This window comes from uncultured Streptococcus sp. (genome assembly GCF_963456385.1).
GTDB lineage: Bacteria > Bacillota > Bacilli > Lactobacillales > Streptococcaceae > Streptococcus.
Genome location: NZ_CAUOLF010000010.1, coordinates 1 through 89682, shown reverse-complemented (window position 1 = coordinate 89682; position 89682 = coordinate 1). Strand labels below are relative to the sequence as shown.

At 42.1% G+C, this 89682-nt stretch carries 88 protein-coding genes and 3 pseudogenes; 71 read left to right on the top strand and 20 right to left on the bottom strand.

Annotated elements, in window-relative coordinates; genetic code table 11:
- A pseudogene (locus tag RP262_RS05770) lies at nt 1-206 on the top strand (bacitracin ABC transporter permease); the annotation flags it as partial.
- A 557-nt stretch (nt 207-763) separates the two neighbouring features.
- Here RP262_RS05770 and RP262_RS05765 read toward each other — a convergent pair.
- From RP262_RS05765 to RP262_RS05750, 4 genes are all read right to left on the bottom strand, one after another.
- The gene (locus RP262_RS05765) at nt 764-1528 is read right to left on the bottom strand and encodes a class I SAM-dependent methyltransferase (RefSeq protein ID WP_311154552.1); all 765 of its coding nucleotides are present in this window, start codon (nt 1526-1528) and stop codon (nt 764-766) included.
- A 119-nt stretch (nt 1529-1647) separates the two neighbouring features.
- The gene (locus RP262_RS05760; protein WP_311154551.1) at nt 1648-2022 is read right to left on the bottom strand and encodes a hypothetical protein; all 375 of its coding nucleotides are present in this window, start codon (nt 2020-2022) and stop codon (nt 1648-1650) included.
- Nucleotides 2023-2133: 111 nt separating this feature from the next.
- Nucleotides 2134-3696: a beta-carotene 15,15'-monooxygenase gene (locus RP262_RS05755; RefSeq protein ID WP_311154550.1), complete on the bottom strand. Its 1563-nt coding sequence runs from the start codon at nt 3694-3696 to the stop codon at nt 2134-2136.
- Nucleotides 3693-4487, bottom strand: coding sequence for an ABC transporter ATP-binding protein (locus tag RP262_RS05750; RefSeq protein ID WP_311154549.1), 795 nt, complete (start codon nt 4485-4487; stop codon nt 3693-3695). The genes RP262_RS05755 and RP262_RS05750 overlap by 4 nt, the downstream gene beginning before the upstream one ends.
- A gap of 74 nt (nt 4488-4561) precedes the next feature.
- On the opposite strand from RP262_RS05750, the gene RP262_RS05745 reads away from it, so the two are divergent.
- Together RP262_RS05745 and RP262_RS05740 are read left to right on the top strand one after the other, a co-directional pair.
- Nucleotides 4562-5686: an AI-2E family transporter gene (locus tag RP262_RS05745; RefSeq protein ID WP_002897049.1), complete on the top strand. Its 1125-nt coding sequence runs from the start codon at nt 4562-4564 to the stop codon at nt 5684-5686.
- A 151-nt stretch (nt 5687-5837) separates the two neighbouring features.
- The gene (locus tag RP262_RS05740) at nt 5838-7178 is read left to right on the top strand and encodes a hemolysin family protein (RefSeq protein ID WP_002897050.1); all 1341 of its coding nucleotides are present in this window, start codon (nt 5838-5840) and stop codon (nt 7176-7178) included.
- Between the two features lie 366 nt (nt 7179-7544).
- On the opposite strand, the gene treR is transcribed toward RP262_RS05740, so the two are convergent.
- Entirely contained in the window at nt 7545-8258 is a 714-nt protein-coding gene (gene treR / locus RP262_RS05735) for a trehalose operon repressor (protein WP_311154553.1), read from the bottom strand.
- Nucleotides 8259-8445: 187 nt separating this feature from the next.
- Here treR and treP point away from each other — a divergent pair.
- The 8 genes and pseudogenes from treP (at nt 8446) to RP262_RS05695 (ending at nt 18287) form a co-directional block, all read left to right on the top strand.
- Nucleotides 8446-10491, top strand: a pseudogene (gene treP / locus RP262_RS05730) (PTS system trehalose-specific EIIBC component).
- A 72-nt stretch (nt 10492-10563) separates the two neighbouring features.
- Nucleotides 10564-12195, top strand: a complete 1632-nt coding sequence (gene treC / locus RP262_RS05725) for an alpha,alpha-phosphotrehalase (protein WP_311154548.1) — start codon at nt 10564-10566, stop codon at nt 12193-12195.
- A 187-nt stretch (nt 12196-12382) separates the two neighbouring features.
- Nucleotides 12383-14632 carry an endonuclease/exonuclease/phosphatase family protein gene (locus tag RP262_RS05720; RefSeq protein WP_311154547.1) on the top strand — a complete coding sequence of 750 codons (2250 nt, stop codon included), beginning with the start codon at nt 12383-12385 and terminating at the stop codon, nt 14630-14632.
- A 225-nt stretch (nt 14633-14857) separates the two neighbouring features.
- The gene (pflA, locus tag RP262_RS05715) at nt 14858-15667 is read left to right on the top strand and encodes a pyruvate formate-lyase-activating protein (protein WP_002905907.1); all 810 of its coding nucleotides are present in this window, start codon (nt 14858-14860) and stop codon (nt 15665-15667) included.
- A gap of 139 nt (nt 15668-15806) precedes the next feature.
- On the top strand, nt 15807-16742 hold the full coding sequence (locus tag RP262_RS05710) for a manganese-dependent inorganic pyrophosphatase (RefSeq protein ID WP_125402469.1): 936 nt from the start codon (nt 15807-15809) through the stop codon (nt 16740-16742).
- Between the two features lie 91 nt (nt 16743-16833).
- Complete coding sequence (locus RP262_RS05705) at nt 16834-17346, top strand: YiiX/YebB-like N1pC/P60 family cysteine hydrolase (RefSeq protein ID WP_125402471.1); 513 nt, start codon at nt 16834-16836, stop codon at nt 17344-17346.
- Nucleotides 17339-17992: a DUF1803 domain-containing protein gene (locus RP262_RS05700; RefSeq protein WP_125402473.1), complete on the top strand. Its 654-nt coding sequence runs from the start codon at nt 17339-17341 to the stop codon at nt 17990-17992. Before RP262_RS05705 ends, RP262_RS05700 begins: the two co-directional genes overlap by 8 nt.
- Before the next feature lie 100 nt (nt 17993-18092).
- Nucleotides 18093-18287 carry a CsbD family protein gene (locus tag RP262_RS05695; protein WP_002894655.1) on the top strand — a complete coding sequence of 65 codons (195 nt, stop codon included), beginning with the start codon at nt 18093-18095 and terminating at the stop codon, nt 18285-18287.
- Between the two features lie 27 nt (nt 18288-18314).
- Here RP262_RS05695 and RP262_RS05690 read toward each other — a convergent pair whose 3' ends face one another.
- The 4 genes from RP262_RS05690 to RP262_RS05675 form a co-directional block, all read right to left on the bottom strand.
- On the bottom strand, nt 18315-19319 hold the full coding sequence (locus tag RP262_RS05690) for an iron ABC transporter permease (protein ID WP_311154546.1): 1005 nt from the start codon (nt 19317-19319) through the stop codon (nt 18315-18317).
- Nucleotides 19309-20328: an iron ABC transporter permease gene (locus RP262_RS05685; protein ID WP_311154545.1), complete on the bottom strand. Its 1020-nt coding sequence runs from the start codon at nt 20326-20328 to the stop codon at nt 19309-19311. The genes RP262_RS05690 and RP262_RS05685 overlap by 11 nt, the downstream gene beginning before the upstream one ends.
- Nucleotides 20329-20426: 98 nt before the next feature.
- A complete protein-coding gene (locus RP262_RS05680) occupies nt 20427-21362 on the bottom strand; it encodes an iron-hydroxamate ABC transporter substrate-binding protein (protein ID WP_032912395.1) in 936 nt (311 codons plus the stop codon).
- A gap of 78 nt (nt 21363-21440) precedes the next feature.
- Nucleotides 21441-22226, bottom strand: coding sequence for an ABC transporter ATP-binding protein (locus tag RP262_RS05675; RefSeq protein ID WP_311154544.1), 786 nt, complete (start codon nt 22224-22226; stop codon nt 21441-21443).
- Between the two features lie 220 nt (nt 22227-22446).
- Here RP262_RS05675 and RP262_RS05670 point away from each other — a divergent pair, with 220 nt between their 5' ends.
- On the top strand, nt 22447-23202 hold the full coding sequence (locus RP262_RS05670; RefSeq protein WP_032912396.1) for a CPBP family intramembrane glutamic endopeptidase: 756 nt from the start codon (nt 22447-22449) through the stop codon (nt 23200-23202).
- Between the two features lie 45 nt (nt 23203-23247).
- On the opposite strand, the gene RP262_RS05665 is transcribed toward RP262_RS05670, so the two are convergent.
- A complete protein-coding gene (locus RP262_RS05665; RefSeq protein WP_002909152.1) occupies nt 23248-24693 on the bottom strand; it encodes a UDP-N-acetylmuramoyl-L-alanyl-D-glutamate--L-lysine ligase in 1446 nt (481 codons plus the stop codon).
- A gap of 86 nt (nt 24694-24779) precedes the next feature.
- On the opposite strand from RP262_RS05665, the gene RP262_RS05660 reads away from it, so the two are divergent.
- From RP262_RS05660 to RP262_RS05605, 12 genes are all read left to right on the top strand, one after another.
- Nucleotides 24780-26408 carry a polysaccharide biosynthesis protein gene (locus RP262_RS05660; RefSeq protein WP_002913106.1) on the top strand — a complete coding sequence of 543 codons (1629 nt, stop codon included), beginning with the start codon at nt 24780-24782 and terminating at the stop codon, nt 26406-26408.
- A gap of 97 nt (nt 26409-26505) precedes the next feature.
- Complete coding sequence (locus RP262_RS05655) at nt 26506-27663, top strand: cystathionine gamma-synthase (RefSeq protein WP_080555636.1); 1158 nt, start codon at nt 26506-26508, stop codon at nt 27661-27663.
- Complete coding sequence (locus tag RP262_RS05650) at nt 27656-28831, top strand: MalY/PatB family protein (protein ID WP_311154543.1); 1176 nt, start codon at nt 27656-27658, stop codon at nt 28829-28831. Before RP262_RS05655 ends, RP262_RS05650 begins: the two co-directional genes overlap by 8 nt.
- A 163-nt stretch (nt 28832-28994) precedes the next feature.
- Entirely contained in the window at nt 28995-29624 is a 630-nt protein-coding gene (gene upp, locus RP262_RS05645; RefSeq protein ID WP_002894672.1) for a uracil phosphoribosyltransferase, read from the top strand.
- An 80-nt stretch (nt 29625-29704) separates the two neighbouring features.
- Nucleotides 29705-30322, top strand: a complete 618-nt coding sequence (locus RP262_RS05640) for an ATP-dependent Clp protease proteolytic subunit (protein ID WP_223313447.1) — start codon at nt 29705-29707, stop codon at nt 30320-30322.
- Nucleotides 30323-30482: 160 nt separating this feature from the next.
- The gene (locus RP262_RS05635; protein WP_002920616.1) at nt 30483-30752 is read left to right on the top strand and encodes a YlbG family protein; all 270 of its coding nucleotides are present in this window, start codon (nt 30483-30485) and stop codon (nt 30750-30752) included.
- A gap of 88 nt (nt 30753-30840) precedes the next feature.
- A complete protein-coding gene (locus tag RP262_RS05630; protein ID WP_002905096.1) occupies nt 30841-32001 on the top strand; it encodes an ABC transporter substrate-binding protein in 1161 nt (386 codons plus the stop codon).
- 241 nt (nt 32002-32242) lie between these two features.
- Nucleotides 32243-33112 carry a branched-chain amino acid ABC transporter permease gene (locus RP262_RS05625; protein ID WP_002897070.1) on the top strand — a complete coding sequence of 290 codons (870 nt, stop codon included), beginning with the start codon at nt 32243-32245 and terminating at the stop codon, nt 33110-33112.
- A 3-nt stretch (nt 33113-33115) separates the two neighbouring features.
- The gene (locus RP262_RS05620) at nt 33116-34069 is read left to right on the top strand and encodes a branched-chain amino acid ABC transporter permease (protein WP_002905928.1); all 954 of its coding nucleotides are present in this window, start codon (nt 33116-33118) and stop codon (nt 34067-34069) included.
- Nucleotides 34069-34833, top strand: a complete 765-nt coding sequence (locus RP262_RS05615) for an ABC transporter ATP-binding protein (RefSeq protein ID WP_002909160.1) — start codon at nt 34069-34071, stop codon at nt 34831-34833. Before RP262_RS05620 ends, RP262_RS05615 begins: the two co-directional genes overlap by 1 nt.
- On the top strand, nt 34833-35543 hold the full coding sequence (locus RP262_RS05610; protein WP_002894681.1) for an ABC transporter ATP-binding protein: 711 nt from the start codon (nt 34833-34835) through the stop codon (nt 35541-35543). Before RP262_RS05615 ends, RP262_RS05610 begins: the two co-directional genes overlap by 1 nt.
- Nucleotides 35544-36459: 916 nt before the next feature.
- A complete protein-coding gene (locus RP262_RS05605) occupies nt 36460-37116 on the top strand; it encodes a CBS domain-containing protein (protein ID WP_002905931.1) in 657 nt (218 codons plus the stop codon).
- A gap of 33 nt (nt 37117-37149) precedes the next feature.
- On the opposite strand, the gene RP262_RS05600 is transcribed toward RP262_RS05605, so the two are convergent.
- Complete coding sequence (locus tag RP262_RS05600; protein WP_002923623.1) at nt 37150-38037, bottom strand: YitT family protein; 888 nt, start codon at nt 38035-38037, stop codon at nt 37150-37152.
- A 312-nt stretch (nt 38038-38349) separates the two neighbouring features.
- Here RP262_RS05600 and tmk point away from each other — a divergent pair, with 312 nt between their 5' ends.
- The 12 genes from tmk (at nt 38350) to nth (ending at nt 48069) form a co-directional block, all read left to right on the top strand.
- Nucleotides 38350-38988 (top strand): dTMP kinase, encoded by a 639-nt coding sequence (gene tmk / locus RP262_RS05595; protein ID WP_311154542.1) that lies wholly within the window; start codon nt 38350-38352, stop codon nt 38986-38988.
- Nucleotides 38985-39875 (top strand): DNA polymerase III subunit delta', encoded by an 891-nt coding sequence (locus RP262_RS05590; RefSeq protein WP_311154541.1) that lies wholly within the window; start codon nt 38985-38987, stop codon nt 39873-39875. The genes tmk and RP262_RS05590 overlap by 4 nt, the downstream gene beginning before the upstream one ends.
- A gap of 24 nt (nt 39876-39899) precedes the next feature.
- The gene (gene yabA / locus RP262_RS05585) at nt 39900-40217 is read left to right on the top strand and encodes a DNA replication initiation control protein YabA (protein WP_002894690.1); all 318 of its coding nucleotides are present in this window, start codon (nt 39900-39902) and stop codon (nt 40215-40217) included.
- Between the two features lie 2 nt (nt 40218-40219).
- Nucleotides 40220-41089 carry a 16S rRNA (cytidine(1402)-2'-O)-methyltransferase gene (gene rsmI, locus RP262_RS05580; protein ID WP_311154540.1) on the top strand — a complete coding sequence of 290 codons (870 nt, stop codon included), beginning with the start codon at nt 40220-40222 and terminating at the stop codon, nt 41087-41089.
- Between the two features lie 112 nt (nt 41090-41201).
- On the top strand, nt 41202-42062 hold the full coding sequence (locus tag RP262_RS05575) for a DNA adenine methylase (RefSeq protein ID WP_002913089.1): 861 nt from the start codon (nt 41202-41204) through the stop codon (nt 42060-42062).
- Nucleotides 42055-42852, top strand: a complete 798-nt coding sequence (locus tag RP262_RS05570) for a site-specific DNA-methyltransferase (protein ID WP_002913088.1) — start codon at nt 42055-42057, stop codon at nt 42850-42852. The genes RP262_RS05575 and RP262_RS05570 overlap by 8 nt, the downstream gene beginning before the upstream one ends.
- Nucleotides 42849-43451 carry a PD-(D/E)XK nuclease superfamily protein gene (locus tag RP262_RS05565; RefSeq protein WP_002913086.1) on the top strand — a complete coding sequence of 201 codons (603 nt, stop codon included), beginning with the start codon at nt 42849-42851 and terminating at the stop codon, nt 43449-43451. The genes RP262_RS05570 and RP262_RS05565 overlap by 4 nt, the downstream gene beginning before the upstream one ends.
- Entirely contained in the window at nt 43448-44374 is a 927-nt protein-coding gene (locus RP262_RS05560) for a type II restriction endonuclease (protein WP_125356703.1), read from the top strand. The genes RP262_RS05565 and RP262_RS05560 overlap by 4 nt, the downstream gene beginning before the upstream one ends.
- A gap of 203 nt (nt 44375-44577) precedes the next feature.
- Nucleotides 44578-45669 carry a 3-phosphoserine/phosphohydroxythreonine transaminase gene (gene serC / locus RP262_RS05555; protein ID WP_311154539.1) on the top strand — a complete coding sequence of 364 codons (1092 nt, stop codon included), beginning with the start codon at nt 44578-44580 and terminating at the stop codon, nt 45667-45669.
- Nucleotides 45670-45681: 12 nt separating this feature from the next.
- Entirely contained in the window at nt 45682-46857 is a 1176-nt protein-coding gene (locus RP262_RS05550) for a 3-phosphoglycerate dehydrogenase family protein (protein ID WP_311154538.1), read from the top strand.
- Nucleotides 46858-46991: 134 nt separating this feature from the next.
- Entirely contained in the window at nt 46992-47345 is a 354-nt protein-coding gene (locus RP262_RS05545; RefSeq protein WP_125356706.1) for an arsenate reductase family protein, read from the top strand.
- 94 nt (nt 47346-47439) lie between these two features.
- Nucleotides 47440-48069 (top strand): endonuclease III, encoded by a 630-nt coding sequence (nth, locus tag RP262_RS05540; RefSeq protein ID WP_311154537.1) that lies wholly within the window; start codon nt 47440-47442, stop codon nt 48067-48069.
- A gap of 27 nt (nt 48070-48096) precedes the next feature.
- Here the strand turns inward: nth and RP262_RS05535 are convergent, their stop codons facing one another.
- Both RP262_RS05535 and RP262_RS05530 read right to left on the bottom strand, forming a co-directional pair.
- Complete coding sequence (locus RP262_RS05535; RefSeq protein ID WP_311154536.1) at nt 48097-48483, bottom strand: VOC family protein; 387 nt, start codon at nt 48481-48483, stop codon at nt 48097-48099.
- 11 nt (nt 48484-48494) lie between these two features.
- On the bottom strand, nt 48495-49322 hold the full coding sequence (locus tag RP262_RS05530; RefSeq protein WP_311154535.1) for an exodeoxyribonuclease III: 828 nt from the start codon (nt 49320-49322) through the stop codon (nt 48495-48497).
- A gap of 141 nt (nt 49323-49463) precedes the next feature.
- Here RP262_RS05530 and RP262_RS05525 point away from each other — a divergent pair, with 141 nt between their 5' ends.
- Together RP262_RS05525 and RP262_RS05520 are read left to right on the top strand one after the other, a co-directional pair.
- Complete coding sequence (locus tag RP262_RS05525; protein WP_002903222.1) at nt 49464-49919, top strand: DUF3290 family protein; 456 nt, start codon at nt 49464-49466, stop codon at nt 49917-49919.
- Nucleotides 49916-50548 (top strand): DUF421 domain-containing protein, encoded by a 633-nt coding sequence (locus tag RP262_RS05520; RefSeq protein ID WP_311154534.1) that lies wholly within the window; start codon nt 49916-49918, stop codon nt 50546-50548. Before RP262_RS05525 ends, RP262_RS05520 begins: the two co-directional genes overlap by 4 nt.
- A 49-nt stretch (nt 50549-50597) precedes the next feature.
- On the opposite strand, the gene RP262_RS05515 is transcribed toward RP262_RS05520, so the two are convergent.
- Together RP262_RS05515 and RP262_RS05510 are read right to left on the bottom strand one after the other, a co-directional pair.
- Nucleotides 50598-51128, bottom strand: a complete 531-nt coding sequence (locus RP262_RS05515) for a DUF805 domain-containing protein (RefSeq protein ID WP_311154533.1) — start codon at nt 51126-51128, stop codon at nt 50598-50600.
- 215 nt (nt 51129-51343) lie between these two features.
- Nucleotides 51344-51670 (bottom strand): DUF805 domain-containing protein, encoded by a 327-nt coding sequence (locus tag RP262_RS05510; protein WP_002909172.1) that lies wholly within the window; start codon nt 51668-51670, stop codon nt 51344-51346.
- A 245-nt stretch (nt 51671-51915) separates the two neighbouring features.
- On the opposite strand from RP262_RS05510, the gene metG reads away from it, so the two are divergent.
- The 12 genes from metG to lacG all read left to right on the top strand — a co-directional run bounded on the left by metG (nt 51916) and on the right by lacG (nt 63650).
- Entirely contained in the window at nt 51916-53913 is a 1998-nt protein-coding gene (metG, locus tag RP262_RS05505; protein WP_311154532.1) for a methionine--tRNA ligase, read from the top strand.
- A gap of 136 nt (nt 53914-54049) precedes the next feature.
- A complete protein-coding gene (locus RP262_RS05500; RefSeq protein WP_002899817.1) occupies nt 54050-54184 on the top strand; it encodes a hypothetical protein in 135 nt (44 codons plus the stop codon).
- Nucleotides 54185-54188: 4 nt separating this feature from the next.
- Nucleotides 54189-54845 (top strand): hypothetical protein, encoded by a 657-nt coding sequence (locus tag RP262_RS05495; protein WP_009659121.1) that lies wholly within the window; start codon nt 54189-54191, stop codon nt 54843-54845.
- Between the two features lie 218 nt (nt 54846-55063).
- Nucleotides 55064-55819: a DeoR/GlpR family DNA-binding transcription regulator gene (locus tag RP262_RS05490; protein ID WP_311154531.1), complete on the top strand. Its 756-nt coding sequence runs from the start codon at nt 55064-55066 to the stop codon at nt 55817-55819.
- 207 nt (nt 55820-56026) lie between these two features.
- Nucleotides 56027-56452 (top strand): galactose-6-phosphate isomerase subunit LacA, encoded by a 426-nt coding sequence (gene lacA / locus RP262_RS05485; RefSeq protein WP_009659075.1) that lies wholly within the window; start codon nt 56027-56029, stop codon nt 56450-56452.
- 16 nt (nt 56453-56468) lie between these two features.
- Nucleotides 56469-56984: a galactose-6-phosphate isomerase subunit LacB gene (lacB, locus tag RP262_RS05480; protein ID WP_311154530.1), complete on the top strand. Its 516-nt coding sequence runs from the start codon at nt 56469-56471 to the stop codon at nt 56982-56984.
- A 12-nt stretch (nt 56985-56996) separates the two neighbouring features.
- Nucleotides 56997-57926: a tagatose-6-phosphate kinase gene (locus tag RP262_RS05475; protein ID WP_311154529.1), complete on the top strand. Its 930-nt coding sequence runs from the start codon at nt 56997-56999 to the stop codon at nt 57924-57926.
- A gap of 3 nt (nt 57927-57929) precedes the next feature.
- The gene (gene lacD / locus RP262_RS05470; RefSeq protein ID WP_311154528.1) at nt 57930-58910 is read left to right on the top strand and encodes a tagatose-bisphosphate aldolase; all 981 of its coding nucleotides are present in this window, start codon (nt 57930-57932) and stop codon (nt 58908-58910) included.
- A gap of 196 nt (nt 58911-59106) precedes the next feature.
- A complete protein-coding gene (locus tag RP262_RS05465; protein WP_125405375.1) occupies nt 59107-59940 on the top strand; it encodes a PRD domain-containing protein in 834 nt (277 codons plus the stop codon).
- A gap of 48 nt (nt 59941-59988) precedes the next feature.
- Entirely contained in the window at nt 59989-60306 is a 318-nt protein-coding gene (locus tag RP262_RS05460; protein WP_009754858.1) for a PTS lactose/cellobiose transporter subunit IIA, read from the top strand.
- Nucleotides 60306-62012, top strand: coding sequence for a lactose-specific PTS transporter subunit EIIC (locus tag RP262_RS05455; protein ID WP_002894736.1), 1707 nt, complete (start codon nt 60306-60308; stop codon nt 62010-62012). Before RP262_RS05460 ends, RP262_RS05455 begins: the two co-directional genes overlap by 1 nt.
- Nucleotides 62013-62243: 231 nt before the next feature.
- On the top strand, nt 62244-63650 hold the full coding sequence (gene lacG, locus RP262_RS05450; protein WP_311154527.1) for a 6-phospho-beta-galactosidase: 1407 nt from the start codon (nt 62244-62246) through the stop codon (nt 63648-63650).
- A 54-nt stretch (nt 63651-63704) separates the two neighbouring features.
- On the opposite strand, the gene RP262_RS05445 is transcribed toward lacG, so the two are convergent.
- Nucleotides 63705-63914, bottom strand: a complete 210-nt coding sequence (locus tag RP262_RS05445; RefSeq protein WP_002894739.1) for a helix-turn-helix transcriptional regulator — start codon at nt 63912-63914, stop codon at nt 63705-63707.
- A 12-nt stretch (nt 63915-63926) separates the two neighbouring features.
- Entirely contained in the window at nt 63927-64454 is a 528-nt protein-coding gene (locus RP262_RS05440; RefSeq protein WP_149565218.1) for a DUF2975 domain-containing protein, read from the bottom strand.
- Between the two features lie 540 nt (nt 64455-64994).
- On the opposite strand from RP262_RS05440, the gene RP262_RS11200 reads away from it, so the two are divergent.
- Nucleotides 64995-65165, top strand: coding sequence for a DUF3592 domain-containing protein (locus RP262_RS11200; protein ID WP_399553055.1), 171 nt, complete (start codon nt 64995-64997; stop codon nt 65163-65165).
- A gap of 109 nt (nt 65166-65274) precedes the next feature.
- Here RP262_RS11200 and RP262_RS05430 read toward each other — a convergent pair whose 3' ends face one another.
- Entirely contained in the window at nt 65275-66471 is a 1197-nt protein-coding gene (locus tag RP262_RS05430) for a ferric reductase-like transmembrane domain-containing protein (RefSeq protein ID WP_311154525.1), read from the bottom strand.
- A 158-nt stretch (nt 66472-66629) separates the two neighbouring features.
- Nucleotides 66630-67844 (bottom strand): DUF2974 domain-containing protein, encoded by a 1215-nt coding sequence (locus RP262_RS05425; RefSeq protein WP_311154524.1) that lies wholly within the window; start codon nt 67842-67844, stop codon nt 66630-66632.
- A gap of 149 nt (nt 67845-67993) precedes the next feature.
- On the opposite strand from RP262_RS05425, the gene RP262_RS05420 reads away from it, so the two are divergent.
- The 13 genes and pseudogenes from RP262_RS05420 to RP262_RS05360 all read left to right on the top strand — a co-directional run bounded on the left by RP262_RS05420 (nt 67994) and on the right by RP262_RS05360 (nt 79893).
- Nucleotides 67994-68680: a response regulator transcription factor gene (locus RP262_RS05420; protein ID WP_125434824.1), complete on the top strand. Its 687-nt coding sequence runs from the start codon at nt 67994-67996 to the stop codon at nt 68678-68680.
- The gene (locus RP262_RS05415) at nt 68664-69644 is read left to right on the top strand and encodes a sensor histidine kinase (RefSeq protein WP_311154523.1); all 981 of its coding nucleotides are present in this window, start codon (nt 68664-68666) and stop codon (nt 69642-69644) included. The genes RP262_RS05420 and RP262_RS05415 overlap by 17 nt, the downstream gene beginning before the upstream one ends.
- A gap of 11 nt (nt 69645-69655) precedes the next feature.
- Nucleotides 69656-69742 (top strand): annotated as a pseudogene (locus RP262_RS05410) (NrdI protein); the annotation flags it as partial.
- Nucleotides 69743-69889: 147 nt separating this feature from the next.
- Complete coding sequence (locus RP262_RS05405) at nt 69890-71518, top strand: hypothetical protein (RefSeq protein WP_002905964.1); 1629 nt, start codon at nt 69890-69892, stop codon at nt 71516-71518.
- An 8-nt stretch (nt 71519-71526) separates the two neighbouring features.
- Complete coding sequence (locus RP262_RS05400; RefSeq protein ID WP_268690694.1) at nt 71527-72225, top strand: hypothetical protein; 699 nt, start codon at nt 71527-71529, stop codon at nt 72223-72225.
- A 5-nt stretch (nt 72226-72230) separates the two neighbouring features.
- Nucleotides 72231-73331, top strand: coding sequence for an AAA family ATPase (locus RP262_RS05395; protein WP_002905966.1), 1101 nt, complete (start codon nt 72231-72233; stop codon nt 73329-73331).
- Nucleotides 73332-73438: 107 nt separating this feature from the next.
- The gene (locus RP262_RS05390) at nt 73439-74194 is read left to right on the top strand and encodes a TraX family protein (protein WP_002905967.1); all 756 of its coding nucleotides are present in this window, start codon (nt 73439-73441) and stop codon (nt 74192-74194) included.
- A gap of 169 nt (nt 74195-74363) precedes the next feature.
- Nucleotides 74364-75143 (top strand): ABC transporter ATP-binding protein, encoded by a 780-nt coding sequence (locus RP262_RS05385; RefSeq protein WP_002899832.1) that lies wholly within the window; start codon nt 74364-74366, stop codon nt 75141-75143.
- Nucleotides 75124-77124 (top strand): ABC transporter permease, encoded by a 2001-nt coding sequence (locus RP262_RS05380; RefSeq protein ID WP_311154522.1) that lies wholly within the window; start codon nt 75124-75126, stop codon nt 77122-77124. Before RP262_RS05385 ends, RP262_RS05380 begins: the two co-directional genes overlap by 20 nt.
- Nucleotides 77125-77274: 150 nt before the next feature.
- Nucleotides 77275-78141, top strand: a complete 867-nt coding sequence (locus RP262_RS05375; protein WP_125338422.1) for an ABC transporter ATP-binding protein — start codon at nt 77275-77277, stop codon at nt 78139-78141.
- A gap of 1 nt (nt 78142) precedes the next feature.
- The gene (locus RP262_RS05370; RefSeq protein WP_125338423.1) at nt 78143-78988 is read left to right on the top strand and encodes an ABC transporter permease; all 846 of its coding nucleotides are present in this window, start codon (nt 78143-78145) and stop codon (nt 78986-78988) included.
- A 22-nt stretch (nt 78989-79010) separates the two neighbouring features.
- Nucleotides 79011-79466: a LytTR family DNA-binding domain-containing protein gene (locus RP262_RS05365; protein ID WP_002899836.1), complete on the top strand. Its 456-nt coding sequence runs from the start codon at nt 79011-79013 to the stop codon at nt 79464-79466.
- A 10-nt stretch (nt 79467-79476) separates the two neighbouring features.
- Nucleotides 79477-79893 (top strand): DUF3021 domain-containing protein, encoded by a 417-nt coding sequence (locus tag RP262_RS05360; protein WP_311154521.1) that lies wholly within the window; start codon nt 79477-79479, stop codon nt 79891-79893.
- Nucleotides 79894-80015: 122 nt separating this feature from the next.
- Here the strand turns inward: RP262_RS05360 and RP262_RS05355 are convergent, their stop codons facing one another.
- Nucleotides 80016-80969 carry a hypothetical protein gene (locus RP262_RS05355; RefSeq protein ID WP_311154520.1) on the bottom strand — a complete coding sequence of 318 codons (954 nt, stop codon included), beginning with the start codon at nt 80967-80969 and terminating at the stop codon, nt 80016-80018.
- Nucleotides 80970-81074: 105 nt separating this feature from the next.
- Between RP262_RS05355 and RP262_RS05350 the strand changes: the two genes are divergently transcribed.
- The 7 genes from RP262_RS05350 to RP262_RS05320 all read left to right on the top strand — a co-directional run.
- Complete coding sequence (locus RP262_RS05350) at nt 81075-81686, top strand: TetR/AcrR family transcriptional regulator (RefSeq protein WP_311154519.1); 612 nt, start codon at nt 81075-81077, stop codon at nt 81684-81686.
- A 194-nt stretch (nt 81687-81880) separates the two neighbouring features.
- Complete coding sequence (locus tag RP262_RS05345; RefSeq protein ID WP_311154518.1) at nt 81881-82228, top strand: hypothetical protein; 348 nt, start codon at nt 81881-81883, stop codon at nt 82226-82228.
- Nucleotides 82229-82585 (top strand): class Ib ribonucleoside-diphosphate reductase assembly flavoprotein NrdI, encoded by a 357-nt coding sequence (locus RP262_RS05340; RefSeq protein WP_223314104.1) that lies wholly within the window; start codon nt 82229-82231, stop codon nt 82583-82585.
- A gap of 33 nt (nt 82586-82618) precedes the next feature.
- Entirely contained in the window at nt 82619-82804 is a 186-nt protein-coding gene (locus tag RP262_RS05335; protein ID WP_223314105.1) for a hypothetical protein, read from the top strand.
- A 290-nt stretch (nt 82805-83094) separates the two neighbouring features.
- Nucleotides 83095-84948, top strand: coding sequence for a SpaA isopeptide-forming pilin-related protein (locus tag RP262_RS05330; protein ID WP_311154517.1), 1854 nt, complete (start codon nt 83095-83097; stop codon nt 84946-84948).
- A 185-nt stretch (nt 84949-85133) separates the two neighbouring features.
- Entirely contained in the window at nt 85134-85874 is a 741-nt protein-coding gene (locus RP262_RS05325; protein WP_223314107.1) for a class I SAM-dependent methyltransferase, read from the top strand.
- Between the two features lie 327 nt (nt 85875-86201).
- Nucleotides 86202-89682: SpaA isopeptide-forming pilin-related protein (locus RP262_RS05320; RefSeq protein ID WP_311154516.1), on the top strand; the 3481-nt coding region annotated here is incomplete at its 3' end.

The window sequence follows — 89682 nt, the reverse complement described above, 5'->3', positions numbered from 1 at the left end:
CATTTATTATTTTTACAATTATTTTTTCTCAACTTGGTTCTGCTCTTAACTTTGGAAGATACATTCCATGGGCGATTCCTGCACTCGCAAGTGGTATTGCAGGAAAAGCAATATTGAATTTTGGGAGCATTGTCAGTTTACTTGGGGTAAGTATTCTAGGTCTTATCGCAACAATAGCTTGGTGGAGATATGCTGATTACGATTAAAATGAAGTGATGAAAATGCTAATAACACAAAGATGAGCCTTATTCATTTCAATTCAAAACAACCCCTCCTGTTCAGATTGAAAAACAAGAGGGGTTATATTATGACAATCGGAAGTTTTGGGCGAGAGGAGACCGAGAGGAGACTATGTAAGTATCTTGGACCTAAATGAAAAGATAGTTTCTAAATATATACGCGATTGGGAAAAAATGACCTTGTCTTTGATAAGTTAAGTGTCAAACAGTTCTCAGATGGCAGTTTTAGAATTAAGATAAAAGCCTGTTTTTACGGGCATTAGTCAAGTAATCATAGCATTAACCTAAAAGAAGTTCAGCGAACGTCTTTAGACGTCGCTAGAGGGAAACGGCTTATAGCCGGTGTACAAGTCACCCGCTTTCAAGGGTGGTTATGACTTCTCAAAATAAGCAAAAAAACAGTAAACCTTTGTGATTTACTGTTTCTCAAATCGTTATATTCAATTATACAAACTGGGATTTTTAGATTTTTAACCCTTAAAGAAAATAAAATGGGCCATTCTCCTGAAGTATGTTCTATAATATTATAGTTTGATGCAAAGTGTAGCTATATAATCATTTCCATAGCGTGATAATCTATGTCTTTTGTCACACGATTCATAAAAATCTATCATAGCGAGACCATTTTTGAGTTGTCCTCTAATCTGAGTTTCTAAGGTATGGCTAAATTCATATCCATATTCTGGATTTATGGTTATCTTGCCTTCCTCTTCAAGCTCTTTTGAATTAAAAGGTATTGAAAACTTTAAAAGTAATTCCTCATCAGGTTTGTCCCATACAATGTCAGCATCATACATGTATATCCAAGGATTCATAAATCCGACCATTAACAATCCACCCTTTTTCAATACTCGAGAGGCTTCTTTATACATGTTTTCTAAATCTTCTATATATACATTTGAAACTGGATTAAAAATAATATCAAAAGTTTCATTTTCAAATGGAAATGGTTTTGTCATATCGCCTTGAACGGTATTGATTTTTAAGCCTTCTCTTTTAGCAACCAACTCATCTCTTTGTAATTGTGATTTAGAAAAATCCATTATGGTTACATCATAACCCTTTATAGCAAAAACTGGTCCCTGCTGTCCACCACCACAAGCTAATCCTAATATCTTTTTTCCGTTGGCTTTTTCAAACCATTCTTTTGGAACTTTTTTCCCAACAGTTAATGCAACAGAAATTGGATTATTTCTAACTTCTTCTAATTCTTCATGTGTCAATGGATCAGTATAGTCATTTTTTACATTATTCCATCTATCTTCATTTAATTTTATATAATTGTTCATCTTATAATCTCCTCGTAATTTTATATTATTTCGATTTAAGGTGAATAGGTTGCCATTACATTTTTCTCACCTCTACAAATTCCAATGTGACGCACTATAGATGATCCTCATTTCACATGCTACATCTGAAATGCTGTTATCCAAAAACATATTCCAGCTATAAGTGAAATCGGAGTCATTACATATTTTTCTTTCTTACTTTTTGAAATCATGTTCATAATTGTATTCAAGGATAGATAAGCGGCAAAGAAGAAACAAATATATTTAGTAACCTTGAAAGACAGCCACAAGGGAAGCAAACCTCCGGCTTGCAAAATAATGATCATGGCAAAAATTTGGATAGCCACCGAAATGACTGCCACAATTCTAAATTTCTTAGGTAAGATTTTATGTTGTCCACCCATTGTAAATTCGCCCAAAGGCAAACCGCAAGCAACAAGAACTGTCATAATTGCTATAACTCCAAATAATACTGCACCTAATATTGAAAACATAAATCTCTATTCTCCCTTCGTAAAATACAAAAAATTTTAATTACAAATTCAACTTTGATTTACTTAATATTCCTATAAAATTATAAGAAATTCTTATCAAGTGTTCAAGTTTTATAAGTCTTTCTCAAGCTGGTCTGTTGCTTTCCCTTTTCCTTTGTTCTTCCACCAATCGCTCAGGTCGACTAAGGATTGAGCGGCGGAAGGGATGAGAAGGAGGACATAGATATAGACGTACTGGCTCTTGGTTTCCCAGAAGAAGTGGAAGAGCCCGCCCCCCAAGAGAAAGATGAAGGGATAGAGGTCAAAAGGCGTCAGTTTTTCCTCGGCGACGAAAAATTTATGCAGGATAAAGAAACAGGAGAGCAGATAGATGCTGGCTAGCAGGGTCAAGAGCAGGAAATTAACAATCTGATAACCTTTTCTTTCCTCATAAATGCTGCGCAGGACAGCTGGCTTCATATATTGCTGGCGCTCAATCTGAGGCCCAGTCCAAATAGACTGAAAAGTCGGCTCAGTCCAAGTCGACTTGACCTTTTCGTAGAAGAATTTGAGCGCATAAGCAGGATGCTTACTGAAGTGAATCAAAATATCCTTCAAATCCCGAGTGGCCATTTCTGTAGCCAAATTTTCATCATATTTGTTGCGCTTGAGAATCTTGGTATTGTAGGCATCGTACCAGCCTCCTAAGGTCTGCCGATTGGGATCATCCCGCAGGCCCATAGTGATGTAGGCGATTTTTGGGGTACCGACACCAATCTTGCCCCCAATCAGCTGCTCATAGTAGGCCGTCAGACCCTTGTTTGAAAGGACGATACCGGCTAAAATCAGGATGATGGCTAAGGGTTTCTTCCAAGACCATTTATAAAAGATGGACAGGAAGCAGACGCCAATCAGCATGATGGCAAAGATGATGTAGTTATTACGCAGGAGGCAGGCTAGACTGATACTGGCCGCTCCCAGCAAGGCATAGAGTAAGTTTCCTTTCTGATCCAGCTTGATAAAAGCATAGAGACTGAGCAGACAGAAGAAGAGTCCAGGAATGGTACCGTAGACAAAGAGGATGAAAAAGAGCTGTGGTAAAAAGAGAAAGGTCAGCAGAATCGTGTATTTCTGAATCATTTCTCTGGCACTGAGCAGAGCAGTAATCTTGTAAATCAAGAAATGACTGAGTAAAGTCCAGACGACATTCATGCTAAAAGCAAACTGAGTCATCGGAGAAATAAAAGCATAAAGTCGCTCCAGAGTCATCAGTCCTAACTGATGGGGATTGCGATACATGTAGCTTCCGACGGTTGTCAGCGAGCTGTAATCTCCTCCATTAAAGGCCAGCGCTGCATTGAAAACGTGCTTGGCGTCAGCTCGGATGCGGCCATCGTAGGCAGTTATCAGAAAAACCGCTGCTGCTATAAAAATGAGGGAAAAAATCCAAAAAAGATGCTTGGTCTGAACCTTTTCCAATAGGGGCCGGATTAAAAAGAGGCTGAGGAGAAAGAGCAGGAGGATAGGGTAGAAATACCAAGGATTACTGACGAATTGGACCCCTTCTGCAATCCTTAAAGGGATGTAAGTGTGGGACAGCAGAATCTGTCCAGACAGGAAAAGTAAGGCAATCGCAGTCATGGTCAGAATCAGGAAGTAGCCCAGATTGAAGATGGTATTAGAAAATTGCTTCATGAGGACCTGACCTCCACCTTGACGAAATAGCGATCTTCTCCCAGCTCAATCAGCTCGACTGGCTGGGGATAAAATCGATCCATGACCTCTTTTTGAAGAATGTTTTCTTTAGGACCTTGGGCTATGATTTCACCTTCTTTTAGGAGTAGGACATGATCCATAGCAGCAGTGATTTCCTCTACATGGTGGGTGACATAGAGGATGGTTGGAGCCTGGTTCATCTGTGTAATCTTACCAATCTGATCCAGCAGACGCTCGCGGGCAAAGAGATCCAGACCGCTGGTCGCTTCGTCTAAGATAAGCAATTCTGGCTTTTCCATAAGACTGCGCGCAATCAGCAAGAGCTGCTTTTCCCCTTGAGATAGACTGATGTAGCTCCGGCCAATCAAATCTTGTCCGCCAATGGAAGCCAGCATTTCCCTAGCTTGATCCAGCTCTGCCTGTCCATAAGGAGCATAGAGAATACTGCTTTTATACTTGCCTGTCAGGACGATTTCTTCGGCACTGAGATGGCTGGGTAGTCGTTCAGCAATGAAGGAGCCGACTACTCCAATCTTAGTTCGCAGCTGAGGAATGTCGCCGGCACCAAATTCAGTACCGAGAACTGTTACCTTGCCCTGGGTCTTCCAATGTTCAGCCATGAGCAGGCGCAGGAGAGTAGACTTTCCAGAACCGTTGAGACCGAGAATAGCCCAATGCTCCCCCTTTTTCACCTGCCAGTTGAGATCTTTTAAGATGGTTCGGCCTTGTTTAGCCAAGCTTACATTTTCCAGTTTGATAATCTTTTCCATTTTTACTCTTTCTTTCGTTAAATCTCCTTTATTATAACAAAATTTATGGTAAAATAACTGATAGGAGGAGTCAAATGTTTCATAAAAGTAAGCTGATGTTTTGGACCAGCGAGGTCCTTTTGCTAACGATTATCTTCTTTATCTGGCGCCAGATGGGGGATATGATAACCCCGATTGTTAGCGTTGTGAATACAATCTTGATTCCCTTTCTTGTGGGAGGATTCCTTTACTATATCACCAATCCGCTGGTGAAATTTCTCCAGGAGAAGCTCAAAATCAACCGAATGATTGGGATTCTGATTACGCTCAGCCTTCTGTTTGGCTTGATTGCTTTGGGTGTTATTTACCTCTTGCCGATTTTGATTAATCAGCTAAGCAGCCTGATTAATTCAACGCAAGGCCTTTATTGGGAAATTCAAAGTTTTGTCAATCAATTATCTAAAAATCCGCTCTTTCGAAATCTGAATATCCAATCCACCATCCAGCAGCTCAACCTGTCTTATGTGGACATTCTGCAAAATATCCTCAACAGTGTGACCAATAGTCTGGGAAGTGTTCTGTCAGCAGTTGTCAATACGCTGATGATTTTGATTATGACGCCGATTTTCTTGGTTTACTTCCTCATGGACGGCCATAAGCTTTTGCCCATGCTGGAGCGGACAGTCCTCAAGCGGGATAAGCTCAATATCTCTAGTTTACTGACCAATCTCAATGCTACTGTTGCCCGCTATATCAGCGGAATTTCAATCGATGCCCTGATTATCGGTGCTCTGGCCTATATTGGCTATAGTGTCATTGGACTCAAGTACGCTTTGGTCTTTGCTATTTTCTCCAGTCTGGCTAATCTAATACCTTATGTGGGACCGAGTATCGGCTTGATTCCCATGGTCATTACTTATGCCTTTACCGATCCTCAGAAGATGGTGGCGGCCTTGATTTACATGCTGATTATCCAGCAGGTCGATGGTAATATCCTCTATCCTCGTATTGTTGGCGGTGTGATGAAAGTCCATCCCATTACTATCATGGTGCTCTTGCTTCTATCCAGCAATATCTATGGAGTTCTAGGGATGATTGTGGCAATCCCGACCTATTCCATCCTCAAAGAAATCGCTAAGTTTTTGGCTAACCTCTATGATAATCACAAGGAAGCCCAGCAGCAGAAGAAGAACGAAGAGTTTGGGATTATTAATAAATAAGGATGAGTTTGGAATTCGATTGAATCCAGAGTCTCGAGACTAGAAAATAAGACGGAAGAATGGCCTTCCGTCTTATTTTCATTTCCTGTGCACTAAATTTAAAAATATGATATAATCAGATTTACCTATACTTTTCGAGGAGAAAGAATCAATGGAAGACCCTGGCAGTCAGAATATGTTATGGCAAGCCTTACTACTGTTTATATTGACTTTGTTAAATGCCTTTTTCTCAGCTGCTGAGATGGCAATGGTATCGCTCAATCGGGCGCGTGTGGAGCAAAAGGCTGAAGAGGGCGACCTCAAGTATATCCGGCTCTTAGCTGTCTTGGAAAGCCCCAATAACTTCTTATCAACTATTCAGGTTGGGATTACGGTTATCAATATCCTGTCTGGGGCCAGCTTTGCGGATAATCTGGGAAAACTTTTCTCTTCTTGGATGGGAAATTCCGAAACTGCGCGTGCTATCGGGACTTTCTTGGCTCTGGTGCTGCTGACCTATATTTCAATTGTTTTGGGTGAGCTTTATCCTAAGCGCATTGCCATGAACCTGAAAGATAATCTAGCTGTGCGGGCTGCACCGGTTATTATTTTTCTTGGCAAGATTGTCAGCCCCTTCGTCTGGTTGCTGTCAGCATCAACCAACCTGCTGAGCCGGATAACGCCGATGAAGTTTGATGATGCAGACGAAAAGATGACCCGGGACGAGATTGAGTATATGCTGACTAAGAGTGAAGAGACCTTGGATGCGGACGAAATTGAGATGCTGCAGGGGATTTTCTCTCTGGATGAGCTGATGGCGCGTGAACTGATGGTGCCACGGACGGATGCCTTTATGGTAGACATTCAGGACGACACCAAGGAAATCATCGAAAGCATCCTCAAGCAGAGCTTCTCGCGGATTCCTGTCTATGATGGGGATAAGGACAATGTCATTGGATTGATTCATACCAAGCGACTGCTTAATGAAGGATTCATCAATGGTTTTGACAATATCGTTCTGCGCAAGATCCTGCAGGAGCCGCTCTTTGTACCGGAAACCATGTTTGTCGATGATTTGCTCAAGGAACTGCGCAATACGCAAAATCAAATGGCCATTCTCTTGGATGAGTATGGTGGTATGGCTGGTCTGGTCACACTGGAAGACCTCTTGGAGGAGATTGTTGGTGAGATCGACGATGAGACAGACAAGGCTGAAATCGAAGTCCATGAAATCGGTGAGAATACCTACATCGTCTTAGGAACCATGACCCTCAATGACTTTAATGAATACTTTGAAGTCGAAATCGAAAGCGACGATGTGGATACGATAGCTGGTTATTACTTGACTTGTGTAGGAACTATTCCAGACCCGAAAGAACGCATTAGCTACGAAGTCGAAAGTCAGAATAAGCAACTCATTTTGACCAATGACAAGGTTAAAAATGGTCGTGTTACGAAGGTGAAAGTTGAAATTTCTGACATTATTGAAGAAGCAGAAAAGGCTGAGAAATAAACTCAGCCTTTTAAGTTTCCTTCAAGTTTTTTATAAGTCTGTCTTAAGTTTCTGGGATTATACTAATACCATCAAAATAGAAATGAGGACAGTCCAATGACATCTAAAGTTACCCTATATGATAAGCAAATATTGACATTCTCACAGGCGCAAAAGTAGGAAAGGAAGTAATAAGAATCAGTAACGTTTAAAAAGCAGCAGAAGCCCTTAACTAATTTTTTCATATAAATCTCCTAAAACAAGTATAAAGAAATTTTGAGGCTCTTTGTCGCTCTAAAACAAAGCAGCCTTAGACTACTCATAAAAGAAACCACCTCTGCCAGCTGGAAGGCAGAGGTGGTTTTGTGGTCTAGATGGGACTCAAGGTTATTCTTTCTGACGCTTAGCAAAATCCACAAAGCGAAATTTGTCGAGCTTGTGGCGGCTCTCGGTATATTGAAACTGGCGGCCGTCTGCCAGATAGACCTGAGACTTGACAGAGACGACTTGCTGGTCCTTGCCTAGGTCCATGAGAATCTTGTCTCGGTCATTGGCGTGGTCAATGGTAAATTCCTTCTTGGCATAATCGATATTGAGCTTTAAATCATTTTCCAAATAGGCATAAATGGACTGCTCAGCGATTTCCCTTGTCAAGTCAGGGACGATGCCCTTGTCTAAATAGTCAATATCTAATACAGAGGCGACTTGGTCTACAACGCGCTGACGGACGATTCGCCAAACTAGTCGGTAGGGAGGGAAGCCAGTGATGTCGGACAATTTCTGGTCCACGGTAATCTTTTCTAAGCTGACAACATTGGTTTTGGACTGCATATTATTCTGTCTGACTACTTCTTGATAGCTGGTTAACTTAGACACAGGAAAGTCAAACTGTTCTTGCTTGATGACTTTGGAACCTTGTCCGCGGACTTTTTCAATCAATCCTTCTTCCTGCAGCAGGGCCAGAGCCTTGCGTACCGTGTCGCGGCTGACCTTGTAGTCTTCTGTCAGCTGATGTTCGCTGGGCAAGAAGTCCCCGACTGCATATCGTTCCTCTAAAATATCTTTCTCAATCTGTTTGAATAATTGTTTGTATTTCTTCATCATAAACTTCACTTGTTTTCTTTTTTGCATACAACATAGAAAATTTTATCAAAAATGAGGGATATTTTCAACAAACAACTTGCCTACATCTTTGAAATCGATTACAATTATTTGCAGAGATGTGTTGAAAAACTAACTCTTAAAAAATATAAGGAGAGTGCTGGATTCTCATTCAGCCAGTAGTCAAATGGGAAAATTTGAGAAGGAAGCCAAAGATTTGCTAGATGCAATCGGCGGCAAAGAGAATGTCACAGCAGTTAGTCATTGCGCAACGCGGATGCGATTTGTACTTGGCGATGATAAAAAGGCCAATGTCAAGGCCATTGAGGCAATCCCAGTGGTCAAGGGAACTTTCACAAATGCTGGGCAATTCCAAGTCATCATTGGAAATGATGTGCCAATCTTTTACAATGACTTCACTGCTGTATCAGGTATTGAGGGAGTATCAAAAGAAGCAGCCAAGTCTGCTGCTAAGAGCAAGCAAAATCCCCTTCAGCGGGTTATGGCCACTCTGGCAGAAATTTTTACACCCTTGATTCCAGCCTTGATTGTCGGAGGGTTGATACTGGGCTTCCGCAATGTCCTTGAGGGTGTGCATATTGAAGCTTTGGGGAGAAAGATTGTTGACGGAGTTGCACAAGTAAAAAATGGACAGCCAGTTTATAATACAATTGTTGATGTATCTAAATTCTGGAGCAATGTCAACGACTTTCTTTGGCTGCCGGCACAAGCAGTGTTCCACTTCTTACCAGTGGGGATTACTTGGTCTATCTCCCGTAAGATGGGAACCAGTCAGATTCTTGGGATTGTCTTAGGGATTTGTTTGGTTTCTCCACATTTGCTGAATGCTTATGATGTAGCCAATACCTCTAAAGCTGTGATTGCTAAAGACTTCACTTGGTATTTTGGAATACTTAAGTTTCACAAATATGGTTACCAAGGTCAGGTCATTCCAGCTCTCTTGTCTGGTCTGTCTCTCTCTTACTTAGAAATTTTCTGGCGTAAACGGATTCCAGAAGTGATTTCTATGATTTTTGTTCCTTTGCTTTCTCTGCTTCCAGCTCTGATTTTGGCTCACACGGTTTTAGGTCCTTTTGGCTGGTGGGTTGGACAAGGCATGTCTAAGTTCGTATTTCTTGGTTTGACAGGTTCATTCAAATGGTTGTTTGGTGCAGTATTTGGTGCCCTTTATGCTCCGTTTGTGATTACAGGTCTCCACCATATGACCAATGCCATTGATACACAGTTAGCCAATGATTATGGAGGCACAGCTCTTTGGCCAATGATTGCTCTGTCTAATATTGCTCAAGGTTCAGCTGTATTTGCCTACTATCTCATGCATCGTCGTGATTAAAGAGAGGCACAAATTTCGCTTCCAGCAACCATTTCTGCTTACCTTGGAGTTACTGAGCCAGCTCTCTTCGGGGTCAATGTCAAGTACGTTTATCCATTTGTTGCCGGGATGATTGGATCTTCAATTGCTGGAGTTTTATCCCTTAACTTTAATGTTACAGCAACTGGTATTGGTGTAGGGGGCTTACCAGCTATCCTTTCTATTCAGGCAAACTACTGGCTTCCTTTCCTTCTAGTTATGCTTGTAGCAATTCTTGTACCAATGTTCCTGACTTTCTTTTTCCACAAGACAGGCTTCTTGACGAAGGCAGAGGAAGATCCAGAATTGCAGGCAGAGTTTGCAACTCAGGAAGAGTCTGAATTTGCGGGGCCATCCAAAGCCGAGTCTTCTCCAAAGGTGAAAGCATCTGATTCATCAGCTCCTGTAACTATTACTAGTCCGCTGGCAGGAGAAGTCAAAGAATTGAGTCAGGCAACAGATCCTGTCTTTGCACAAGGTTTGATGGGGCGTGGAGTTGTCATTGTTCCTAGCCAAGGTGAGTTGGTTTCACCAGTCAATGGTACAGTAACAGTCTTCTTCCCAACCAAGCATGCAATTGGCATCTTGTCAGATGAAGGGGTTGAAATCCTGATGCATATCGGAATGGACACTGTCAATCTGGAAGGAAAAGGCTTTGAAGGTTATGTATCTCAAGGTGATAAGGTCAAGGTTGGCGACAAACTCATTTCCTTTGATATAGACATGATCAAGAAAGCGGGCTATGTAACGGAAACACCAGTCATCATTACAAACTCAGACAGTTATCAGGTGGAGGAGCTTGAACAACTTCCTCGGGCAGTTGAGCGAGGTGGTCAGTTGATGAACGCTAAGCCACTTTAAAGAAAAATGAAATGATTTATAGAAAGGGACGGTGCTTTAAAATCTGTCCCTTTTCTCAAAAAAGGAGAAAATATGACACTTGATAAAACAAAGGTTGTCTACCAAATTTATCCAAAATCTTTTAAAGACACAACTGGCAACGGTTTGGGAGATTTTCGTGGGATTATTGAGAAACTTCCCTACCTGAAAGATCTGGGAGTGGACATGATCTGGCTCAATCCTTTCTATCCGAGTCCACAGCGGGATAATGGTTATGATATTTCTGACTATACTGCTGTTGACCCTATCTTTGGAGATATGGCAGATTTTGAAGAGATGGTCAAGGTCGGCCAGCAGCATGGTATTGACTTTATGCTGGATATGGTTCTCAATCATTGCTCGATTGAGCATGAGTGGTTCCAAAAGGCGCTGGCTGGGGATTCCTACTATCAGGACTTTTTTATCCTGCGGGATGAGCCGACGGACTGGCTGTCCAAGTTTGGCGGCAGTGCCTGGGCGCCATTTGGCGATACGGGCAAATATTATCTGCATCTTTATGATGTGACTCAAGCAGATCTTAACTGGCGCAATCCCAATGTTCGTCAAGAGCTCTTCAAGGTGGTGAATTTTTGGCGAGACAAGGGCGTCAAAGGCTTCCGCTTTGATGTCATCAATGTCATCGGAAAAGATGAAGTACTGAAAGATTGCCCAGAGCAGGAGGGCAAGCCAGCCTATACTGATAAGCCAATCGTCCATGACTATCTGCGTATGATGAACGAAGCAACCTTTGGTCAGGACGATTCCGTTATGACGGTTGGCGAAATGAGTGCTACGACGATTGACAATTGCATTCTTTACACGGCACCAGACCGGCAGGAGCTGTCCATGGCTTTTAATTTCCATCATCTCAAGGTGGACTATGAAGCTGGACAGAAATGGACGCTTAAGGCCTTTGACTTTGAAGAGTTAAAACGCCTCTTCCACACTTGGGGTAAGGAAATGAGCGATCATGATGGCTGGTCAGCCCTCTTTTGGAACAACCATGATCAGCCGCGAGCTCTCAATCGCTTTGTCAATGTAGAGGATTTTCGTAATGAAGGGGCGACCATGCTGGCAGCCAGTATTCATCTGTCTCGCGGGACGCCTTATATCTACATGGGTGAGGAGATTGGCATGGTGGACCCTGATTATGACTCCATGGAAGATTATATGGATGTCGAGTCTCTCAATGCATACCAGAGTTTACTTGCTGAAGGTCAATCGCCAGAAGCAGCCTTCAGGATCATCAAGGCTAAATCTCGTGATAATTCTCGGACGCCTATGCAGTGGGATGATTCAGCCAATGCAGGTTTTACAACAGGAACTCCATGGCTGAAGGCGGGCAAATCCTATCCTCTCATCAATGTGGAAAATGAAATCAAGGGACCAATCTTTACTTTTTATCAGAAATTGATTGCCCTGCGTAAGGAACTACCTATCATCGCAGAGGGCAGCTATCAGCCAGCCTATGAGGACAGTCCTCAGGTCTATGCCTTTGAGCGGGAGTGGCAAGGACAAAAACTTTTAGTCCTTAACAACTTCTATGCTGATCCGATTACGCTGGACATCCTGCCGGATTATCAAAATGGTCAGGTTCTCCTATCCAATTACGGCAAGACTCAGATTGACCATGTGATGACCCTGCAGCCATACGAAACCATGGCAATTTTAGTAGGTGAAAACTAAAGTCTCGAAAGAATCTGGAAAAAATTTCAGATTCTTTTTTATGTGTTGGGCCAGCCTAGACAAGTATTTTTCTGAACAGAGAGAAACTAATACAGAATTTTAAGAAAGCCTTTGCAAAATTTGATTCTTTTCTTTATAATAAAAATTAAATAGGATAATATACATTTATACAGAAAAGGAGAAGTTCATGAAAAAACAAGTTTCGTACAAGCAGCTCTTTCCCACAGTGGTCTTGCTAGTTGCTTTTTTATTCCTGCTTTTTTCTGTCCAACCGGTCGGAGCAGAAGAAGCAGTAAGTTCGTCGACTTCAGATGCGGCAGCTCTTACAGAGAATCCAACTATAAGCGATGAGTCGGTTGCCAGTCAAGCGGAGGGTCCATCTGTAGAATCGGGAGAGTCAAGGCCAGCTTCTACAGAGACAGTGGAAAAGGCAGACCAAGCCCCTGCTGCAGCACAAGCTGCGGCTAGCGGACCAGAAGCTGTGCCCAATGTGGGAACCATTCAGGGAGAATCACAAGCCTCTCCCTATGAGGACAAAGAAGTTCAAGTTTCCAATGTAGTTGTGACGAAAACAGACCGCTATGGTTTTTATGTTCAAGACGTGACTCCTGATGGAAATAGCAGGACTTCTGATGCCCTTTATGTTGTTTCTAAAGAAAAAGTCGATGTTGGAGACAAACTTAGTCTTGAAGGTCGTGTCAAAGAAGGCTATATGGAAGAGTTCAGCGTTCGTCAGGGGCAAACTTTCAACAAGCCCAGTGATAGCTTGACAGTCACCATGCTTGTCGCTTCCAAGGTGATCAAGGAAGGGAAAGCTGACTTACCTGCTCCAGTAGACATCGTGGCTAATATGCCTCAGGATACGGTCGATAACGATATTAATAACTATCAGCCTCAAAGTGAAGCGTTGGACTACTGGGAAAGTTTGGAAGGAATGTTGACGACGGTGAAGATGCCCCGCGTTTTAGGCCCGCAGTACCGTGGAGACATTTATCTCTTACCTGAAGGCTACCAAGCCTTGCCATTAAACAATATCGGAGGTCTCAATCTTCGTCCAAACGCCCAAAATACCGCAACCATTCCAGTCTATGTTGGCAATAAATTTATTGCCAAGGCCAAGGATTATTTCAATGGTGATGTGGTCGGTGTTGTGACCTATCGTGGGAAGATTTACAAGTTGGAGCCGACTCAGCTGCCTGATTTGGTGGACGGTGGCTTGCAGAGACAGGTCTCTCCTATCTATCCAAGCGAGGACAAGCTGACTATTGCTTCCTACAATATCGAGAATTTTTCTGCTAATGCTAAAAAAGGTGAAACGCCTGAGGAAAAAGTGACTAGAATCGCTAATTCCTTTATCAATGAAATCCATAGTCCAGATATCATTACGCTCATTGAGGTTCAAGATGAGAATGGCAGTGTCAATGACGGAACGACCAGCGGTGTCAAAAGTGGTGAAAAACTAGCGGCCCGCATCAAAGAACTGGGCGGAAAAACTTATAAGTACACCGAAGTTGCCCCACTTGACGGTCAAGATGGCGGCAAGCCTGGCTCCAATATCCGTGTGGCCTTTCTCTACGATCCAAACCGGGTGAAGTTAGTCGAAAAAGAAGCCGGTACGAGTGACGAAGCAGCTAGCTTCTCCGGTGGCCATTTGGTTAAGAATCCTGCCCGAATTGCTCCAACAAATCCAGCCTTTACCAAGGTTCGTAAATCCTTGGCAGCGGAGTTTGAATTTAAGGGCCAGAATATCGTCGTTATTGCCAATCATTTGAAGTCCAAGATTGGGGATGATGCCGTTTATGGCTCTGCTCAGCCAGCAGTTCAGCATACGCAGGCAGCCCGAATTGAGCAGGCTAAAATTTTAAATAGCTTTGTTCAGGAAGGACTGAGACAAAATCCTAACCTTAAGTTTGTGCTGACTGGTGATTTTAACGATTTTGAATTTTCCGAAACGGCTAAAGCACTGGCGGGTAATGAACTGATTAATCTTATGCAGGAGCATGATGCGGCTGACCGCTATTCCTACTTCTACCGCGGCAGCAACCAAAGCTTGGACAATATTTTTATTTCGAAGAACCTGGCAGGCAAGGCAGTCTTTGCGCCTGTCCATATCAATGCCTCTTTCATGGAGGAACATGGTAGAGCTTCAGACCATGATCCAGTAGTGGTGCAGCTGGACTTTTCTAAGGATGTTGCAGTTTCGTCTTCTGACAGCTCTCAACCGTCTAAAACAACTGAAAAATCCTCTGCCATAGCGGATCAAGGAGCTCCGTCTCAGACCCATTCTCCATCGTCCAATCAAACTGGACAAGGTCAGACAGCTAGCAGCAAGAAGAAGGGACTCCCCCAGACCGGCCAAAATAACAGTGGCTGGACAGTCTTGGGATTGACCTTGCTGATGTTTGCTTTTACTCTCAAAAAGAGAAGTAGAAATTAACTAAAATCAATTTAAAAAGTGAAATCAGGGTGGAATAAAGATTCTGCCCTGATTTTTTGCTTGCCTACTGCTTTCGCTCAAAATTTTCATCTGTTGTAAAACACTGAAAATGAAACTGAAAAACAGTTTGTTTTCTAAAAAATAGGCAAATTAAGTCTATTTTTGCTTTAATCATGTTATAATGTAGTTAGTTATAAAACGTTTTCAGAGTTAAGAGGTTGCGCGATGGTTGAAGAGAAAATTGAAGAAGCAGTTGATTATGGAAAGGTAACGGGCATGGTCCACTCCACTGAGAGTTTCGGTGCAGTTGATGGACCGGGTATCCGTTTTATTGTTTTTTTGCAAGGCTGTCACATGCGCTGCCAGTACTGCCATAATCCGGACACATGGGAGATGGAGACCAACAAATCTCAGCTGCGGACGGTGGACGATGTCTTGCAAGAAGCTCTCCGTTATAAGGGCTTCTGGGGCAACAAAGGCGGCATCACCGTCAGCGGAGGAGAAGCTTTGCTGCAGATTGATTTTCTGATTGCCCTCTTCACCAAGGCTAAGGAGCTGGGCATCCACTGTACATTGGATACCTGTGCCCTGCCTTTTAGAAATACGCCTCGCTATCTGAAAAAATTTGACAAGCTCATGGCAGTGACGGATTTAGTCTTGCTGGATATCAAGGAGATTAACGAAGAACAGCACAAAATCGTGACCAGCCAGACTAACAAGAATATCTTGGCTTGTGCCAAGTACCTATCTGACATTGGAAAGCCAGTCTGGATCCGCCATGTCTTGGTGCCGGGATTGACCGACCGAGACGATGACTTGATTGAGCTAGGTAAATTTGTAAAGACGCTGAAGAATGTTGATAAGTTTGAAATTCTACCTTACCATACCATGGGAGAATTCAAATGGCGGGAGCTGGGCATCCCTTACAAGCTGGAAGGAGTTAAGCCTCCAACAGCTGATCGTGTCAAGAATGCTAAGGAACTCATGCAGACTGAGTCCTATACAGAGTATATGAATCGGGTGCATAATAGCTAATCTACTTTGAGTATGAATAAATGGGCTGGTGGGCTGACCAGTCCATTTTTCTTAAGAAAATGTCCTTATGCTTTTGTGAAATGCCTGTAATTGTGGTAAAATAAATGCAATAAACATTATATAAAAGAAGAGGTTTATCATGTCTAAAATTTTAGTTTTCGGTCACCAAAATCCTGACTCAGATGCCATTGGTTCATCTTACGCATTTGCTTACTTGGCTCGTGAAGCTTATGGCTTAGATACAGAAGTTGTTGCTCTGGGGGAGCCTAATGAAGAAACAGCCTTTGTATTGGATTACTTTGGCGTGGCTGCACCGCGCGTGATTACATCTGCAAAGGCGGAGGGAGCTGAGCAAGTCATCCTGACAGACCACAATGAATTCCAGCAGTCTGTGGCAGATATTGCAGAAGTTGAAGTTTATGGCGTGGTGGACCACCACCGTGTAGGAAACTTTGAAACAGCTAGTCCCCTTTACATGCGCTTGGAGCCAGTGGGATCTGCTTCCTCTATTGTTTACCGCATGTTCAAGGAGCACGGCGTAGAAGTTCCAAAAGAAATTGCAGGATTGATGCTGTCTGGTTTGATTTCTGATACTCTCTTGCTCAAGTCACCAACAACTCATCCGACTGACAAGGCCATTGCACCAGAATTGGCTGAACTGGCTGGTGTCAATTTGGAAGAGTATGGTTTGGCAATGCTCAAGGCAGGTACAAACTTGGCTAGCAAGTCTGCAGAAGAATTGATTGACATCGATGCGAAAACATTTGAGCTGAATGGAAACAATGTCCGTGTGGCACAGGTCAACACAGTTGATATTGCTGAAGTTTTGGAGCGTCAGGCAGAAATCGAAGCGGCTATTGAAAAAGCAATTGCTGACAATGGCTATTCTGACTTCGTCTTGATGATTACAGACATTATCAACTCAGACTCAGAGATTCTGGCTATCGGAAACAATATGGACAAGGTCGAAGCAGCCTTTAACTTTGCTCTTGAGAATAACCATGCTTTCCTAGCAGGCGCTGTTTCTCGTAAGAAGCAAGTGGTGCCTCAACTGACAGCAAGTTTTAATGCTTAAAGAGCTCATTTGACGAAATAGGTTACTAGATGGGGGCTATTCCCCTCATACTAAAAAGGAGTTTCGGCTCCTTTTTTGATAGGCGAGAGAAATGAAGATTCAAGATTTACAAGACGGAGATTTGATTTTTACAGTCGGGTCTTCAGAAATTGCTGCAGCAATCCGAGCAGCAACGGGTTTATATAGCCATGTGGCCATCTTTTTTAATGGTGAGATTTATCATGCAACCCATGAGAATGGCGTTATCAGTCAAGACTTGTCTGATTTTTGGCAGGATGAGGATGTTTATGACGTGTACCGCTATCCAGCTATTGAAGCAGATGCTGTCTTTAAAAGAGCCAAATTGCATCTAGGAAAGCCATACAATTTCAGCTTTTATCCGCAGTCCGATGGATTTTACTGTTCGGAGTATATTGCGGAAATTTTGCCGATTTTTGATACGATTCCCATGCAGTTTGGTGATGAGGAAAATCAGATTTCTGGTTTTTGGCAGGAGTATTATCGAGAATTGGGCTTAGATGTGCCCTTAAATCAGCCTGGGACGAATCCTAGCCAGTTGGCTCAGTCAAGAAAACTCATCTACAAAGGAGAACTTCATGATTAAAATCATCAACCCCAGCCGTTTGACGCGTAAATCTTTTTTTCAGGAGCTGATTGATTATTTAGACCAGCATGAGACGGTGATTCTACGTGAGATTAAGCGAGAGTTTGAGGGCGTGTCTAATATTGACCGCTCGATAGAGGAGTATATCAAGGCTGGCTACATCCAGCGGGAGAACAAGCGATATTACCTTACGCTGCCTTTTGTGGAAAGTTTGGAGGACTTGCGTTTGGATCAAGAAGTCTTTATCCGTGATGACAGTCCTCTCTATCAGGAACTGTTAGAGCAGCGCTTTGAGACCCAGCTTTCCAATCAGACTAATGCAGCGCTCTTGCTGGAAGAGACAGATTTTCAGCGGGATAAGCTGACTTTGGCGAATTATTTTTACAAGATGCAGCGCCAATATCCGCTTTCTGAGGCACAAAAGCCCCTCTATGCTGTCTTGGGCGATGTCAATCCTGAGTATGCACTCAAGTATATGACGACCTTTCTTCTCAAGTATGTCCGCAAGGATGAGCTCATGCAGAAGCGGCGGGACATTTTTGTCGATAGCCTAGTAATCTTGGGCTATATCCGGCAAAACGAAGCAGGCAAGTATGAGTTACAGGCCAGCTTTGATAAGGAGAGATTGATTTTTCAGCTGGACTGATTTTCTCATAGAATGAGCAGAATATTTGACCTTTGAAAAGAAAAAACTTATACTACTGTAAACGGTATCAGAAACCGTAAAAAAGAATGGAGGCAAAATTATGTCACTAGAAAATAAATTCGATCAAGCTAAAGGCGCTGTTAAAGAAGGCGTGGGCAAAGTTACAGGCGATAACAAGACTGAAGCAGAAGGCTTTGTAGAAAAAACTGTTGCTAAAGCCAAAGAAGTTGCTGAAGATGCTAAAGAAGCTGTAGAAGGTGCCGTTGAAGGTATCAAAAACAGCTTGGATAAATAAAAAGTAATCAGTCGATTATTCGGCTGATTATTTTTTTTGCTGATACATAAGGTAGAGGAAGTAGGGAGCTCCAATAATGGAAATCAAAATGCCTGTCGGGACGGAGCTTCCGATGAGGAAGGTTCTTGTGATCGTATCTGCCCCTGTCATGATAAAGGCGCCTAGCAGCATGGCGGCTGGAAAGAGTAAGCGATGATCGCTAGGCAGGAATCGTTTGCTGATATGGCTAGCCAACATACCGATGAAGACAATATTTCCAGCTAGAGATAGGCTAAAGGCGACGAGAGCACTAGCTAATAACAAGGTTATCTGCCGCTCTCTTTTTAGATGAAGCCCCAGACCTAGAGCTGTTTCATCATTTAGGCTGAGAATATTGAGCTTGTGGGAGCGCAGATAGGTCAGCAGCCAGAATAAAAGCAAGAAGGGGCCAGCAATAGCTAGACTTTCCCAGTTATTACCCGTAATCTTACCAGCTAGCCAGCTAACCACATAGGTCAGTTTGTTCTGATTGACACGGCCGGTGATGGCAATCATACTAGAAGACAGGATGGTTGACAAGGTCACGCCAGCGATAATGAGCTTGACGGGGCTTATAGCATGGCCTTTTTGATGTGAGATCAGGTAAATAAGAGCTACAGTCAGCATACCGCCAAAGGTTGCGATAAAGGGAAGATAGCGAATATAGAAAGGATCGGTCACTTCTAGCTTGCTGATAGCAAGAGTAATGATAACACCAGCTCCTGCATTGATTCCCAAGGTTCCTGAATCGGCAAGTGGGTTTCGGGTAAAGGTCTGCAGCAGTACACCGCTCATCCCTAGCGAAGCTCCTGCTAGAAGGCAGACTAGAATTCGAGGCAAGCGGATCTGCTCCATGATAAAGGCGCTGCCATCATCTCCCTGCCCCAGCAGATATCGAAAAGCTTCTCCGACATTAAATTCCTGATCGCCTGATGATAGAGACAGTAGGAAAATTAGGGAAGTCAGGAGGCTGAGGCTTACTATAACCAAAAGAATCCGTTTTTTATCTCTCATAGAAAGTCCCCTTTCTCATCATCCATAGGAAGACTGGCAGCGTAACGAGACTGATAATAGAGCTAAGAGGCAGACCGACCATATGACTTGCAGTAAAATCACAGATCAGTAGAAAGAGCGCTCCTGTTAGCATCGTCAGTGGTAAGATTTTCTGGTAGTTCTTTCCGCTGATGGTTTTGACAAAGTGTGGAATAATCAGTCCGACAAGGGCTAGGCTTCCTACTAGGGCAACGGCTGCCGCTGATAACAGTAGAACAAGACTTAGAAAGAGCAGGGTTATCTGAGTTGTTCGCTGGCCTAAGCCCTTGGCTACTGTTTCATTGAGGCTAAGAATGGTTAGTTGGTGAGAAAAGAGCTGAGCCAGTAAAAGGCCTAATAGGATAAAGGGAGCAATGATTTGCAGCATTTTCCAATTGGTTCCTAGAAGCCCTCCGGCTTGCCAACCGATGACAGCATTGGTCAGGTTGAGGTAAATGGTCAAGCCTTGTCCGATGGCAGTCAGGAGTGTTGTTACCATGGCACCGGATAAGACGAGACGTAGTTGCTCAAAACCTTTTCTAGGATGGTAGGAGAGGCTAAAAACCAGAATACTGGCTAGACAGGCTCCTGCAAGTGAGAGCAGGAGTATGCTACTGTAGTGTATACTCTTAGAAAAGGCATAACCGCAGATGAGCGCTAGGCCAGCTCCTGAGTTGATCCCCAAAAGTCCTGGGTCAGCAATGGCATTGCGGGTTATCCCCTGCATGATGGCTCCTGAAACGGCCAAGCTAGCTCCGACTAGCAGAGCTGCAATTCCTCTAGGTAAGCGCAGATCTATGATGATGTTCTGGGCTGGACTTTCCTTGAAAGGATGGCTCAGCGTTTCTATCAGTTGCTGATGGGAGTAGCTGGGAATGCCAAAGCGCAGGTAGAGATAGAGTCCGCTAATCAGCAGGAGAATGAAGGCGAAAAAAACAAGCCAAAAGATGTTTGGCCTATTTTTTTGAGTGAAGAGTGAATGAAGCGTCATCTGGTGTCCTTTATATAGTCGAAAATCAAATAGCTGTCATGAGATATATCGCTTACTAGCAATGTTTTTTACTAGTCTAAGTTCCTGCAAGAAATGGCCTAGTTCATTTTTTCAAGGCCATCTTGAATGGTTTTGAGTTCGTATTCAAGTGTCAATGGATCGTTGAAATAAAAGGCGTTGGCATCCACTTTTAAGACATGGTTCTGTTGGACAGCGGGAATAGATTTCCAAACATCGCTTTCGTAAAGAGCACTGCCTGTTTTATCATCTTCAGCTGCAACCAGGACATAATCGCCAATGTACTCACTCACCGTTTCTTGGCTGACTTGCAAGTAGCCACTTGGGAATACTTCATCCTTCACCTTTTGTGGGGCATCAAATCCCAGAGACTTGTAGATAACTTCTCCGCCTCGTCCCCAGTTGTTACCGAAGAGATAGATTTCCTTTTCATATAGCCCGACAACCGTGAAAGTGACATTTTGTCCCAGCTTTTCTTTTAACTGCTTGCCAATATCAGCTGTTTTGCTCTTCCAATCGGCAATCCATTGATCAGCTTCTTTTTCCTTACCAAAGATTTGGCCAAAGCGATTCAGGATTTCTAAATAGTCATTTTTTCCATAATCGATGGCAATAGTTGGAGCGATTTTCTTTAGTTCATCGATATTTTTGTCACTGGCATCTACCACGATAAGGTCTGGCTTTTGCTTGGCGATAGACTCCAAATCTTCCGGCATCAGGACCTTGGCATTTTTGACTTTTTCTTTGAGGACAGGATTTTTGGCATCATAGGATGTTACAGTGACAGGGTCGAAACCTAGTTGCAGCAAATAGCCTGTGTAGGTAGAGGAGAGGCTGGCGATGCGTTTTGGATTTTTGGGAATATCGCCGTAGTAGTGAAATCCGTCAATTTTTGGCTTGCTGGATAGCTCGACCTTGTCTGAAGAGGCAGAGTTTTCAGATTTAGATGAGCTGCCGCAGGCAACTAAAAGGAAGATGGTGACAGTAAGGGTGGCAAATGATAAAAACTTTTTCATTTTTTCCTCCAATTCTATAAAAAGTTTAGAAGCTGTATTCATGAAGCAATATGGAAAACATATCTATGAATACATGACTTATTTAACGAGCTGATAGCTGAGGCAGAGTGGCTTATCTTGAATAGGATCCCGAATAATCTGGGCTTCAATCTGAAAAATGTCTCTCAGAATATCCGAAGTCATGACCTGCTCAACACTTCCTTGATATCGGATATGCCCATTTTTCATAGCGATCAGCTGATGGGAGAAGCGGGCAGCCAAGTTGATGTCATGCAGAACCATGATAATGGTTTTTCCGCTGAGTCGGTTTAGGTCATTCAGCAACTCCAAGATTTCCAGCTGATGATTCATATCCAGATAGGTGGTCGGCTCGTCCAGAAAAATAGTCTCTGTATCTTGAGCTAAAGCCATAGCAATCCAGACGCGCTGGCGCTGACCTCCAGACAAATCATCCACCTGCCAGTCCGAAAATTCGCTGACCTGAGTTGCTTCCATAGCCCAGCAGATTTTTTCCCGGTCTTCTGTACTGAGCCGCCCCAAGCCAGTTTGATGTGGAAAGCGGCCATAAGAGACCAGATCATAGATGGTGATGCCATCGGTTGCCTCCATGGTTTGGGGCAGCAAGGCAATCTTTTGCGCCACCTCCTTGGTCGGCAGTAGGGCGATGGACTGTCCATCCAGAGTTATGCTGCCGGCTTTTGTCGGCAAAATACGGGTAAAAGCCTTGAGAAGCGTGGATTTACCGCAGCCATTGCTACCGATAATAGTTGTAATCTTTCCCTCGGCGAGTTGGCAGTCCAGTCCGTCAATAATAACCTTTTGATTGTAGGCGACCTGGATACTTGCTGCAGAGATAGTGGACATAGACTTCCTTTCTGGCTGATTCTTCTATCAGAATTACATCTTTTATTATACCATAAAAATTTTTCTAAAAAAAGAGTTTTCTGACAATTTAATAAAAATAAAATAAAAAAGTTTTATAAAATTGTAAATAATAAAAATTTAAGCTTTTCATGCTAAGATAGAAATATAAAAAAGAACCTGCAATGATGATATAAATTTACAGGTGGTGAAAGGAGAAATGATGAAATTATTGACAAACCTACGCCCCTCTACGCCTTTGAAAGAGCTGAGGTGGTTTGATATTGCTGTGATTACCCTGCTCATGTTTGGGCAGTTTATTTACCGCTCAACGGAGCTTTATTTAGCTAGCTTTGCACCAGCTTCCAGCACAGGAGCGACTGAAACGGTGACCAATACAGCCACTGAAGGAGCGGCTTTTTCTAGCAATTTCAATTTTCAGCTGCTGATGCTGGTCTTGACCATTCTTTATCTATTGCTCCGGCGCTTTGACTTTAAGCAGCTTCCCATACGTCTGAGCTGGTCGGTTCTCCTCTGGACTCCTCTTATTTTTGTAGCAGTAGGGTTCTTTGGTGACATTGTGACGACGCTGAGCGGCGAGTATAATTACTTTGATCCAACTCTCTGGTCTTATGTAGATGTTCTAGAAATCTTCCGGAAATTTGCTGAACTGACACCTATGGCCATTCTCTACGGACTTCTAAATGGCTTCTATGAGGAATTCTTCTTTCTGGGGCTTATGACCTCTGTTAAGGATAAGTATAAGTGGTGGGCTCTGGCCTACTCTACTATCATTCGGATTTCTTTCCACACCTATCAGGGCATGCTGTGGGCCTTGGTTATCGGAGTGGTGTACGGTCTCTTTTACTATTTCCTTTACAAGTACAAGGTCAAGAACCTCTTGCCTTTCTTTCTCATGCACGCCTTGGCGGATATGTTTGGCTCCAGCTTGATGTACGTTCTGATTAAATGGCGTTAATCTCTACTAAACAAGAATAAAAAGGCGATATGCTCGCCTTTTTTCTTATAAATACTTTTCAGCAAGAGCATAGTCTCCTGGATAGGCTACTTTTTCTCCTTCTACGATTTGGTAAGCATCTGCTCCTTTACCAGCCAGAATGACGGCATCTCCCTCTCGCTCAGTCAGACTGAGAGCTTTTTTGATGGCTTCTTCTCGGTCGGCTATTTTGTCCACTGGATAGGAGATGTAGGATGCGATTTCCTCCGCAATGGCTAGAGGATCTTCATAGTTAGGATCGTCTGCGGTTAAGATAACGGTCAGCTCAGGATGCTGATTAAGTAGGCGACCGAAGTCTTTGCGGCGGCTTTCACCCTTGTTGCCTGTAGCACCTAAGAGGAGGATAATCTTGCCCTTTTGGTGTTCCTCTACCACAGACAGCAGGTTGCTTAGGCTAACACCATTGTGAGCGTAGTCAACGAAGACCTTGGCGCCGTTTTTCTGAGTCAGAACTTCCATACGGCCTGGGACTCGGGTTGCGGCAATTCCTTTTTTGATGTCTTTGAGGCTAGCACCCAGACGCAGACAGGCAAGACCAGCCGCTACTGCATTTTCTTGATTGAAGTGGCCAATGAGCTGGATATCGTAGTGGCCAGCTAACTTACCAGTCGCTTCAAAGCTGAAAGCCCGAGAATCCGTGATAGTGTTACTAGAGCCTGCTCCATAGAAATCGTGTTCCATAGAAGCGACTTGCTCTTTCACGATTTGGAAATGGTCCATGCCGCTATTCACAATAACTGCTCGGCTATTGTCCATCAAAAGCCGTTTATTGTAGAAGTAATCTTCAAAGGTTGGATGCTCAATAGGGCCGATATGGTCTGGGCTGATATTAAGAAAGACACCCACATCAAAGGTTAGGCCATAGACCCGTTTCTTGAGATAAGCCTGACTGGAAACTTCCATGATGAGATGAGTCCGATCATTAGCAAGGGCTTGGGCCATCATTTTAATAAGATCCAGACTCTCTGGTGTGGTCAGAGTTGACTTGAAGAAAGTCTCGCCATCCAAAGTAGTGTTCATAGTCGAGAGCAAAGCAGGCCGATGGCTTTGGGAAAGGATTTGATAGGCAAAATAAGCTGTAGTTGTCTTGCCCTTGGTGCCAGTAAAGGCTAGCAGTTTGAGCTTTTTCTCAGGATGGCCGTAAAATTCCATAGCTAAGAGACTCATGGCCTGCTTGACATCGTTGACCAAGAGGACCGGAATGCCCACTTGAAAGTCTGTCTCGCTGATATAAAAGCGCAGGCCAGCTGAGACGGCTTTTTCTAGAAATTCTTTCTTAAAAGCCTCACCCTTGACAAAAAAGAGGGTAGAGGCATCCGCTTGCCTGCTGTCATAGCTGATACTATCGAAAGTCAAGCCGCTGTAAGAGAAGAAGTATTCTCCGTCTTTGACAATATCACGAAAATTATGGTCTTCTTTTAAAATATCTAATACGGTTTCAATTTTAATCATAAATCTATTGTAAACCTTATGGCTGGGTTTTACAAGAGGCAAGGAAAAGTTTATAATAAAAGAAGAATAAATAGAAGAGGTTTTCTATGAGCCAAGAAACAACAAGCCAGCAGCAGCAGATGCTGCGGGGAACTGCCTGGCTAACTGCCAGCAATTTTATCAGTCGTCTTCTGGGTGCCATCTATATCATTCCTTGGTATATCTGGATGGGCAAGCACGGCGCTGAGGCCAACGGCCTTTTTACTATGGGCTACAATATCTATGCCTGGTTTTTACTGATTTCGACAGCCGGCGTGCCAGTGGCAGTAGCCAAGCAGGTAGCTAAGTACAATACCATTGACAAGGAAGAGCACAGCTTTACTCTCATCCGAGAGTTTCTAAAGTTTATGTTGCTTTTGGGAGCTGTCTTTGCAGTGATTATGTACCTGCTTTCACCAGTTTTTGCTTCTATGTCAGGGGGCGGAGCGGACTTGGTTCCTGTTATGCAGAGTCTCTCTTTGGCTGTTTTGATATTCCCATCGATGAGCGTTATCCGAGGTTTTTTCCAAGGCTTTAACAATCTCAAGCCCTATGCCATCAGTCAGATTGCGGAGCAGGTCATTCGGGTTATCTGGATGCTGCTGACAGCCTTTTTCATCATGAAAATCGGTTCTGGCAACTATGTAGAAGCGGTTACCCAGTCAACATTTGCAGCTTTTATTGGTATGCTGGCTAGCATGGCTGTCTTAGCCTTCTATCTCTGGAAGACAGGGATGCTGACTTCCATCCTTCATAAGCCATCGCATGCTACTGAGATTAATGGCCGTGCCCTCCTTTGGGATACCATTCGTGAAGCCATTCCTTTCATTATTACAGGATCTGCCATTCAGCTTTTTCAGATTATTGACCAAAATACCTTTATCCATGTCATGGGTTGGATTAGCAAGTACAGCAAATCCGAGCTGCTGGTTCAGTTTGCCTATTTCTCAGCCAATCCTAATAAAATTACCATGATTTTAATTGCAGTGGCTACTTCTATAGGTGGTGTCGGGATTCCTCTCTTGACCGAGAACTATGTCAAAGGTGATTTTCGCTCGGCTGCCCGCTTGGTGCAGGATAATCTTAGTATGCTGATTTTCTTTATCTTGCCAGCAACCATTGGTGCTGTTTTGGTAGCAGAGCCACTCTACACAGTTTTCTATGGCAAGCCAGATAGTTTAGCACTAGGCCTTTTCATCTTTGCTATGCTGCAGACCATCATCCTCAGTCTATATACGGTGTTAGCTCCGATGATTCAGGCCCTTTTCCAAAATCGAAAAGCTATTATTTATTTCCTATATGGAGTAGGAGTGAAGTTGGTGCTGCAAGTGCCATTGATTTATATTTTCAAAGCTTATGGCCCTCTTCTTGCGACGACAGTTGGCTTGATTATCCCAATCCTGCTCATGTATCAGGAAATTCGCAAGGTAACAGGTCTGAATCCTAAGAACCTCTTTAAACGAAGTCTCCTGTCAGTGATTCTGACGGTTCTGATGACCCTCTTTGTCTTGGTAGCAGAACTTCTCATTGGCCTCTTTCTCCATCCTAGCGGACGGATTTCCAGTTTTGTCTATATAGCTCTGATTGGCGGCGTTGGCCTCGCTGTTTATGGCGGTCTGGCGCTCAAAGTTCGCCTCATGGATCGCTTTATCGGTTCGAAAGCAGCTAGTCTTCGACGACGTTTTCATATCTATTAAAAAGCCACATGGCTTTTTAATTTTTAGCTTTACTATGTCTAAAACATCAACATTATAGTTTCAAACTATAGCTGGCTCTTGGAAAGAAAAAAGATAAATATTTTCAAAAGATGTTACAATAGAGGATGAAGTATTATTGAAGGACTGGAAGGTTAATATGAGTAAGGACGTAAAATTAAATACACTACTGGCTCAGGCTGGGGTTAAAACAGATGAAGCAACCGGTGCCTTAACAACACCCCTGCATTTTTCAACGACCTACCAGCACCCTGAGTTTGGTCAGTCAACAGGTTATGACTATACTCGAACCAAGAATCCAACGCGGGTTAGCTTGGAAGAGACTCTGGCTGCTATCGAAAGTGCAAATTATGCTCTAGCGACTAGCTCTGGTATGTCGGCTATTGTGCTAGCCTTTAGCGCCTTTCCGGTCGGCAGCAAGGTTTTGGCTGTTCGGGATCTCTATGGCGGCTCTTTCCGCTGGTTTGCTCAGGCTGAAGCAGAAGGGCGTTTTGCCTTTACCTATGCCAATACAGAAGAAGAACTACTCAATAATCTGACAGAGGATATAGATATTGTCTATATCGAGACACCGACCAATCCTCTTATGGTAGAGTTTGACATTGCCCGCATTTCTCAAGCGGCTCATGAGCGAGGAGCAGCTGTCATTGTGGACAATACTTTCTACAGCCCCATTTATCAAAGACCGCTGGAGGATGGGGCAGATATTGTTCTGCACTCTGCGACCAAATATCTGGGTGGGCACAATGATGTCTTGGCTGGAGCCATCATGACCAATGACGCTGGTATCTATGACAAACTTTTCTATAACCTCAACACAACTGGGCCAGTTCTGTCTCCTTTTGACAGCTATCTGCTTTTGCGCGGTCTCAAGACATTGGCTCTCCGCATGGAGCGCTCTACTCAGAATGCGCAAGAAGTAGTCGCTTTTCTGAAGCAATCTCCTGCGGTAAAAGAGGTTCTCTATCCAGGCAAGGGCGGTATGATTTCCTTTAAAGTTGTGGACGAAGGGAAGATTCCTCATCTCTTAAATAGCCTGAAAGTCTTTACCTTTGCGGAAAGTTTGGGCGGAGTAGAGAGTCTGATTACCTATCCGACGACCCAGACTCACGCAGACATTCCGGTGGAGGTGCGTCATTCTTATGGCTTGACTGATGATTTGCTGCGCTTGTCGATTGGAATTGAGGATAGTCGTGATTTGGTAGACGATTTACGAGCAGCCTTGGAGAATGAATAATATGGGAAGATATAATTTTGAAAAAGCCCCCTGTCGTGTGGGGCATCATACTTATAAATGGAAAGAAGTGGAGAAGGACAAAGAAGTCCTGCCAGCCTGGATTGCAGATATGGATTTTGAAGTCCTGCCTGAAATCCAGCAAGCTGTTCATGACTATGCTAATCAGTTAGTCTATGGCTATACCTATGCTAGTGAAGAGCTAATCAATGCTGTTCTTGATTGGGAGCGGGATGAGCACGACTATACCTTTGATCGGGATGCTTTGGTATTTATCGAGGGGGTTGTTCCTGCTATTTCGACGGCTATCCAAGCCTTTACCAAGGAAGGTGATGCTGTTCTAATCAACACTCCTGTTTACCCACCTTTTGCCCGCAGTGTCAAGCTCAATAATCGGCGGCTTATTACCAATTCTCTGATAGAGCAGGACGGTCTCTTTCAGATTGACTTTGAGCAGCTAGAGCGGGACATTGCAGACAATGAAGTCAAGATTTATGTTCTATGTAATCCTCATAATCCCGGAGGCCGAGTTTGGGAACGGGAAGTATTAGAGAAAATTGGCCGCCTCTGCCAAAAGTACGGCGTCCTCGTGGTCTCAGACGAAATCCACCAAGACTTGACGCTGTTTGGCCATGAACACCAGTCTTTTAATACTGTCTCGCCTGAATTTAAGGACTTTAGCCTGATTTTAGCCAGTGCGACGAAGACTTTTAATATTGCTGGGACTAAAAATTCCTATGCTGTGATTGAAAATCCTAGCTTGCGGCAACGATTTAAAAAACGCCAGCTGGCCAACAACCAGCATGAAATTCCTGGTCTTGGATTTTTAGCAACAGAAGCAGCCTATCGTTACGGTTGGTCTTGGTTGATGGAACTCAAGGAAGTTCTGGAGAAAAATGTGAATTTTGTGGTTGATTATTTTGCCAAGGAAGCGCCGCGCCTTCGAGTCATGAAGCCTCAAGGGACTTATCTGATTTGGCTGGACTTTTCAGATTATGGCCTGACAGATGACCAGCTCTTCCAGCTGCTGCGAGAAGAGGCTAAGGTTGTCCTGAATCGGGGAAGTGATTTTGGCCAAGAAGGTAAAGGTCATGCCCGCCTAAATGTTGCTGCTCCAGAGACGATGGTTGAAGAAATCTGCTCCCGTATTGCAGAGGTATTGCCAAAATAAATCAAAAACTGTTTTGATTTATTTCTCAAATACCTTTATATTATGTGTTATAGTCTACGGAAGTAAAGTACAGAAAATCCTTGAAAAGGCTTGCTTATGGCAAGCCTTTTCACTCTTTTTTTGATATAATAAGAGGAATAAATTGAAAGAAGGAAATCCAATCATGGGAAAACTTGAAGTTATCGCTCATCCGCTTATTCAGCATAAATTGTCTATCTTGCGTCGTACAGATACCTCTACCAAGGCATTTCGTGAATTAGTTGATGAAATCGCAATGCTCATGGGATATGAGGTCTTGCGCGATTTACCACTTGAAGATGTAGAAATTGAAACACCAATTACTAAAACAGTCCAAAAACAGATTGCAGGGAAGAAATTAGCTATTGTACCAATCTTGCGAGCTGGTATTGGCATGGTGGATGGACTTCTGAGCTTGGTTCCAGCAGCTAAGGTCGGCCATATCGGAATGTACCGTGATGAGGAAACCTTGAAGCCGGTTGAATACCTGGTCAAGCTGCCAGAAGATATTGACCAACGTCAGATTTTTGTTGTGGATCCAATGCTAGCTACTGGTGGTTCTGCGATCTTGGCGGTGGATTCTTTGAAGAAACGTGGTGCTAGCCACATTACATTTGTGTGTTTAGTTTCTGCGCCTGAAGGAGTAAAAGCTTTGCAGGAAGCTCATCCAGATGTTGATATTTTCACAGCTGCTCTAGATGACCATCTCAATGACCATGGTTATATCGTACCAGGACTGGGAGATGCAGGAGATCGTCTTTTCGGAACCAAGTAGAAGTTTCTATTTGACCTTTTTTGACTAAAAGGATATAATAGTCTCGTAATTTGAAATTCTATTTCTTAGTTTGATAGAAAATTTTAAAAAGAGAAAGAGAGAAAACTATGATTCCTGTAGTTATTGAACAAACCAGCCGAGGAGAACGCTCCTATGATATTTACTCTCGGCTATTAAAAGACCGGATTATCATGCTGACTGGCCCAGTAGAGGACAATATGGCCAATTCAGTCATTGCTCAGCTCCTTTTCTTGGATGCGCAAGACAATACTAAAGATATTTATCTCTATGTAAATACGCCGGGGGGATCTGTTTCAGCAGGTCTGGCCATTGTGGATACTATGAACTTCATTAAGTCTGATGTTCAGACCATTGTTATGGGTGTAGCTGCCAGCATGGGAACGGTCATTGCTTCCAGTGGTGCCAAAGGCAAACGCTTCATGCTGCCAAATGCAGAATATCTGATTCACCAACCAATGGGAGGAGCTGGAAGTGGCACTCAGCAAACGGATATGGCCATTGTAGCTGAGCACTTGCTTAGAACTCGGAATACCTTGGAAAAAATCTTGGCTGAGAACTCTGGCAAGTCCGTTGAGCAGATCCACAAGGATGCGGAACGCGATTACTGGATGAGTGCTCAGGAAACCTTGGAATACGGCTTTATTGACGAAATCATGGAAAATAGCAATTTAAGCTAACATAGGAGGAGTCGAAAGTGGCTCCTTTTTTGCTGCTTTGAATCTGACAAGCTAGCAAGTTCAGGTGTTTTAAGCTGGCTATTAAGCTTTTCAGGGCTAGTTTTTTTGCCCTATCTTTGCTATAATCATCTAAGAACTACATGGACTGGAAAGGAGTTTTATGATAGAGAGAGAAGAAAGGGTGGGCTTGATTGTCTATCTTTACTATAATCGAGATGCCAAAAAGCTGGCAAACTTTGGGGATATTATTTATCATTCTAAGAAGCATCGCTATCTGCATCTCTATGTCAAGCAAGAGGAAGCCCAGAACTTACAGGAGAATCTGCCCAAGGAGCGCTACGTTAAGCAAGTCCGAATTTCTCATATAAAAGAACTAGATCAAAACTTTGTTGGAAGCCTGTATAGAGAGCAAGAAAACGTTATCATTTGATAAAATTTCTATAAAGGGTTGACAATTGTCAGATAATTCGATATATTCTTACTATATCATCAAATAAATCACTTAAGGAGATTTCCTAATGAAGAAAAAATTTGCACTATCCTTAGTAGCTTTTGCTAGTGCGGCCCTTCTCGCAGCTTGTGGAGAAGTATCTAACAATAACTCAACAGCAACTGGTACAGAAATTGGCGATACGATTAAATTTGGTTTTAACTTTGAAGAATCAGGTGAAGTAGCAGCCTACGGTACAGCTGAACAACATGGTGCTCAGTTGGCAGTTGATGAAATCAACGCTGCTGGCGGAGTAGATGGTAAGAAGATTGAAGTTACTGATAAGGATAACAAATCAGAAACTGCTGAAGCATCTACCATCACCACTAGCTTGGTTACCCAAAGCAAGGTAAATGCAATCATTGGCCCTGCGACTTCTGGAGCTACAGCTTCAGCTACTGCAAATGCTGCTAAAGCAGGTGTACCAATCATTACACCAAGTGCGACACAGGATGACCTGACCAACAAGCAAGATTATCTTTACCGTGCAACCTTCATTGATAGCTACCAAGGTAAAATCATTTCTAAGTATGTCACTGACAACTTGAAAGCTAAGAAAGTCGTTCTTTACTATGATCAATCCAGTGACTACGCTAAAGGAATGGCGGATGCCTTCAAGAAGGAATTCAAGGGTGAGATTGTAGCAACAGAAACCTTCCAATCCAAGGATACAGACTTCCAAGCTGCTTTGACAAAGATTAAGGGCAAAGAATTTGATGCTCTGGTTGTTCCAGGTTACTATACAGAAGCTGGTAAAATTGTCAATCAAGCACGTGGTTTGGGTATTGACCAAACAATCGTTGGTCCTGATGGCTTTGGTGATGCTAAGTTCGTTGAGCAAGCAACTCCAGCTGCAGCTACAAATGTTTACTATGTATCTGGCTTTACAACTTCTGGTGAAATGTCAGAAAAAGCTAAGAAGTTTGTTGAAGCATACAAAGCTAAGTACAAAGAAGAGCCATCTATGTTTGCAGCTCTGGCATATGACTCTGTTTATATGGCAGCTGAAGCAGCTAAAGGCGCTAAAACTTCTGTAGATATCAAAGACAACTTGGCTAAGCTTAAAGATTTCGATGGAGTGACTGGTTCAATCACTATTGATAAAGATCACAATCCAGTGAAAACAGCTTTGATGATTGGCTTGAAAGACGGTCAAGTAGATACTGTAGAAACAGTTAAAGCGGAATAAGAATTATGAGGCTGGGGCTATCCCAGTCTTTGACTTGTTTTCTATTTCTAGTTGCTTGAGCAAATTAGTAGATAATTTCTTTCTGAATCTACGGATTTGAAAGAGTATTGTTTTATAATCTATTCTTCTTCTTTTCTCAATCAACTATTATTCGTATTTTGGGAGTGGGATGATAAAATCACGACCTAGTCTGCTGATTTTTCTCCCATTCCTTATTTTATTATAGAAAGAGTGGTGTCTAATGCTCCAACAATTAGTCAACGGTCTAATCCTGGGTAGTGTTTATGCGCTTCTGGCTTTGGGTTATACCATGGTTTATGGGATTATTAAGCTGATTAACTTTGCCCACGGCGATATCTATATGATTGGTGCCTTTATGGGTTATTACTTGATTAATATCCTGAAGTTTAATTTCTTCCTTTCTCTCATTTTAGCCATGATTGGGACAGCGATTCTCGGTGTGGTTATTGAGTTTTTAGCCTATCGTCCTCTGAGAAATTCGACTCGGATTGCGGCTTTGATTACAGCCATTGGGGTTTCTTTTCTCCTTGAGTATGGCATGATTTTCTTTGTCGGTGCCAATACCCGTTCCTTCCCGCAGGTTATTAAAACAGTACGCTTTAACTTAGGGCCGATTTCTATCTCAAATATTCAGCTGCTGATTTTGGGAATTTCGATTTTCCTCATGGTGGCTCTGCAGTTTATCGTGCAGAAGACAAAGATGGGTAAGGCTATGCGTGCTGTATCTGTAGACAGTGATGCTGCTCAGCTGATGGGAATCAATGTCAATCGGACAATCAGCTTCACCTTTGCTTTGGGATCAGCTCTTGCAGGAGCTGCTGGCGTCCTGATTGCCCTTTACTATAATTCATTGGAGCCTTTGATGGGGATGACTCCAGGTATTAAGTCCTTTGTAGCAGCCGTTCTCGGTGGTATTGGAATCATTCCTGGTGCTGCGCTTGGTGGCTTTGTTATTGGTCTTTTGGAAACTTTTGCGACAGCGCTTGGACTATCTGATTTCCGCGATGCTATTGTCTATGCGATTTTGATTGTCATTCTTCTGATCCGACCAGCTGGTATCCTCGGCAAAAATGTGAAAGAGAAGGTGTAAGGTATGAAAAAGAATTTAAAGGTAAATATTTTCTGGCTTGGCCTTGTCTTAATCGGCTACCTGCTGATGACAGTATTGGTTAGTGCCGGTGTTCTCAATGCTTTTTACATTCAAATCTTAGAGCAGATCGGGATTAATATTATTCTGGCTGTGGGGCTCAATCTCATTGTCGGATTCTCAGGTCAATTCTCTCTTGGACATGCTGGCTTTATGGCTATCGGTGCCTACGCTGTAGCAATTATTGGCTCTAAATCGCCAACTTATGGAGCTTTCTTCATTGCTATGCTGGTAGGAGCAGTCATTGCTGGTATTGTGGCTTTGGCAGTTGGTTTGCCAACGCTTCGTCTTAAAGGGGATTATCTCGCGATTGCGACTCTTGGTGTCTCTGAGATTATCCGGATTCTAATTATTAATGGCGGTACTTTGACGAATGGCGCAGCTGGTATCCTATCCATTCCACCCTTTACTTCTTGGCAGATGGTCTATGTCTTTGTTGTTATCACAACTATTTTGACCTTGAATTTCCTGCGCAGTCCTATCGGTCGCAGCACTCTGTCTGTTCGTGAGGATGAGATTGCTGCCGAGTCTGTTGGGGTTAATACTACTAGAATCAAAGTGACAGCCTTTGTCTTGGGAGCTATCACGGCTTCTATTGCTGGCTCTCTTCAAGCTGGCTTCGTTGGTTCAGTTGTTCCTAAGGACTATTCCTTTACCAACACTATCAATATCTTGATTATTGTCGTTTTTGGTGGCCTAGGCTCCATGACTGGAACTATCGTAGCTGCAGTAGTATTGGGAATTCTCAATATGTTGCTGCAGGATGTGTCAAGCATTAGGATGATTGTCTATTCTTTGGCCTTGATCTTGGTCATGATTTTCCGTCCAGGCGGACTTTTAGGAACTTGGGAGTTGAGCTTGTCTAAGCTCTTCAAAAAGAATAAGGAGGTCAAAGAATAATGGCACTTCTTGATGTGAAAAATCTAACTAAAAACTTTGGTGGTTTGACTGCTGTCAGCGATGTGACCTTGGAACTCAACGAGGGCGAGCTGGTTGGTCTGATTGGCCCTAATGGTGCAGGAAAAACGACTCTTTTCAACCTTTTAACGGGTGTTTATGAGCCGAGTGAAGGGACAGTGACACTAGATGGCCACTTGCTCAATGGTAAAGTTCCGTACAAGATTGCTTCTTTAGGGCTCGGGCGGACCTTCCAAAACATCCGGCTCTTTAAGGACCTTAGTGTTTTGGATAATGTTTTGATTGCCTTTGGTAATCATCATAAGGCTCATGTGTTAGCTTCTTTCCTCCGCCTGCCAGCTTACTACAAAAACGAAGAAGAACTCAAAGACAAGGCTTTGGAGTTGCTGAAAATTTTTGACTTGGACAAGGAAGCCGAAACTTTAGCTAAGAACCTAGCTTATGGTCAGCAGCGCCGCTTGGAGATTGTTCGTGCCTTGGCAACAGAGCCAAAGATCCTTTTCTTGGATGAGCCGGCTGCAGGAATGAACCCTCAGGAGACAGCAGAGCTGACTGCATTGATTCGACGGATTAAAAACGAATTTAACATTACCATCATGCTGATTGAACATGACATGAGTCTGGTAATGGAAGTCACTGAGCGCATCTATGTGCTGGAGTACGGCCGCTTGATTGCGCACGGAACACCTGATGAAATCAAGAATGACAAACGTGTTATTGAAGCTTATCTAGGAGGTGAAGCCTAATGTCCATGCTTAAAGTTGAGAATCTCTCTGTCCATTATGGCATGATTCAGGCTGTCCGTGATGTCAGCTTTGAAGTAAATGAAGGAGAAGTCGTTTCCCTGATTGGTGCCAATGGCGCTGGGAAAACGACCATTCTCCGGACTATTTCAGGCTTGGTTCGTCCAAGTGCTGGTAAAATTGAATTTGTAGGCAATGAAATTCAAAAAGTTCCTGCTCAAAAAATCGTAGCAGCTGGACTTTCGCAAGTACCAGAAGGCCGTCATGTTTTTCCAGGTTTGACCGTTTTGGAGAATTTGGAAATGGGCGCCTTTCTCAAAACAAACCGCGAAGAAAATCAAGCCAATCTCAAAAAGGTCTTTTCTCGTTTCCCACGCTTGGAAGAGCGTAAAAACCAAGATGCTGCAACCCTTTCCGGTGGTGAGCAGCAGATGCTGGCTATGGGACGGGCTCTGATGTCTACGCCTAAGCTTTTGCTCTTGGATGAGCCTTCTATGGGCTTGGCGCCGATCTTTATCCAGGAAATCTTCGATATTATCCAAGATATTCAGCGACAAGGAACGACAGTTCTTTTGATTGAGCAAAATGCAAATAAGGCTCTCTCTATCGCTGACCGCGGTTATGTCCTTGAAACAGGCAAAATCGTTTTGTCCGGAACTGGCCAAGAACTCCTCGCTTCTGACGAAGTCCGCAAAGCATATCTAGGTGGTTAAAAAGGTCCAGTGGACCTTTTTAAGTTGCAGATAAAGAAAACAAGGTTTTCTTCAAAATGTCTGGGAGACATTTTTAGGTTGTTGATAGAAGGTTACGATAGTAACTTAACATTTTGAAAAGGTCCATTGGACCTTTTTAAGTTGTAGATAAAGGAAACAAGGTTTTCGTCAAAATGCTCGGTGGATTGTTTCAGGTTGCAGATGGGAACTCGCGGCAGCGAGTTTTCTTTAAAATGTCTGGGAGACAATTTTAGGTTGTTGATAGAAAGTTACAGTAGTAACTTAACATTTTGAAAAGGTCCAATGGACCTTTTTTATTTGTAGTATGAGGATTTTTTTAAGTCCCATTTTGCGGTGATGAAGTATGTAATCATTGAAAAATAAATAGCAGCGTATCATACACTGCCTATCAATCGAAACATATTTGAATATCAGATTTTAAAACATGAAGTTCTATACTTTAAAAATTATTTGCTAGGTGCAAATAGATTAAATCCAACATGGTACATAATTGCGAACATGACTGCAAAGATAATCACTGCTAGGACTAGCTGAACGCCTTTGGGTAGATTGTTTAATTTGTCCATCAGATTCTTCATGGCTACACTTCAATTTTACTAATATTTTAGTAGTATTGTATCATTAATATATGACCAAGTCAATACATGTTATGATATAAGTGAAGGCTAGAAACTGATGCATATTAACTCATTACCGACTAGCTAAAACTTTATCTTTAAAAATTTCTCTGAAGTGAGATAGTATAGTCGACCATTTCCTATCTTCAATTTTTCCAATCGCGGGATTTTTCTAAATTTTGAAAACTTAGGCATAGGCCTTGGAAGCGTTTGAAATCAGCCTCAAAATAAAGTATAATAAGTATAAGAATTATGGATAGGAAGTAGAGGGAACTTTTATGGCAGTTAAAGATTTTATGACGCGTAAGGTAGTTTATATCAGCCCAAATACAACGATTGCTCATGCGGCTGATATGATGCGTGAGCAAAAACTTCACCGTCTGCCAGTGATTGAGAATGACCAACTAGTGGGACTGGTGACAGAAGGAACGATTGCAGAAGCTAGTCCATCTAAGGCAACGAGTCTGTCCATTTATGAGATGAACTATCTTCTCAACAAAACCAAGGTTGGTGATGTTATGATTCGTGATGTGGTCACAATTTCTCAGTTTGCTAGCTTGGAAGATGCGACCTATCTGATGCTGAAAAATAAGATTGGTATCCTGCCTGTCGTGGACAATGAGCAACTTTACGGGGTTATTACTGACCGTGATATTTTCAAGGCTTTCTTAGAAGTATCTGGCTATGGTGAAGAGGGAGTCCGTCTGCGCTTTGTCACTGAGAATAAGGTGGGGGTTCTTGAGCAGATTATCCGTCTTCTGGTGGAAGAAAATCTCAACATCTCCAATACCGTCAATATCCCACGTAAGGATGGAAAGGTTGTTATTGAAGTACAATTAGCTGGTAATATAGATACGGCGCTTCTCAAGAAAAAATTTGAAGAGCATGCGATTGAGCTGGCTGAGATTACACATACTTCAGCAAAAGCTTTATAAGCGATAAAAAAGCCTCATCATTAGATGAGGTTTTTAACGTACAATAGGTTGTTTGTTAGCATCTAAAGTAAAGCCTTCGCCCAAAATCTCATGGGCTTCGGTAATAGTTGTAAAGGCAAATGGATCGACTTGGTTAATGAGTTTCTTCATCTGCTGCATTTCGTTACGGGATACAACGCAGTAGACAATCTGCAAGTCCTGCTTGCTATAGAAGCCTTGACCCTTGAGGAAGGTCACTCCACGATCCAGCTTGTTATTGATAGCTTCAGCCAGTTCAGCCGGTTTGCTGGTAACGATAAGGAATCCCTTGCCGGCAAAGCCTCCTTCTGCAATCAGGTCAATGACGCGCGAGGTGATAAAGACAAACATCAGGGTATAAGACACCATGCGTAGGTCTTTGAAAACAAGGAGAACTAAGGTGATGACCACAAAATCAACAGTCAGCATGAGTTTGCCCATGGAAATGCTAGTGTATTTATTAAAGATGCGGGCTACAATGTCAGTACCGCCCGTCGTTCCGCCAGCATTGAAGATGATGCCTAGTCCAATCCCCAAAACAATCCCTGTTCCAAGGCAGGCCAGTAAAACATCCCCGTCCAGAGCTGAAAGAAAATAGTCTTGCAAGTGTTTGGAGGCAGGTAGAATTTCAAAAATTTTGAGCCAAGCAGACACGGAGAAGGTCCCTAGAATGCTGAGATAGAGGGTTCGCGAGCCTAACAGCTTCCAAGCAATAATAAAGAGAGGAATGTTAATAATCAGGTTGGTCGTCGAGACAGGGATTTTAAATAGATAGTAGGCAATCAAGGTCAAACCCGTCGCGCCACCTTCATATAAATGAAAAGGAATGACCAAATAATGAATCCCAAAAGAAAAAATTCCAGCCCCAAAAATGATGGCCAGTACGTTTTTTAATTTAAACATAAGATCCTCCTAAATCTATTTCCAGAAATTTATTCTGAATATATTTTACCAAAAATTTAGCCTTTGTGAAACACTTTGAAAAAATTTTTAAAGTCTTTTCTTATGATGGGCTTTTGGCTTTTTTTTTGGTAAAATAAACAATAGATAAAAAAGAGTAGGATGAAAATAACGAGTTGACGGAATCGGCTCTTATCAGCCTGTACAGTAATGTGGACGGACTCTGAAAAGTAGATTATATCAAGCTTTAGGGCAAGTCTTATCTGCATTTTCTTATAAAAATTAAAAAATAGAAGTTAGAGATTCAAGGTAAAGATGAAAAATGGTATTTTGATTTCGCTGGAAGGTCCAGAAGGGGCTGGAAAGTCGAGTGTGTTGGAAGCCTTGCTTCCTTTTTTGAAAAATTATGGTACTGGCCTGATTACGACGCGGGAGCCGGGTGGCGTCCAGATTGCGGAGGCTATCCGCGAAGTGATTTTGGAACCTAGTCATACGGCAATGGATGCTAAGACTGAGCTCTTGCTGTACATTGCCAGCCGCCGTCAGCACTTGGCTGAGCGGGTTTTGCCAGCTTTGGCCCAAGGGAAGCTTGTCTTGATGGATCGTTTTATTGATAGTTCAGTGGCCTATCAAGGCTACGGCCGAGGGCTGGATGTAGCAGACATTGAATGGCTCAATCAGTTTGCGACAGATGGACTCAAGCCTGATTTGACCCTCTATTTTGATATTGATGTGGAAGAAGGGCTGGCGCGGATTGCTAAGAGTGAAAGCCGAGAGGTGAATCGGCTTGATTTGGAAGGTTTGGACTTGCATCAGCGGGTTCGGCAGGGCTATTTGGCGATTCTTGACAAGGAGCCTGAGCGCTTTGTCAAGGTAGATGCCAGTCAACCTTTGGATAAGGTAGTGGCTGATAGTTTGGCCATCATTCAGGAACGATTTGGGAATCCGTCATGAAGATAAAAGATTTACAGCAAAGCCAGCCCAGCTTGTTTGAGCAGTTTCAGCATATTTTGGAACAGGAACGGCTTAGTCACGCCTACTTGTTTACCGGAGCTTTTGGCAGTTTTGAAATGGCCCAAATCCTGTCTCAGAGTCTCTTTTGCGATAATAAGAAAGGCGTCTGGCCTTGTCAGTCCTGTCGTTCTTGTCGTTTGATTGCAGAAGAAGATTTTTCTGATGTAACGGTGGTGCGACCGGTTAATAACATTATCAAAACAGACCGGGTTCGGGAGCTGGTCCGAAACTTCTCTCAGAGCGGTCTGGAAGGCAGTCGGCAGGTTTTCATTATCTGCGATGCGGATCGGATGCACGTCAATGCAGCCAATTCCTTGCTCAAAGTCATTGAGGAGCCGCAGAGCGAGATTTATATCTTTCTCCTGACTGCTGATGAACAGCTGATTCTGCCGACGATTCGAAGTCGGACTCAGGTTTATCATTTCTTGAAAAATACAGCTGCTCTGCAGCACAGTTTGGAACAGGATGGCTTGATTAAAAGTCGAGCAGAGCTGCTAGCTGCCTATAGTCAGACTCAGTTAGAAGCGAAAAGCTTGGCTCATAATAACGCCTTTTTTGAATTAGTCAGCGAATGCGAGCGCTTCGTCAAGGATTTTCAGACTCGCTCCAGTCAGGCATTTCTGCAGGTTTCGCGTCTAGCAAAGCTGGCTGATGATAAGGAGAAGCAGGAACAGGTCTTCAAGCTCTTGGAAGTGTTATTTTACAAGGAAATAGCATCAGAAAGCGGTCGACAGGCCTTGGAGCAGCTTTTGCTGGCTCGGAAGATGTGGCGGGCCAATGTATCTTTTCAAAACGCTTTAGAATATATGACTTTGAAGGGAAAGTAAAAAGAGGCAGCACAGGAGTATAAAATGGATAAAAAAGACTTATTTGACGCTTTGGATGATTTTTCACAGACGCTTTTAGTGACCCTTGCTGAGGTGGAGGCTGTCAAGAAAAATCTCAAGAGTGTGGTAGAGGAAAATATTGCTCTGCATCTGGAAAATGACAAGCTGCGGGAGCGTTTGGGAGAGGTGGAGAAGGAAGCTCCGACCAAGACCAAGAAAAACCGGGATAATCTGCGTAAGCTTTACTATGACGGCTTTCATGTATGTACGGATTTCTACGGTCAGCGCCGGGAGAATGACGCAGAGTGTATGTTCTGTGATGAATTGTTATTTAGGGAGTAGTGATGCAGGTTCAAAAAAGTTTTAAGGGCGAAACTGCCTACGGCAAGCTTTATCTGGTCGCGACTCCTATCGGCAATCTGGATGATATGAGCATCCGTATGGTCAATACCCTGAAAGAGGTCGACAGGATTGCGGCTGAAGATACGAGAAATACGGGCCTGCTGCTTAAGCATTTTGGGATTGAGACTAAGCAGATCAGTTTTCACGAGCACAACGCCAAGGAGAAAATTCCAGTTCTCTTGGACATGCTTCAAAGTGGAAGTGATATAGCCCAGGTTTCGGATGCTGGTCTGCCCAGCATTTCTGATCCTGGACATGATTTGGTTCAGGCAGCGCTAGAAGCTGGAATTACTGTAGTACCGATTCCTGGTCCTAGTGCTGGAATAACAGCCTTGATTGCCAGCGGATTGGCTCCCCAACCGCATATTTTCTATGGCTTTCTGCCTAGAAAGGCTGGCCAGCAGAAGGAATTTTTCACTAGCAAAAAGTCCTATCCTGAGACCCAGATTTTCTACGAATCCCCTCATCGGGTTCGGGCTACGCTGGAAAATATGCTGGCAGTTTATGGTGACCGACAAGTCGTCTTGGTGCGCGAGCTGACTAAGATTCATGAAGAGTATCAGCGAGGGCTGATTTCAGAGCTGTTGGACTATACAGCTGAACATCCGCCAAAAGGAGAATGTCTCTTGATTATAGCTGGGGCGGCAGAAGATGCTCAACAAGAAATATCTCAAGAGCAGATCCTAGCTGAAATTGATCTCTTAGTTAAAGCCGGCAGCAAAAAAAATCAAGCCATCAAGAACGTGGCCAAAAAATACGGCAGGAACAAGAGCGAGCTCTATGCGGTTTATCATGAACTAAGAGGAAGTTGAAATCTTATTTCAACTTTTCTTTTTAGCGGCTTCTTTGTATTTTATAACATAAAAGCAAATTCTTTGTTTGGTATGTGTTATAATAATTTCATTACACTTAAAAGGAATAATCATGTCTTTAGACACTAATGTAAAATTAAAATATTATAATCTCCAACCGTTTACTAAATGGACTGGGGGAAAGCGCCAACTTTTAGAAGAGTTAAGGAGCTACATGCCGGAGACTTATGGTCGCTATTTTGAGCCATTTGTTGGCGGCGGAGCTTTATTTTTTGATTTGGCTCCAGAACAAGCGGTCATTAATGACTTTAACGAGGAACTGATAAATGCCTATCGCCAGATAAAAAATAATCCAGCTGAATTGATTAATTTACTGATAAAGCATAAAGAGAATAATAGCAAAGATTATTATTTAGCATTGCGTTCGGCAGATCGCGATGGCCGAATTAGCAGGATGACAGGGGTAGAGAGAGCGGCACGAATTCTCTACATGCTTCGGGTTGATTTCAATGGATTGTATCGAGTTAATTCTAAAAATCAGTTTAATGTTCCTTACGGTCGCTACAAAAATCCCAAAATAGTGGATGTAGATTTACTTTATCAAATCAGTGAATATCTAAATGAGAATGATGTAGAAATTTTGCAAACAGATTTTGCGGAGGCAGTTAAGGATGCTGAAACTGGCGATTTTGTCTATTTTGATCCGCCCTATATTCCGTTAAACGAAACAAGCTCATTTACCTCTTATACCCACGAGGGCTTTTCTTATGAGGAACAGGTTCGTCTACGCGATACTTTTAAGGAATTGACGGAGCGAGGAGTCTATGCCATGCTGTCAAATTCCTCGAGTCCTTTGGTAGAAGAATTATACAAGGATTTTAATATTTATTTTGTGGAAGCTCAGCGAACTAATGGTGCTAAGAGCTCAAGTCGTGGAAAAATTTCAGAAATTATAGTAACAAATTATGACTAATTACGAATATAAGTATGGGGGTGTTTTAATGACAAAACCATACTATAATAAGGAAAGGGCTATTCTGGTTCATGCAGATACCTTTGACTTCTTATCAAAAATGAAGCCAGAAAGTATGGATATGATCTTTGCTGATCCACCATACTTTTTGAGTAACGGGGGTTTTTCAAATTCTGGCGGTAACATTGTCTCTGTTGATAAAGGTGATTGGGATAAGGTTTCTGGCCTTGAGGAGAAACATGACTTTAATCGACGGTGGTTACGATTAGTCAGACCTATTTTAAAGCCTAATGGTACTATCTGGATTTCAGGCAGCTTACATAATATTTACTCTGTGGGTATGGCCTTGGAACAAGAAGGTTTTAAAATTTTAAATAATATTACTTGGCAAAAGAGCAACCCAGCTCCGAATCTATCTTGCCGCTATTTTACTCATTCCACGGAAACGATTTTGTGGGCTCGTAAAGATGATAAAAAAGCTAAGCATTACTATAATTATGATTTGATGAAAGATATTAATGGTGGTAAACAGATGAAGGATGTGTGGATAGGACCATTAACTAAAAAGGCAGAGAAGTGGGCAGGAAAACATCCAACACAAAAGCCAGAATATTTATTAGAACGGATCATTTTGGCTAGCACAAAAGAAAATGATTATATACTTGATCCCTTTGTTGGCAGTGGAACAACAGGAGTTGTAGCTAAGCGGTTAGGTCGTAAATTTATTGGTATTGATGCGGAAAAAGATTATTTAGAAATAGCCAAAAGAAGATTGGAGGAAGAGAGATGAAAAAAGGTGGCGTAGGTGGTGCAAATACGAAAACAGGCCTAGCTTTTGAATTGAAAACAGACTTGCCAAATTTTATTTCAAAACAAAGTGGATATGAAGTTGTGGAAAATGATTTTGATATTAAACTTGTGAAACGAACAGGCGAGGTAAGAAAAATAAAAAGGAGCTCCACAGCACGGTGGATAGTAAATTTTGAAGGGGAAAAAGTAGCAGAAATTTTTCAAAAACATGGTTTATATCGTTATTTTGATGAAGTAAGCCTGAACTATAAAGCGATTATTTCCAAAAAATTGTTACCAGATGATTCCATTTTTGTAATGGATAATAATACAGTTTTTATCATTGAAAAGAAAACGCAAAAAACTCAAGGAAGTGTTGATGAAAAATTACAAACATGTGATTTTAAGTTGAAACAATATAAAAAGTTATTTTCACCTTTAAATAAAGAAGTTAAATATTATTATTTACTTGATGAATGGTTTTTAAATTCAAATTATAAAGATGTCTTAGATTATATTATAAGTGTAGGATGTTACTATCGCTTTAATTATATTCCTTTAAAGGAGTTTGGTTTACCTATACCAAAGGAGGAAATATGAACTTAGAGAATTATATTCAACTATCATCAGACGAAAGATTACAATATTTCCTCTCGACTCTTTCAGTTACCAACCGTACACCAGGGTACTATGTAAATTGGAATAAGGTTAGACGGGAGACAAAGGAGTTTGAACTTGAATTAAATACTCTCAACTATTTAATTGGTAAAGATAATATTTATGAAGAGGCCTTTAATTTATTTTCAAAACAGCCTGATTTACTGAGGGCTGTTCCTAGCTTGATTGCCAGCCGTGATAAAGTTTTAGATATTCTTTCCTTGGATGAAGATGATAATATGAGCTTTCATCAATTAGATTTTAAGAAGATTGACAAAAGTGATATAAAAGTTTATGTAGATTTTATTGAGCAAGCCGGTTTGTTGTACTTTTTACAAAAGGAAGCTAGCCGATCACTTGTCGATTATGTGTATGGTGTAGAAGCAGGATTAGATAGTAATGCTCGTAAAAATCGAAGTGGAACGACTATGGAAGGCATACTTGAACGAAGTGTTGCTAAAGTTTGTCAGCAGTATGATTTAGAGTTTAAATCCCAAGCCACGCCATCTTTCATAAAAGAAAAGTGGAATATAGAAGTACCAGTTGATAAATCACAACGACGTTTTGATGTAGCTGTTTATTCAAAGGAAAAACATAAAATTTGGTTGATTGAAACAAACTACTATGGCGGAGGCGGCAGCAAACTGAAGGCTGTTGCTGGAGAGTTTACTGAATTGAGCCAGTTCGTCGTCAATTCACCAGATGATGTTGAGTTTGTTTGGGTAACAGATGGATTGGGCTGGAAAACAGCTCGTTTGCCATTAGCAGAGGCATTTGCTCATATTCCATATGTGTTTAATTTGGATATGCTTAAACATGGTTATTTGTATGATTTATTGATGCCAAAAAAATTGATTAGAAACTAAACATTTATCAGCGGTAGTTTTGTATTGATATAATTGCTTTATTTAAAACTAGATCTAAAATGATTAGAAGCTTTCATAGCTTCTTTTATTATTTTTCTTTATTTTGTTCGTGTTTTCTTAAAAAATTTCCTTCTTTTTAAGAAAAAATAGATATTTTCTAAACTTTGTGATATGATATACAAAATAAATTTTGGAGGTAGGATATGACGATTTACAATTTTTCTGCTGGACCGGCAGTATTGCCCAAGGAAGTCTTGAAAAAAGCTCAGGCTGAGTTTTTAGACTATACCCAAAGTGGCATGAGTGTGATGGAGTTGTCCCACCGATCCAAGGAATTTGACGATATTATCAAAGAAGCTGAGAGCTTGCTGCGTGAGCTCATGGATATTCCGGATAATTACCGCGTGCTCTTCCTGCAGGGCGGGGCTTCTACCCAGTTTAGCATGATTCCCCTTAATCTAGCTCAAGGCGGCAAGGCCTATTACCTAGTGGCTGGATCTTGGGGAAAGAAAGCTTACACCGAAGCAGTCAAGCTGTCTAAGTTCATTCCATTTGAGCCTATTCTTTTGGCTTCATCAGAGGATTTAAATTACACGGAAATTCCTTCTTTTGATGAAAAGGAGATTGATCCGCAGGCGCCTTATGTGCATCTGACAACCAATAATACTATCGAAGGAACGGCTGTTTATGACCTTCCTGCGACTAATGGCGTGCCGATTGTGGCGGACATGTCTTCTAATATCCTGGCTGCTCAGTACCGAGTAGAGGATTTTGGTTTGATTTATGCTGGGGCTCAGAAGAATATCGGACCTGCTGGCGTGACTGTTGTCATCATCCGAGAAGACTTGTTGAATGATGGTCCAGTTCTATCTAGCATGTTGGATTACCGCATTCAGGCGGACAATGGCTCTCTTTACAATACACCACCTACTTTCGCCATCTATATGGCCAAGCTGGTTTTTGAGTGGGTCAAGGAGCTGGGTGGTGTAGCAGAAATGGAAAAGCGCAATCGTGAAAAATCTGGCCTTTTGTACGACTTCATTGAGCAGTCTGACTTTTACCGCAGTCCAGTCCGTTACAAGGAGCAGCGCTCAGTAGCCAATATTCCCTTTGTGTCTCCTAGCCAAGAGCTGGACGCCAAATTTAACAAAGAGGCTGCAGCAGCGGGATTCAAGAATATCAAGGGGCACCGCAGCGTAGGCGGCATGAGAGCTAGTCTCTACAATGCCTTTCCGCTCCAAGGTGTCAAGGACTTGATTGCCTTTATGCAGAAATTTGAAGAAGAAAATTCTTAAGAGAGGGAAACTATGGTCTTTAGTGTCAAAACCTTTAACAACATCAATCAAATCGGTCTTAAGGAGCTAGGTAATGCTTTTCAGATTGACGGAGACAAGTCTGACAATCCGGATGCTTATATCCTACGTAGTCAAAACCTGCATGGACAGGAATTTCCAAGCAAGCTCAAAGCTATTGCGCGGGCAGGCGCAGGAACCAATAATATTCCGGTCGAACAGGCAACGGCTCAGGGAATTGTAGTCTTCAATACGCCAGGAGCTAATGCCAATGCGGTGAAAGAAGCGGTCTTGGCTTCCATTCTCCTGTCTGCCCGTGACTATATCGCAGCTAACAGTTGGGCTAACGGCCTTTCTGGAGATGATGTTCCCAAGCAAGTGGAAGCTGGTAAGAAGCAGTTTGCTGGGACAGAGATTGCAGAGAAGACTTTGGGAGTCATTGGGTTAGGAGCTATCGGCGGCCGTATTGCTAACGATGCCTATCGTCTGGGAATGAATGTCCTTGGTTATGACCCTTATGTATCCATTGAAACAGCTTGGAATATCTCTAGCCATGTCAAACGGGTAGCGGATATTAAGGAAATCTTTGAGAAGAGTGATTATATCACTATCCACGTGCCCCTGACTGAGGATACACGCGCTACTTTTGATCAGGCTGCTTTTGGTCTTATGCAAAAGGGAACAACCCTCATCAACTTTGCCCGTGGCGAGCTGGTGGATAACGCTGCCCTCTTTGAAGCCTTGGAAGCAGGTGTTATCAAGCGCTATATCACAGACTTTGGTGTAGAAGAGCTGCTCCGTCATCCGCAGATTACAGTCTTTCCGCATTTGGGTGGCTCGACCAAAGAAGCTGAGCTCAACTGTGCCATTATGGCTGGGAAAACCATCCGACGCTTCATGGAAACGGGCGAGATTATCAACTCAGTGAATTTCCCTAATGTCCGTCAGGCTCTCTCAGCGCCTTATCGGATTACCCTGATTAACAAAAATGTACCGAATATTGTGGCTCGGATTTCAACAGCGGTCAGTGATTTGAATATCAATATTGACAATATCATCAATCGTTCCAAGGGCGATTATGCTTATACTTTGCTGGATCTGGATGAGTCGGACGAAAGCAAGATTCAGGAGCTGGTTGATAAATTTAAGAATAGCGACAATATTGTGCGCGTGCGTTTGATTAAAAAATAACCGAAAATAGAGGTGTTTCTTCATGGAATGCGCCTATACCAGCCGATGAGCCTTTCTCTTGTCGGCTTTTTCTAATGAGTCTCAGCTTGACAAGAAGAAGCTAGCTGGGCTATTATAGGGACGGAGGAAAAACAATGTTACAATTTATCGAATACCCAAAATGCTCTACCTGCCGCAAGGCCAAGGCTGAGCTCAATCAATTAGGAGTGGACTTTGAAGCGGTAGATATTGTCCAAAATACACCTAGCCGAGACCAACTTCTAGACTGGATTCAGAATTCTGATTTTGAGATCAAGGCCTTTTTCAATACCAGCGGTCTCAAATATCGTGAGCTAGGGCTCAAAGAAAAGGTGCCACATTTAACAGCTCAGGAAGCTGCAGATTTATTATCGACAGACGGCATGCTGATTAAACGACCGCTCTTGGTTCGAGATAACCAAATCTTGCAGATTGGCTACCGGAAGGCGTATGGAGAGTTAGGTTTGTAAAGTATTAAGACCAGCTACTTTATCAATCAAGTTTTTTGGATGCTTCTTCCTTTCATGATATAATAAATCTATCTCAATCTTAGAAAGAAGAATCATGGTTTTATCAAAAAAACGGGCTCGTCATGTGATTGAAGAGATTATTGCTCTTTTCCCTGACGCCAAGCCCAGTCTGGATTTTCGCAATCACTTTGAGCTTTTGGTAGCGGTCATGCTGTCGGCTCAGACGACAGATGCTGCGGTCAATAAGGCAACCCCCGCCCTATTTGAGGCTTATCCGACTCCACAGGATATGGCTAAGGCTGGTGAAGCAGACATTGCTAAATACATCTCCCGCCTAGGGCTCTATCGCAACAAGGCCAAATTTTTGAAGAAATGCGCCCAGCAGCTTTTGGACGACTTTGACGGTCAAGTACCACAAACGCGGGCGGAATTGGAAAGTCTAGCTGGTGTTGGTCGCAAGACGGCCAATGTAGTCATGAGTGTGGGCTTTGGCATTCCGGCCTTTGCTGTCGATACCCATGTGGAGCGCATCTGCAAGCACCATGATATCGTTAAAAAGTCGGCAACGCCATTGGAAGTAGAAAAGCGAGTTATGGATGTCCTTCCACCGGAACGTTGGCTGCCAGCCCATCAGGCCATGATTTACTTTGGACGGGCTATCTGCCATCCTAAAAATCCCGAGTGCGATCACTATCCGCAACTCTATAACTTTAAGGACATATAAAAAGCGAGGTCTGATGACTTCGCTTTCTTATTCACTAAATCTTAAAAAATAACCATCTGGATCCAAAATCGCAAATTCATGGGGATAAATAAAGCTATCTCCCACTCGAAATTCTCTTTTCGTCAGCGGACGATGGATGGGATAGTCAGCTTCCAGCAGTTTTTGGTGGAGCTGAGGGACATCTTCAATGCCAAAGGAAATATTGATACCGCGCCCGAAAGGATAGGTCAGTTGTGCTAATTCTTCTGCGCTGCCTTCTTCTAGCATAAGTTGGCAGTCTTCAAGCGAGAGGAAGAGAAATTTCTCCTCTGGACGCTCGTATTCGACAGAGAATCCTAGCAGGTCGCAGTAGAAGTGGCGTGATTTTTCGAAGTCAGATACTACAAATTCAGGAATGACAGCTTGATAGTCCATTCGTTTTCTCCTTAGAGTTCAATCTCCATGACAATGGGTGTGTGGTCTTGGCGCGCACCGGAGTCAATCATATCAGACTTGGTCACCTTGTCAGCCACGCGGTTGCTTGTCAGCCAGTAGTCGATTCTCCAGCCTGTATTGTTGATTTTAGAAGTCTTGCTGCGCTGCGCCCACCAGGTGTATTGGTTAGGAATATCGCCGTGTAGGTGGCGGAAGGTGTCGGTGAAGCCTTTAGCCAGCAAGTTGGTGAAGCCAGCACGTTCTTCGTTGGTAAAGCCTGGTGAACGGCGGTTGCTTGCTGGATTGGCCAAGTCGATTTCCTTGTGGGCCACATTGTAGTCGCCAGTAGCAAGTACTGGTTTTTGTTCATCTAGTGTTGCCAAATATTCAGCATATTTAGCATCCCAGACTTGACGGTCATCCAAGCGTTTGAGTCCATCGCCAGCATTGGGCGTATAGACCTGAGTGACGAAGAAGTTGTCAAATTCCAGCGTAATGATGCGGCCTTCGACATCCATGGTTGATGGAGCGCCGATTTCAGGGAAGGTTACGGTTGGCGTCAGTTCTTTTTTGTAGAGGAACATGGTTCCTGCATAGCCCTTACGTGCTGGCTCTTGGGAGGAGCGCCAGGTGTTTTCATAGTCTGGGAAAAGATTTGTCAAAATCTCCAAGTGCTTTTTAGTCGGACCTGTTGCAGACAGTTTTGTTTCCTGAATGGCGATAATATCTGCGTTTTCAGCTTGCAAGGTTTGAAGGACAGCTTGAGAAAGCTGAGCGCGGGCAGAATCACTGGTCAATGCAGCGTTGAGAGAGTCAATGTTCCAAGAGATGAGTTTCATAAAATTTCCTTTTCTAGTAAAATTTACTGAGTTTATTATAACAAAATTTAGGAATGATTTATAGCAAAGTGATTGTAAGAAAGCTTGAAAAATAATGAAAATTTTTCTATAATTATCCTAGAAAAATAGAGGGAAGAAACCATGAAATTCTATTCTTATGATTATGTTTTGAGTCAGATTAGCCAGCAAAACTGGGTGACAGTTGCACTTTCTGTCTTGCTTCTGCTTGTGACAGGATTTTTTGCTTTTAAGGCCTATCGCAATAAGCGTGATTCAAAATTTCGAGAACTAGCCATCATCTCTGTTTTGGCCTTGGTGGCCATGGTCTTGATTGGTATTAGTAATTTTCAGACTGACCAAGCCTCTAATAACCAGTTTCAAACCTCTCTGCATTTTATTGAGGTTATTTCAGAAGACTTGGGAGTCGATAAGTCGGAGGTCTATGTCAATACTTCAGCCGCAACTGATGGAGCGATTTTGAAGGTCGGAAAGAATTTTTATCGGGCTATGAGTGGCAGTGAGCCGGATAAATATCTCCTTGAAAAAATTGACTTGCATAAGACGACAGATATCGAAATAGTGGAGGTTGAAAAATGACATTGAATTTTCTTGAAATCCTAATTAAGCTAGCACTGGGACTTTTCTCACTGGTTTTTGTTATCAATGTGACCGGAAAAGGCAATCTGGCGCCAAATTCAGCGATCGACCAGATTCAAAACTATGTCCTTGGTGGTATTATCGGTGGGGTGATTTATAATAGCTCTATTAACATTCTTCAGTATGCAGTCATTCTCATCATGTGGACTATCTTGGTCTTGACCCTAAAGTGGCTCAATAACAATGTCCGTGCGGTTAAGCATTTGATTGATGGCAAGCCGACAACGTTGATTCAGCATGGGAAATTGAGTCCCGAAGCCTGCCGTTCTGTTGGTCTTTCAGCAGCAGATGTAGCTTTGAAGCTGCGCAGCCAAGGTATTTTCCAGCTCAAGCAGGTCAAACGGGCAGTTATAGAGCAAAACGGCCAGCTGATTATTGTACAGGCTGGTGAAGAGAATCCTAAATATCCCCTTATCACAGATGGTGTTGTCCAAATTGATATTCTGGAGTCTATTGATAAAACAGAAGAGTGGCTGGTGGGGAGACTGGCTAAAGACGGATACACCGATATTTCGAATATCTTCATCGCTGAGTATGAAAGTGGCAATTTGAATGTTGTGACCTATTGAGAAAATCTTGCAAAGAGAAAGCCATTCCAGAAGCGGAATGGCTTTTGCTTTATTCAAATGGACTTTGCTTGTTTTCAGCTGATGCAAAATTTTGTTGAGGATTGGGCTGATTTTGATAGGAGTTCTGATCAAATTGCTGTCCTTGGTAATTTTGCTGATTTTGATAAGAATTTTGGCCAAATTGTTGTTCTTGGTAATTCTGATTATTATAATAATTATTTATAACGGGTTCATATTTTGTAGGTTGGCAATAAAGAATAGTCAAAATCAAGCGGCTAAATGGAACAATCGATAAAAAGATAAGTGCCCAGTGAAAGCCAGCGTCTCGCAGACGTCGGATCTGAATGGCGAGATAGGGAAGAATAATTGCAAAGAAATACAACACTAACAGAGTTATTAAAGTGATAGATAATGTTGCCCCAGTCTCAGAGTTTAAGGCTGTTTCAATACCAAGAGCAAAACAAAGAAGTAGCAGCATTACTAAGAAGTGGCAGAGAACAGACCACCAATATTCTGAGCGAGTTGAGCGACCAGTAAAGTCTACATAGCCCTTCCAAAACTTTTTGTAGGCATCAATCATATTAAAAATCCTTTTATTATTTTTTTATTTAGTGTACTATATTTGGATTGTATTTGCAAGTTTTCAGAAAATACAGGGTGTTTTAGTGAAATAGTGTAACATAAAAACCAACCTGTTTGCACTACCCCTCAAAAGTTAGACACAAAAAATCTAACTTTTGAGGGCAGTACAGTTTGGGTTGGTCTGATTATCAGAAAGTGATTAATGTTAATTTTTTAGTATTCTGAGGGTTGACAGTGGAGGAAGAGTAGAATGAAATTACCAATAACTGGAATAAAAGATACGAAGATAAAAGCCCAATGGTAACCAGCATCTCTCAGACGGCGTATGGACAGAGATAGATTTGGAATGATAGTAAAGAAACCATAAATCTGAATTAGCGATAGAAGAGGGGCTGCTTCCTCTCCAACCATAAGTAAGAAAATTAAAGATAAGACAGCTATCAACATATTGGCAAATACAGCCCACCAATAATCTGGGCGATCTGACCGCCCAGCGAAGTCAAAAGCTCTCCGCCAAAAATCAAGATATGCATAAATCATAATAATCTCCTAAATAATTTTATTTATCTTATTATATTATAAATCACTAAATATTGCAATTTAATTTTTGTTTTTAGAAGTACATCCATTTTCACCGTTGCTTAGCAGATACATCCAGGTTAGCAATCCATTGTTTTATTTTTCAAATGGTGATAAAATAAAGTGTTGAAGTTTGCGGTTTATCTGCTTGATAAATGGCAATTTCCGAATAAAAAGAGGTCTCATTTGCCTCCTAAGGAGAAATCATGTCTGAAAAGAACTTTTATATTACAACCCCTATCTACTATCCGAGCGGTAAGCTCCATATCGGTTCTGCCTACACAACTATCGCATGTGATGTCTTAGCACGTTACAAACGCCTTATGGGCTACGATGTCTTTTATCTGACTGGTCTTGATGAGCATGGCCAAAAGATTCAACAAAAAGCAGAAGAAGCTGGTATTACACCACAAGCCTATGTTGATGGCATGGTAGTTGGAGTTAAAGAACTCTGGCAATTACTGGATATCTCATATGATAAATTTATCCGTACCACAGACGATTACCATGAAAAAGTAGTGGCTCACGTCTTTGAACGTTTGCTTGCTCAAGATGACATCTACTTGGGTGAATATTCAGGCTGGTATTCGGTTTCTGACGAGGAATTTTTCACTGAAAGCCAGTTGGCAGAAGTCTTCCGTGATGAAAATGGAAAGGTAACCGGCGGAATTGCGCCATCTGGACATGAAGTGGAGTGGGTATCAGAAGAGTCTTATTTCCTCCGTCTCAGCAAGTACCAAGACCGCTTGGTAGAATTTTTCAAATCTCATCCAGACTTTATCACGCCGGACGGACGTCTTAATGAAATGCTGAAAAACTTCATTGAGCCGGGCCTGGAAGATTTAGCGGTATCTCGGACGACCTTTACTTGGGGTGTGCCGGTGCCATCCAATCCTAAACACGTTATCTATGTCTGGATTGATGCCCTACTCAACTATGCGACAGCACTTGGCTACGGTCAGGATGATCATGCTAACTACGATAAATTCTGGAATGGAACAGTCTTCCACATGGTGGGCAAGGACATTCTGCGTTTCCACTCTATCTACTGGCCAATCCTGCTCATGATGCTGGATATTAAGCTGCCCGACCGCTTGATTGCCCACGGTTGGTTTGTCATGAAGGATGGCAAGATGTCCAAGTCTAAGGGGAATGTGGTCTATCCGGAAATGCTGGTAGAACGTTATGGTTTGGATGCCCTGCGTTATTACCTCATGCGTAGTCTTCCGGTGGGATCTGATGGAACATTCACACCTGAGGACTATGTAGGTCGTATCAACTATGAGTTAGCTAATGACCTTGGAAACTTGCTCAACCGTACTGTTTCTATGATTAACAAGTACTTTGACGGTCAAGTGCCAGCCTATGAAGAAAATGTGACGGATTTTGACGGAGCTCTGGCTCAGGTGGCATCTGAATCCATCGCTGACTACTACAAACACATGGATGCAGTAGACTACCCACGCGCCCTAGAAGCAGTCTGGACGCTCATCTCCCGCACCAATAAATATATCGATGAAACCGCTCCTTGGGTTCTGGCTAAGGATGAAACCAAAATCAAAGAACTGGCAGCAGTTATGAGCCACTTGGCAGCCAGCCTTCGTGTTGTGGCACACATGATTGATCCTTTCATGATGGAAACAAGCAAGGCTGTCCTCAGCCAACTTGGCTTGCCTCAAGCAACTTCGCTGGAAAACCTAGCAATTGACCAACTCCCAGCAGGTCTGACAGTTGTAGAAAAAGGAACACCAATCTTCCCTCGTCTGGATATGGAAGAAGAAATTGCCTATATTAAGGGACAAATGGAGGGCAACAAACCTGCGGTTGAAAAAGAATGGAATCCAGAAGAAGTCGAGCTCAAACTTAACCGCAAAGAAATCAAGTTTGACGACTTCGATAAGGTGGAAATCCGTGTCGCAGAAGTCAAAGAGGTGTCTAAAGTTGAAGGATCGGATAAGCTTCTTCAGTTCCGCTTGGATGCAGGAGACGGTGAGGACCGCCAAATCCTCTCTGGTATTGCTAAATACTATCCAAACGAGCAAGAACTGGTCGGTAAGAAAGTCCAAATCGTAGCTAATCTCAAACCACGTAAGATGATGAAAAAATATGTCAGCCAAGGGATGATTCTATCAGCCGAGCACGGCGACCAACTTACTCTCCTTACTGTGGACGAAAATGTCCCAAATGGAAGTTTGATTGGATAACAATTTTTGATCTAATAACGATCCCCCAGCAGGAGTCTGTTGGGGGATTTTTGCTATAATCATCACTTTGAAACCGCTTGACAAATTCTATAGATATTTATATAATTTTATTTGAAAAAGTTTTAGGAGTTATATTATGAAAATAGTAAAAATTGCATCACTTGTTTTGTTGTTGCTTTTAATTGTCATTCTCTTTCCGCTGAATCCTTATTTGGCAGCTTTTCTAGCTATTATTAGCCTTGGAGCAGCATTTTTGATTCGGAGGAAGTAGTATAATGAAAATAGTTAAGGATTTCATAAAAAAAGTTTTGGGGGCTAAGATTTACATATGGATTGTGGTAGCCGTTCTTGCTATCTTTTTTGTTGTTGCGAAAACTTATAATATCATTGGATTTTTCCAAGGTAAAAACGCTTCAGATGAGCGAAGCCAAATCTATACGCAGATCACTCGCTTGGAAAAAGTCAACGAAAGTGTTTTTTTGGATGTAGGGATTCAAAAGGTTGAAACGATTGAGAAAGATAAGAAGATTCCTGGCACCAATATCAGTATTCCACTGTCTGTTAAGAAAGCTATTATTATTCTTAATTATACGGCTAAATTTGGAATTAAAGAAGGAATTAAGATTAAGAAAATTGCTGAACATGAGTACGAGCTAACTATACCTAAATATGAAGTTATAGGTGTAGAGGTCTCGGATAATCCCAAAGATCGATACAAACTCTATGATATGAGTGGACAGCTGTTGAGCGGTTCAACAGAAAATATTGATACTGGAGAGCATGTTGCTAAATCTCTTAGCAATAAAGAACAAGAAGATTATATTAAACAATATAAAAATCTCATTACGGAATCTGCAGAAGACTATTATACAAATATAGTGACTAGTATTGACTCAGAGGCTAAAGTAACTTTTAAAAATATGAATAAATAGGAATCATAACTTTTTGAGTATTGTTACAGTTTAGCTGATAGTGAAATGTATCGTTCTATCAACTTGGGAAAGCATCTTGCACATCATTGCAAGGTGTTTTTTTATGTCCTATAGCATATCGTAAACCCCTCAATTTTGTTTAAAACAAACAAATAATATGGAAAAAAACAGAAAAATGAGTTATAATAAACAAAACCAATGTGTAGAGAGGCTAAAGTATGGGAAAAAATCAGAGACAGGACGAAATAGTTAAGCTGGTGGATCGAGCTGGGACAGTGACAGTTGCTGAGATTGTTGAGACTATGAAGGTCTCAGACATGACGGTTCGGCGTGACTTGATAGAGCTGGAAAGTAAAGGGTTGCTGACTCGTGTTCACGGTGGGGCTAAAAGTAATCAGCACCTCAAGTACAGAGAAATCCCTCATGAAGAGAAGCTTTATCAGAATATCGAGGCCAAGCGGACTGTTGCCAAGAAGGCTGTGGAGCTGATTGAAGATGGCGATACTATTTTTCTTGGGCCGGGGACTTCTGTGGAGGTGCTGGCTGAGGAAATCAGCAATCAGCATCTGCGCGTGATTACAAATTGTCTGCCGATTTTTCACGATCTTTTAAAAAAGAGGTCGGATACCTTCAAAGTCTTTCTACTTGGTGGGGAGATGCGGGAAGCGACTCAAGCCTTTGTCGGCGAGATGACCAATGCCATCATGGATAAAATGTACTTTACTAAGATGTTTTTCAGCGGCAATGGTATCAAAAACGGGCAGATTATGACCTCTTCTTTTGAAGAGGCCTATACTCAGAAGCTAGCTTTGGAGCGCTCATCAGAGACCTACCTATTGATTGATTCTTCTAAGATTGGCAAGGAAGATTTCACTTCTATCTGTCCTTTGGCTGATATTACAGCTGTTATCACAGACAGGATGTCTGAAAATGCTCAGGAAGAACTGGAAGTTTATACCAAGATTATTTCCTAGATTATTTTAAATGGATGAAAAAATTATCAAAAAGCTCTTTTTAGGGCTTTTTTGTTTATTTTAATCATCTTTAAAAACATTTTGATTAAAATAAACAAAAATCTGTTGACAAATAACTTTTAAAGGAGTATAGTATGCTTATAGGAAACAGAAAGTGTTTTTTATAAACAATATTCTGTGCAAAAAATCAAACAAAGGAGAATGCTCATGGCAATTATTATTGGAGCAGATGCTGCTGGAAGCAAGCTGAAAGATGTGGTCAAGGATTTTCTCGTCGGAGAAAACTTTGAAGTGGTGGATGTGACGAAAGAAGGTCAGGATTTTGTTGATGTGACCCTTGCAGTTGCGGCTGAGGTGAATAAACAAGAGGAAAATCTTGGTATTGTCATTGACGCTTATGGAGCTGGTCCATTTATGGTAGCGACCAAAATCAAAGGCATGGTAGCAGCGGAAGTCTCAGATGAACGCTCTGCCTACATGACTCGCGGTCATAACAACTCTCGCATGATTACGATGGGAGCTGAAATCGTTGGTGAAGGGCTGGCTAAGAACATTGCCAAAGGCTTTGTCAATGGGAAATACGACGGCGGCCGCCACCAAATCCGGGTCGACATGCTCAACAAAATGTGCTAAGAAAAGGAGAAATCAAATGAAAATTGCAATTGGATGTGACCATATCGTTACCAATGAAAAAATGGCAGTCTCAGATTTTCTAAAATCAAAAGGCTATGAAGTTCTTGATTTTGGTACTTATGACCATACTCGTACCCACTACCCTATCTACGGAAAAAAGGTAGGAGAAGCAGTGGCAAGTGGCAAGGCGGATTTGGGAATCTGTATTTGCGGTACTGGTGTTGGCATTAACAACGCTGTAAATAAAGTTCCTGGCATCCGCTCAGCTCTGGTGCGCGATATGACCTCGGCTCTCTATGCTAAGGAAGAGCTCAACGCCAACGTTATCGGTTTTGGCGGAAAAATCACTGGTGAGCTCCTTATGTGTGACATCATTGAAGCTTTCATTCATGCGGAATATAAAACAACCGAAGAAAACAAGAAGCTGATTGCCAAGATTGAGCATGTTGAAAGTCACAATGCTCATCAAGCAGATGCTAACTTCTTTACAGAATTTCTTGAAAAATGGGATCGTGGAGAGTACCACGATTAGAGAGGTAGCTAGATGATTCTTACAGTGACCATGAATCCTTCTATCGATATTTCCTATCCCTTAGAAGAATTGAAAATAGATACTGTTAATCGTGTTTCAGAAGTCAGTAAAACAGCGGGCGGCAAGGGTCTCAACGTAACCAGGGTCTTGGCAGAAATTGGAGATAATGTCGCTGCGACGGGACTGATTGGTGGGACCAATGGTGAATTTCTCTTGCAGAATCTTCATCAAGCTGTACGACCATTATTTTATAATATTTCGGGAAATACGAGGAATTGCATTGCTATCTTACACGAAGGTAAGCAAACAGAAATCCTGGAAGCTGGTCCGACTATTACAGCGGATGAGGCAAATGGTTTTTTACATCATTTTAAATCATTAATGGAATCAGCTGAGGTAGTTAGTATCTCGGGAAGTCTACCAAATGGTTTACCTGTTGAATATTATATTCAATTGGTTGAAATTGCTAATCAAGCTGGCAATAAGGTGGTGCTGGATTGCTCTGGAGCTGCTCTGGAAGCTGTACTCAAATCAGATGTCAAACCAACTGCCATCAAACCTAATAATGAGGAACTTTCTCAGTTATTGGGTCGCGAAGTTTCAAAAGATTTGGATGAGTTAAAAGCTGTCCTTTCAGAACCGCTATTTGAAGGAATCGAGTGGATCATCGTATCACTCGGTGCAGATGGAGCTTTTGCTAAGCACTGGGATACTTTCTATAAAGTAGATATTCCTAAAATCCAAGTGGTCAATCCAGTTGGCTCTGGAGACTCAACTGTTTCAGGGATCTCTTCAGCCTTGAGTCATCAAGAAGATGATGTCTCTCTGCTCAAAAAAGCAAATGTTCTGGGCATGCTCAATGCCCAAGAAAAAATGACTGGTCATGTCAACGTTGAAAACTACGACGGCCTATACAATCAAATCACAGTAAAAGAGGTATAAAGAATGGTATTAACAGAACAAAAACGCAAGTACATGGAAAAACTTTCTGATGAGAATGGCATCATTTCTGCTTTGGCATTTGACCAACGCGGTGCTTTGAAACGCCTCATGGCTCAACACCAGGAAGCAGAACCAACAGTAGCTCAAATGGAAGAACTGAAAGTTTTGGTCGCAGAAGAGCTAACTCCTTATGCTTCATCTATGTTGCTGGATCCTGAGTATGGACTGCCTGCTACTAAGGCTTTGGACAAGAATGCTGGCTTGCTATTGGCCTATGAAAAGACAGGCTACGACACTTCTAGCACCAAGCGCCTGCCAGACTGTCTGGATGTTTGGTCTGCAAAGCGCATCAAAGAACAAGGCGCGGATGCGGTGAAATTCCTCCTTTACTATGATGTAGACAGCTCTGAAGAACTCAACCAACAAAAGCAAGCTTATATTGAACGTGTGGGTTCTGAGTGTGTGGCAGAAGAAATTCCTTTCTTCCTTGAAATCTTGGCTTACGATGAAAAGATTGCGGATGCTTCCAGCGCTGAGTATGCTAAAGTCAAGCCTCATAAGGTTATCGGAGCTATGAAGGTCTTCTCTGATCCACGTTTCAACATTGATGTCTTGAAAGTAGAAGTTCCAGTCAACGTTAAATACGTTGAAGGCTTTGGCGATGGTGAAGTAGTGCATACTAAAGAACAAGCAGCTGCCTTCTTCAAGGAACAAGATGAGGCAACGAACTTGCCATACATCTACTTGAGTGCGGGTGTATCTGCGAAACTCTTCCAAGAAACACTTGTGTTTGCTCATGAGTCAGGTGCTAACTTCAACGGCGTTCTTTGCGGACGTGCGACTTGGGCTGGCAGCGTTAAAGACTACATTGAGCAAGGTGAAGAAGCAGCTCGCAAATGGCTTCGTACAACAGGATTTGAAAATATTGATGAGCTAAACAAGGTCCTTCAAAAAACAGCTACCTCGTGGAAAGAAAGAGTCTAAAAATAGTTAAAAAATAAATAAAGTAAGGGTTTACATTCTGATACTGATATGCTATAATGAAATCAGAAATTGAATAGGGTGAGCGTTACTAAGTTGGATTAGGCGTGACCGCAAATAAATTGAGGGAAGATATAGCCTCGGTTTGTTTGTGGTCTTTTTGTTTTGCCAGAACCCTAGAAAATGAAGAGGAGGAGATATGTATCGAATCATACATCCTATGAACAACAATGTTGCTCTAGCCAAACATGAAAATGGTGAAGAGGTTGTTCTGATTGGCAGTGGCATAGCTTTTAATAAAAAGAAGGGTGACATCGTTCTGGAAAGTAAGATTGAGAAAATCTTTCGCCTAAGAACGGAAGAGTCTAAAGAAAACTTTGTGGCCTTGCTCAAAGATGTTCCACTGGACTTTATCACAGTGACCTATGATGTGATTGATACCCTTTCTAAGAAGTATGATTACCCTGTCCAGGACTATATCTATGTCACGCTAACGGATCACATCTACTGTTCATATCAGGCTCTGCAGCAGGGGCGGTACAAGGAGAGTGACCTGCCAGATGCTTCGGACAAATACCCTGTCCCTTATCAGATTGCTCAGGAAGCGGTAGCCATATACCGCGAGCGGTTGTTGGATAATTTCCCTAGCGACGAGGTCAATCGCATTGCCTATCACTTTATCAATGCCGAAGGGGAGACCAATCCTGAGGGGCAAAGTCACTTGGGCAGGCGAAAAGATATTCTGGCTGCTGTTGAGGCAGAGCTGAAGAAAAATGGTATTAAAAGAAGTGCAGAAAACAGCAACTTTTATGACCGTTTTATGATTCACCTGAACTATTTTTTAGACTATCTGGACAGAAGCCGTGATGACAATGTTTCCCTGCTGGAAATGGAAAGTCAGATCCAGATGACCTATCCTCAAGCCTATCAGGTCGGAAGCGATATTTACCACATCATTGCCCAGAAGACGGGAATTGATCTCTACCGCAGCGAACGGGTCTACCTGGTGCTGCATATCCAACGCCTTTTATAATAGAAAATAATAATAAAATTTTACATAAGAATACAAGGAGGAACTCTCATGAATAGAGAAGAAGTAACATTGCTCGGTTTTGAAATTGTGGCCTACGCTGGTGACGCTCGCTCCAAGCTCTTAGAAGCTTTGAAAGCCGCAGAAGCTGGGGATTTTGCTAAGGCAGACGCCTTGGTAGAAGAAGCCAATAGCTGCATCGCTGAAGCTCATCATGCTCAGACTAGTCTCTTGACAAAAGAAGCAGCTGGCGAGGACTTGGCTTACAGTGTGACCATGATGCACGGCCAAGATCACCTAATGACTACCATCTTGCTAAAAGACATGATGCACCATTTGATTGAACTATACAAAAGAGGAGTAAAATAATGAACAAACTCATCGGACTTATTGAGAAAGGGAAGCCTTTCTTTGAGAAGATTTCTCGGAATATCTATCTCCGTGCTATTCGGGACGGTTTTATTGCTGGTATGCCAGTCATCCTCTTCTCATCTATCTTTATCTTGATTGCCTATGTGCCAAATGCTTGGGGCTTCCACTGGTCTAAGGATATTGAAACTTTCCTAATGACCCCTTATAGCTATTCGATGGGGATTTTGGCTTTCTTTGTGGGAGGGACCACTGCAAAGGCTTTGACAGACTCTGTCAACCGCGACCTGCCTGCGACAAATCAGATTAACTTCTTGTCTACTATGCTGGCTTCTATGGTCGGCTTCCTTCTCATGGCGGCTGAACCTGCCAAGGAAGGTGGCTTCCTGACTGCCTTTATGGGAACCAAAGGTCTTTTGACAGCCTTCATCGCAGCCTTTGTGACCGTTAATGTCTACAAGGTTTGTGTGAAAAATAATGTCACCATTCGTATGCCAGAAGAAGTTCCACCAAATATTTCCCAAGTATTTAAAGACTTGATTCCATTTACTGTCTCAGTCGTTCTGCTCTACGGTTTGGAACTGCTTGTTAAAGCAAGTCTGGGAGTAACAGTTGCTGAATCCATCGGAACACTTCTTGCTCCGCTTTTCTCAGCGGCAGATGGCTATCTGGGAATCACTCTTATCTTTGGTGCTTACGCTTTCTTCTGGTTCGTGGGAATTCACGGTCCGTCTATCGTTGAGCCTGCCATTGCGGCCATTACTTATGCCAATATCGATGCTAACTTGGCTCTGGTTCAAGCTGGTCAGCATGCGGATAAGGTCATCACTTCTGGCACTCAAATGTTCATCGTTACCATGGGTGGTACTGGTGCGACCTTGATTGTTCCATTCCTCTTCATGTGGATCTGTAAGTCCGAGCGTAACCGTGCAATTGGACGGGCATCTGTTGTCCCAACTTTCTTTGGTGTCAATGAGCCTATTCTCTTTGGCGCTCCAATCGTACTGAATCCGATTTTCTTTATTCCATTTATCTTTGCACCTATCGCAAACGTATGGATTTTCAAATTCTTTGTTGATACTTTGAACATGAACTCCTTCTCAGCCAACCTTCCTTGGGTGACACCTGGACCTCTGGGAATTGTGCTGGGTACCAACTTCCAGCTTCTGTCCTTTGTTCTTGCAGCCCTCCTTGTCGTAGTAGATGTAATTATTTACTATCCATTTGTCAAGGTTTATGACGAACAAATCCTAGAAGAAGAACGTTCTGGTAAAGCTAACGATGCTCTTAAAGAAAAAGTAGCAGCTAACTTTAATACTGCTAAAGCGGATGCTATCCTTGAAAAAGCAGGAGTGGATGAAGAAGCTCCATCTCAAAACAATATTAGCGAAGAAACCAATGTTCTGGTGCTCTGTGCAGGCGGCGGTACTAGTGGATTGCTGGCCAACGCTTTGAATAAAGCAGCAGCTGAATACAATGTTCCTGTCAAAGCAGCAGCTGGCGGCTACGGTGCTCACCGTGAAATGCTGCCTGAGTTTGACCTGGTTATCCTGGCTCCTCAAGTTGCCTCCAACTTTGAAGACATGAAGGCGGAAACTGATAAATTGGGTATCAAGCTGGCTAAGACTGAAGGCGGCCAATACATCAAACTAACCCGTGATGGCAAAGGAGCACTTGCCTTCGTGCAGGAACAATTTAACAACTAAATCTGTTTATGTGAGATGAAGCAACTTGATAGAGTTTGGGACAAAAGTCCTAGCCTCTCAATTGTCTTTGGATTGTCGAGCAAGACGCAGTGGTTGAGTGGGCTCTACTACGCTGATTTCATCAGCTTTTACAGCCCTACTCAACTGTGCGGAGGTGGGACGACGAAATCGAATTCTAACGAATTACCGATTTCTGTCCCACTCTCCAAATGTTATTGAAAGGAAAATAAGATGACAAAAAGCTTACCTAAAGATTTTATTTTCGGTGGTGCAACAGCAGCCTATCAAGCTGAGGGAGCAACCCACACAGATGGAAAAGGACCTGTTGCCTGGGATAAATACCTTGAAGATAACTACTGGTATACAGCAGAACCTGCTAGTGACTTTTACCACAAATACCCTGTGGATCTCAAATTGGCTGAAGAGTATGGTGTCAATGGTATTCGGATTTCCATGGCTTGGTCACGGATTTTCCCGACAGGCTATGGCGAGGTCAATCCAAAAGGTGTGGAATTTTACCATAATCTTTTCGCAGAATGCCACAAACGCCATGTGGAACCCTTTGTAACTCTTCACCATTTTGATACGCCAGAGGCTCTTCATTCAAATGGAGATTTCCTCAATCGAGAAAATATTGAGCACTTTGTAGACTATGCGGCTTTCTGTTTTGAAGAATTTCCAGAAGTTCGCTATTGGACAACTTTCAATGAAATTGGTCCCATTGGTGATGGTCAGTACTTAGTTGGAAAATTCCCTCCGGGTATCCAGTATGACTTGGCCAAGGTTTTCCAATCCCATCACAACATGATGGTCTCCCATGCTCGTGCTGTTAAGCTCTATAAGGACAAGGGATACAAGGGTAAAATCGGTGTCGTTCATGCACTTCCTACAAAATATCCTTACGATCCAGAAAATCCAGCAGATGTCAGAGCAGCAGAGTTGGAAGATATTATTCATAACAAGTTCATCTTAGATGCGACTTATCTGGGACACTATTCAGATGTAACTTTGGCAGGAGTGAATCATATCCTTAAGGTCAATGGTGGTCAGCTGGATCTACGAGATGAAGACTTTGCAGCTCTAGAAGCAGCTAAAGACCTCAATGACTTCCTTGGCATCAACTACTATATGAGTGATTGGATGTGCGACTTTGACGGTGAAACAGAAATTATCCATAACGGAAAAGGCGAAAAGGGAAGCTCTAAGTACCAGATTAAGGGAGTAGGGCGCAGAGAATCTCCAACCCATATACCAAAAACTGATTGGGATTGGATTATCTATCCGCAAGGTCTTTATGATCAAATCATGCGGATTAAGAAGGATTATCCCAACTACAAGAAGATTTATATCACAGAAAATGGTCTGGGTTATAAAGATGAATTTGTGGACAATACAGTTTACGACGATGCTCGCATTGACTACGTCAAGCAGCATCTGGAAGTTTTATCCGATGCGATTGCGGACGGGGCTAATGTCAAGGGCTACTTTATCTGGTCTCTGATGGATGTCTTTTCTTGGTCTAACGGTTATGAAAAACGCTACGGCTTATTCTACGTAGACTTCGAAACGCAGGAACGCTATCCGAAGAAATCCGCTCACTGGTATAAGAAACTAGCCGAAACACAAATGATTGAATAGGCAAATAAAAACTCCCGTCCTAGCTGAATGGAATCGGCTAGGACGGGAGTTTTTTTATTCTTCATCATCTGTAAATTCTAGGATGTCTCCAGGCTGGCAATCAAGGGCCTGACAGATAGCATTGAGGGTGCTAAATCGGATAGCCTTGGCCTTGCCCGTTTTGAGAATGGAAAGGTTGGCGTTTGTGATACCGATGATATCGGCCAGTTCACCCAGTTTCATCTTTTTCTTGGCCAGCTGGACATCAAGATTAACGATAATCATGATAGCAGCCTCCTAGATGGTAAATTCATTTTCTTCAGCTATATCAATCCCCTTTTCCAGAATTTTCATCATCAGCCAAATAATCAGAGCACCCAAGAGAGGTGTAAAGCTCATACTGGCGTTAAAAGAGAAGGGGAGAGCGATGGGATTGCCTGATGCAGCAACCTTAACGGAAAGAAAGGTCAGAGCCAGAAAGACTTTCCATGCCTTATCAGCTAGTTGCGTGTTTGATGAATCAAAAATCTTTCCACTAATCAAATTTTTGACGAAATTACGAGCAAGATAGATGAGATAAATAGTCAAAGAGGCTGTGAGAAGATTTATAACAAAGGCTAGAATACTCCACCAATTTGAAAAATCAACTGAGGGCATAAATTGAACATTGAGCTTTATTCCCAACCTGTCGGAAAGACCGGTGTAAGAAATCACACTTAGGATAGTAAGAAACACCAAAATAGCAGCATAACCCACTATGATAAGGTTTAATAGAGTAACAATATCTTTGAGCAAAGAGTTATTTTTTAATTCAATCTTTTTCATGATGCTTACCTCTATCGAAAATCAGCCGGCAGTAGATTTTCTTTTCCTTTTATTCTTATTATAATCTATTTTTTATTGTATTTCAAGAAAAATATATCGAAAAACGATAATTTTTTGAGGCCAAAAGGATATCTTATAGAGGTTTTGGTATCGGTGAAAATTTTGTTACAATATATTGAATATCAAAGCAACGAAGGAAATAGTAATGAATCCTATGTTTATGATTGTGGTGCTTGGGCTACTCTGGCTAGTTATTGTTTTTCCACTCTATCTTCACTATCGAAAAGAAATTTCTATTAGAAGTAAATCTACATCTTTAATATCAGGCAAAGTAGTAGGATATAACAGTTCCATCTATAGTCGCCAAGGTAACCCACCTCAGGTAGCCTTGCCTATTGTAGAGTATACCGTTCGCGGCAAACAATGTCGAAAAAGTCTTAAGTATAAACAGTTTATCCCTGCATCTTCAGGAAAAATCCAAAAAGATGTTTTTTCAAGTGACTATGTCTACAGCTCGGATAGGAGTCTAGACTTGAAAAAATATTTCCCGTCAGCTCAAATATTGCCGTTTACTATAATCCTAAGAATCCTGAAGAAGCGTATGTTGAGCGCTGCATCAGCAATGAAAAGTATTTTAAATATTTGTTTATCGGATTTTCTATTTTCTTCCTTATTTTGATTGGTATCAATTTTTTCCGTCTATTCTTGTAGTTTAAAAAGTCTATTTTTGGATATTGAGTGATAGAAATTTTATCTTTTTCAAAATTTGTTGAATCCAAATAGACTAAAAAAGAGGATTGAAGTCCTCTTTTTGGTTTCTTTATTTAAATTTAAAGCCTTCATAGACCAGATCTGCTTTCGGATTGGTCTTTTTAAATTCGTTGGCTAGTTTATCCATCATCTTGACAGGCCCGCACATGAAGACGGTGCTTTTGTCATCCAGAGGATAATTCTTGAAGTCTAAATAGCCAGAGACCTTGCTATCGACCAAATGAAGGTCAAACTGCGGATTCTTTGCCTCGTAGTCTTTGAGTAGGTCTAGGTAAACAGCATTTTCAGCTCCGGTATAAGCATAGTAGAAGCTGACTGGACGATTCAGATTAGGATTTTCACGGATATAGGAGATGAAGGGCGTAATGCCAATCCCACCAGCAATCCAGATTTGTTTTTCTTGCCCCTGGTCAAGAATCATGTGGCCATAAGCTCGGTCAATGGTGACCTTAGTTCCCTCTTGGATCTTGTCATAAAGTTTCTTAGTGTGGTCACCAGAGTTCTTGATAGTAAAGTAGACGATATTGTCATGACCGCCAGAGATAGAGAAAGGATGTGGCGCTTTTTCAAATCCTTCTTGGAAAATCTTGACAAAGGCAAACTGCCCATACTGGTAGTCTAGCTTTTGACTAAGCTGGATCTTCAACTCCACGGTATCGTGGTTCAGGCGTTTGACCTGCAGAATTTTCCCCAGATGGCGAAAGGCCAAACTTTGATAGAGGAAGATGATGTAAAAGCCAGAAGCTAAACCGATGATAGCATAGAATCCGACTATGAAACCTAGCAAGGTCGGTGTCAGGAGTCGACCGCCCATTAGCATATAAGCGTGGAAGAGACCAAAGATATAGGCCAAATAGACAAAGCGATGAATCCAACGCCAAGCCTCATATTTGATGTGCTTACCAAGATAGGCCACCAGAACAATGCTGACAAAGAGATAGATGCCGACATTCCCAAGCTGGGCTGCCAGATGAGAGCCCCAGAGACTGCCACCCATGGCAACATTGTGGAGAGCAAGAAGAACAACGGAAAAGATAGCTGTAAACTTATGATAAGCATACATCTTTTCGATGCCATGGAACCATTTTTCCAAAAGGGCGTTCCGAGTCGCAAGTAAAAAGGTCAGCGAGAGGGTAGTTAAGGCCAGACCGGGTACGATAAAGTTGGTCATTCCAGCTGAAGCCCAAGCATAGATGGTCAGGATTATGCTGACAGCAATAAGGGCGATTCCTTTGATAGATTTCATGATGGTTTCCTTTCTAATTTTTATCACTACTTAGTTGTAAATAGGTTTGTTACATTCTAACAAAGAAAAAACAAGCTGTCAAGATAAGAGCTTGTTTTGTTTTTGGGATGGATAGGTCAAGTCTTCTGTTGGGTAAGATAAATAGGACTTTTGCGATTTTACTCTTGAACCTCTGCAGCAGTCTCTTCCACTTTATCAGTCTCAGACTGGCCGAAAGGTAATTGCTTGCTCCAACGCGATAGGTTTTCTCGGATATCTTTGCCAATTTCAGAAAGATTAGGTATGCTAATGTCATCCTTCCAGCTTTGAACACGCATATTCAGCAGGAGCTTGGACAAGCGCAGCAGCATGTCACGTTCTTGGTCTGTTAGAGATTGAGCATTTTTCAGGATATCGAGGACTTTGTTAAAGTTTTCAACATTGGACAATTCGTCGACAGATTGGATACCAGCATCTAAAATCAGTCCGAAAAAGAGGTCGAAAAAGTCTTTAAGTTCTTCATCTGAAACGGTGCTTACCCAATTTTTAAAAGTCTTGTCTATCTGCAGGCTCTCTGCATCTAATGTATCCAGCAATAGGAATGAGTTCCCCTTGATCTTCCACGAAAAGGTATCGTGCTGGGCAAAGCCGCCGATGGCACTGCTTTTGACAATCCTTGCTTCCTTGGGTGTTTCCAGCATCATGCCGACGATGGAGTTCTGAGGCAGGTAGCGTTTCATCCTTTCAACCACAGTCTGATAGCCATCGCTTTCGATGACAGAGTGATTGAGACCGGGAGAGTCATAGCTGTAGATGGCTTCAATACGATCTTGAAGCGACGTTTCCATCTGACTGGCTGCATAGGAAGCCAAGTTTCCTCCTTTGGAATGGCCGGTTAGGATAAAGTTACCGGGCAGATTTTCTAAGGCTTTCTGCAGGTAGCGGGCGGCCATTTTCTGAGCAGGGATTTGAGCCATATAGGTCATGTGGAAGTCTTCCTTCCAGCCAACAATGGAGTCGTCTGTGCCGCGAAAGACCAGGACATAGGTATCGGGCTTGATTTTGAAAATCAAGGCAGCGAATTGCTTCTGAATATCTTGGTCAACGTCATTGACATAGCCCATCAGTTTTAGATTTTTAAAGCGAGTAGAGGCTGCGGCCAAATCCAATAGTTTCAGACGATTTTTGCTGACCATCATGGAGAGGTCGCGCGGTACTTGATCGGCCAAATCCAGCAGTCGGCAGTCGCAGTAAGGGGACATGTCTTCATGCACTAGTTGGTCAAAAGGCAAGTAGGTCATCTCTGTCAGGATTAGAAGATCCAGTTCATTGAAAGGTTTATCATAAATGCTGTCATGCTGCACTTCTTCAAGGTAAGTAAAAATATTGCTCATGTTATATCTCCAATTTCTACTAGTTAGTATAGCATATTTTTCTGATAGAATTTCTCTTTTCCAGAAAAATCATACCTTAGACCGAGGATGATAAACAAGCAAGCGCATTTTTTGGTATAATGTTACTAGCAAGCAATCGGGAGGGAAAGATGCACAAGATTTTACTAGTAGAAGATGATCCAGTCATCCGTCAGATGATTAAGAAAATGCTGGAACAATGGGGCTTTCAGGTAGTGGCAGTCGAGGACTTTATGGATGTGCTGACTGTCTTTGTCCGAGAGGAGCCGCATCTGGTGCTGATGGATATCGGCCTGCCCTTGTTCAACGGCTATCATTGGTGTCAGGAAATCCGCAAGATTTCAACGGTGCCTATCATGTTTCTGTCTTCTCGCGATCAGTCCATGGACATTGTCATGGCTATCAATATGGGGGCGGACGACTATATTACCAAGCCTTTTGACAATAATGTCTTTCTGGCTAAGGTTCAGGGCTTGCTGCGCCGTTCCTATGAGTTTGGAAACGACCAGAGTCTCTTGGAGCATCAGGGTGTCATTCTCAATCTCAAGTCGACAGATCTGGTCTTTGATGGGAAAGTGGTGACTTTGACCAAGAACGAATTTCAGATTTTGCGGGTTCTCTTTGAGCACGCAGATGGTATCGTGGCGCGTGATGATCTGATGAAGGAACTCTGGAACAGTGACTTTTTCATCGACGACAATACCCTATCGGTCAATGTCGCTCGCCTGCGTAAAAAGCTTGAAGAGCACGGACTGAAGAATTTCATCGAAACCAAAAAAGGAATAGGATACGGTCTCATCAATGGACACACAGGATAAATTTTTCTTTCTTAAGTCTTACCTTTATTCACGGCGATTTTTTCTAGCTCTTTTGATTCTGCTGCTAGGCTTTATTCTGCTCTTTGCCTTTGTCTTTGATGCTTACCGCAGTCTGCTGGAATACGTTGCGCTCTTGCTGGCTTTTCTGTCTTTCTTGTTTATCGGAGCAGATGCTTGGACGTCCTATAAGGCTTATCGCAGCCAGAAGCTGCAAGCCTCTGCTCAGGCGCAGACTCCTCTAGAAAAGCTTTTGCAGGAAAGAGTGGAGGAGCTGGAGTACGAACAGAAGAATCAGCTCTTGGTTGAACAGGAGAAATACAATGATTTGCTTGATTACTATACTCTTTGGGTTCATCAAGTCAAGACTCCTATTGCTGCCAGTTCACTTTTGATTGGAGATTTGAAGGATAAGGAAGCTAAGTCTCAGCTGGAGCAGGAGCTCTTTAAGATCGAGTCTTACGTTCATCTGGTGCTCCAGTACCTCCGTCTGGAAAGCTTCCATGATGATCTAGTTCTGAAGCAGGAAAATCTGGCTGATTTGGTTAGAGAAGTAGTCAAGAAATATGCCCTTTTCTTTATTCAGCAAGGACTCAGCCTCAATCTTCATGATCTAGACCACACGATTGTCACTGATAAAAAGTGGTTTCTAGTGATTTTGGAGCAGGTCCTGTCCAATAGTCTTAAATACACCAAAGAAGGCAGCATAGAGATTTATTTTCATGAGGACAGACTCTACATCAAGGACACGGGTCTGGGCATTCAAAATTCTGATTTGCTGCGGGTTTTTGAGCGTGGTTTCTCAGGCTACAATGGTCGTCTGACCCAGCAGTCCTCAGGCTTAGGTCTTTATCTGTCCAAGAAAATTGCTGACCAACTGGGACACAAGATTGCTATAGACTCTCAAGTTGGTCAGGGAACGACGGTTTCCATCGCCTTTCCTGAGAAGAAATTGATCTTTGAGTAGGAGGAAGAAAGTTGCTAGTAGTGGTTTATGATAGTCTGACTGGTTTGGGTAAGAAGTTTGCTAAAAGTCTGGGACTGCCTAGCCAGTCAGTCTGGAAATGATGAAGATAAGAAAGCAGTAAAAGAATTTTTATATAAGATTTAGAGAATAATAAACACTAGTTTATCTAGTTTTAGAGATAGTAAGTACTGTGAGAAATCATGTTGAAATGGAGAAAATCATTGCTTTAAATAAGAGGAGATAAAATGGTTAATAAGAATAGTGATTTAGGATTACAAGAGAATAATGCAATTTATCATAATCTAAGAGAGTTGGAAAAGGAACTTGAGAGTGATTTAGATAGAATATTAGGGGATTTGACATCAATTGATATAGAACGAGATAATTTACAAAATAATCGTTATCTTGAAGAAGCTATACAAGATATCATTTGGGAACAAGTACAAAATCAACTAGCTGTTCAATTGGGCGAGGAATTTATAAAGGAAAATCGAGGTCAGACATTAGATTTAAGAAAATCAGCGCACATACAAACATCGAAAAATTTTGAGAAAGCTAAATTTGCAACTCATAATCAGGATGTAGATTATAAAGAAAGGTATAATGTATGGCAAAGTAATTTTACTTTTAATAAAAAAGGCGATAGAGTTCTCAAGAAAAGTGCTCGTAAATTTTTTGATAAGAATAGAGAAAAGGGTTCAGCTTCTATTCATAAAGATCACACAATTTCTATAAAAGAGCAGTTGAATGATATTGAACTTGCTACATATTTTTCTAAAGAAGAAGTTAAAGATTTTGCAAATAGTTCTCAAAATTTGCATGATTTAGATGCTTCCGCAAATATGTCAAAAGGTGATAAGACTATGACAGAGTTCTTAAACTCTGAAAGAAATAGACAAAGACCTGAAGAAAGATTCAATATTGATAGAAAACAATTAGAAAAAGATGAGGTAGAAGCTAGAGAAGAACTAAAGAATAGAAAAAAAGAAGCAAAAGAAAAAGCGATAAAATCTGGCAAATTATCACGGCGCAAAGAAGCTTTTAAAGTAACTGGTAAAGCATTAAAAGCAGCAATTTTCCAGCTTTTATCTGAGTTTTTGAAAGAAATTATCAAGAAGTTTATCATTTGGTTTAGTGAAAAAGAAAAGAACTTCAATACATTTATTGGAAAAGCCAAAGAAGCCATTAGTTCCTTTGTCTCTAAACTATCTCAACATATTATAAGTGTTGGGGAATCAATGATTGCAGTATTAGCAACTTCAATTATCGGTCCAGTTGTAGGAACTTTTATGAGAATCTGGACGTTTGTCCAACAAGGTTGGTCATCTTTGAAAGATGTAATAGACTACCTTAGGAATCCTGAAAATAATACTAAAAACATAAATACTATTATGTTGGAGCTTGGAAAAATTATTATAGCTGGAGTAACAACAACTAGTGCTATTGTTTTAAGTGATACAATTGCAGCAAGTATAGCTGGGGCTGTTCCAACACTCGCTATAGAAATTCCGTTGTTGGGGAGTCTGGCAAGTATTATTGGAACCTTTATGGGAGCAACAGTAGCAGGTGTTTCAGGAGCTTTTGTGTTAAAATTAATTGATCAAACTATAATATTAAGACAAATAAATGAGTTAAATAATAAAAAAATTGATGGAAATAATGATAAATTAATTCTTCAGGCTCGTTTGACAGATTTAGGAATGTTAATGTCACAATCTGATAAATTATCTGCTTTGAGTACGATAGAAGAAAGACATCAATTTGCTGTAAGCAAAATGGAAGAAAGCTTTACTAAATTGACCTCGGATTGTGCTGAAAAATCGGAGGATGAATTTGCAGATATTGATGCATTATTAGATGAATTATCAAATTAGGAGTTATTATGGAAAATAGATTGGGTCTACAAATCACTAATCATGATTTTGAAGTAGCTAAGGAACAATTAAAGAAATTTGCTGAGCAAGATACAGAAAATTTGAAGTTCGAGAAAGTTCGTACTCATGAAAAAATTTTCGATTTAGAATTTTCAGAGCATGGTGTGACGGGGACAGAGTTTAATAAGTTAATCGAACAAATACAAAATTATTTTGCTAATTTTTATGATAGACAACAAGACTTAATTAAGGAGTTTGGACAAGTTTATCAAGCACTTGAGATCCTGGATAAAGATTATATTCAAGCTATTTTGAGTACTGTAAAAGCAATAGAAAAAACAAATCAGAATATTCAAATAGAGCAAAAAAGGCTGGATAATAGTATTAAGAGACAAGAGTCTACTCTTCAAGTTTTGAAAAAATTCAAAGATGATATTAATGATTTTAACTCTAAAATTAATACAAATGAATCTATTAATTTAATTAAACAAGTGGAGACTCAGGTGAAGCAGTTAGAAAAAAGTGTCATTTTAAATAATGAATATAAAGTGAGTAAAGATAATCAAATTTTTAAATTACAATTAGAGTTGACAAATACTCATCAACAGTTTCAAAATGTTTCTAATAAGTTGACAACTGTCTTTATATTATTAGGATTTACAATTGCTACTTTAATATTTATATTATTTTTTAGTTTATTGAGGTAGTCACTATGAATAGTTATCAAACTGAATTGATGGATTTAACTATAAAATTAGATGCAATTACTGGCTCGCACGGTTCCCTTATTTCTCTAGTGCAAAAGGTTATCTCAAATTACTCTGATAATAATGCGACAATTTTTTTAAGAGAGATTTCTAAAATATATAAAAATGAAGCAACAGGGAGAGAAACTAGAAAGCTTGCAAAAATTGTATCGGATGATTTGTTGAAGTTTGTTGGATATTCTTATATACGAGATTCCAAAAATAAAATACAGCCAAAACTAGATGAAAATATTTCTTTAGAAGATTTGCAAAAAGAGTTAAATCAATTAATTGGATTAGAGAATGTTAAGAAAGAAATTAATAATTTAGTTGCTTATCAAAAGGTTCAGTCTTTAAGAAAAATAGAAGGTTTAAAAATACCTTTCCGTACTTTACATATGGCCTTTACAGGAAATCCGGGAACAGGAAAGACAACTGTTGCTAGAATCATAGGAAGAATGTACAAACAATTAGGTTTATTATCGAAAGGTCATTTTATTGAGGCTTCGAGAACAGATTTGATTGCTGGTTATCAAGGTCAGACAGCTTTAAAAGTAAAAAAAGTAATTGAACAAGCTAAAGGTGGAGTATTATTTATTGATGAAGCGTACAGTATAACTGAAAATGAAAATAGTGATTCGTACGGGCGTGAATGTTTAACCGAACTCACGAAAGCTTTGGAAGACTTTCGTGAAGATTTGGTTGTTATTGTTGCAGGTTACACAAAACCGATGTGTACTTTTTTTGAATTAAACGCCGGGTTAAAGTCTCGCTTTAATCGATTTATAGAATTTAATGACTATACTGCTTTAGAATTATTGGAAATTTTAGATGTTCTATGTTTAAAAGATGATTATAAAATAAGCGAAGACTTGAGGAGAGTTTTATTATCTTTCTTTTCAGATGAACTTGGTTTGTCAAACGATAATTTTTCGAATGGAAGATTTGTTAGGAATATATATGATAATTTAGTCATGCAACAATCTATTCGCTTAAGTAGAAAAGAAGGAATTACTTTAGACGAACTCTCCTTACTAGAGTTAGATGATTTTCAACAAAAGAATTAAATCTTACAATTTTGTAAGGTTTTTTGTTTGAAATGAAAGGTTAGGTTATGGTACCGGCCTTTCTTTTTTATTATCATAGAGGCAAGAAATAAGAAGGAGACAGAAAAATGAAATCAAAAGGTATAAATGCTTTTCAGTTGAAGCTCTTCATGGCATTTCTTATGGTTTTTGACCATATCAGTCAGATACCGGGGCTAGTGCCGGACGGCTGGGATGGCGTCTTGCATGCCCTAACCCGCTGTGTCGGAGTCGCATTTGCCTTCATGGCAGTGGAAGGCTTTCTCCACACTCGCAACCGCCTGGCTTACAATATGCGGCTCTTCTTTTGGGCAGCCCTGATGCAAACAGGAAACTGTATCCTGACGCTTCTCTTTCAGGAGAAGGGCATTTACCTCACTCACAACATCTTCCTGACCTTGGCCTGCGGGGTCCTCATGCTGAGTCTTTTCTTTGGCTTTTCTGAAAATGGCGGAGCTGCTAAGGATAGGAAGCGTGGCTTGCGGATAGCAGCAGGAGTATTAGTTTTGCTGGCTGGGCTTCTCTTTAGCGAAGGTGGCATGGCTCTGCTTCCTTTCATGCTCTTGACCTACCTTTTTAGAAACCAAGTCTTTTTCAGAAACTTGTCCTATGTAGTTTGGGCGGGAGTTCTCTTTGCCATGAGTATTCAAATTTATCCAACCTTGCAGGACACGCTATCGATGTTGCTCTATAATTCAGACTGGCTCTTTATCAGTGTTCTTCCTCTCTTGCACTTCTACAATGGTGAGCGAGGATCCAGCAGCAAGTGGAGCAAATATTTCTTCTATATTTTCTATCCAGCCCACCTTTGGCTAATTGCTTTGATTGCCTTTTGGGTAAAATAAAGCCCATCTCATCTTACAAAAGTGTAAGATTGCACTTTAAAATGTAAGCTTAGGTTATGGCAGGGCGGTTGGTATTGAGATAAAATAGACTTATCAATTAGGAGGCAGTTCATAAATACTGCTAAAAGCAGGGCTTTGATAGGTGCCTGCTAGACAGAAAGGAAACAAGATGACATTATTAGACGTACAGCACGTGAAAAAAATTTATAAAACCCGCTTTCAGGGTAGTCAAGTAGAGGCACTGAAGGACATTCACTTTACGGTAGAAAAAGGTGAATATGTCGCCATCATGGGGGAGTCAGGCTCCGGGAAATCCACCCTGCTCAACATCCTGGCCATGCTGGACAAGCCAACTGAGGGCCGCGTCTTTCTTAATGGAACTGACACAGCAACCATCAAAAACAGTCAGGCTTCCAGCTTCCGCCGGGAGAAATTAGGCTTTGTCTTTCAGGATTTCAATCTGTTGGATACCCTGTCGGTCAAGGATAATATTCTACTGCCTCTGGTCCTCTCTCGTCGTCCCATTACCGAGATGATGCAAAAGCTGGTTACGACCTGCAACGAGCTGGGGATTAACAAGCTGCAAGAGAAGTTTCCTTATGAGATTTCCGGTGGCCAGAAGCAACGGGTTGCAGTAGCTCGGGCAATTATCACAGACCCTGAGATTCTGCTGGCGGACGAGCCGACGGGAGCCTTGGATTCCAAATCTTCGGCAGCCCTGTTAGATGTCTTTGACGACATTAATGCCCGCGGTCAAACCATTCTCATGGTGACCCACTCAACTGCAGCGGCTAGCCGGGCCAAGCGGGTGCTCTTTATCAAGGATGGGATTCTCTACAACCAAATCTTCCGTGGTGACAAGACCGAGCGGCAGATGTTCCAAGAGATTTCCGATACTCTGACTGTTATGGCAAGTGAGGTGGGCAATTATGTTCAAACTAACGAGTAAACTGGCTTTGTCAAATCTAGTTAAAAATCGCAGTTTGTATTATCCATTTGCTTTGGCGACGGTACTGGCAACAGCGATTTTGTATAGTTTTGTCTCACTAGCTTATAGCCCCAATATGGAGACCTCTTATGGCGGTGCAGCTGCTCGCATGACCTTGCAGTTTGGCATCCATGTCATTCAGATTGCCGTCCTTATCCTCATTACCTATGCTAATAGCTTCGTCATGAAAAACCGCTCCCGAGAGTTGGGAGTCTATAGTCTGCTGGGCATGGAGAAAAAGCATCTGCTAGTCATGACCTTCTTTGAACTCTGTGTCTTTTATCTGGTTACAGTCGGTCTGGGTATCTTGTCTGGCCTAGCTTTAGATAAGATGCTCTACGCAGTCCTTTTGAAATTGATGGGAATGCCGGCAGTTCTTGCCTCGACCTTCCAATGGCAGAATGTTTTGATGACTCTAGCCAGTCTGGGTATTGCTTTTGCGGTGATTTTGTTGCTCAACTCTACGCGTCTTCTACGCTATAGCTCTCTTAATCTAATGAAAGAAAAGAAAGCAGGCGAGAAGAAGGGACGCTTCCTTTTTCTGCAAACCTTGCTGGGGCTCCTGCTCATGGGTGTGGCTTATTATATGGCTTTGACCGTTACCAAGCCTGTCGCTGCTATCGGCAATTTCTTTATAGCTGTGGTTATGGTTATCATCGCAACCTATCTGCTTTTTAATGCAGGTTCGATTACGCTATTGCAATTTCTCAAAAAGCGCAAAGGCTACTACTACAAAACGCAGAATTTCATTTCTGTTTCCAATCTCATCTCGCGGATGCGTAAAAATGCAGCAGGATTGGCAACTATCTCCATTCTATCTACCATGCTCTTAGTGACTCTGGTTGGTACAATAAATATCTATGTTGGGGGTCAGGATTATATTACTACCTTGCATCCAAAGGATTATAATGTCAGTATCGTCTTGCCGAAATCGACCGATCAGAAGGAGGCTCTGTTGGACAAGGTCCAGCAAGTAGCTCAGGACTCAGGTCTGAAGAAGCCAAGCTATACTACCTATCTCTACCAATCAGCCTTCATTACGAAACTGACTGGTAATGATGTGACAGTTCCAATGCAAAGAGAGCTGGAGTCGGATACAAGTATCTTGACAAAGTCTGCTGGCACGATTACAGTCATCAATCGCCAGGATTATGAAAAAATGACAGGGGAAAAGATAGACTTAGCAGATGATGAAACCTTAGTTTACGGGAAAAATATTTCCTTAAATAAGGACAAGCCTCTCCGAGTGAATGGTAAGGACTGGAAGATTAAGCAGCTTTTATCGTCGAATTTCACGCATGGGGAAATCCCTAATCCAAACGATGTGACCATGGAACAGGGACTCTATATGGTGGTCAATGATAGCAAAGATGTTAATCTCGATGTGGAACATTACTACTACATTGGAGTTGCTTCAGAGACTAAGGGCAGTAAAAAGTTTGTCGAGCAAGTCCAATTGGGGTTGAGGGACACTTTGGATCAGGAACAAGCTCAAGATGGTAGCTTTGCAATGGCTAGTGACCGTTATAGTGCAGAAAAGAGCTATCAAGAACTTACTGGAACCTTGCTCTTCATAGGTGTCTTCCTCTCCGTTATCTTCCTTCTAGGAGCCGTTCTCGTGATTTACTATAAGCAAATCTCTGAAGGCTATGAAGACCGAGATGGCTTTATCATCTTGCAAAAAGTTGGTTTAGATGAAAAGCAGACTAGAAGTACCATTCGTAAGCAGATTTTGACTGTTTTCTTCCTACCTCTCATCTTTGCTTTTCTACATGTAGCAGCGGTCTTTCATATGTTGCGCTTGATAGTTGCCCTACTAGGTGTGACTAATCTTCCTCTTTTGATTCAGACAACACTTGCAACTTGCGGAGTCTTCCTCCTGACCTATATTCTGGTCTTTCTTCTGACTTCACGCAGCTACCGCAAGATTGTCGCCCGCTAAGAGCAAATCCCTGACCAGAGGTCGGGGATTTTTTGATGTCTGGATTTTCACCTCTCATCTCCCTCATTTTACCGCTTGTCCAAAAAGCTGAGATTTTTCAAAAAAGACTTGCTATTATAGTCTCAGAAGTAAAGAAAAGGAGAAAAGATCATGTTAGTAGAAACGAAAAATCTTAGCAAGGTTTATGGCGATAAGGTGGCAGTTAATGATCTGAATATTCAGATTGAGAGAGGCAGTTTTACAGCTATTCTAGGCCCTAATGGTGCAGGAAAATCGACAACTATTCAGATGCTGATAGGTCTCTTGCGGCCGACATCCGGGCAGATTTGCTATGCTGAAAAGCTTAAGTTGGGTGTGGTTTTCCAAAACAGTGTATTGGACGCTCGGCTAACAGTTTTGGAAAATCTCACTATCAGAGCCAAGCAGTACAAGGAGATGCCGTCAGGTAGAATCGAGCGCTTGGTCTCTCAGCTGGGCTTGTCAGCCTTTGCCAAGCAGCCTTATGGGACACTTTCTGGCGGCCAAAAGCGTCGGGTGGACATTGCTCGAGCCCTGCTCAATAGTCCCGACCTGCTTTTTCTAGATGAGCCTACGACAGGCCTGGACATTCAGACTCGGGAGAGTATCTGGAGCCTGCTCAAGCAAATTCAGAAAGAAGAGCAGATGACCATTGTCTTGACAACCCACTATCTCAATGAAGCAGATGATGCTGACAAGATCTATATCGTAGATCATGGTCAGGTCATTGCCAAAGGCTCTGCAGACCAGATTAAGCGGGACTATGCCCGCAATGTCTTACGGATTTTGAGTCAAGATTCAGCAAGTTTAGAGAAAAGCTTGCCAAGAGGCTACGCTTGGGAGCAAGTCAAGGAAGGGGAATTTATCCTCCACCCTAAAACGACTCAAGAAGCTCTGACCTTACTGGCTCAGGCTGGTCCCTATATTGAACAATTTGAATTCCAACCCGGAACCATGGACGATGCTTTTATGGCACTGACAGGAAGAGAGGTACGCTAATATGCTCGCTTTGATTAAACGCAATTTTTTACTTTATTTTCGCAACCGCAGTGGGGTAATTTTGTCCCTCTTTGGAGCCATTATTCCCTTTGTGCTTTATATCGTTTTTTTGAAAAGTAATTCTGGAGGCTATTCCAGCCAGCTGATGGACTTGTGGCTGATTGGCGGTGTGTTGGCAGTTACAGCATTAACAACCACATTGGCAGCTTTCTCACGGCAGGTCGAAGACCGGGAGCGGATGGTAACAGACGATCTTTTTATCACGGATTTAGGACCGTGGGGCTTGCAGCTTAGTTATCTTATCAGCTCTATTATAATCGGCTTTTTGATGCAGGTCATTATGTTTACCTTTATGCTCAGCTATTTTATGCAGGCGGATAAAATTTCCTTTGAATGGGGAAATCTTTCTTACCTGGTGCTTCTGATGATTTTGAACAGCCTCTTGGCCACACTGATAAATGCTCTGATTGTTCAATGCTTCAAATCAGTGGATAGTCTGGGGAAATTGGCAACAGTAGTCGGAGCGACCTCTGGTTTTCTAGTGGGAACCTATATCCCTATTGGAAACTTGCCGAACATGGCACAAAACCTGATGAAGCTTACGCCTTCTAACTACATGGCATCTCTTTTCAGACAGGTTCTCATGAAAGAAAGTCTAGCAGATACTTTTGCTAATAGCAGCCAGTCACAAGCAGCTTTTGAAAAAACAATGGGAATTCGCATTGAATGGCAGGAGCTCTTGACAAGGACAGAAACTTTCTATATAGTTGGAATAGTTTTAGTTTCAATAGCGCTTATTTGGATAGTGCAAAATATGATTGTCATCCGACGGCTGAAACTACAATAGAATGTGAATAGGGAGCTTCCTCTTGCAAGCAAAATTTGAAACAGATCCAACCATTTCATCCAAGGATCCGCTGGTTGTGGTCAAGGCAGACCAGCTAGCGGCAGAAGCTAAGGCCATCTTAGATTATTTAGAGCAGTACAAGGCTGGGCCAAGTGGTGTCCTGCCTATCAAGTCGGACGATAAGCTTATCATGCTGAAGACTGAAGATATTATCCTAGCAGACATCAACCAGACAACGTTGATGATTTACAGCAGAGAAGGCATTTACCAGACGACAGAGACCTTGACTCGCTTTCAGCAGCGGATTAGTAGCTCGAACTTTATCCAGGTTTCCCGGCATGCTGTCATCAATATTGACCATCTGGAGTCTTTGTCTGACAGCTTTTCTGGCAATATGACGGCCAAGCTGACCAATCAAATCAAGACCGAAGTCAGCCGTCGCTATGTCAAGCTCTTGATGGAATATCTGGGAATCTAGGAGGTAAGTGATGAGTATAAAAAAATGTCTACACGCTATATTAATGGGCATCCAGAGGGGGAGTGCAGTCTATCTGATTGTCCTTGCTCTCTCTATTCAAAAAAATCCGCCCACAACAAGTAATATCGTCAGTGTCATAGTGATGAGCGGTTTGATTGGGATCATCAGTTCAATTTTAAAAACTCTTGAAGACCGCTTCTCTTTTTCAGTCTCGATGTTACTGCATTTTGTCGCTGTCGCAGTCTTAGTATGCTGTTTCATGGTCTACAATAACTGGGGATTTTTAATTTTCAACTGGCATTTTTGGCTAGATTTTATTCTGATTTATCTCTTTGTATGGCTCTTTCTTTACTTGGATACAAATCTTAAGACCAAGAAGATTAACAGCGCCCTAGCTAAGCGCAGAAAGGAAAAAGAAAGCAAGTAACTTGCTGAAAAACGTTCTGACAAGCATATCATAAAAACAAATGGAGCTGGACTATATCCTGCTCCTGTTTTTTTTATCTAAAAAACTCAAGCTAGATTTTCTAGCTTGAGTTTTATGTGCTATTACACTCCCAATCTGATATGAGGGAAGTGGTTGTAGAGATAGTCAAAGGTTGACTGGAGTTTGGTATCTGTTGTTTTACCAATGTTCTTAATGGGCATTTGGTATTTCTTTTGATTGTTTCGAACAGCAACTAAGGTTGAGTTTCTGTTTGAAGCAACGAAGCCGCGATGCATGGTGAGAATATGGTGGTAAAGATGGACGACCTGTTTGAGATCAATTGCTTTGAAACCTCGATAGTAGGTAATGAGATGGTCTTTATAAACAGCAATTTTCAGCACATCATCGTGGAAAGACGCTTGCTCAAGCAGGATATTGAGATTGTCCTTGGCCTCTGGATAGGCTGCATAGATTTCTTCGTAGGCAGCAATATTTTTCTTGCAGCCGATAATTCCCATAGTGACAAAGAAAACACAGAGTCCAATCAAAAACAGAATGTAGAACATGAATGCAAGATTGTCAGATTCAAATTCAGTGATAGAGATATAGGAGCTGCTTGACATTACTGTGATGACTTCGGGATTGTCTGCTAGGAGACCGCGAACGAGGCTGCCATAATTAGAGATATATCCCTGATTTTTTTTAGGGGAGTTAGCATTAACGTAGGAGCCAACGATTCGGACAGGATTTTTTTCCAGCTCGCCCTTTTTCTCTTTTTCCAAGAGCTGGGCAATCTGCTTGTCTCCTTTTTTAGCCTGCAGACCAACATATCCGTCTTGGTAGGCAACCAGCCAAACTTGAGTATTATCTTCTACTTCAATCAGGGCCTCTGGGAAAATATATGACACTTCAGCATAGACTGCTGAATCTGCTCCAGACTCGCTATTTCGGTCATAGGCAGTCTTGGTGTTGACTTTTTGGTATTGGATAAAGCCCATCACTGCAGCAACAACTAGAAAAATAAGAGAAATTACCAGTAGGGCGATGGTACCCTGGTTTCGTCTTTCCTTGAGCATAGCTCAACCTCCAAAATATAATCTAAAAAATAATTTGATTAGCAAACTATCTTTTTTGTATAGTATAACATAAATGCTTGACAAGTGGCAATATTGTGTTAAAATATGAATGAACATAAAAATAAATTCATTCACAAAAGAGGCATGGAAATGGATAAAAAAAATGAGCTCCTGGCTGCGGCTAGAGAAGTCTTTGCAGAAAAAGGCTATAAGGCAGCTGGAATTTCTGATATTGCTAAGAGAAGTCAGATGGCTGTTGGATCCTTTTACAAGTATTATGAGTCTAAGGAAGCTATCTTCTTGGAGGTTTATGTAGCTGAAAATAGCCGTATACGTGAGGAAACCATGCGGCGCGTAGACTGGCAGGGCGAGCCCGAGGCAATCGTTGAACAGCTTTTTGCAGTTACTTTTGAGTTGATTTCGCCCAATAAAATTCTGGCTGAGTGGAACAAGCCGGGCATTTCTCAGATTCTGCACGATTACTATAATCAGGATTCCGGCCGAGCGTCAAATGCCTTTCATCAGTTTCTGATTCAGACCTTCAGCCAGCGCTTGCAGGAAGAGGGCTTTTCGAAGGAGAAAATAGATGAGATCATGAAGGTTTATGACTTGATTTACTACATAGACATGCATGTCACAGAGCAGGAATTTTCAGGCTACTTCGATAGTCTTGAGACTTTAGTTAAATATTTTGTTAAGGGAATTTTTTCCAAATAGAGGAAATTCCTTTACTTAGAAGTTGAAGTGAATGAATTTTCAGAAACATTCATTCATCAACAAAGGAGGTGATGGGTTATGTCCTGTGATTCGGAAATGGAGAGGAACGTAATTAGATAAAGTACATTATTTTTTATCAAGATATGAATGAATACTCGTAAAAGTTCATTCAACAATAGAAAGTGAGGAAAAAAATGAATAAGCAAGGAGGATTTGCCATGAGCGGATTGGCTATTTTAGGTATCTGTCTAGTGCTGATTGGTCTTTTGACCATTGGCTACGGCGGCGTGACAGTTGGTTTTAGTTTGAGTGTGGATTTTCAGTCATTTTTAGTCGGAGGTCTCATCCTTGTCCTAATCGGAGCAGCTTTGATTCCGGGCTTGCCAGCAGTTGCTAAGCTGACGGCACTGGCTTTGACAAGTTTGGCATTGCTGATGTACATTCACATGATGCCAGATTTGGAGTTCATGCTTATGCTCATCTCAGATGTCGTAGTTTTAGGCTTTGCCGCATGGTTTGCTATCCTTTTTTTAAGAAAGTAGGTGATGAAGATGATTGTAGTTTATGATTCAAATACTGGTATTGGAAAACGATTTGCAGAATCACTGGGCTATCCGACCCAGAGCATCAAGGAGAAACTGGAAGTGCCCTGTATTCTCATTACTCGAAATGCTGGTGCTGGGAAAATTCCTTGGTCTACCAAACGCTTTATCAAGAAGCATCCTGGGCTGATTAAAGGTTTTGTTAACAATGGCGACTCTGTTAAACATGGCCGGACCTTCTGCGGGGCGACTGCCTTGATTACCGAAAAATATGGGCTCCAGCATATCTGCGATATTGACCGAGGCGGTAGTCCAGAAGATGTCAAGACTGTGCAGGCATTTTTGGCGGAGTGCTAGTCTCATCAAGTTTCGCATAAATGGAGGACTCGTATGCCTAGGTTCAAGAAAATTGGGAACTTGTTTCTGGCTCTGATTTCTGCCTTTATCCTAACGGCCTGCGGGCATATACAGAAAGAGCCCGACACTTCAGATAAGACGGAAAGAAATTCTTCCAGACAAGAAGAAACAGAACAGAATCAGGTAGACGCAACTTCCAGTGCGTCACATAAAGATTGACTTTTTTGTCAAAATAGAAGAGCGGAGTTTGGTCAATGATTTTTAGGTCATCTTTTGACCTGTTTTCGTATCAATAGGAGAGAGAAGGCTTAGCGTCTTCTTTCTCCTTTTTATGATAAACCCCTGTGAGCATTCCTATAGTTTTTTAATAGTCAATATGGTACAATGAATTAGTATTGTCTTTCCAGTGTTTGTCAAAAAGGCAGAAAAACATGAAAAGAACGTGTTCGACTGGCTGGCCAATACGCTGTACTTTTAAACAAATTTTACTTGTGAGAAAGGAAGATTGCATGAATAAAAAACTGAGAGTATGGTTTCAGCTCATCATTCTCTGTCTAGGTGTGTTCCTGCCTTTCCTAGCCGGAACCCTTAAGGCTCAGGCGGCGGAACTCAATGATGTCATCACTGAAATGCATCTCACCACTAACTCTGGTGAGCAGCTGACCAATGGTGTAGATATCTGGCAGACCTTCCGTGTCTATGCTAAGTTTGCCCTGCCAGACAACCAGGCCCATGCGGGTGATACGACAGTGATTCATTTGCCGAATGAATTTGCCTTTGGGAATTCCTCAGCTATTGAGCTCAAGGATGAAAACGGAGCCCTGGTGGCTAATGGAGTCCTGGATAGCGATGCCAAGACTATCACACTGACATACACAGATTATGTGGAGCAGAAGTCCAGTGTCAGAGGCGAGTTTTTCTTCTATTCGCGGATTGACCACGAGGTCGTCACAGAGGAAAGGGATATTCCAGCTACTTTCACGGTAGGAAATAATAGGATTCCGGCCGGCAGTATTCACTATAATGGACCGCCGAAAAAGTATGAGTCTCTGCTAGAAAAGAGTGCTTTTCAGTGGGATGCTGATGCTAAGAATGAAATCCGCTACAATGTAGCCATTAACCGCAACATGGGCAACTACAAAAATGTCTCTGTGACGGACAAGTTGGGTGATACAAACGCTAAGATTGTTCAAGACTCTGTGCGGGTTTATAAGGTTTCTTGGCGCTGGAATAATGGAGATTGGGCGCGTGATTCGACTGAAGATGTAACAGCAAACTTCCAGTCTAAGATGACCTTTGGCGCTGAAGGTGATAGCTTGACAATCAACTTCGGAGATGTAGAAGGTTTCGGCTATCTAGTTGAGTACAAGACACTAGCTGACTACGATTTGGCTGATGGAGAGGTTGTAGGAAATAAGGCTACCATGAACTACAACAATACCGAGACTGTGTCTGTCACCAACGAGTACTCTTATCAGATTGCTGGCGGAAAGTCAGAAGGCTATAACTTCAAGGTTAAGGTCCACAAGACTGATGAGTCTAATGCTTCTCTGAGCGGTGCAGTCTTTGAAGTGGTGCGGAAATCGACCAATAAGGTGGTTGGCACAATCACGACAGATGCAGATGGGAACGCGGAAGTTGGTAATCTTCTGCGCGACACTTATATTCTGCGTGAAACGACTGCTCCAGCTGGTTATGATCGCCTGACAGAGGATATTACCATCAGTCCGACGGATTTTGGTAAGACTTTGAACGTAGGCAGTCCTGCCTCTGGAGATTCTGGAGATAGCAGATTGGTTGCAGTCAATGTAGTCAATAAGAAAACTCAAACTCCAACGGACAAACAGGTTACTTTCAGTAAGGTTAATCTAGCTGGTGAGGAAATTGCCGGTGCTCAGATTCAGATTTTCAAGGGACGGGAAAGCAAGGGCAGTCCTGTCGCATCTTGGACTTCAGAAGCTGACAAATCTAAAGAAATTAACCTAGAGCCAGGTATTTACACCTTCCATGAGGAAGCGGCTCCGACAGGTTACCTGGCTGTGACTGATATTGTCTTCCAAGTCAATGAAGATAGCACTGTAACAGTTCTAGACGCCAATAGCAATGCTGTAGAATATACAGATGGCAAGTTGTTCATTACTGACCAAGCGGCACCAGCTGAACCTGGTACCCCTGATAAAGCAGTTCAAGGCGGTATTAAGCCAAATCAATCATCTGATTCTGATAAAGCAGCAGACGGTCAAGAAAAATCTAAAAAAGTTCTTCCTGCGACTGGCTCTGCTGAAAGCCTTGGACTTGTTCTTGCTGGCCTGTTAGTCCTGACTCTTTTAGGACTTTACCGTAAGACTCGACTGAGCAAATAAACAAAGAGAGGATAGAGCAGAATGCTTTATCTTCTTTTGTTTGCTTATTTTGGTCTAGCTTTATTGCAGCTTACTGAGCAATTTCTTCCAGTTACTCATGCTGGACAGCCACTTACGGAAAAACTCTTGTTTTTGGCTCAGAATCCTCTATAATAAATGGCAAATAGAAAAAGGAGACAGAAGATATGACAGATACAAAAATACAAGAGAAGCTGAAGCCAGGTTTGAAGTTAGCGGATTTTCAAAAAGATGGAGACATCTATCTGGCGCTGAATCCGGACTATGTCTCAGGAGACAATGCCAAGTACATGACCATGTACAATCGTTTTGCTCGATGGTATGATATGAGTGAGAAATGGCTGGGCGGCCTTCTCTATGGCAAGACAGTCGACAAGTTGAGAAGGGATCTGATGGCAGAAATAGAATGGAAGGATCATTTGTCAGTTCTTTATGTCTCTATCGGGACTGGCCACGACCTGCGCTACATTCCTGAGAATATTGACCTGAAAAGCCTAGACTTTGTTGGGGCAGATATTTCCATAGGCATGCTGAAAAAATGTCAGAAATCCTGTGCCAAGAAGACAAATCTGCAACTCTTTCATGCTTGTGCAGAGGACCTGCCTTTTGCAGATGATAGCTTTGACATCGTCTATCATATCGGTGGAATTAATTTCTTTAGTGATAAGGCCAAGGCCATGCAGGAAATGCTGCGGGTGGCTAAGCCAGGAACTAAGATTATGATTTCAGACGAGACGGCAGACTATGTGGACCAGCAATATAAGAAGAACCACTTCAGCAAGAACTATTTTAAGGACGCTACCGTTGATTTGGGAGAAATTGAGGCTGCTATACCGGCCGGAGTCAAAGAAAAGGAGTTGAAACTCCTCTGGGATGGAAAATTTTATGCCCTGACGTTTAGGAAATAAATCAGAAGAACCGGACTTTGTTTTCGGTTTTTCTATGTTATTGAGGACATTGATTGTCAGACGCAATTGGCCCTAGCAATAGTGGTCTGATTTGCAAATGAACCATACAAATCGTCCACCTTTTCTAAATGACAAAAAGGTAAACAAATGTTAAAAAAATTTCCTTTTGTGTATAGCCATTTTTCTTATAGTATGATAAAATGTAGATGTAATGTATCTATAAATGTTCGCTTTTTAGCAAGTGGGCACTGACAAGATGGGGAAGCTCAGTTAGTATACAATTACATTGTACATTTAAAACTGAATATTGTGAGAAAGGAAAATTGCATGAACAAAAGGATTAGAGCATTGCTCCACCTTATTATTCTTTGTTTAGGAGTCATTTTGCCATCAGTTGCTCCTCTTACTCAGGTGCAAGCAGCTGAGTTTGGTGATGTTATCACTGAGATGAGCCTGAAGAATTCTTCAGGTGGTGATTTGACGCAGGGAATTGATATTTGGGAAACTTTTCGAGTTTACGCAAAGTTTGTCTTGCCGGATAACCAAGTACATCAAGGAGATACAACAAAAATCACCTTGCCTTCTGAGTATGCTTTTGGGAACTCTTCAGCTATTGAGCTTAAAGACAGCTCGGATAACGTAGTTGCAAATGGATTTTTGGATTCAACCAACAAGACCATTACTTTGACCTATACAAATTATGTTGAGCAAAAGTCTGGTGTCCAAGGAGAATTCTTCTTCTATGCACGAGTTGACCATGATGTTGTGAGACAAGAAAGTGACTTGAATGGTGGATTTACCGTAGGAGGTCGGATGTTGTATCCGGGAATCGTCCATTATAACGGACCGCCCAAAAGATATGACTCAAAAATTGAAAAGAGCTCTTATCAGGCAGCAGAAGACGGTAAGAATGAGGTTCATTACAATATTGCGATTAACCGCAATATGGAGCATTATACCGGAGTAACGATAACTGACAAGATTACCTCGCCTAATTTTAAAATCATGAGAGACTCAATTCGGGTCTATAAAATTGCTTGGCGCTGGAATAATGGAGATTGGGTGCGGGATTCAACAGAAGACGTGACAGCTAATTTCCAATCAAAAATCACGGAGAATGCCGCGGGTGATGGATTCACGATTGACCTTGGCGACATGGATGGTTTCGGGTATTTGCTGGACTATAAGACAAAAGCAGATTACGATCTAGTTGATGGTGAGCGCGTTTCCAACAGTGCTACCATGACCTATAATGGTGGTCAAACAACGACATCATCTGAAAATCGTTCTTATCAGATTGCAGGCGGTGTTGGAGAAGGCTATGTTTTCACCATTAAGCTCCATAAGGTTAATGAAAATGGTGAGAATCTGCAAGGTGCAGAATTTGAAGTTGTTCGTGATCGGAGCGGTGCAGTTGTCGGAAAATTAACCACAGATTCTAACGGGAATGCCAACTTGGGTGACTTGTTGCGCGATGATTATACCATTCGTGAAGTGACTCCTCCTACAGGATATGATAAATTAACTGAGGAAATTAAGATTGGTTCCCAGGATTTTGGAACAGACAAATCTGTATCGCGTGAGATCGTCAATAAGAAGACGGTAACCGAGCAGGATGTAACTTTCAAAAAAGTAGATCCAAACGGGAAAGAAATTCCTGGTGCGCAACTGAAAATCTATAAAGGTGATCATGTTGATCAGGAAGAAGCTCCCGTTGCAGACTGGACTTCTGAGGCTGACACTTCTAAAGTAATAAAATTGTCTCCAGGAACCTATACACTGACTGAAGCTAACGCTCCTGCTGGTTATCAATATGTAGAAGATATTACATTTACAGTAGGTGCCAATGGTACTGTTGCTCTTGTGAAAAAAGGAGCAGAAGATACCGTTCAGGCAGCGGGATCAATTCTGACGATTACCGACAAGGAGGACAATAGTCCTAAAGCCATTACCTTCAGTAAGGTCAACCTGGGCGGTACTGAGATTGCTGGCGCTCAAATTAAGATTTTCAAGGGCAACAAAGCGCAGGGTCAAGCTGTTGAAAGTTGGACTTCCGAAGCTAATCAGTCTAAAGAAATCAATTTGGAGCCTGGTACATACACCTTCCATGAGGAAGCAGCTCCAACTGGTTACCTGAAAGTAACTGACATCACTTTCCAAGTCAACCATGATGGTACAGTGGAAGTGACCAATGTCGGAGAGAAAGACTCCAAAGGTGAAAACAACAAGGTTGTGACTGACGGAGCAACCTTGAAGGTAACAGACAAGGATGACGACTCAGAACGTGATGTGACGATCAAGAAAGTAGATCCAAACGGGAAGGAAATCCCTGGTGCGAAATTGAAACTCTACAAAGGCAGTCAGATTCGTCCTGAAGCTAAGCCTCTTGCAGAGTGGACTTCCGAAGCCAACGCATCTAAGGTGGTTAAGTTAGCTCCAGGGACCTATTCTCTGAAAGAAAGCCTTGCTCCTGCTGGATTTGTAGCTGTAGAAGATATAAAATTCACAGTTCATTCTGATGGTACCATTACTGTTGATGCTAAAGGTGCAACAGATTCTGTTGAAGCAAATGGCTTGGTTCTTACTGTAACCGATAAAGAGGACAATAGTCTGAAAGCCATTACTTTCAGTAAGGTCAACCTCGGTGGTACTGAGATTGCTGGTGCTGAAATCAAGATCTACAAGGGCGAGAAAGCCGAAGGCCAAGCAGTAGAAAGCTGGACATCTGAGGCTAATCAGTCTAAGAACATCAACTTGGCGCCTGGCACTTACACCTTCCATGAGGAAGCGGCTCCAACGGGTTACCTCAAAGTGACCGACATCACCTTCCAAGTCAAACAAGACGGTACAGTGGAAGTGACCAATGTTGGCGAGAAGGACGCTAAGGGCGAAGACAACAAGGTCGTAACTAACGGCTCAACTGTTACAGTAACGGATAAAGACGATGACCTTCCACGTAAGATTACCTTCAGTAAGGTAAATATTGCTGGAGATGAGATTGCTGGTGCTCAAATTAAGATTTACAAGGGCGACAAAGCTGAAGGAGATGCAGTCGAAAGCTGGACTTCAGAAGCTGGTAAGTCTAAAGAACTAAACTTGGCACCAGGTACTTACACCTTCCATGAGGAAGCCGCTCCAACGGGTTACCTCAAAGTAACGGACATCACATTCCAAGTCAAGCATGACGGCACAGTGGAAGTGACCAATGTTGGTGAGAAGGACGCTAAGGGTGAAGCTAACACCGTAGCGACAAATGGTTCAACTGTTACGGTGACCGATAAGGACGATGATCTTCCACGTAAGGTGACCTTCAGTAAGGTCAACCTTGGTGGTGCTGAAATCGCCGGTGCTCAGATCAAAATCTACAAAGGCGACAAGGCCGAGGGTGACGCAGTAGAAAGCTGGATATCTGAAGCTGGTAAGTCTAAAGATATCAACTTAGCACCTGGTACTTACACTTTCCATGAGGAAGCAGCTCCAACGGGTTACCTCAAAGTAACGGACATCACATTCCAAGTCAAACATGACGGCACAGTGGAAGTGACCAACGTTGGAGAAAAAGACTCTAAGGGTGAAGACAACAAGGTCGTAACCAACGGCTCAACTGTTACAGTAACGGATAAAGACGATGATAGTCCAAAAGCCATTACTTTCAGTAAAGTCAGCCTCGGCGGTACAGAAATCGCTGGTGCAGAGATCAAGATTTACAAGGGCGATAAAGCTGAAGGCACAGCCGTAGAAAGCTGGACATCGGAAGCTGGTAAGTCTAAAGAACTAAACTTGGCACCAGGTACTTACACCTTCCATG

Excerpts from the sequence above, each read along its gene's own strand:
- RP262_RS05765 (WP_311154552.1), bottom strand. The coding sequence starts at position 1,528 with ATGAACAATTATATAAAATTAAATGAAGATAGATGGAATAATGTAAAA.
- RP262_RS05760 (WP_311154551.1), bottom strand. The coding sequence starts at position 2,022 with ATGTTTTCAATATTAGGTGCAGTATTATTTGGAGTTATAGCAATTATG.
- RP262_RS05755 (WP_311154550.1), bottom strand. The coding sequence starts at position 3,696 with ATGAAGCAATTTTCTAATACCATCTTCAATCTGGGCTACTTCCTGATT.
- RP262_RS05750 (WP_311154549.1), bottom strand. The coding sequence starts at position 4,487 with ATGGAAAAGATTATCAAACTGGAAAATGTAAGCTTGGCTAAACAAGGC.
- RP262_RS05745 (WP_002897049.1), top strand. The coding sequence starts at position 4,562 with ATGTTTCATAAAAGTAAGCTGATGTTTTGGACCAGCGAGGTCCTTTTG.
- RP262_RS05740 (WP_002897050.1), top strand. The coding sequence starts at position 5,838 with ATGGAAGACCCTGGCAGTCAGAATATGTTATGGCAAGCCTTACTACTG.
- treR (WP_311154553.1), bottom strand. The coding sequence starts at position 8,258 with ATGAAGAAATACAAACAATTATTCAAACAGATTGAGAAAGATATTTTA.
- treC (WP_311154548.1), top strand. The coding sequence starts at position 10,564 with ATGACACTTGATAAAACAAAGGTTGTCTACCAAATTTATCCAAAATCT.
- RP262_RS05720 (WP_311154547.1), top strand. The coding sequence starts at position 12,383 with ATGAAAAAACAAGTTTCGTACAAGCAGCTCTTTCCCACAGTGGTCTTG.
- pflA (WP_002905907.1), top strand. The coding sequence starts at position 14,858 with ATGGTTGAAGAGAAAATTGAAGAAGCAGTTGATTATGGAAAGGTAACG.
- RP262_RS05710 (WP_125402469.1), top strand. The coding sequence starts at position 15,807 with ATGTCTAAAATTTTAGTTTTCGGTCACCAAAATCCTGACTCAGATGCC.
- RP262_RS05705 (WP_125402471.1), top strand. The coding sequence starts at position 16,834 with ATGAAGATTCAAGATTTACAAGACGGAGATTTGATTTTTACAGTCGGG.
- RP262_RS05700 (WP_125402473.1), top strand. The coding sequence starts at position 17,339 with ATGATTAAAATCATCAACCCCAGCCGTTTGACGCGTAAATCTTTTTTT.
- RP262_RS05695 (WP_002894655.1), top strand. The coding sequence starts at position 18,093 with ATGTCACTAGAAAATAAATTCGATCAAGCTAAAGGCGCTGTTAAAGAA.
- RP262_RS05690 (WP_311154546.1), bottom strand. The coding sequence starts at position 19,319 with ATGAGAGATAAAAAACGGATTCTTTTGGTTATAGTAAGCCTCAGCCTC.
- RP262_RS05685 (WP_311154545.1), bottom strand. The coding sequence starts at position 20,328 with ATGACGCTTCATTCACTCTTCACTCAAAAAAATAGGCCAAACATCTTT.
- RP262_RS05680 (WP_032912395.1), bottom strand. The coding sequence starts at position 21,362 with ATGAAAAAGTTTTTATCATTTGCCACCCTTACTGTCACCATCTTCCTT.
- RP262_RS05675 (WP_311154544.1), bottom strand. The coding sequence starts at position 22,226 with ATGTCCACTATCTCTGCAGCAAGTATCCAGGTCGCCTACAATCAAAAG.
- RP262_RS05670 (WP_032912396.1), top strand. The coding sequence starts at position 22,447 with ATGAAATTATTGACAAACCTACGCCCCTCTACGCCTTTGAAAGAGCTG.
- RP262_RS05665 (WP_002909152.1), bottom strand. The coding sequence starts at position 24,693 with ATGATTAAAATTGAAACCGTATTAGATATTTTAAAAGAAGACCATAAT.
- RP262_RS05660 (WP_002913106.1), top strand. The coding sequence starts at position 24,780 with ATGAGCCAAGAAACAACAAGCCAGCAGCAGCAGATGCTGCGGGGAACT.
- RP262_RS05650 (WP_311154543.1), top strand. The coding sequence starts at position 27,656 with ATGAATAATATGGGAAGATATAATTTTGAAAAAGCCCCCTGTCGTGTG.
- upp (WP_002894672.1), top strand. The coding sequence starts at position 28,995 with ATGGGAAAACTTGAAGTTATCGCTCATCCGCTTATTCAGCATAAATTG.
- RP262_RS05635 (WP_002920616.1), top strand. The coding sequence starts at position 30,483 with ATGATAGAGAGAGAAGAAAGGGTGGGCTTGATTGTCTATCTTTACTAT.
- RP262_RS05630 (WP_002905096.1), top strand. The coding sequence starts at position 30,841 with ATGAAGAAAAAATTTGCACTATCCTTAGTAGCTTTTGCTAGTGCGGCC.
- RP262_RS05625 (WP_002897070.1), top strand. The coding sequence starts at position 32,243 with ATGCTCCAACAATTAGTCAACGGTCTAATCCTGGGTAGTGTTTATGCG.
- RP262_RS05620 (WP_002905928.1), top strand. The coding sequence starts at position 33,116 with ATGAAAAAGAATTTAAAGGTAAATATTTTCTGGCTTGGCCTTGTCTTA.
- RP262_RS05615 (WP_002909160.1), top strand. The coding sequence starts at position 34,069 with ATGGCACTTCTTGATGTGAAAAATCTAACTAAAAACTTTGGTGGTTTG.
- RP262_RS05610 (WP_002894681.1), top strand. The coding sequence starts at position 34,833 with ATGTCCATGCTTAAAGTTGAGAATCTCTCTGTCCATTATGGCATGATT.
- RP262_RS05605 (WP_002905931.1), top strand. The coding sequence starts at position 36,460 with ATGGCAGTTAAAGATTTTATGACGCGTAAGGTAGTTTATATCAGCCCA.
- RP262_RS05600 (WP_002923623.1), bottom strand. The coding sequence starts at position 38,037 with ATGTTTAAATTAAAAAACGTACTGGCCATCATTTTTGGGGCTGGAATT.
- tmk (WP_311154542.1), top strand. The coding sequence starts at position 38,350 with ATGAAAAATGGTATTTTGATTTCGCTGGAAGGTCCAGAAGGGGCTGGA.
- RP262_RS05590 (WP_311154541.1), top strand. The coding sequence starts at position 38,985 with ATGAAGATAAAAGATTTACAGCAAAGCCAGCCCAGCTTGTTTGAGCAG.
- yabA (WP_002894690.1), top strand. The coding sequence starts at position 39,900 with ATGGATAAAAAAGACTTATTTGACGCTTTGGATGATTTTTCACAGACG.
- rsmI (WP_311154540.1), top strand. The coding sequence starts at position 40,220 with ATGCAGGTTCAAAAAAGTTTTAAGGGCGAAACTGCCTACGGCAAGCTT.
- RP262_RS05575 (WP_002913089.1), top strand. The coding sequence starts at position 41,202 with ATGTCTTTAGACACTAATGTAAAATTAAAATATTATAATCTCCAACCG.
- RP262_RS05570 (WP_002913088.1), top strand. The coding sequence starts at position 42,055 with ATGACTAATTACGAATATAAGTATGGGGGTGTTTTAATGACAAAACCA.
- RP262_RS05565 (WP_002913086.1), top strand. The coding sequence starts at position 42,849 with ATGAAAAAAGGTGGCGTAGGTGGTGCAAATACGAAAACAGGCCTAGCT.
- RP262_RS05560 (WP_125356703.1), top strand. The coding sequence starts at position 43,448 with ATGAACTTAGAGAATTATATTCAACTATCATCAGACGAAAGATTACAA.
- serC (WP_311154539.1), top strand. The coding sequence starts at position 44,578 with ATGACGATTTACAATTTTTCTGCTGGACCGGCAGTATTGCCCAAGGAA.
- RP262_RS05550 (WP_311154538.1), top strand. The coding sequence starts at position 45,682 with ATGGTCTTTAGTGTCAAAACCTTTAACAACATCAATCAAATCGGTCTT.
- RP262_RS05545 (WP_125356706.1), top strand. The coding sequence starts at position 46,992 with ATGTTACAATTTATCGAATACCCAAAATGCTCTACCTGCCGCAAGGCC.
- nth (WP_311154537.1), top strand. The coding sequence starts at position 47,440 with ATGGTTTTATCAAAAAAACGGGCTCGTCATGTGATTGAAGAGATTATT.
- RP262_RS05535 (WP_311154536.1), bottom strand. The coding sequence starts at position 48,483 with ATGGACTATCAAGCTGTCATTCCTGAATTTGTAGTATCTGACTTCGAA.
- RP262_RS05530 (WP_311154535.1), bottom strand. The coding sequence starts at position 49,322 with ATGAAACTCATCTCTTGGAACATTGACTCTCTCAACGCTGCATTGACC.
- RP262_RS05525 (WP_002903222.1), top strand. The coding sequence starts at position 49,464 with ATGAAATTCTATTCTTATGATTATGTTTTGAGTCAGATTAGCCAGCAA.
- RP262_RS05520 (WP_311154534.1), top strand. The coding sequence starts at position 49,916 with ATGACATTGAATTTTCTTGAAATCCTAATTAAGCTAGCACTGGGACTT.
- RP262_RS05515 (WP_311154533.1), bottom strand. The coding sequence starts at position 51,128 with ATGATTGATGCCTACAAAAAGTTTTGGAAGGGCTATGTAGACTTTACT.
- RP262_RS05510 (WP_002909172.1), bottom strand. The coding sequence starts at position 51,670 with ATGATTTATGCATATCTTGATTTTTGGCGGAGAGCTTTTGACTTCGCT.
- metG (WP_311154532.1), top strand. The coding sequence starts at position 51,916 with ATGTCTGAAAAGAACTTTTATATTACAACCCCTATCTACTATCCGAGC.
- RP262_RS05500 (WP_002899817.1), top strand. The coding sequence starts at position 54,050 with ATGAAAATAGTAAAAATTGCATCACTTGTTTTGTTGTTGCTTTTAATT.
- RP262_RS05495 (WP_009659121.1), top strand. The coding sequence starts at position 54,189 with ATGAAAATAGTTAAGGATTTCATAAAAAAAGTTTTGGGGGCTAAGATT.
- RP262_RS05490 (WP_311154531.1), top strand. The coding sequence starts at position 55,064 with ATGGGAAAAAATCAGAGACAGGACGAAATAGTTAAGCTGGTGGATCGA.
- lacA (WP_009659075.1), top strand. The coding sequence starts at position 56,027 with ATGGCAATTATTATTGGAGCAGATGCTGCTGGAAGCAAGCTGAAAGAT.
- lacB (WP_311154530.1), top strand. The coding sequence starts at position 56,469 with ATGAAAATTGCAATTGGATGTGACCATATCGTTACCAATGAAAAAATG.
- RP262_RS05475 (WP_311154529.1), top strand. The coding sequence starts at position 56,997 with ATGATTCTTACAGTGACCATGAATCCTTCTATCGATATTTCCTATCCC.
- lacD (WP_311154528.1), top strand. The coding sequence starts at position 57,930 with ATGGTATTAACAGAACAAAAACGCAAGTACATGGAAAAACTTTCTGAT.
- RP262_RS05465 (WP_125405375.1), top strand. The coding sequence starts at position 59,107 with ATGTATCGAATCATACATCCTATGAACAACAATGTTGCTCTAGCCAAA.
- RP262_RS05460 (WP_009754858.1), top strand. The coding sequence starts at position 59,989 with ATGAATAGAGAAGAAGTAACATTGCTCGGTTTTGAAATTGTGGCCTAC.
- RP262_RS05455 (WP_002894736.1), top strand. The coding sequence starts at position 60,306 with ATGAACAAACTCATCGGACTTATTGAGAAAGGGAAGCCTTTCTTTGAG.
- lacG (WP_311154527.1), top strand. The coding sequence starts at position 62,244 with ATGACAAAAAGCTTACCTAAAGATTTTATTTTCGGTGGTGCAACAGCA.
- RP262_RS05445 (WP_002894739.1), bottom strand. The coding sequence starts at position 63,914 with ATGATTATCGTTAATCTTGATGTCCAGCTGGCCAAGAAAAAGATGAAA.
- RP262_RS05440 (WP_149565218.1), bottom strand. The coding sequence starts at position 64,454 with ATGAAAAAGATTGAATTAAAAAATAACTCTTTGCTCAAAGATATTGTT.
- RP262_RS05430 (WP_311154525.1), bottom strand. The coding sequence starts at position 66,471 with ATGAAATCTATCAAAGGAATCGCCCTTATTGCTGTCAGCATAATCCTG.
- RP262_RS05425 (WP_311154524.1), bottom strand. The coding sequence starts at position 67,844 with ATGAGCAATATTTTTACTTACCTTGAAGAAGTGCAGCATGACAGCATT.
- RP262_RS05420 (WP_125434824.1), top strand. The coding sequence starts at position 67,994 with ATGCACAAGATTTTACTAGTAGAAGATGATCCAGTCATCCGTCAGATG.
- RP262_RS05415 (WP_311154523.1), top strand. The coding sequence starts at position 68,664 with ATGGACACACAGGATAAATTTTTCTTTCTTAAGTCTTACCTTTATTCA.
- RP262_RS05405 (WP_002905964.1), top strand. The coding sequence starts at position 69,890 with ATGGTTAATAAGAATAGTGATTTAGGATTACAAGAGAATAATGCAATT.
- RP262_RS05400 (WP_268690694.1), top strand. The coding sequence starts at position 71,527 with ATGGAAAATAGATTGGGTCTACAAATCACTAATCATGATTTTGAAGTA.
- RP262_RS05395 (WP_002905966.1), top strand. The coding sequence starts at position 72,231 with ATGAATAGTTATCAAACTGAATTGATGGATTTAACTATAAAATTAGAT.
- RP262_RS05390 (WP_002905967.1), top strand. The coding sequence starts at position 73,439 with ATGAAATCAAAAGGTATAAATGCTTTTCAGTTGAAGCTCTTCATGGCA.
- RP262_RS05385 (WP_002899832.1), top strand. The coding sequence starts at position 74,364 with ATGACATTATTAGACGTACAGCACGTGAAAAAAATTTATAAAACCCGC.
- RP262_RS05380 (WP_311154522.1), top strand. The coding sequence starts at position 75,124 with ATGTTCAAACTAACGAGTAAACTGGCTTTGTCAAATCTAGTTAAAAAT.
- RP262_RS05375 (WP_125338422.1), top strand. The coding sequence starts at position 77,275 with ATGTTAGTAGAAACGAAAAATCTTAGCAAGGTTTATGGCGATAAGGTG.
- RP262_RS05370 (WP_125338423.1), top strand. The coding sequence starts at position 78,143 with ATGCTCGCTTTGATTAAACGCAATTTTTTACTTTATTTTCGCAACCGC.
- RP262_RS05360 (WP_311154521.1), top strand. The coding sequence starts at position 79,477 with ATGAGTATAAAAAAATGTCTACACGCTATATTAATGGGCATCCAGAGG.
- RP262_RS05355 (WP_311154520.1), bottom strand. The coding sequence starts at position 80,969 with ATGCTCAAGGAAAGACGAAACCAGGGTACCATCGCCCTACTGGTAATT.
- RP262_RS05350 (WP_311154519.1), top strand. The coding sequence starts at position 81,075 with ATGAATGAACATAAAAATAAATTCATTCACAAAAGAGGCATGGAAATG.
- RP262_RS05345 (WP_311154518.1), top strand. The coding sequence starts at position 81,881 with ATGAATAAGCAAGGAGGATTTGCCATGAGCGGATTGGCTATTTTAGGT.
- RP262_RS05335 (WP_223314105.1), top strand. The coding sequence starts at position 82,619 with ATGCCTAGGTTCAAGAAAATTGGGAACTTGTTTCTGGCTCTGATTTCT.
- RP262_RS05330 (WP_311154517.1), top strand. The coding sequence starts at position 83,095 with ATGAATAAAAAACTGAGAGTATGGTTTCAGCTCATCATTCTCTGTCTA.
- RP262_RS05325 (WP_223314107.1), top strand. The coding sequence starts at position 85,134 with ATGACAGATACAAAAATACAAGAGAAGCTGAAGCCAGGTTTGAAGTTA.